Raw genomic sequence first — 113,427 nt, 5'->3', positions numbered from 1 at the left:
TTCGATCTCACCCGTGCGCAGGGCTTCTACGACCGCAATCCCGGAACCTCCATTTCAATCGAGCAGATCACGCTGAAGCGGCCGACCGACAATTCGAAGGGCATCCGGCTCGGCTCGTTCGTTTTGATCCGCGACGTGATCGAGGAGGAGCTCGAGCAGGTCTTTGCCGGCAAGCGAACCCCGCAGGCCGCTATGGACAACGCCGTCGAGCGCGGCAACCATCTGCTGCGCCAGTTCGAGCGCGCCAATCCGGATCAGTGAGGCGCAGCGACCTTTGTTCCTCCCGTCATTGCGAGCGAAGCAATCCATCGTACCACGGAGAAATCGATTGCTTCGTCGCTTCGCTCCTCGCAATGACGGCTGACCCATGACGTCGGTCCTCCCACTCCTCACCGACTACGACACCTATCGCGCCTGGCGCGGCGACACCTCGCGCTGGCTGCCGGTTGCGCGCGAGATCGCCGATGGCCACGGGCTGCGGTGCGATGCACCGCATGTGTTCTCGACCGGCACGAATCTCGTCATCGGGATCGGTGACGATCTGATCCTCAAGATCTTCCCGCCATTCCTGCGTCCGCAATTCGTCTCCGAGCGCGCCGCACTGATGCAGTTGCGCGGCAGGCTCGGCATTCCGATTCCCGAGATCGCAGCCGTCGGCGAACGCGACGGCTGGCCCTATCTCGTCATCACCCGTCTCGCCGGCGTCGTGGGCTCGGAGGTGTGGCCGTCGCTGCCCGACGCGCAGAAGGAGCGCGTGCTCGCCGAGATCGGCGCCGTGATCGCCGAGGTGCAGCGCGTGCCGCCGGGCGCGCTCTCGGCGATCGAGCCGCGCTGGGATGTGTACATCCGCGGGCAGATCGCGCAGTGCAGGGCCCGCCACGAGCGGCTCGGACTGCCGCAGAAATTGCTCGCCGGGCTCGACGATCTCCTGCGCGACGCAGCTGAGCTGATCCCGATGAATGCGCCGCCGGTGATCCTGGTCGGCGAGTACATCCCGGAGAATTTCCTGCTGGCGCGGAGCGGCGACGGCTGGCATGTCGCCGGGCTGTTCGACTTCGGCGACGTGCAGACCGGGTGGGGCGAGTACGACCTGCTCGGCCCGAGCGCGTTCATGGCGGCCGGCCATCCGCGCCGGGTGCGCAGCCTGTTCGACGGCTTCGGCATTTCACGCGAGGACGTGACGTTCGCGCTGAAGCGGCGGCTGATGGCGCTGATGCTGCTGCACCGGGCGTCCGATCCCGTCAGGCACATCTGCATCGAAGGCTGGCCGGACAGGGTCGACGATCTCGTGCAACTGCAGGAGCTGATCTGGCCCGGCTGATGGCGCGGCCTGATCAAGCTTGCCGAATCGTCAGGTGAAGCTGGAGAGGATCTGCAGTAGCCGCTCGCGGTTCTCCTTGCCGATCTTGTCGGCCACATGCCGCTCGTGCTTGGCGGCGAGCCGCTTGAACTGCGACAGGGCGGCTTTGCCTGATACGGTCAGGTGCAGCGCATGGGAACGGCGGTCGGTGGCGGACGCGCTGCGGCTGACGAAGTCGCGTTCCTCGAGGCTGTCGAGCAGATGCACCAGCCGCGCCCGCTCGATCCCAAGCCGTTTCGCCACCGCCATCTGGCTGAGCCCGGGATTGGCGCCGATCACGGTCATGACCGAGTACTGAGTCGGGCGGATATCGACCGCAGCAAGCGTCTTGATGAAGTCCTGGAAGATCCAGAGCTGGAAACGCCGCACCGCGTAGCCGGCGTGGCCGACCAGCGCGTCGAGGCCGATCTCGCCGTCCACGTCGTCGCCGTGTGCGCCGCCGTTCGCGCTGCGCGCCGAGGGGCGGCGGATTGCCGCTCCCGGTCGGGCCGCCTTGCGCGCCGCCTGTTGTTTCCTCGCCATGACCAGATGCTAGCGCGACGCCGTCACGGGGGAAAGATTGTTGTTGACGACAACAATTGGTGTCCGCAACATTATGGCCAAAGAGCCTGGATGGGACACGCGGCACTTTGCTGCCATGCGATGTCTCCACAACACGGGCGAGGAGGAAACCATGACGATGGCCACCGCCAGCGGAGACAATCCGAGCAGCCTGTTCGCGACGCCTGCGATCGTCGCCGATCGCCGCGCCGATGGCAGCATCCTGGTCCGCTCCACCACGCCGCTGAAGGAAAGCGCCCGCTGCGTCGGCGACTGGCTGGAGCATTGGGCGCGGCAGGCGCCGGATCGCATCTTCCTCGGCGAGCGCGGCAATGTTGACGCGCCCTGGACCACCGTCACCTATCGCGATGCGCTCGGGATCGTGCGTCGTGCCGCATCCTGGATCCTCGGGCACGGGCTGAGCGCGGCGCAGCCGCTCGTCATCCTCTCCGACAACAGCATCGACCATGCGCTGTTCGCGCTCGCCGCCCAGCATGTCGGCGTGCCCTCGGCCGCGATCTCGCCGGCCTATTCGCTGATGTCGAAGGACTTCGACAAGCTGAAGGGCATGGTCAGCCTGCTCGGGCCCGGCGCGATCTATGTCGCGAGCACCAAGCCGTTCGCGGCGGCGCTTGCCGCGATCAAGCCGCTGCATCAGGCGACCATCGTCAGCGGCCATCCCGACGATGCCGACGCGTTGCCGTTCCGCAGCATCGCGGCGACGGCGGAAACGCCCGACGTCGCAACGGCTTTTGCGGCGGTGACGCCTGACACGATCGCAAAATTCCTGTTCACGTCGGGCTCGACAGGCACGCCGAAGGCAGTGATCAACACCCAGCGCATGCTGACCTCGAGCCAGCAGGCCAAGGCGCAGACCTGGACGTTCCTGGAAGCCTCCGGTGAAGATCTGATAATCGTGGACTGGCTGCCCTGGAGCCACACCTTCGGCGCCAACCACAATTTCAACCTGGTGCTGCGCAACGGCGGCACGCTCTATATCGACGGCGGCAAGCCCGCGCCCGGCCTGTTCGCGACCTCGCTCGCCAATCTGCGCAGCGTGGTGCCGACGGTGTATTTCAACGTGCCGCGCGGCTTCGACATGCTGATCGCGGCGTTGCGCACCGACGAGGAGCTGCGCCGCAGGTTCTTCGACGGGACGAAGTTCGCCTTCTATGCCGGCGCGGCGCTGCCGCAGAACCTCTGGGATGCTCTGGAAGAGCTGTCCCTTGCAACCGTCGGCCGCCGGCTGCCGATGGTGTCGGCCTGGGGCTCGACCGAGACCTCGCCGCTGGCGACCGATTGCCATTTCCTCGCCAAACGCTCCGGCAATATCGGCGTGCCGATCCCCGGCACCGAGCTCAAGCTGGTGCCGTCGGGCGACAAGTTGGAGGTGCGGGTGCGCGGCCCGAACGTCACGCCGGGCTACTGGAAGGCGCCCGATCTCACCGCGCAGGCCTTCGACGAGGAGGGATTTTACCTGATCGGCGATGCCGTCACCTTCGCCGATCCAGACAGGCCCGAGCTCGGCCTGTTCTTCGACGGCCGCGTCGCGGAGGACTTCAAGCTCAATTCCGGTACCTGGGTCAGCGTCGGCACGCTGCGCGTCGCCGGGATCGCTGCGCTGGCGCCGCTCGCGCAGGACATCGTGGTCACGGGTCATGGCCGCGACGAAGTCCGCTTCCTGGTATTCCCGAATATCGCCGCCTGCCGCGCGCTGGCCGGGCTGCCCGAGAGCGCAGGCGCCCGGGAGGTGATCGGCCATCCCGGCGTTCGCGGCGCGATCGCGCAGGGGCTGGCGAAGCTGAAGGCGCAGGGCGGCCATTCCTCCGGCCATGCCACCCGCGCGCTGCTGCTCACTGAACCCGCCTCCGTCGACGGCGGCGAGATCACCGACAAGGGCTATATCAACCAGCGCGCCGTGCTGACGCGCCGCGCCGCCGCGGTGGCGGTGTTGCAGGATGATGCCGCGGTCGAGCCGATCGCGTGTGCGGGGTGAGGTCTTTGGCGCGAATTAACGCGCGCTTCCAGTTGCTGCATCGGGGGTACGTCCCCTCCCCCGCGAGCGGGAGAGGTGCAGCAAACCTGCGGCGGGCAGCCCTAAGCGAGTTCCGGTTCCCGACTGCTTCCTATCGCCGCGCCGCACACGTCTGTCTTTTTAGTTGCCACGGCAACTAAGCTGTGCGAGTTTTCGCTCCAATCAGGCTCGGCCGGTCAACGGCCTTGCGTTTTGGGAGGACAAATGCTGCGCAGCACGGCGCAAACGGCACGGATAACTGTCGGAAGCTTGCGGAACGCCGCGGAAGCGCCGGATGGCGCGCCCGATCCGGCCGTGCGGTCAGGTCGGGCTTTGCCCGGTCACGGTGCCGAGATTCTCGTGCAGCCGGCGCAGCAGGTCGATCAGCACCTCGCGCTCGTCCTTCTTCAGGCAGGACAGCAGCCGCCGCTCGCGCTCGAGCGCCGCGACGATCACCTTGTCGTGGACGGCGCGGCCGCGGGCGGTCAGGGTGATCGAATGGGTGCGGCCGTCATCCGGTGCGGTGCGGATCGTCACCAGCCCGCGCTTCTGCATCGCCGCGAGGTTGCGGCTGACCGGCCCCTTGTCGAAGCCGATGACGTGGCAGATCCGCGAGGCCGGAATGCCCGGCTCGATCGCAAGCTGCGATATGATCCGCCACTCGGTGACGTTGACGCCGAAGTTCTTCTGGTAATAGGCGGTTGCGCTGTTCGACAGCTTGTTGGCGATGAAGGTGACGAGCCCCGGCACATAGCGGTTGAGGTCGAGCAGCGGGCCGTTGGCGGCCTCTGCGGGATCGGCCGGTTTCGGCCGGCGGGGCTTTCGGGGAAGGGGCTGACTGCTCATCTCTCGAATCATCGCTGCGAAACCATTCGGGAGCAATAGACTTGCGCCCTGTCTTGACAAGATCAAACCTCGGGAGGTCCTGATGACTGCAACAGCCAGTACGTCCGTCCCGCATCTCGACGTCGATCCGTTCGCGCTCGAATTCTTCGCCGACCCGTTCCCGGCCCATGAGCGGCTGCGCGAGGCCGGGCCGGTGGTCTATCTCGACAAGTGGAATGTCTACGGCGTGGCGCGCTACGCCGAGGTCCACGCGGTGCTGAACGATCCCGCGACCTTCTGCTCCAGCCGCGGCGTGGGCTTGAGCGACTTTGCCAAGGAGAAGCCGTGGCGGCCGCCCAGCCTGATCCTGGAGGCCGATCCGCCGGCGCATACCCGCACCCGCGCGGTGCTGAGCCGGGTGCTGTCGCCGACCGTGATGAAGCAGGTCCGCGACCGCTTCGCCGCCGCCGCCGAGGCGCGGGTCGATGCGCTCTTGGAAAGGCGAGAGTTCGATGCGATCGAGGACCTGGCGGAAGCCTATCCGCTGTCGATCTTCCCGGACGCGCTGGGGCTGAAGCCGGAGGGGCGCGAGCATCTGCTGCCCTATGCCAGCCTGGTGTTCAACGCCTTCGGCCCACCGAACCAGCTCCGGCAGGAGGCGATCGCGCGTTCGGCGCCGCATCAGGCCTATATCGCCGAGCAGTGCCAGCGCGAGAACCTGGCGCCCGGCGGCTTCGGCGCCTGCATCCATGCCCGGGTCGACGAGGGCGAGATCACCGCGACCGAAGCGCCGCTTCTGGTGCGCTCGCTGCTGTCGGCCGGGCTCGACACCACGGTCAACGGCCTCGGCGCCGCGGTCTATTGCCTGGCGCGCTTCCCCGATCAGTGGGCGCTCCTGCGCAAGGATCCGGGGCTGGCGCGCAACGCCTTCGAGGAGGCGGTGCGGTTCGAGAGCCCGGTGCAGACCTTCTTCCGCACCACCGCCCGCGATGTCGAGCTCGGCGGCGCGCAGATCCCGGAAGGCGAGAAAGTCCTCATGTTCCTCGCTGCCGCCAACCGCGATCCCCGGCGCTGGGACAAGCCCGACACCTACGACATCACGCGCCGCACCTCCGGCCATGTCGGCTTCGGCTCCGGCATCCATATGTGCGTCGGCCAGCTCGTCGCGCGCCTCGAAGGCGAGGTGATGCTGTCGGCGCTGGCGCGCCGCGTCGCCAAGATCGAGATCACGGGCGAGCCGAAGCGCCGCTTCAACAACACGCTGCGCGGGCTCGACAGCCTGCCTGTGTCAATCACGCCGGCCTAGCGAGGATGTCAATGCCTGCAATCACCTTCATCCATCCGAGCGGCGAGAGCACGCGCGTCGAGGCCAATGACGGCGAGAGCGCGATGCAAGCAGCGACCCGCAGCGGTCTTGACGGCATCCTGGCCGAATGCGGCGGCAACGTGATGTGCGCGACCTGCCACGTCTATGTCGACGAGGCCTGGCTCGCCCGCTTGCCCGAAAGGGCCGACGACGAGGACGCGCTGCTCGACGGCACCGCCGACGAGCGCCGCGCCAACAGCCGGCTGTCCTGCCAGATCAAGCTGTCAGGCGCGCTCGACGGCCTCGTGCTGCGGCTGCCGGAGCGGCAGGTCTGACGCTTTTCAGTTAGCCGGCGCGGTGCCGGCGCAAGACCTGATACAATGGAGGGGAGACAATGAAGGGCTTGGGGGTTGGTCTGGCGCTGGCATTGGCCTGCGTCGCGGGCAGCGCACGCGCGGAGATTTCCGACAATGTGGTGCGCATCGGCGTGCTCAACGACATTTCCGGTATCTTCCAGGACACCAACGGCATGGGCTCGGTGGAAGCCGCGCGCATGGCGGCGGAGGATTTTGGCGGCGGCGGCAAGGGCATCAAGGTCGAGATCGTCTATGCCGATCACCAGAACAAGGCCGATGTCGGATCGGCGATCGCGCGCAAATGGCTTGATGTCGAGGGCGTCGATGCCATCGTCGACGTGCCGAACTCGGCCGTCGGCCTTGCCATCAACACCATCGTGCGCGACTCGAGGATGACGTTCCTGGCGTCCTCCACCGCAAGCTCCGATCTCACCGGCAAGGCCTGCTCGCCGAACACCATCCAATGGGTCAACGACGCCTGGGCGACCGGCAACACCACAGCCGCCGCGATGATGCAGCGCGGCGGCAAGGACTGGTATTTCGTCACGGTGGATTATGCGCTCGGCAAGGGCATCGAGGCTGAGGCGACCAGCTACATCGAGAAGCACGGCGGCAAGGTGCTCGGCTCCAGCAAGCATCCGCTCGGCACCTCCGACTTCGCCTCCTTCCTGCTGCAGGCGCAGAATTCCAAGGCCAAGGTGATCGGCCTCGCCAATGCCGGCGGCGACACCATCAACGCGGTGAAGCAGGCGGCCGAGTTCGGCATCCAGCAGAGCGGCCAGACCATGGTCGCGTTCCTGCTGTTCGTGAACGACATCCATGGCATGGGGCTGAAGGTCGCGCAGGGCCTGCAGCTGCTCGAGGCCTTCTACTGGGACATGAACGACGACACCCGCGCCTTCGCCAAGCGGTTTGCCGCGCGTCCCGGCATGAACGGCAAGATGCCGAGCGGCAACCAGGCTGGCGTCTACGCCTCCACGCTCGCCTATCTCAACGCCGTCGCCGCCACCGGCAGCGACGACGCCAAGGTGGTGGTGCCGCAGATGAAGACCTTCAAGGGCAAGGACAAACTGTTCGGCGACGTCACCATCCGCCAGGACGGCCGCGTCATCCACCCGATGTATCTGTTCGAGGTGAAGAAGCCGGAGGAGTCGAAGTATCCGTACGACTATTACAAGCTGATCGCGACCATCCCGGCCGGTCAGGCGTTTCGTCCGCTCGCTGATGGTGGGTGTTCGTTGGTGAAGTGACGCTGTTGCCGCGTGCAGCGGTGCGCCCCCTTCGGATCATCGCGTGGCAGCACGAGCCCTACTGCGCCACCTTGCTGCTGCCCTGCGTGATCAGCCGCGCGGCGCGCTGGTCGCGGGCGTGGATCCAGAGCCAGCTCAGCGCCACAGCGATGCGGTGGCGCACGCCGATCAGGAAGTAGATGTGGGCGATGCCCCAGATCCACCATGCGAGTGCGCCGCGCAGCTTGAGCCAGCCGAAATCGATCACCGCGAGCCGCTTGCCGATCTGCGCGAGGCTGCCGGCGTGCTTGTAGCGGAACGGCGGCAGCGTCCTGCCCTTGAGTCGCGCCTTGATCGCAGCTGCGACGTAGCGACCCTCCTGCTTGGCGGCCGGCGCGATGCCGGGCACCGGATTGTCGTCGGGATCCTTGATCGTGATGGTGTCGCCCACCGCGAAGATGTCGGGATGGCCCGGCACCGTCAGATCGGGCTCGACCTGCAGTCGGTAGGCGCGATCGGCCGGCGCGTTCAGCCATTCGGCGGCGCGGGAGGCGCGCACGCCGGCGGCCCAGACGATGGTGCGCGCCGCCAGTTTCTTGCCGCCATAGACCACGCCGTCGGCCGAGCATTCGGTGACCGCTTCGCCCAGCATTACCTCGACCCCGAGGCTTTCCAGCGAACGCTGCGCATAGGCCGAGAGATCCTCGGGAAAGCCCGCCAGCACGCGCGGGCCGGCCTCGATCAGCACCACGCGCGCCTTGCGGGTGTCGATGTGGCGGAAGTCGCGCGGCAGCGTGTCGTTGGCGAGGTCGGCGATGGTGCCGGCCATCTCGACGCCGGTCGGGCCGGCGCCGATGATGACGAAGGTGAGCAGCGCCGCGCGTCTTTCCGGATCGGTCTCGCGCTCGGCGCGCTCGAAGGCGACCAGGATGCGCCGCCGCAGCGTGGTGGCGTCCTCCAGTGTCTTCAGCCCGGGCGCGAACGGCTCCCATTCGTCATGGCCGAAATAGGCGTGGCGCGCGCCGGTGGCGAGGATCAACGTGTCGTAGGGGACGCTGTCGCCGTCATCGAGCAGCACGCGTTTTCCCGCGGCATCGACGCCGTTGGCATTGGCAAACAGCGTCGTCACCTCGGGACGGTCGCGCAAGAGATAACGGATCGGCCAGGCGATCTCGCTGGTCGCAAGCGAAGCGGTCGCGACCTGATACAATAGCGGCTGGAACAGATGGTGGTTGCGGCGGTCGATCAGCGTGATCTCGACCGGCGCGCCGGCCAGCCCGAAAGCGGCCTCGAGCCCCCCGAAACCGGCGCCGACAATCACCACACGATGAGGTTTGGCCGGCGCGTCTGTCATTGGGATCTTGCCCCCGGTTTCGAACGGCTTCGTCACCTCCGATTATGCATTCATTCGCAGCTCCATTCCAAGACGAATTGCGTGATCGCCCGATAGCAAAACCCTATCGTCACAGCGTCACGCGTCCTGCGGCGCGGCCGCGCCCAGTGCGCGGTGCCGCGCCGGCAGGACAAATCCCGCGGCCGCGCCGGCCAGCGAAAGCGTCGCGGCGAGGCTCATCGCCGCGGCAAATCCGCTCTCGAAATGAACAGCGGAATCGGCGGCGCCATTGGCGGAGAACTCCGCCACCAGCGCGGCGATGCCGAACATCCCGCCGAGGAAGCGGCCCATGTTGAAGGCGCCGGAGGCCTTGCCGATCTCGGTCACCGACACCGAGCTCAGAACCGCGTTCTGCGCCGCCGGCATCGCCATCGACACCCCGACGCCGGCCAGCACCAGCGGCGCGACCAGGTCGGCGTAGGGGATGGTGGGGCTCACGATCTCGCTGATCCAGCCGAGCCCGATCGCCTGCATCAGCAAGCCCGTCACTACCAGCGGCCGCTCGCCGAACCGGTTGACGACGGCGCCCGCGACCGGCGCCGTGACGAACAGCGTCGCGGTCCAAGGCAGCAGGCGAAGCCCGGCGCTGAAGGCGTCGAAGCCGAGCGTGGTCTGCAGGAACTGCGGCAGCAGGAACAGCACGCCATACATCGCGGCGTAGAACAGCACGCTCGCCGCCATCCCAGATGCAAACGCGCGCGACGCGAACAGCCGCATCGGCAACATCGGGGTTGCCGTGCGCAATTCCCACAGCACGAAACCGGCCGCGAATACGGCGCCGGCGGCCAGCGTCCCCATCACCTCGGCGCTCGCCCACCCCACAGCGTTGCCGCGCAACAGGCCCCAGACCAGCGCCAGCGCCGCCGCGGCAACCAGCGACAGCCCGGTGATGTCGAGCGGCGCGGCCGGGCCGAAGCTTTCTCGCAGGCGCGTCAGCACCAGCGCGATCACGGTCAGGCCGATCGGCAGGTTGATCCAGAAGATCCAGCGCCAGCCGAGATGGGTGGTGATGAAGCCGCCGATGGCGGGGCCGACGATCAGCGCGCAGCCGGTGATGCTGCTGAAAATGCCGAGCGCGCGGGCACGCTCCTCCCGGCCGAACGCGCCGCTCAGGATCGCCATCGCCAGCGGCATCACGAGCGCAGCTCCGGCGCCCTGCAGCGCGCGGGCAGCGATCAGTGCTTGCGCGTTGCCGGCCAGTGCGCAGGCGGCCGATGCCACGACGAACAGGGCGATCCCGGCCGCGAACATCCGGCGCCGTCCGAAGCGGTCGCCCAGCGCAGCGCCGGTCAGGAGCAGCACCGCGAAAGTGAGGTTGAAGGCGTTGACGGCCCATTGCAGCGTCTCCACCGCGCTGTCGAAATCGGCGCGGATGGTTGCGAAGGCCGTCGTAATGATCATGGCGTCGAGCGCTATCATGAAGGATGCCAGCGCGGTGACGCCGAGCACCCAGAGCTGCTCGGCGCGAGCGATCGGGGTCTGCATTTTTGCTCTCCATGGCCGCGCCGCCCGGTTGCGGCGCGCTTCGCCGCCAAGACGAGGCGGGAGAGGCAAAGGATGCAGCGCGAAATTATTTTTCCCGGACCGCATCCTTTGCGGGCCGGCAAACGTCCTTGGGGCACGATGACCCCAAAGGAGCGACCCATGAGACGGACCCTGATCAGGTATAAGGCGAAGCCGGAGATGGCGGACAGGAATGCCGAGCTGGTGAAGGCGGTGTTTGCCGAGTTGAAGGCGGCGCAGCCGGACGGCGTGCGCTATCTGACGCTGCGTCTGGAAGACGATACCTTCGTGCATTTTGTCGAGGCCGCGGCCGAAGACGGCTCGAGCCCGATCCCGAAGCTTGCCGCGTTCCAGGCATTCCAGGATGGCATCCGCGACCGCTGTGCCGAACCGCCATTGGTGCGCGGCGCCAGCATCGTCGGCAACTACCGTATGCTGAAGGAGTCCTGACCGGAGTCGGAGTGGAATGATGTCAGCATCGCCTGTCGTCGATCTCAGCCAGCATCTTTCGGCGTTGCGCCCGAAGCTGCATCGCTATTGCGCGCGCATGGTCGGTTCGGTGATCGACGGCGAGGATGTGTTGCAGGACACGCTGATCAAGGCGGTGGAAGCCTTTGCTTCCGCCGCCCCGATCCAGAATGTGGAAGCCTGGCTGTTTCGGATCGCCCACAACACCGCGCTCGACTTCCTCAGGCGGCGCAACCGCCAGGAAGCGCTCCGCTCGCCGGAGGAGGTGGACATGATGACCGGAGAGCTCGATGACGTCACCCGCCGCGAGATCGCAGTAAGCAGCCTGCGCACTTTCATGCGGCTGCCGGTGGCACAGCGCGCCAGCGTGATCCTGATGGATGTGCTCGGCTGCTCGTTGGCCGAGGTCTGCGACATCATGGATTTCAGCCTGCCCGCGGTGAAGGCGGCGCTGCATCGCGGCCGCACGCAGCTGCGCCAATTCGCCAGCGAACCGGACGATGCACCGCGGCCCGGCCTGTCGGAGACGGATCGCATCCGGCTGAACGCCTATGTCAATCGCTTCAACGCGCACGACTTCGATGCCATCCGCGCCATGATCGCCGACGACATCAGGCTCGAGCTCGTCAACCGCACCAGGCTGAACGGCAAGACCGAGGTGTCGCGCTACTTCGGCAACTATTCCAAGGCCAGCGACTGGCGCCTGGTGCCGGGGCAGGTCGAGGGACGTCCGGCCATCCTGGTGTTCGACCCGAACGAAGCGAACGCGCCGCCGAGATATTTCATGCTGCTCGACTGGTCGGCCGACAAGATCGCCGCCATCAGGGATTTCCGCCATGCACCCTATGCCATCGAGGGCGCTGAGTGGGCGGTGGATGCGGGGTGCGTGCTCCTCCATTCCAAGTAAGGCGAGCACAGCTCTTAGGCTCCCTCCCCCCTCGCGGGGGAGGGTTGGGGAGAGGGGTGAGCCGCCGGCGCGACGATCGATGAGGGCATCGTCCTCGCAACTTGCGTTTTGCTTGGCGTCGTAGCGATACGGAGAGTGCGCGTCGTGTGGCACCCCTCTCCCTAGCCCTCTCCCGCAAGGGGAGAGGGAACCTGTCTGCAGGTGCGTCCCTAACACGCCAATCACTGAGTTGCCCGACGTGGCAAGCCCCTCACGTAAAAATATTTCTGTTTTCCAGAAGTTCAGAACGAAGTGCAAAGTTCGGACGCAACGCGCCGCGAGAACGCGAGATGCATACTCTCATCGCTTCAAGATGACGGTTCAGACATCTTTCGCAAGGACGCCGGTGAAGATCGGCCTACTTCGCTTTGCCGCCGAATTCGCCATTGGCGATGCGCGCGATGCGGTTGGTGGCTGCGGCTGGCGCACCGTTGCTGCGCCGGAAGTCGTCCATTGTCCCGCCCTGGTCGCGCGGCAGCGGCGAGGACGCTTCGGAATAGCCGCCCGGCCAGACGAACAGGACCAGCATGAGGGCGGCATTGATGAGCCCGCCAACCAGCGTTCCAGTGAACTGCGGATTGATCGCCCATTCCGGATATCTGCTTGCGATCACCCGGTCGATCACGACCAGCGCAATCCAAGCCACCATCAGGCACACCGGATCCCATCCAATGTCGCGGACCCGCATCGACTGCAGCATGAAGGCGATGGCAAGCGCGGCAAAAAAGGTGATCTGCATCGGGCCGCTGCTGGCGGCCTGTATCAGCAGCACGTCGGTCCTGCCGCTTCCCGGCGTCGTGCCGGTGACCCCATAGGCCAGCAGCACAAGGCCGGCTCCGAGCACGGAGGTGCAGAGCAAGAAAGGCACCCGGCTGATCCGGGCGTTGAAGCCGAACAGGTAACCCAGCATGTGACGCGTCCCTTTCGGCCGACGGTTGCCTCGGACTGCTTTCCGGACCGTGAAGGTGCGGCGGCCCCGCCGATGCGTGGTTTCCGATCGCTTTACCGAATGCATCAATTCTGCTGCAGTGCGTCACGGGAGGTGGGCGCTGCGACAATAGTTGCCCTCGCAACCGGCATTATAATTCTTGCCACGGTTGGCTTGGACGAATTATGGTGCAAGGTGCTCGGGTATGCGCCGAAGGTTCTAAATGGGGTCATCGGTTCGTGCTTGCTGCACACGCGCGATTTCGCGCACAAAAACAAAACATGTCGCCGGGAACGGCGCGCCAAGCGCGGCCCGCAAGGTCAGGGCTAAAGCCCGGTCCGGCGGGACGTTCATCTGGTTGAGGAGGGGAGTGAATATGAACAAGGCATTTTGGCTGGCAGGCGCCATGGCCATGGCGCTGGCGCAGCCGGCGATCGCGGCCGACACCATCAAGATCGGATTTGTCTCGACCTTCAGCGGCCCGACCGCCGTAATCGGCAATGACATGCGCAATTCCTTCGAATTGGCGCTCGACCACATGGGTCGCAAGATGGACGGCAAGCCGGTCGAGGTGATCTACGAGGACGACCAGCAGAAGCCTGACATCGGCAAGCAGAAGACCGAGAAGCTGGTGCAGTCGGACAAAGTCGATTTCATCGTCGGCTACATCTGGTCGAACGTGCTGCTGGCCTCGCTGAAGACCGCGGTCGATTCCAAGACCTTCCTGATCTCCGCCAACGCCGGTCCGTCGCAACTCGCCGGCGAATTGTGCTCGCCCTACGTGTTCTCGACCTCCTGGCAGAACGACCAGACGCCCGCCGCGATGGGCCTCTACATGAACCAGAAGGGCGTCAAGTCGGTGTTCCTGATCGGCCCGAACTACGCCGCCGGCAAGGACATGCTCGCCGGGGTGAAGAGCACCTTCAAGGGCAAGGTGGTCGGCGAGGAATATACGGTGTGGCCGAGCCAGCTCGACTTCTCCGCCGAGCTGACCAAGGCACGCAACTCGGGCGCGGAATCGATATTCGTGTTCTATCCCGGTGCGGCCGGCGTCCAGTTTCTGAATCAGTACGTCCAGGCCGGCATCAAGCAGCAGATCCCGCTCTACACCGCGTTCACCGTCGACGAATTGTCGCTGCCGCTGCAGAAGGACAATGCGATCGGCATTCCGGGCGCGCAGGAATGGGTCAACGACCTGCCGAACGAGCAGAACAAGAAATTCGTCGCGGACTATCGCAAGAAGTACACCGGCCTGCGCCCGACCTATTACGGCGCCCAGGCCTATGACGCCGCCCAGCTCATCAACAGCGCCGTCGTCGCGGTGAAGGGCGACCTCACCAAGAAGGACGCGATGAAGGCCGAGATGGAAAAGGCCAACTTCAAGTCGCTGCGCGGTCCGTTCAAGTACGGCAACAACCACATCCCGATTCAGAACTTCTATCTGCAGGACGTGGTCAAGGACGCCGACGGCCAGCTCTCGCTGAAGACGGTCGCGACCATCGTCAAGGACAACCAGGATCAGTTCCACGACAAGTGTCCGATGAAGTAGCTCTTGGGCAATTTTGGCCCGACCCTTGCTTTTCATTCACCTCGCCCCGCTCTTGCGGGGAGAGGTCGATCGCGAGGCAATCGGGTGAGGGGTTCTTTCCGCAAATTCGACCCGTGGAGACAGCCCCTCACCCCAACCCTCTCAGGGCGAGCTCTGCTCGTCCTGGCCCCGCAAGCGCAGGGCGAGGGAGAACCCGCAACGTGCGATGCGGCGGCGCATGCGCGCTGCCGCTGTTTTGTTTCAGCCCGATGTGAAACGTCCATGTATCTCGTCGTCGAACAACTCCTGAACGGCCTGCAATTCGGCCTCCTGCTGTTCCTGCTGGCGGCCGGCCTGACGCTGGTGTTCGGCATCATGGACTTCGTCAATCTGGCGCACGGCTCGCTCTATATGATGGGCGCCTATTTCGCCGCGACCTTCGTGGCCTGGACCGGCAGCTTCGTGCTCGGCGCGCTGATGGCGCTCGGCGCCAGCCTGCTGCTCGGCGTCGTGCTCGAATATGTCGCGCTGAGACACCTCTATGGCCGCGACCACCTCGACCAGGTGCTCGCGACCTTCGGCCTGATCCTGTTCTTCAACGATGCCGTGCGGCTGATCTGGGGCCCGGCCGGCCTCGCGCTGCCGCTGCCGGCCTGGCTGACTGTGCCGGTGCAGATCATTCCCGGCGTGTACTATCCGGCCTATCGCCTGCTGATCATCACGGTCGCGCTGGCGGTTGCCGCGCTGCTCTATCTCGTCGTGATGCGCACCCGCGTCGGCATGCTGATCCGTGCCGGCGCCTCGAACCGCGAGATGATCGGCGCGCTCGGCATCAACATCAAGCTGCTGTTCACGCTGGTGTTCGGGCTTGGTGCCGCGCTGGCCGGCCTCGCCGGGCTGATGCAGGCGCCGATCCTCACCGTGCAGATCGGCATGGGCGAGAACATCCTGATCCTCGCCTTCGTCATCATCGTGATCGGCGGCATCGGCTCGATCCGCGGCGCGTTCCTGGCGGCGATCTTTGTCGGCATGATCGATACGCTCGGCCGCGCCTTCCTGCCGGACCTCTTGCGCAAGGTCCTGAGCGGCGCTGCGGCCTCGACCGCGGCGCCGGCGCTGTCCTCGATGCTGATCTACCTCCTGATGGCGATCGTGCTGGTCGTCCGGCCGGAGGGGCTGTTTCCGGCCGCCAAGCGATGATGCCCAAGCTCAACGTCCCCGGCGCCGTCGCGGCGCTCCTCTGCGTCGCCCTCGCCCTGCTGCCGGTCTATTCGGCCGTGTCAGGCAATATCTTCATCCTCACGCTGTTCACCCGCATCGTGATCTTCGCGCTCGCCGCCGCGAGCCTGAACCTGATCATGGGCTATGGCGGCATGATGAGCTTCGGCCACGCCGCCTATCTCGGCATTGGCGGCTACGCGGTCGGCATCCTTGCCGCCGAGGGCATCGGCTCCGGCTTCATCCAATGGCCGGCGGCGCTGGCGGTCTCGGCGCTGTTTGCTCTGGTGATCGGCGCGCTCTCTTTGCGCACCCGCGGCGTCTACTTCATCATGATCACGCTGGCCTTCGCGCAGATGGCCTATTACGTTGCCTCCGGCCTGTCGCGCTACGGCGGCGACGACGGTCTTACCATCTACAAGCGCAGCGATTTCGCCGGCCTGATCAACCTGTCTGATCGCACGCAGTTCTACTATCTCTGCCTCGCCTGTCTGTTCGGCGGCCTCTATTTGATCTGGCGCATCGTCAATTCGCGCTTCGGCCTGGTGGTGCAAGGCGTCCGCTCCAACGAGCAGCGCATGCAGGCGATCGGCTTCCATGCCAACCGCTACCGCCTGGTCTGCTTCGTCATCGCGGGCACCATCTGCGGACTCTCCGGCGCGCTGCTCGCCAACAACACCGACTTCGTCAGCCCGGCGGTGATGTACTGGACCCGCTCCGGCGATCTCATGGTGATGGTGATCCTGGGCGGCATGGGCTCGCTGTTCGGCCCGGTGCTCGGCGCCATCGTCTACCTGGTGCTGGAGGAACTGCTGTCGCAGTTCACCGAATATTCGGGGCTGATCCTGGGCCCGGTGCTGCTCTTGATCGTGCTGTTCGCGCGCGGCGGCATCATGGGCCTGCTCGGGAGGATGAGGCGTGACTGATTCCCTGGCTGATCCCTTGCTTCGCGTCGACAATCTGGTGCGCCGCTTCGGCGGCATCACCGCGACCGACAACCTCTCGATGGAGGTTCAGCCGGGCGAGCTGCACGCCATCATCGGCCCCAACGGCGCCGGCAAGACCACGCTAATCAGCCAGCTCACCGGGCAGTTGATGCCGAATTCCGGCACCATCCAGTTCGGCGGCCGCGACGTCACGCGGCTGCCGTCCTACAGGCGCAGCCGGCTCGGGCTGGCGCGCTCGTTCCAGATCACCTCGCTGCTCAAGGACTTCTCGGCGATCGACAATGTCGCGCTCGCAGCGCAGGCCCATGACGGCCACTCCTTCCGCTTCTGGGGCAATGCGCGGAAAGAGCGGCATTTGCGCGAGGCGGCGCGCGCCGCGCTGGAGCGCGTCGGCCTCGGCAAGCGCGCCAATGTCGTGGTCTCGAAACTGAGCCATGGCGAGCAGCGCGAGCTCGAGCTGGCGGTCGCGCTCGCCACCAGGCCGCAGCTCCTGCTGCTGGACGAACCGATGGCCGGCCTCGGCGTCACCGAATCCGCGCGGATGGTCGCGCTGCTCAAGGAGCTGCGCAAGGAAGTGACCATCGTGCTGGTCGAGCACGACATGGAGGCGGTGTTCGCGCTCGCCGACCGCATCACGGTGCTGGTCTACGGTCGCGTCATTGCCTGCGACGTGCCCGATGCGATCCGCAAGCACGACGAGGTCAAGCGCGCCTATCTCGGCGAACAGCATGCGGTGACGCGCCATGGCTGAGACCAAAATGGCCGACACCAAAACGGCTGAGACCCTGCTTGACGTCGACGCGATCGAGACCTGCTACGGCCTGAGCCAGGTGCTGTTCGGCCTGTCGTTACAGATCAAGGCGGGCGAGATGGTTGCGCTGATGGGCCGCAACGGCATGGGCAAGACCACGACCATCCGTTCGATCATGGGCCTGACGCCGGCGCGCGCCGGCGCCATCCGCTTTGCCGGCGAGCAGGTGCGGGGTTTGCCGTCCTACAAGATCGCGAAGCTCGGCATCGGGCTCGTGCCCGAGGGACGCCAGATCTTCCCGAATCTCACCGTGCGCGAAAATCTTGTCGCCGCGTCGGGCAACCGCCTGGGCGCATCCGATCCGTGGACGCTGGAGAAGATCCACGCGCTGTTCCCTCGCCTCGCCGAGCGCGGCAGCAATATGGGCGTCACGCTCTCGGGCGGCGAGCAGCAAATGCTTGCGATCGGTCGCGCGCTGATGACGAACCCGAAACTCCTGATCCTCGACGAGGCGACCGAGGGCCTCGCGCCGCTGATCCGCGACGAGATCTGGAGCTGCCTGTCGATGCTGAAGGGGCAGGGGCAGTCGGTGCTGGTGATCGACAAGAACGTCGAGAACCTCGCCCGCATCGCCGACCGCCACTACATCATCGAGCGCGGCAGGACGGTGTGGAGCGGCACATCGGAGCAGCTCATCGTGGAGCAGGATCTGCAGCACAAGTATCTGGGGATTTGAGGAGCCATCAATGAACTCGTCATTCCGGGGCGATGCGAAGCATCGAACCCGGAATCTCGAGATTTCCGGATGCGCAATTGCGCATCTGATACCAATGGCCCTAAGGATTGACTGTTGCCCAAGTGCGGCTTGTGATTGAGGCGATGCGACCTGGATCATTTGCGAAGAAGTTCCAGGCTTCGCAGGTCTTGGCGACGATATCGTCGTAGTCGTCGAAGACGGTGATGGCGAGCTTGTTGGCGCGCAGGTACTGCCAGACGTTTTCAATCGGATTGAGCTCGGGCGCATAAGGCGGCAGCTGTAACAGAGTGATATTTTCCGGAGCTCGGACGGTGCCGGCACTGTGATAGCCGGCGCCGTCGAAGACGAGAACGGCATGTGCGTCGGGTGCAACTTTGCGGCTGATTGCCTCCAAATGCAGTGACGTCGCCTCTGCATTTGCCGTCGGCATGACAAGACCCGCGGCGACGCCCCGTTGAGGACAGGCGGCACCGAAGAGATAAGCCCAATCGTAACGTCGATCGCGCGGCGCGCGAGGCCGTGAGCCACGCTTGGCCCACACGCGTGTCAGCGTGCCCTGCTGGCCGATCCGCGCCTCGTCCTGGAACCAGATTTCGATCGGCTTGCCTTGGGCGTGAGCGGGGAGCGTTGTCGTGAGGGTCGTAGCAAAGTTTTTTTGAACGCTTCCTGAGCCGCTTCATCGGCTTGCGGATGGCGCGGCCGCACCGAGAGCCGGCGGTACCCGAGCTTGGCCAGAACCTTGCCGACCGAACGTTCGTGCAGTTTGACGCCAAACCGCCGCTCAAGCTCGTCGCGCAAATCCACCCGCCGCCAACGTACGACCCCATGCTGCTCAGGATCGGGACCGGCCTCGACCAACGCGGCCAATTCGGCCTGCTGCTCTGTCGTCAGCCGCGACCGCGGTCCCGTCGGTTTGCGCGACCGCAGTCCCGCCAAGCCTTCGGCGTTATAACGATGCACCCAGTCCCGCAGGGTCTGACGATCCATCCCGCAACTTTCGGCTGCCTTCTTGCGGTCCGCGCCCTCCAGCACAAGCGCAAGCGCCAATATCCGCCGCGCTACCGTACTATTCTTCTCTCTGCGCGCCGCCTTCCGAAGCTCGCCCGCGGTCAAATCAAGCCGCGTAATCGCTACCGCTGCCCCCATCGATATTGCTCCTGTCTACGCAGCAACATCGATTCAGAAACTCACTGATTTGGAAATCCCAAATGTGAGTCAAATCCGGGGGCCGTTGGTATGAGGTCTGGTCCTTCGGACCATCCCGGAATGACGGAATCGCGAGATCAAAACATCTCGAAATATTCGCGATGTTCCCAGTCGGAGACTTCGGCCTGAAACCGCTCGATCTCGGCATTCTTGATGTGGACGTAATAGTCGACGAACTCCGGCCCCAGCGCCTGGCGGAAGAACGGATCGTCGTGGAGCGCAAACACCGCTTCGCGCAGCGACTTCGGCAGCAGCGCGGCCTTGGTCTCGTAGGGCGTATCCGCCGACGGGCCGGGATCGAGCGTGCGGTCGACGCCGTCGAGACCGGAGAGGATCTGGCTCGCCATATAGAGGTAGGGGTTGGCGGCCGGCTCGCCGATCCGGTTTTCCAGCCGCGTCGCCGCATCATTCGCGCCGCCGAGCACGCGGATCATCACGCCGCGGTTGTCGCGGCCCCAGATCGCGCGATCGGGCGCCAGCGAATAGGAGCGGTAGCGCTTGTAGCCGTTGATGGTCGGCGTCGTGAACACCGTCGAGGCCCGCGCATGCGCAATCAGGCCGGCGAGATAGGCACGGCCGAGCGGGCTCAGCGGCTCGCCAGCCTCCTTAGCCATGAAGGCGTTCTCACCCGTGGCGCGCGACACCAGCGATTGGTGCAGGTGCCAGCCGCTGGCAAACACGTTCGGCAGTTTCGGCCGGCACATGAAGGTGGCGTGATAGCCGTGGCGCCGCGCGATCTGCTTCACCGCGGAGCGGAACAGCACCATGGTGTCGGCGGGCGCGAGCCCGACCGTCGGCTGGAAGGTGAACTCGCACTGGCTCGGGCCGAACTCGACCTCGACCGAGCGCAGCGGCAGGCCGAGCGCGACGATGTCGCGGCGGATGATCTCGAGCGCCGGCTCCATCAGGTCGTAGCGCTGCTCGGTGAGATACTGATAGCCCTGCGACAACAGGCTCACCGACGGCGGCCTGCCGGGTTGGCCGGCATCCTCCGGCGCCACGTGGGCGTCGTCGAGCTTGAACAGATGGAATTCGACCTCGAGCCCGGCCACGAAGTCGTAGCCGCGGCTCGCGAGCTGATCGAGCACCTCGCGATAGAGATTGCGGGTGGCGAACGGCACCGGCCGTCCGTCGCTGAAATAGAGGTCGCACAGCAGCCAGCCGGTGTTGGGCGCCCACGGCAGCACGCGGAACGTGGTGGGGTCGGCGACCATCAGCACGTCGGCCGCGCCCTCCATCTCCTTCATGCCGAAGCCGCCGCCGGCGGTGAACACCGGGAACACCGTCTTGTGCGAGGTGTCCTTGGCCAGCATCGTCGTGGTGATCGAGCAGCCGCCTTCGAGCGAGCGCACGGCTTCGCTGGCGATCAGCGTCTTGCCGCGCAGGATGCCGTGCTGGTCGGGAAACGACAGCCTGATGACTTCGAGGTTCTTCTCCTCGACGATGCGGCGGAGGCGGTGTGCGGCCTCCTTCTGCTCGTTCGACCACAGGCCGTGGCGCTCGACGAAGCTCACAGCGTCACTCCTTCCATTCTCCCTCTCCCCGCTCTTCGCGGGGAGAGGGTTGGGGTGAGGGGCTCTCTCCGCCGCTTCGATTCGTCGATAGACCAGTACCCCGTTACCCGGATCGCATCTAGCGATGCGATCCGACCTCTCCCCGCAAGCGGGGCGAGGTGAAGCAAGCAGCGGTGACGCACCATTGAATTCGCCATCACTCGGCCGCCGTCAGATGATGCACCTTGCCGGCGATCTCGCGCGGCACGGGCGCGGCCCACGGCGCGCCGCGGCGCCGCTTGACGTCGACCTCCATCCAGTAGAGCTCCCAGCCCTGTGTCGGCCCGATGCCGTCCATCGTCGCCGGGCCCTGGATGCTGCGCGCGGTGGCGTCGTCGAGGAACAGCATCGGCTTCTCGCCGCCCGCAACCTTCTCGATCTCCTGCCGCAGCAGCCGGCGATACTGCACGATCGCCTTGTCGCTCTGGCCGAGATGCTCGTTGGTGCGATCCTGGATCGGGCCCATCGATTCCACCGCCCACTGGTCGTGGACGTTGATGTCGGTACCCATGCCGGTATAGGTCGCGGTCGCCTGCTCGTGCGGGTCGAAGCCGTAGTCGTTGGTCTTGTTCTTGCGCGACTTGTAGTCCGGCAGCTCGTAGAGCTCGAGCCGCTGGTCGCGCATCTTGTGCTTGTCGACCGGTGTCGAGTAGCTGGTGAAGATCGCGTACCAGTAGCAGTTCTCGTCGTCGACTGGCACGTGCCACTGCGTGATCGTCATCTCCGTCGACATCGGAATGACGAAGCCGTGCGGGAACAGCTGGTTGGTGACGCGCACATGGGTGCGCTCGTCATCAAGCTCGCGCAGCGCGATCAGGCGCAGGCCGTATTCGGTGTGCTCGACATTGATGATCGGCCGATCATATTCGCGCAGGATCTTGGTCATCGGCATGTCGCTGCCGGCCGAGGCGCCGCGAAACTGCTTGCCGTAGGCGGCCGAGGTATCCTCGTCCTCGAAGAAGCGATGCAGATAGGAGGCGTGCGCCGGGTCGATGCCGACCTCGAGCGCCTGCAGCCAGTTGCAGTTCATGTGGCCCTTGAAGGCGAAGGTGTGGCTGTCGGGTGCGACGAAGCAGTCGAGCTCCGGAAACGCCGGCGGCTCGCCTTCGCCGAGCCAGGCCCACAGGATGCCGCTCTTCTCGACCACCGGATAGGAGCGTTGCCTGATGCCCTTGCAGAGCTGCGATCCAACAGGCTCGGCCGGCGTCTCGATGCATTGACCGGTGACGTCGAATAGCCAGCCATGGAAGGCGCAGCGCAGGCCGCCATTCTCCAGCCGGCCGAACGCGAGGTCGGCGCCGCGATGCGCGCAGTGGCGATCGATCAGCCCGTAGCGGCCGTCCTCGCCGCGAAACAGCACCAGATTCTCGCCGAGCAGCCGGACCGGGCGCACCGGGCGCGGGCCCTGCAACTCGTCCACGAGCGCCGCCGGCTGCCAGTACATCCGCATCAGTCTGCCGCACGGGTCCTTAGCCCCCGTGCGGGTGATCAGGTCGTTCTGTTCCTGGCTCATCATGGCGGCGTCTCCCAAGATTGGATTTGTTCGCCTATTGAACGGATGTGCGAATTATGCCATGTCTGGTTCGGACAGCAAGTCCAATTTTTGAACCGTTCAAAGCCGGAACCGATGCCAAAGCTGAAGCGGACCGATCAGGACGAGCGTGCTACCGACTTCGTCGAAAGCCTCGATCGCGGCCTGCGTCTGTTGCAGGTGTTCGGCACCGTCAGTGGCCCGGCGACACTGAGCGATCTCGCACGCGCCGCCGATCTGCCGCGCGCCACCGCACGGCGCATCCTGTTCACGCTTGCGCATGGCGGGTTCGTTGCGACCGACGGCAAGTTGTTCACGCTGACGCCGCATGTGCTGACGCTCGCCGGCTCCTATCTGCAATCGAACCAAGTGGTGACGGTATTGCAGCCGGTGCTCGATCGCATCGCGACAGCGGCGCAGGAGATCAGTTCGCTCGCGCTTCTCGACGGCGACGACGTCGTGTTCGTGGCGCGCTCAAGCCCGACGCGGGTGTTCTCCGGCGGTCTCGATATCGGCTATCGCCTGCCGGCGTTCTGCACCTCCGTGGGGCGCGCGATGCTCGGCCGGCTCGGCGATAGCGAACTCGCGACCCGGCTGAAGGCGATGCGCCGCGAGTCCGTGACGCCGCAGACCGTGACCGATCCGAAGCGGCTGCTCGCCACCATCATCGCCGATCGCGAGCAAGGCTATTCGCTGGTCGACCGCGAGGCCGAACCGCATTTCCGTTCGATCTCGGTGCCGGTGCGCCGCTACGACGGCACCATCGTCGCTGCCATCAACATGGGCGCACATGTTGACCGCGTGCCAAGGCAGGAGTTGATCGACCGTTTCCTGCCGCTGCTGCGCGACGGCGCGGAGGATGTGAAGAGCCGGCTGCTCTGAGGCGGATTACAGCGCCACGCTGCGCAGGCCGAACGAGCGCGCCTCGTTCTGTAGCACCGGTCGCACCGAGTCGATCAGCCGCGCTGCGGCGGCATCAACCGAGAGGCCGGCGGTGTCGACCACCGCCGACGCGCGCGCGTAGAGCGGCTCGCGGCTGACCAGGATGTTGCGGAGCTCCGCCATCGCGGAGCGGTCGTCGGCCATCGGGCGCAAATCGCCCTGGCGGCGGACGCGGGCCATGTGCTCTTCGGGCTCGGCCTTGAGCCAGATCGTGTAGAACGACGACAGGATCAGGTCGAAGGTGAGCGGCTCGGAGACGATGCCCCCGCCGGTCGCCAGCACCATCAACTCCTTGCGCGCCAGCAGCTGGGTCAGCGCCGCCTGCTCCATGCGGCGAAAGCCTTCCTGGCCGTAGAGTGCGATGATCTCGGCGACGGAGAGGCCATTCTGTGCCTCGATCTCCTTGTTGAGCTCGACGAAGCTCCAGCCGATCTTCTTCGCCAGCATCCTCCCCAGCGTGGTCTTGCCGGCGCCGCGCAGACCGATCAGCGCAATGCCGGAGAACGACGCGCGCCGCGGCGCCGACGGGCTGCCGCCGGCGAGGATGTCCTTGGCCTGCGCGATCTGGTTCGGCGAAGCTTTCCGCAGGAGATCGCGGATCACCGCCCAGTCGGGCACCGGCTCGCTCGACGGGATCAGGTCTTCGAGATGCGCGCCCATTGCGCCTGCGACGCGGCGCAGCAGCACGATCGAGACATTGCCTTTGCCGCTCTCGAGCTGGGCGATGTAGCGTTCGGAAATGCCTGAGACCTTGGCGAGCACCTTGCGCGACATGCCGCGCAGGGCACGCATCGTGCGCACCCGCTGGCCGAGCTGTTCGAGGAAGCCGGTTTCCGGATCGTTATCCTGGGTCATGATCCTCGTGCGACGCGCGCGGGTTTTCGGAAACATAGTGCCGATGAGGATTGACAGCAAGCCGATGTAGTGGCTTTGTATGAATTATAATTCTTAAATTCACAGGAGAGGGAAGCGTGGCGCGTCTGGGTCCGAGGAGCGGGGCATGACTTACAACGCGGTGACCTGGCTGCTCGACCGCAACGTCGATGAAGGCCGCGGCAACAAGGTCGTCTTCGACGACACCGTATCGAGGCTCACCTATGGCGAGCTGCAGCAACAGACCCGCCGGCTCGGTAACATGCTGCGCCGGCTCGGCGTCCGCCGCGAGGAGCGGGTCGCGATGATCATGCTGGATACGGTCGATTTTCCGATCGTGTTCCTGGGCGCGATCCGCGCCGGCGTGGTGCCGGTGCCGCTGAACACACTGCTGACCGCAGAGCAATATGCCTACATCCTCGGCGATTGCCGCGCGCGCGTGTTGTTCGTCTCCGAGGCGCTGTTGCCGGTCGTGCAGGACGTGATCGGGCGGATGCCCGATCTCGAGCACGTCGTGGTCTCGGGCCAGGACGCGCACGGCCACAAAAAGCTCTCCGACGAGCTCGCGCGCGAGAGCGACACGTTCGCGACCGCGCCGACGCATGCCGACGAACCGGCGTTCTGGCTCTATTCGTCGGGCTCGACCGGCATGCCGAAGGGCGTGCGCCATCTGCATTCCAACCTCGCCGCGACGGCGGAGACGTATGCGAAGCAGGTGCTCGGCATTCGCGAGGACGATGTCGGCCTGTCGGCGGCGAAGCTGTTCTTCGCCTATGGTCTCGGCAATGCGCTGACCTTCCCGATGTCGGTTGGCGCCACCACGGTGCTGAATTCGGAGCGCCCGACGCCTGCCGTGATGTTCGCGCTGATGAACAAGTATCACCCCAGCATCTTCTTCGGCGTGCCGACACTGTTCGCGGCGATGCTGAACGACGAGGCGACGAAGGCGCAGCGTGGCGGCGATCGCCTGCGCATCTGCACCTCCGCGGGCGAGGCGTTGCCGGAATCGGTCGGCAATGCCTGGAAGTCGCGCTTCGGGGTCGACATCCTCGACGGCGTCGGTTCGACCGAGCTGTTGCACATCTTCCTCTCGAACGCGCCCGGCGACATCAAATACGGCACCTCCGGCCGTCCGGTGCCCGGCTACGAGGTGCGGCTGGTCAACGAGCTGGGTGCCGAGGTGGCTGACGGCGAGGTCGGCGAGCTCCTGGTCGATGCGCCCTCGGCCGGCGAGGGTTACTGGAACCAGCGCGGCAAGAGCCGCTCGACCTTCGAAGGGGCGTGGACCCGCACCGGCGACAAATATGTCCGCGACGCCGAGGGCCGTTACACCTTCTGCGGCCGCGCCGACGACATGTTCAAGGTCTCGGGCATCTGGGTCTCGCCGTTCGAGGTCGAGAGCGCGCTGATCACCCATCCTTCGGTGCTGGAAGCCGCCGTCGTGCCGGAAGCCGATCCCGAGGGGCTCTTGAAGCCGAAGGCGTTCGTGGTGCTGCGCCCCGGCAGCTCGACCGATGGGCTGCACGAGGCGCTCAAGGAGCACGTCAAGCAGAAGATCGGTCCATGGAAATATCCGCGCTGGATCGATGTCGTCGACAGCCTGCCGAAGACGGCCACGGGCAAGATCCAGCGGTTCAAGTTGCGGCACTGACGGCGAGCGTAGCACCGTCATTCCGGGGCCTGCGAAAGCGAGAACCAGGAATCTCGAGATTCCCGATTGGCTCGCTTCGCGATCCGTCCGGAATGACTGAGGAGAGAATTCGGCATGACGAATCTTGCACCAACCGGCTTCCTCACCATCGACGGCGCCGATCTCGAATACCGCATGATTGGCCCAATGCCTGATGCAGCACCCACCCTCGTGATGCTGCATGAAGGGCTCGGCTCGGTCGGCCTGTGGGGCGATTTCCCGGAGAAGCTGCAGGCTGCGACCGGCGCCGGCGTGTTCGTCTTTTCCCGTGCGGGTTATGGCGCGTCGAGCCCGGTCAAGCTGCCGCGCCTGGTCGAGTACATGCACATCGAAGCGCTGGAGGTGCTGCCGAAGCTGCTCGATCAGATCGGCTTCCGCCGCGGCTTGCTGGTCGGCCATTCCGACGGCGCGTCGATCGCGGCGATCTATGCCGGCTCGCGTCAGGATCATCGCCTGCACGGGATCGCACTGCTCGCGCCGCATTTCATCGTCGAGGACATCTCGGTGAAATCGATCGCCGAGATCAAGACGGCCTATGAGACCACCAACCTGAAAGAGAAGCTCGCGCGCTGGCACAAGGATGTCGACAACGCGTTCTACGGTTGGAACGGCGCCTGGCTCGATCCGAAATTCCGCGACTGGGATATTTCCGACTACCTCGCCTATATCCGTGTGCCCGTGCTGATCGTGCAGGGCGTGGACGATCAATACGGCACGATGCGCCAGGTCGAGATCGCCAGCGACGAGTGCTACTGCCCGGTCGATGTCGCGGTTATCGAAGGCGCCGGCCACTCGCCGCACCGCGAGGCGCCTGCGGTGACGTTGCAGACAGTCACCGAATTCGCCAAGGCGGCGCTCCGCGACGACCAGACGCTGGCGGCGTGAGAGGTTGCGAATGTATCCATCCCCGCGAGCGATAGCGACGAAGCAATCCATCGCTCCGTACGTGCGGACGATGGATCAGGCCATCCTGACGTCCATCATCCGTTTAGGTCATTGGCCGATCGTGTGGTTCCGTGAACATGAAACAAAATGCATGTTTTCTCATTTTGAACTAGACTACGTCGGAAACATGCATTATTGTGCATATCGCTGAACCGACAAAGTCAAACAACCAACGTTGAAGGGTGGCCCAATGGCTGGCGACGATCGCGCTCTCGCAGGCGGGGCGAAATACATCGATTTCCAGACCGAGCCGTCGCGCTACCGGCATTGGAAGCTGGACGTGCAGGGCGACGTCGCGACGCTGACCATGGACGTGGACGAGAACGCCGGCCTGTTCGAGGGCTATCAGCTCAAGCTGAATTCCTACGACCTCGGCGTCGACATCGAGCTGGCGGACGCCGTGCAGCGGCTGCGCTTCGAGCACCCCGAGGTGAAGGTCGTGGTGATGCGCTCGGGCAAGAACCGCGTGTTCTGCGCCGGCGCCAACATCCGGATGCTGGCGGGCTCGACCCACGCCCACAAGGTCAACTTCTGCAAATTCACCAATGAGACCCGCAACGGCCTGGAGGACTCCAGCGAGAATTCCGGCCAGAGCTTCATCACCGTCGTCAACGGCACCGCGGCCGGCGGCGGCTACGAGCTTGCGCTCGCGACCGACCACATCATGATGGCCGATGACGGCGCGGCCGCGGTCGCGCTGCCGGAGGTGCCGCTGCTCGCGGTGCTGCCGGGCACCGGCGGGCTCACCCGCGTGGTCGACAAGCGCAAGGTGCGCCGGGACCATGCCGATTTCTTCTGCACCATCGAGGAAGGCATCAAGGGCAAGCGTGCGGTCGCCTGGCGCCTGGTCGACGAGATCGCGCCGAATTCCAAGCTCGAGGGCAAGCTCGCCGAGCGCGTCAAGGAATTTGCCGCGAAGTCGAAGCGCAACGGCGCTGGCCCTGGCATCGTGCTGACCCCGCTCAAGCGGATCATCGACGACAGCGCGATCCGCTATGGCTTCGTCAGCGTCGATATCGATCGCGCGGCACGGATCGCCACGATCTCGATCAAGGCGCCGGAAGCGGCGCCGCCGGCAAACATCGACGGCATGATCGCGCAAGGCGCGTCGTTCTGGCCGCTGCAGGTCGCGCGCGAGCTCGACGATGCGATCCTCCATCTGCGCCTCAACGAGCTCGGGATCGCGATGCTGGTTTTCAAGAGCCATGGCGATGCCGCCAACGTCGTCGCTTATGACGGATTCCTCGAGGCCAACAAGGCGCACTGGCTGGTCAACGAGATCAGGCATTACTGGAAGCGCGTGCTGAAGCGCATCGACGTTACCTCGCGCACGCTGGTGACGCTGGTCGAGCCCGGCTCCTGCTTCGTCGGGACGCTGGCCGAGCTCGTGTTCGCCGCCGACCGCTCCTACATGCTGATCGGCCGGAAGCAGGGCGACAACCGCGCCCCGCCGACCATCGAACTCACCGCGATGAATTTCGGGCCGTATCCGATGAGCCATGGCCTGACCCGGCTGCAGTCGCGCTTCCAGGCCGATCCATCCGATCTGGAGCGCGCGCAGGCGTCGATCGGCAAGGCGCTCGATGCCGAGGAGGCCGAGGAGCTCGGTCTCGTCACCTTCGCGCTCGACGACATCGACTGGGACGACGAGGTGCGCGTGTTTTTCGAGGAACGCACCTCGTTCTCGCCCGACGGCCTCACCGGCATGGAAGCCAATCTGCGCTTCGTCGGGCCGGAGACCATGGAATCGAAGATCTTCTCGCGCCTCACGGCGTGGCAGAACTGGATCTTCCAGCGGCCGAACGCGGTCGGTGAAGAGGGCGCGCTGCGCCGCTACGGCACCGGCCAGAAGGCGCAATTCGACATGACGAGAGTGTAAAGGCGAATAGCCATTCGCTACTCGCCATTCGCGAAAAACGAATTTGGTCCAACGCGGGAGAACTCCCAATGAACGTCAACATCATGAACGTCGATTACTCGACCAAGATTCCGAACAACGTGAATCTCGCCGAGGACCGCCAGGTGCTCAAGGCGCTGGAGGGCTGGCACCCCGGCTACATGGACTGGTGGAGCGACATGGGCCCGGACGGCTTTCAGGAATCGCTCGTCTATCTGCGCACCGCCTATTCGGTCGATCCGCGCGGCTGGGCCAAGTTCGATTACGTGCGCATGCCTGAATATCGCTGGGGCATCCTGCTGGCGCCGCAGGAAGAGAACCGCGTGATTCCGTTCGGCGAGAACTACGGCAAGCCGGCCTGGCAGGAGGTGCCCGGCGAGCATCGCGCGCTGCTCCGTCGCCTGATCGTGATCCAGGGCGACACCGAGCCGGCGTCGGTCGAGCAGCAGCGCCATCTCGGCAAGACCGCGCCCTCGCTCTACGACATGCGCAATTTGTTCCAGGTCAATGTCGAGGAAGGCCGCCATCTCTGGGCGATGGTCTACCTCTTGCAGAAGTATTTCGGCCGCGACGGCCGCGAGGAAGCGGATGATTTGCTGCGCCGCCGCTCGGGTGACGCGGATTCACCGCGCATGCTCGGCGCCTTCAACGAGGCGACGCCGGACTGGCTCTCGTTCTTCATGTTCACCTACTTCACCGATCGCGACGGCAAGATGCAGCTGCATTCGCTCGCGCAGTCGGGATTCGATCCGCTGTCGCGCACCTGCCGCTTCATGCTGACGGAAGAAGCCCATCACATGTTCGTCGGCGAGACCGGCATCACCCGCGTCGTGCAGCGCACCTGCGATGCGATGAAGGAAGCCGGCATCACCGATCCGACCGACATCGCCAAGGTCCGCGCGCTCGGCGTGATCGACCTGCCGACGATCCAGAAGAAGCTGAACCTGCACTATTCGCTGTCGCTCGACCTGTTTGGCTCGGAAGTGTCGACCAACGCAGCGAACGCCTTCAATGCCGGCATCAAGGGCCGCTACAAGGAAACCACGATCGACGACGATCATCAGCTCAAGAGCTCGACCTATCCGGTCATGAAGCTGGTCGATGGCCAGATCAAGATGGTCGATGAGCCGGCGCTGACCGCGCTCAACATGCGCCTGCGCGACGACTACACGCAGGATTGTGTCAAGGGCATGCTGCGCTGGAACAAGGTGATCTCGACCGCGGGCTATGACTACAAGCTCACGGTGCCGAACACCGCCTTCCACCGCCAGATCGGCGAGTTCAAGGACGTTCATGCGACGCCCGACGGCCTCCTGATCGACGATGCCACCTGGGCCAAGCGCAAGAACGAGTGGCTGCCGTCGAGCGAGGACGGTGAGTTCATCGCCTCGCTGATGAAGCCCGTGACCGAGCCCGGCCAGTTCGCGTCCTGGATCTCGCCGCCGAAGGTCGGCATCGACAACAAGCCCGGCGATTTCGAGTATGTGAGGATCGAGAGCTGATCACCTGAGGGTTCTCTCTCCTCCCGGAGAGAGCAGGAGAGGGGCGAGCCGAGAGGTCCCTGGCTTGCCCCTTTTCTTTGTCGAGAGCAGTACGCTTGTGGCCAGACGACATGGCCACCGGCACGCGAAGCGCGGCGTGACGGCGTGAGGCGCGTCCCATCTTGACAAGCGCCACGCGTTCGCGCCGAAATCCAAACGCGATGGGCCGCGACGACAGGCGTCGCGGTTCCGGAATTCGGCGGTGCCATCATGAGTGAAGAAGCTTTTCCTGGCCCGGACCTGCGTCCGCTCAAGCTTCAGATCGGCGGGCAAACGATCGCCGGCTTCGAGAGCCCGGGCACCGGCCGCCATATCCTGCTTGTCCACGGCAATTCGTCGTCATCCCGGATATGGCAGAAGCAACTCCAGGGACCGCTCGGCGCCAAATACCGGCTGGTTGCGATCGACCTCCCGGGGCATGGCGCATCGTCGCCCGCGCCCAATCCGGAGCATGGCTATTCGGGCGAAGGCTACGCCGCTTGCCTTGCAGCCGTCGCACGCGAAATCGGCCTGAAGGATGCGGTGGTCGTGGGCTGGAGCCTCGGCGGGCATACGGTGCTCAATGCAGCCGCGTCGCTGCCGATGGCGGCCGGGCTGATGATCTTCGGCACGCCGCCCGTTGCCAAGACGCCGGACGGATTTTCCGGCTTCAAGGGATTGTCGGCCACCACCTTCACGCCGGCGCCGAGCGATGCCGAGATCGAGGAGTGGATGCAATCGGCCTTTGCGCCGGGCTATTCGCCGCGTCCGTCCTTTTTTGAAGCCGATTTTCGTCGCACCGACGGTAACGCACGCGGCTATCTCGGCGCCAGCGTGCAGGCCGGCCGCTTCGCGGACGAAGTCGAGATCGTGCGCAACCTGAAAATCCCGCTCGCGATCGTGCAGGGCAGCGAAGAACAGCTCGTCGATCTCGGCTATCTGCAGCGGCTGTCCGCTCCGACGCTGTGGCGCGGAGAGGTCCACGTGATCGAAGGCGCCGGCCACACCACGCAATGGGAGAAGGCGGAAGCCTTCAATCGCACCCTCGACGCATTCGCGTCGAGCCTTTGAGTGCGGCCAGCAAGGCCTGTCGTCACCCGCGAATGCGGGTGACGACAGTATTCCAGAGACAGAGCAGGAATCGAGAGGCCGCGGCGTACTGGATGCCCCGGTCAAGCCGGGGCATGAGAGTGAGGTTGTGGTCGACCGCTCGCTCCTACCCGGCGATCTCGGCGCCGGCATTCGCATAGACCACGCCGCCGTCGACCGCGATCGTGGCTCCGACGACATAGTCGCCGGCACGCGAGGCGAGATAGATCGCAACCCCCGCCATATCCTCGTCGGTCCCGACCCGCCGCGCCGGAACGCGCTTGGCGACGTCCTCGGCGTGGTCGCGCGCGGCCCGGTTCATGTCCGACTTGAATGCGCCCGGCGCAATCGCGGTGACGTTGACATGGTCCTTGATCAGCCTGGTCGCCATGCGTCGCGTTAGATGGATGACCGCAGCCTTGCTCGCTGCATATGAATAGGTTTCCATCGGATTGACGAAGATGCCGTCGATCGAGGCGATGTTGATCACCTTGGCCGGCTGCGCCGCGCTGGCCGCGGCACGCAGCGGTTTCGCCAGCGCCTTGGTCAGGAAGAACAGCGACTTGACGTTGAGGTTCATCACCTTGTCCCAGCCGCTCTCGGGAAATTCGTCGAAATCCGCGCCCCACGCCGCGCCGGCATTGTTGACGAGGATGTCGAGCTTCGGCTCCAGCTTGATGATTTCGCCGGCGAGTTTTTCGCAGCCCTCGATCGTCGAGATGTCGATCGGCAGCGCGATGCATTCGCCGTCATAGGCGGCCGACAGCTCCTTGGCGGTGGCTTCGCAGGGACCCGCCTTGCGCGCGGTGATGTAGACCCTGGCCGCGCCCTGCGCGAGGAAGCCGGCTGCGATCATCTTGCCGATGCCGCGCGATCCGCCGGTCACCAATGCGACGCGGCCGTTGAGCGAGAACAGATCCTTGAACATGCGTTCCTCCGTTGCGTGGCCTGTGGTTCTGGGCGCAGCCGGGGATCGAGTCAAGGAAGCTGAATACCTTCTCCCACAAGGGGAGAAGGGAAGCGGAGAGCTAAGCCGCGTCGATGCGGCGGAAGCCGTTCCACACCGCCGTGGCGGCGCCGGAGGTCAGGACCGGCAGCAGGCGCGCCTCCTGGTAATTACCGTTCAGCGAGACCCGCTGCAGGGCGGTCAGATGATCGGCGCTTTCGGCGAACAGCATGCCCGGCCGCGTCGTCACCGCGGTCCGGAATCCGATCGCCTTGGCGAGCGCGAATTCGCGCTGTCCGGCGGCCGTCCTGTCGCCGTAGGGATAGGCGAGATGGAGCGCCGGCCGCTGCAATGCGTCCTCGATCCGCGCACGGCTGGTTGCGAGCTCGAACGATGCGATCGTCTCGCTTTGCTTGGCGAGATTGCAATGGCTGACGGTGTGCGCGCCGATCGTGACCAGCGGATCGTCGGCAAATTTGCGCAACTCATCCCAGGACAGGCAGAGCTCGCGCGCGATGGTGGTTTCGTCGACACCGTGGCGGATGCAGAGCGCGGAGATTTCGCGCTGCACGTCGCGTTCGCCCGGCAGCGCGCGCAGCCAGTCGTGGATGCGGTCGAACGCCGCCTGCTTGGCCTGCGCAGTGGAGGTATCGAGGCGCGTCATGCTGCCGCCGATCGGCACCTCGATGGCGGACGCCGCTGATATCAGCCGCTCCAGCGCGATCCACCACGGCCGGCCGGAGCCGTCGGCGAAATCGCTAGTGACGTAGACGGTCAGCGGTGCGTCGAACTCGCGCATGACAGGCAATGCGAAATCCCGGTTGTCGCGATAGCCGTCGTCGAAGGTGAAGCAGGCGAAGCGCCGCGCGAAGTTCCGCTCGGTGAGGCGACGATGAGCTTCGTCGATGCTGATGACGTCGACGTCGAGCGCGCGCAGATGCGTCAGCATCGCGCGCAGGAAGTCCGGTTCAACCTCGAGATGGTGATTCGGCTGGAACGCGTCGCCGCGCCGCGGGCGAACGTGGTGCAGCATGAAGATGGCGCCGACGCCGGCGAAGATCGGCCGCAGCAGGACGTGCGCGCCGGAAAAATACAGTGCCTCCAGCCCGGCGCGGATCACGGTGTTGCGAAGCTGCTTCATGAGGGCGCGGGCGGGCGGATTTGCATTCCGCCGCAAACTTAGCGAAAGACCACTGAAGAAACTGTTAGCCCGATCGGAACAAGGCGGCTCTGCCCGGGGGTGCGATTTGGGGTTTGACAGTCAGCCAAGGGTTTGTTTTCTCTCTGATTCCCGAGCCGCAGGACCCTGAATGCACGGACTTTTCAAGTGGAGTAGCAAATGGTGGCCGGGGGTGATTCCGCTGGTCATCTTTTGGGGCATTGCAGCCTGGACCAGCACGGCGACGGTCGAAGCCGATCTTGCTGCGCGCTCTAACGCCGCACTCAAGGAGACCGTCCTCGACAAGCGCCGCATCAGCGTCGACGGCCGCGACGTGACGTTTGCCGCCAATGCGTTTTCCGAGGATGGCCGCCTCAGTGCGGTGGCATCGGTCGAAGCGGTGCCCGGTGTACGGCTGGTGAACGACGAAACCCGCCTTGTTGCCGAAGCCAAGCCGTATGTCTGGTCCGCCGAGCGCGATGTTGGCCGGGTGACGCTCGGCGGCAATGCGCCGCTGCCATCGAGCAAGGGCAAGCTGGTGGAGGCCGCGAAGGCCCATCTCGGCGGCGTCGAAGTGGCGGATCAGATGGCACTCGCCCGCGGCGCGCCGTCGCGGTTCGACGCTGCCGCGCTGCTGTTGCTCGACCAGATCGGCAAGCTGAAGGACGGCAAGATCACGCTGACCGACACCAAGGTCAGTCTCGCCGGCATGGCGCGCGAACTCGGCGGCCGCGAGGCGATCGCGGGGGCGCTGAAGAATCTTCCGGAGGGCTATTCGATCGCCGCCAACGACATCAAGGCCCCGCCTTACGTGTTCCAGGCCTACAAGGATCCGGTCGCCCTGACGCTGACGCTGACCGGCTACGTTCCGGACAACACCACGCATGCGGCGCTGATCGCTGCCGCCGGCCGCAATTTCTTCAGCGAGAAGGTCGTTGACAATCTGAAGGCCAGCCTCGGCGCGCCGTCCGGCTTTGCCGCTGCCGTGGTGCCTGCGCTCGGCGCGCTGTCGCGGCTGTCGACGGGAACGCTGGTGGTGTCCGACCGCGAGGTGAAGCTGTCGGGCGATGCGCTCTATGACGCCGCCGCCGGCCAGATCCGCAGCGGGCTGGGCAAGGAGTTTCCGCAAGGCTGGCAGTACAAGGCCGAGGTCACGGTCAAGCCGCCATCGGCGCCGGTCGACGCCTCGGTGTGCCAGCAATTGTTCGCCGACATCCTGGTGAAGGGGCGGATCCGCTTCGAGTCGGGCAAGGCCGACATCGTGCCCGATTCCGTAGGCCTGCTCGATCGCCTGATCGAGACGGCGATGCGTTGCCCGACGACCAATATCGAGATCGCCGGTCATACCGACAGCGACGGCGATGAAGCCGCCAATCAGGCGCTGTCGGAAAAGCGTGCGCAGGCAGTGGTGGATTATCTTGTCCGCGCCGGATTGCCGGCCAACCGCTTCACCGCGGTCGGTTTCGGCAGCACGCAGCCGGTGGCGGGCAACGACACCGAAGACGGCAAGGCGCAGAACCGGCGCATCGAATTCGTGGTGAAATAGCGATGATCGCAGTCGCAACATTCTTCTGGGGCTGGCTGCTGGCGGCACTGCTGCTCGGCTTCGGCATGGGCTGGATCGCCGTGGTGCATCGGGCGCGGGGCGTCTCGAAGGCCTTGATCGGCTGGCTGTCCGTGCTCGCCGTCGCGCTGGTTGCCGCGTCGTTCACCCACATCGTGCCCGGCCGCTTCGGCTATTGGCTCGATCTCTTCCTGGTCATGTTCGCGCTCTATCTCTGCGGCTGCGCCGTCGGCTCCTGGCTGCGTGACTGGGTGGTTTCGCGCAGCAAGCCCGCGAACTGACCTCCAACCCCTTGATCCATCGGGCCTGAGCGGCGCCGCCATGCAAGGCGCGAGCCGCGAACATTTTGCAGTTGACGATTAATACGTACGTACGTATTAATTTCGGTCATGCCAAAACCCTCTCTCCGCGATGCCATCCTCGACGCCGGCCTGAAGGCCATGTTCCGCACTGGCTATCACGGCACCAGCGTGCGCGACGTCACCGCCGCCGCCGGCGCACCGCAGGGCTCGTTCACCAACCATTTCCGCTCGAAGGAGCTGTTCGCGTCCGAAGTGCTCGACCGCTACTTCCTCTACGTGCGCGGCCTCGTGGCGGAAGCGCTGGGGGACACGTCGCTGACGGCGCGCGAGCGGCTCAGGCGTTATCTCGATCGCATCACCGGCAAGCTTGCGCATGACGGCTTCACCCGCGGCTGCCTGATCGGCGATTTCAGCCTGGAGGCGTCCGGCTCCAGCGAGATGCTGCGCGAGCAGCTCGACACGATCTTCCGGGAATGGCGCGCGCCGTTTGCCGCCTGCATTGCCGAGGCGCAGGCCAAGGGCGAGATCGCGTCCGATTTCTATCCCGATGAGCTTGCCGATTTCCTGCTCGCATCCTGGCAGGGCGCGATGCTGCGCATGAAGGTCGAACGCAGCGCGGCCGCGCTCACCCGTTTCAAGACGATCGCATTCCAAACCGTGTTCAAGGAGCTGCCATGACCTTAGCTGCCGATATCAGCCTGCATCACCGGCCCATCCGCGGATCCACGATGGCCTATCGCGAAACCGGACGCCGCGACACGCCGCACGTGCTGTTCCTGCACGGCAATCCGACGTCGTCCTACATCTGGCGCAACATCATGCCCCTGGTCGCGCCGGTCGGCCATTGCATCGCGCCCGACCTGATCGGCTACGGCCAGTCCGGCAAGCCGGACATCGCCTACCGCTTCTTCGACCATGCGGACTATCTCGACGCGCTGATCGACGATCTCGGCATCCGCTCGGCCTATCTTGTCGCCCAGGACTGGGGCACCGCGCTGGCGTTTCACCTCGCAGCGCGCCGCCCGGATTTCGTCCGCGGGCTCGCCTTCATGGAGTTCATCCGCCCGATGCGGGACTGGTCGGATTTCCACCAGCATGACGCCGCACGCGAAACGTTCCGCAAGTTCCGCACGCCAGGCGAGGGCGAAGCGATGGTCCTCGATCACAATGCATTCGTCGAGCGCGTGCTGCCGGGCTCGGTCCTGCGCAAGCTCAGCGAGGAGGAGATGGCCGCCTACCGCGCGCCGTTTGCGACCCGCGAGAGCCGCAAGCCGACTTTGATGCTGCCGCGCGAACTGCCGATTGCAGGCGAGCCGGCCGACGTCGACCAGGCGCTCACCGCAGCGCATGCCGCGCTTGCGGTCGCGACCTATCCGAAACTGCTGTTCACAGGGTCTCCCGGCGCCCTGGTGTCGCCGGCCTTCGCCGCCGATTTCGCCGCGACGCTCAAGCATTGCGCGGTCATTCAACTCGGCGCCGGTGCCCACTATCTGCAGGAAGATCATCCGGAGGCGATCGGTTGCTCAGTCGCCGGCTGGATCGCCGGGATCGAGGCCGCCAACGCACAACGCCTCGCAGCATGAACTGATGGAGAGCACGCCATGACCCATATCTCGATCACCTATTGCCGTCCCTGCGGCTACGAGAAGCGTGCCAGGGAGGCCGCCGCGCTCCTGCACGAGCGTCTCGGGCTCGATGCGGAGCTGGTGCCCGGCAAGGGCGGAGTCTTCGAGGTCAAGCTTGACGGCAAGGTCGTCGCCACGCGCACCAAGGGGCATTTCCCCGATGCCGCGGAGATCGTCACCGCCGTGGCTTCGGCGCGGGCATGACGATGAGCGGACCCGCCTCCTCTCCGCTGTCCTGGAGCGACGATCTGTCCGCGATCGACTGGGACGAGCTGTCGGCGCTCTATCGCGTGGCGCCGCTCGGCGATAAGAGCGGCGCCGACCTGAAGCTCGTGTTCGGCAACAGCATGTTTCGCGCCTTCGCCTTCGATGGTGGCCGGCTGGTCGGCGCCGGCCGCGTGCTCGCCGACGGCCGCGATTGCGCCTATCTCTGCGACATCGCCGTACATCCGACCCATCAGGGCCGCGGGCTCGGCAAGGAGATCGTGCAACGGCTGGTCCGCATGTCGGCGAGGCACCGCAAGATCATTCTCTATTCCGTTCCCGGCAGGGAGCCGTTCTATGCGGCCTTCGGCTTTCGTCGCATGACCACGGCGATGGCGATTTTCGAGAATCCGGCCAAGGCGTTTGCCGCCGGCTATCTGTCCGACACCGGACCGCAGTCCTGAGACGCCGCGCCGCAGCGCGCGCCCGCTCTCCGTAGTTTCCCGGAATGCCGCGCGGGCGGCTCGGCGGGCTATCTGACGCACCCGCTCGTCAACCTCTTGTCCATACGGCGGGAAACGCTCAAATTGTCCATGCGCCGTCATGAATCGTCTCTAATATCTTGAAGAAACGCGTTTTATTGTTGTTTGACGAATTCCACTCCCGCTCAAAACGCGCTACAGGGTTCGGGGAACAGCGGAGCGTCGGCGGGGTTCGCCCGGGAGCCGCCGTCGCGGGATCGCAATTCGAGGTCTAGATGCTGGAAACAATACGCAGGGCGATGGCGTTTCTGCGCCAGAAGCAAATCCTGCATAAGCTGGGTGTTGTCATCAGCATCGCCGTTATCGGCATCGCCTGTTACGTTCTCTACCATATGCTGCGCGGCATCGACACCCACGAGGTGATCGAGGCCATCAAGAGCACCGAGCAGCGCCAGATCGTACTGGCGGCGTTGTTCGTCGCAGCAGGCTACTTCACGCTCACCTTCTATGATCTGTTCGCGGTGCGCGCGATCGGCCACTCCCATGTCCCGTATCGCATCAACGCGCTCGCGGCGTTCACCTCCTATTCGATCGGTCACAATGTCGGCGCCAGCGTCTTCACTGGCGGCGCGGTGCGTTATCGCATCTACTCGGCCTGGGGCTTGAATGCGATCGACGTCGCCAAGATCTGCTTCCTCGCCGGTCTCACCTTCTGGCTCGGCAACGCCGCGGTGCTCGGCCTCGGGATCGTCTATCACCCGGAGGCCGCCGCCAACATCGACCAGCTGCCGCCCTGGCTCAATCGCACCCTCGCATTCGCGATCATCACCGCGCTCGTTGCCTATGTGGTCTGGGTCTGGACCCAGCCGCGGGTGGTCGGCCGCGGTCCGTGGACCGTAACCCTGCCGGGCGGGCCGCTGACGCTGCTACAAGTCGCGATCGGCATCCTCGACCTTGGCTTCTGCGCGCTGGCGATGTACGTACTGGTGCCGGACGAGCCGAACCTGGGTTTCGTCGTGGTTGCCGTCATCTTCGTGTCGGCGACCTTGCTGGGCTTCGCCAGCCATTCCCCCGGCGGCCTCGGGGTCTTCGACGCCGCCATGCTGGTCGGCCTCTGGCAGATGGACCGCGAGGACCTGCTTGGCGGGATGCTGCTGTTCCGGCTCCTCTACTATATTGTCCCGTTCGTCATATCTGTAATCTTGCTGACGTTTCGCGAGGTTATTGTCGGCGCCCGACTCAAACAGCTGCCGCAGGCTGATTCGGGGCCCCGCGTCGAGCCGCACCACGAGGCGGTTTTCGTCCGCAAGCGCAGTGCTCCGGCGCCTGATTGAAGCGGCCAGATGGCTCCTTGCGCGACGTCGGCTTGGCCTCGCCCGGGTGAGATCTGAACCGAAGGGAAGAAAGCCGCCGCGATGGCAATCGATGATTCGCCCTCCTCCATGTTTTCGCCGTGGCCGGACCGGCTGCGTCATGCCGCTATCATCCTGCTGGCCGCGGCACTTGCGCTGAGCGTGGTCGTGACGCTCGGCGAGCTGTCGCTGGTGCGGGCCTGCGCGGTGTTTATCTGCATCGCGGCGGCGGCCCTGGTGCCGTGGCGGCTGCACGATACCGCGACGTCGCGCGAGGATGTCCGCGGCGTCAACCCGGTCGAGGCCGCCGCCGTAAGCGCCGTTGTCGCCGGCATGCCGGACCCGGCCGTGCTGCTCGATCGCGCCGGCCGCGTCATCCACCTCAACGCCGCCGCTGCCCAGCTTGCGCCGGCGCTGCGCAAGAACGAGCTGGCGCAGTTTGCCTTGCGCTCGCCCGAGATCATCACCGCGCTGCGCGAGGCGATCGCGACCACCGAGCCGCGCCGCGCCACCTATACCGACCACGTGCCGGTCGATCGCTGGATGGAATTGGTCATCACGCCGGTTCCGGTGCCGACCCTGTTCGGCGGCACCGACAAGTGCATGCTGATGACCTTCCACGACCAGACGCCGCTGCGCCGGGTCGAGGAGATGCGCGCCGACTTCGTCGCCAATGCGAGCCATGAGCTGCGTACGCCGCTCGCCGCGCTCTCCGGCTTCATCGACACGTTGCAGGGGCCGGCGCGGGACGACGCGCGGGCGCGCGAGCGCTTCCTCGGCATCATGCATATCCAGGCCACCCGCATGGCGCGGCTGATCGACGATCTCCTGTCGCTGTCGCGGGTCGAGCTCTCGGCGCATGTCCAGCCTGAAGCCCTGATCGACATCGTGCCGATCATCCGCCAGGTGGTCGATGGGCTCGAGGCGCTGGCACGGGAGCGCCAGGTCGAGATCAACCTCGACCTGCCGCCGGTGCCGGTCACAATCGCCGGCGATCGGGAGGAGCTGCTGCGGCTGTTCGAGAACCTGATCGAGAACGCGCTCAAATACGGTGCCTCCGGCGGCCGCGTTATAGTGTCGCTGAGTCAGCCGGCGCCGGGCGAGGCGAATCCCGAAATCCGCGTCATGGTGCGGGATTTCGGTCCGGGCATCGCGCCGGAGCACCTGCCGCGGCTGACCGAGCGCTTCTACCGGGTAGACGTCGGCGACAGCCGCAACCAGGGCGGAACGGGCCTCGGATTATCGCTGGTGAAACATATTCTTAACCGTCATCGCGGGCGTCTTTTGATCGAAAGCGTGCCGAAAAACGGTGCGACTTTTACCGCCTGTTTTCCCCGCCCGAAGACCCCAATGCCGGCCCAAAGCTGAATGTTTTCAGACACTTAGTGCTGTCATCCAACTGTCATCTAACCTTCGTAAAAGCAGCATCGACCGCTCCTAGATGGACCGGCGTGAGCGCGATCGGGCGCATTCGGTGCTTCGCTCACCAAAGGAGATCAGCATGAATTTCATCAAGACAATCGTCGCTGCCGGCGTGTTGGCAGTGTCGACGCCCGCTTTCGCGGCAGACATCACCGGCGCGGGATCGACCTTCATTTTCCCCGTGCTCTCGAAGTGGGCTGACGCCTACAAGAAGGAATCCGGCAACGGCGTGAACTATCAGTCTATCGGTTCGGGCGCCGGCATCAAGCAGATCCAGGCCAAGACCGTGACGTTCGGCGCGACCGATGCTCCGCTGAAGGCCGACCAGCTCCAGAAGGACGGCCTGGCCCAGTGGCCGATGATCATGGGCGCGATCGTTCCGGTGGTGAACATCGATGGCGTCAAGCCGGGTGCCATCGTGCTCGACGGCCCGACCCTCGCCGAAATCTTCCTTGGCAAGATCACCAAGTGGGACGATGCCGCGATCAAGAAGCTGAACCCGAACGCCAAGCTGCCGTCGGAAGCGATCTCCGTCGTGCATCGTGCTGACGGTTCCGGCACCACCTTCAACTTCACCGACTACCTCTCGAAGGTCAGCGCCGACTGGAAGAGCAAGGTCGGTAGCGGCACGGCTGTCGAGTGGCCGGTCGGCGTCGGCGCCAAGGGCAACGAGGGTGTTGCGGCGAACGTCGGTCAGACCAAGAACTCGATCGGCTATGTCGAGTATGCCTACGCCAAGCAGAACAAGCTGACCTACACCGCTCTGGTCAACAAGGCCGGCAAGACCATCCAGCCGACCAACGAAGCGTTCCAGGCCGCGGCCTCGAATGCCGACTGGGCCAACGCTCCCGGCTACTACCTGATCCTCACCGACCAGCCCGGCGACAAGTCCTGGCCGATCGTCGCTTCGACCTTCGTGCTGATGCACAAGGAAGCGGCCGACAAGGCGGCGTCGCAGGAAGCCCTCAAGTTCTTCAAGTACGCCTTCGACAAGGGCAGCAAGATGGCTGAGGATCTCGACTACATCCCGATGCCGGACTCCGTCATCAAGATGATCGAGAAGACCTGGAATTCCGACATCAAGAGCTGAGCGCTCTCGTTGCGATAGCGAAACGTTCCCCTCTCCCTACCACGAAGGGAGAGGGGCGGCAGTTCTGGACTACCTCTTGTGAATTTGACGTTCCGGCCGCTCGCAGGCGTTCCCTCACGCTCCGCCGGGCTCGCCGAACGTCAGCCCGCCACCCGGATGGCAGGCCAAAAGGGCGCAAGTGAATGCTGCCCGTGAAACGTAAAAGCGGACAGGGGATTAGCGTGGTAGATATGGCCGTTCAAAGCGACACGAGCAACGTGATCGACGCTCTCGGACCCTACGACCGCGCCAAGGCGCTGAGTGCTTTCAAGGCGGGCGATCTCACATTCTACTGGATCACCCGGATCTCCGCGATCTCGGTGCTGCTGATCCTTGGCGGAATCATCATCTCGCTGATCGTCGGCGCCTGGCCGGCTATGCGCGAATTCGGCTTCGCGTTTCTGACGACCCAGCGCTGGGCGCCGTCGGCCGATCCGCCGGTGCTCGGCGCGCTCGGGCCGGTTTACGGCACCATGCTGACCTCGATCATTGCGATGCTGATCGCAATTCCGGTCGGGCTCGGCATTGCCGTGTTCCTGACCGAGTTGTGCCCGCAATGGCTGCGCCGCCCGATCGGCATCGCGATCGAGCTGCTCGCCGGCATCCCCTCGATCATCTACGGCATGTGGGGCTTCTTCGTGCTCGGCCCGTTCCTGGCCAACACGTTCCAGCCGTTCATGATCAGGGTCTTCGACGGCGTGCCGGTGCTCGGCAGCATCTTCGCCGGTCCGCCGTCCTATCTGAGCCTGTTCAACGCCTCGCTGATCCTCGCGATCATGGTGCTGCCGTTCATCACCGCGATCTCGGTCGACGTGTTCAAGACCGTGCCGGCGGTGCTGAAGGAAGCCGCCTACGGCATGGGCTGCACCACCTGGGAGGTCGTCCGCAGCGTCGTGATCCCCTACACCAGGGTCGGCGTGATCGGTGGCATCATGCTGGCACTCGGGCGCGCGCTCGGCGAAACCATGGCGGTGACCTTCATCATCGGCAACTCGTTCCGTATCTCCTCGTCGATCTTCGCGCCGGGCACCACGATCTCGGCGGCGATCGCCTCCGAATTCGCCGAGAGCGACGGCCTGCACCAGTCCGGCCTGATCCTGCTCGGCCTGCTCCTGTTCGTGCTGACCTTCTTCGTGCTGGCCGGAGCGCGGCTAATGCTGCTGCGGCTGGAAAAGAAAGCGGGGAAGTGACGCCATGAACCCGATCTACAAATCACGCCGCCGCAGTGACATCGTCGTCCGCGCCTTGTGCATCGGCGCCGCGCTGTTCGGCGTCACCTGGCTGGCGCTGATCCTGTTCACGCTGCTCTACAACGGCGTCGCGGGCCTGAGCGTGCAGCTCTTCACCCAGAACACGCCGCCACCGGGCTCGACCGAGGGCGGCCTGCTCAACGCCATCGTCGGCTCGATCATCATGACGGTGATCGGGGTCGGCATCGGCGCGCCGCTCGGCCTGTTCGCCGGCACCTACCTTGCCGAATACGGCCGGCATGACAAGCTCACCTCGGTGATCCGCTTCATCAACGACATCCTGCTCAGCGCGCCCTCGATCATCATCGGCCTGTTCATCTATGGCGCCGTGGTGGTGCCGATGCGCGGCTTCTCGGCGATCGCCGGCGCGCTGGCGCTCGCCGTGATCGTGATCCCGGTCGTGCTGCGCACCACCGAGGACATGCTGCTGCTGGTGCCCAACCCGCTGCGTGAGGCGGCCTCCGCGCTCGGCCTGCCGCGCTCGTTGGTGATCAAGCGAATCGCCTATCGTGCCGCCCGATCGGGTCTGATCACCGGCGTGCTGCTGGCGACCGCCCGCGTCGCCGGCGAAACCGCACCGCTGCTGTTCACCGCGCTGTCGAACCAGTTCTTCAACCTGAGCCTGACCAGCACGATGGCCAACCTGCCGGTGACCATCAACAACTTCGTGCAAAGCCCCTACGCCTACTGGAAGGAGTTGGCGTGGAGCGGTGCATTGCTCATCACCATCACCGTGCTCGCGCTCAACATTGGCGCGCGTATCCTTGGTGCCGAAAGGGCCGCAAAATGACCGAGCTTTCCGTTTCGACGACTGTCGCGAGCCACGTTCCCCAGGTGCCGCTTCCGGAGGCACCGCCGAAAGTCACGGTGCGCAACCTCAACTTCTATTACGGCGAGCACCACGCGCTGAAGAACATCAACCTGACGCTGGGCACCAACCGCGTCACGGCGTTCATCGGTCCGTCGGGCTGCGGCAAGTCGACCCTGCTGCGCATCTTCAACCGGATGTATGATCTCTATCCGGGCCAGCGTGCCGTCGGCCAGTTGATGCTGGACCAGACCAACATCCTCGACCCCAAGCTCGACCTCAACCTGTTGCGCGCGCGGGTCGGCATGGTGTTCCAGAAACCGACGCCGTTCCCGATGACGATCTACGAGAACATCGCCTTCGGCATCCGTCTCTACGAGAAGATCTCGAAGTCCGAGATGGACGACCGCGTCGAGAAGGCGCTGCGCGGCGGCGCGCTGTGGAATGAGGTCAAGGACAAGCTGAACGCCTCGGGCCTCTCGCTCTCGGGCGGGCAGCAGCAGCGCCTCTGCATCGCCCGCACCGTCGCGGTGCGGCCCGAGGTGATCCTGTTCGACGAGCCGTGCTCGGCCCTCGACCCGATCTCGACCGCCAAGGTCGAGGAGTTGATCCAGGAATTGTCCGAGGACTACACGATCGCGATCGTCACCCACAACATGCAGCAGGCGGCGCGCGTGTCCGACAAGACCGCCTTCATGTATCTTGGTGAACTGATCGAGTTCGACGACACCAACAAGATCTTCACCTCGCCGAGCGATCGACGCACCCAGGACTACATCACCGGCCGGTTCGGCTGAGGAGACACGCGATGGCTTCTGAACATACCGCCAAGGCATTCGACAGCGATCTGCAGGAACTCACGCGCCTGGTCGCCGAGATGGGCGGCCTCGTCGAGCGCATGATCACCGAATCCGTCGACGCGCTGATCCGCCGCGACGTCGCGCTCGGCAAGCGTGTCGTCGCCGCCGACGTCGAGATCGACGGTCTGCAGCACGTCATCGAGGAGCGCGCGGTGCTGACGATCGCGCGCCGCCAGCCGATGGCGATCGACCTGCGCGAGATCGTCGGCGCGATGCGGGTGGCCACGGATCTCGAGCGGATCGGCGACCTCGCCAAGAACATGGGCAAGCGCGTCGCGGCGCTGGAGAGCGATTTCCAGCCGCTGAAGCTGATCCGCGGCCTCGAGCACATGACCGACCTCGTGCTGTCGCAGGTGAAGTCGGTGCTCGACGCCTACGCCGCGCACGACCTGCCGGCCGCGATGGCCGTCTGGAAGGGCGACGAGGAGGTCGACGCGATCTGCACCTCGCTGTTCCGCGAACTGCTCACCTACATGATGGAGGACCCGCGCAACATCTCGTTCTGCATCCATCTGATGTTCTGTGCCAAGAACATCGAGCGGATCGGCGACCACGCCACCAATATCGCCGAAACCGTGTTCTACATGATCGAAGGCCAGCAGATCACCGACAAGCGCCCGAAGGGTGATATGACCACCTTTGCCACCACAGTGCCGGGCAACGGCTAGCTGAGGTGCTTGGTTCGCGTCCGGGCAACGGATCAACACAGAGAAAGAACATAGACCGATGAGCGCACGCATTCTGGTAGTCGAAGACGAGGAAGCGCTGACGACGTTGCTGCGCTACAACCTCGACGCGGAAGGCTACGACGTCGAAACGGTCGGGCGCGGCGACGATGCCGACACAAGGCTGAAGGAGCGTGTTCCCGATCTCGTGGTGCTTGACTGGATGCTGCCGGGCCTGTCCGGCATCGAGTTGTGCCGCCGCTTGCGCGCGCGGCCCGAGACCAAGCAGCTCCCGATCATCATGCTGACTGCGCGCGGCGAGGAGAGCGAGCGGGTCCGCGGCCTCGCCACCGGCGCCGACGATTACATCGTCAAGCCGTTCTCGGTGCCGGAGCTGCTGGCGCGCGTGAAGGGCCTGTTGCGCCGCGCGAGCCCCGAGCGGCTCGCGACTGTGCTGACCTATGGCGACATCGAACTCGACCGCGAGAAGCGCCGCGTGGCGCGCTCGGGCCGTCCGATCGATCTCGGGCCGACCGAGTATCGCCTGCTTGAGTTCTTCCTCGAGCATCCCGGCCGCGTGTTCAGCCGCGAGCAGCTGCTCGACAGCGTCTGGGGCCGCGACATCTATATCGACGAGCGGACCGTCGACGTGCATATCGGCCGGCTGCGCAAGCTGCTCAATCCCGGCCGCGAGCAGGATCCGATCCGCACCGTGCGCGGCGCCGGCTATGCGCTGGACGACCGCTTCGCCAAGGCCGAGCCGCAGCATTAAGCGTGAGTGTCGTCGCGGCGCCTGCCGGGACACATCACCAGGCTCTGCAGGCATAAAAAATCCCCGCTTGCGCGGGGATTTCGTTTCATGAGCTGTGTTTACCGTGTCGGCGGTTTGTTGGCCGGGCGGCGCCGATCGGCGGCCGGCTGGTAGGCGACACGCGAGTGATGCGCGCAATAGGGCAGGCCGGTGAGTGCCTTGCCGCCGCAGAAGAAGAATTCGGGGCTCGAGGGGTCGCCGACCGGCCAATGGCACGTGGCCTCGTTCAGCTCGAGCAGGGACAGCCGCTGGCTCATCGGAACCACATTGTCATAGGCGACCGGATCCGGCTCCAGCTCGACCTCGAAGGCGTGCGCGAGCGCCGTGTTGCCACGCGAGACCGGGCGTGCCACCCGCATCATGTGTTGGGCGGGACGGGCCTTGCGCTGCCGCGGGGCCGCGGTGGAGGGGGCCTTGGCACGGCCGGACAGGCCAAGCCGATGCACTTTGCCGATCACGGCGTTTCGCGTCACATTGCCGAGTTCCGCCGCAATTTGGCTGGCCGACAGGCCCGCCTCCCAGAGCTTCTTCAGCTGCTCGACGCGATCATCGGACCAGGTCAATACCGTCATCGCATTCTTCCCTTCGCCTTGCGCCGGCCAGTCATTGGAGCGGCGCTGCGAGCCAAATCTGACAAATATCCCTGCGGGCAGAATCCCTTAGCCCTCGCCGGACGCGGTTTTGCGCCCGAACGTGTACGCAGAACGAAAGCTACTTAGAGGGTCCAGTACTGCCGCACGAGATGTCGTATCCGACAGGCCAAACGCTACAATATGGCGTGACTCTGGCGCAAGAGTCCGCGGCAGCGCGTCCACATGTTCCCACACTTATGCATTGCAAAGAGGCTTTTCCACCTCACCGGAATGCACCGGATCGCGCGCGTTTCGCATTGCAGGAAGGCCACTTCGTGGCGATTGACAGCGACTGCCCGCAGCATACAATGTTTGCCACGTGCCGCCCGAAAAGGCGGCACGTTTTGTTTTCCGAAGCTGGCCGTTGCTGCGCTGGCGTCAAGGCACGCGGCAATTGTCGGCCTCAAACCCGTCAGTGATTGCCATGACCAATAGCGCCACGTCGCATCTGCTCCCCGTCTTCGCCAGGGTCGATCTCGGCTTCGAACGCGGCGAGGGCGCCTGGCTCGTCGCAACCAACGGCGATCGCTATCTCGATTTCACGTCAGGTGTCGCGGTCAACGCGCTCGGGCACGCGCATCCGCATCTGGTCAAGGCGCTGCAGGAACAGGCGACCAAGCTCTGGCACATGTCGAACCTGTTCAAGAGCCCGGACGGCGAGGTGCTCGCCGCACGGCTCTGCGAACAGAGCTTTGCCGACTACGTGTTCTTCTGCAATTCCGGCGCAGAAGCGATGGAAGGCGTGATCAAGCTGGTCCGCCACTATCACTTCTCCAAGGGCCATGCCGAGCGGTACCGCATCACCACCTTCGAGGGCGCGTTCCACGGCCGCACGCTCGGAACACTCGCCGCCACCGGTTCCGCCAAATATCTCGAGGGCTTCGGTCCGCCGATGGATGGATTCGACCAGGTTCCGCATGGCGACATCGAGGCGGTGAAGAAGGCGATCGGGCCGCACACTGCCGGCATCCTGATCGAGCCGGTGCAGGGCGAGGGCGGCGTGCGCTCGGCGCCGCAAGCCTTCTTCAAGGCGTTGCGTCAGCTCTGCGACGAGCACGGCCTGTTGCTTGCGTTCGACGAGGTGCAGACCGGCATGGGCCGCACCGGCGAACTGTTCGCTTACAAGCGCCTCGGCGTCACGCCCGACGTGATGTCGCTTGCGAAGGCGCTCGGCGGCGGCTTCCCGATCGGCGCTGTGCTGGCGAGCGCGAAGGCCGCGGCCGGCATGGCGCCGGGCTCGCACGGCTCGACCTTCGGCGGCAATCCGCTGGCAGTGGCGGCCGCCAATGCCGTGCTCGACGTCATGCTCAAACCCGGCTTTTTCGATCACGTGCAGAAGATGTCGCTGCTGCTCAAGCAGAAGCTCGCCTCGGTCGTCGATCGCTATCCCGGCGTGATCTCCGACGTGCGCGGCGAAGGCCTGTTGATCGGCGTCAAGGCCGTGGTGCCCTCGGGCGATCTCGTCACCGCGCTGCGTGAGCAGAAGCTGCTCACCGTTGGCGCCGGCGACAATGTCGTGCGGTTCCTGGCGCCGCTGATCGTCACCGAGGCCGAAATCGACCATGCGGTCGGAAGTCTCGAGCGCGCGTGTGCCGCGCTGACGGCTGCACAGCCGAAGAAGGCGGCGGGATGATGAGCAAGCCTGTCCGCCACTTCCTCGACATCAACGAGCTGCCGCTCGCCGAGCTGCGCAACATGCTCTCGGCCGGCGCCGCCATGAAGGCGAAGCTGAAGGCCCACGAGAAGGGCAAGAAGCCGCTCGAAGGCAAGACGCTGGCAATGATCTTCGAGCGCCCGTCGACCCGCACACGGGTATCGTTCGACGTCGGCATGCGCCAGCTCGGCGGTGAATCGATCATGCTGACCGGCGCCGAGATGCAGCTCGGCCGCGGCGAGACCATCGCCGACACCGCGCGCGTGCTGTCGCGCTATGTCGATGCGATCATGATCCGCATCCTCAACCACGATGCGCTGCTGGAGCTTGCAGCGCACGCCACCGTTCCCGTGATCAACGGGCTGACGCGTCGCTCGCATCCGTGCCAGGTGATGGCCGACCTGATGACCTTCGAGGAAAATCGCGGGTCGATCGAGGGCAAGACGGTGGCCTGGACCGGCGACGACAACAACGTGCTGGCCTCCTGGGCGCACGCCGCCGAGCGCTTCAAGTTCAATCTCAACGTCGCGACCCCGCCGGAGCTCGCGCCGAAGAAAGCGATGCGCGACTGGATCAAGACCACCGGCGCGTCGATCGTGCTCGGCACCGATCCGGAAGCCGCGGTCCGCGGCGCCGATTGCGTCGTCACCGACACCTGGGTGTCGATGGGCGACAAGGAGGGCGAGCACCGCCACAACGTGCTCAGGCCCTACCAGGTCAATGAAAAGCTGATGTCGCTGGCCAAGCCCGACGCGTTGTTCATGCACTGCCTGCCCGCGCATCGCGGCGAGGAGGTCACCGACGAGGTGATCGATGGCCCGCAGTCCGTCGTGTTCGACGAGGCGGAAAATCGCCTGCATGCGCAGAAGGGCATTCTGGCCTGGTGTTTTAACGCGGTCGCATAGCGCGCATTTAATGCTGTCGTCCCGGCCTCGCGCCGGGACCAGTAACCGCTGCTGTGAGTTGTCGCGAAAACTTGAGCTCGAGAGGCTTGGGCTCAAGCTTCGCGCGTGAACCCCTTTCGTTTAGCGGTCCGAGACCCCAGATAGAGCGCCATGGTTCCACAATCCCCCGACACCAAAATCGCTGCCGAGGCGCCGACCCGCGCGCCATCGGCCATTCCGGTTGACGACGCGGTGCTGGCCTTCGAGGTCGACGCGCTGGACCTGCGCGGACGGCTGACCCGGCTCGGTCCCGCGCTCGACGAGATCCTGCACAAGCACGATTACCCGCCGCCGGTGGGCAAGCTGCTGGGCGAGGCCATCGTGCTGACGACGCTGCTCGGCTCATCCGTCAAGTTCGAGGGCCGCTTCATCCTGCAGACCCGGACCGACGGTCCGGTCTCGCTGCTGATCGTCGATTTCCGGGCACCCGACCGGCTGCGCGCCTATGCGCGCTATGACGCCTCCCGCCTCAAGCCGGGCCTCACCTCGGGTGAGCTGCTCGGCAAGGGCCATCTCGCGATGACCATCGACCAGGGGTCGAACACGAGCCGCTATCAGGGGCTGGTCGCGCTGGAGGGCGGCAGCCTGGAAGACGCGGCGCACGAGTATTTCCTGCGCTCCGAGCAGATTCCGACCCGGGTCCGCCTTGCGGTCGGCGAAGAAATGCGCGGCGGCGAGGGCGGCAAGCTGCACTGGCGCGCCGGCGGCATCATGCTGCAGTTCCTGCCGAAGGCGGCGGAACGCGCCAAGCAGGCCGATCTGCATCCCGGCGACGCGCCGGAGGGTACCGAGGCGCACAGCGTGCCTGAGGACGACGCCTGGGTCGAAGGACAGTCGCTGATCTCGACCGTCGAGGACGTCGAACTGATCGATCCCGATCTCTCCGGCGAGCGGCTGCTCTACCGCCTGTTTCACGAACGCGGCGTCCGCGTCTTCACCCCGCAACGGCTGCACGCGGAGTGCTCCTGCTCGCGCGACGCGGTGTCCGCGATGCTCAAGAGCTTCACGCCGAAGGATCGCGCCGACATGGTCAAGGACGGCAAGGTGGTTGTAACCTGCGAGTTCTGCTCGTCGGTCTACGAATTCACGCCGGACGAAGCCGGGGTGGAGTAAGGCGCGGTCGTCGCCACAACGAGCGCGTCATCACCCGCGAAAGCGGGTGACCCAGTATTCCAGAGACGTTTGTAAACGATGGATAGGCGGCGGCGTACTGGATGCCCCGCATGCGCGGAGCACGACACCACGGGCTAATTCAGTACGCGCTTGCCGTCTGGGCTCGGGCTGTCAAGCGAAAAGGTCGGCACGTCGATCTCGAAGCGCTCGCCGCTCTCGCTGACCATCAGGTAGCTGCCGGTCATGAAGCCGGAGGCGGTCGGCAGCGGCACGCCCGAGGTGTATTCGAAGCGCTCGCCGGGGGCGAGCACCGGCTGCTCGCCGACCACGCCCTCGCCGCGGACCTCCTGGCGGCGGCCGGTGGCGTCGGTGATGATCCAGTGCCGCGTGCGCAGCTGGACAGTCTCCGGGCCCGAATTGGTGATCACGATCGTGTAGGACCAGAAATATTCGCGCCGCTCAACCGACGAGCGTTCCGGCATGAAGTTCGGCTCGACGGTGACTTCGATCTGGCGGGTTACGGCGCGGTACATGCAGCAAATTCCGATGGCCTTGGAGCATGATCCGGAAAGCCTTGTCGCGGTTTTCCGGATAAGATCATGCTGAAACAGGGAGCCATCATATCGAATTGAGCCGCCGGAACCAATCGGTCGCCGGGGCGGCGAAAAGCCGGGCCGGTAGGCGCCGGTCCATCCCGGTTTCAACATAGTTCCGTTCTAGAGCGCGGCGGCATGCCGCCGGCGCCAGCGCTTTGTCCGCAAGTCGCGGGCCGATATTATCTTTTCTAGATGGTGTGCGAGTGTCCCACAGCCGACAGGGTGCTTGATGAGCTCGATTGCCGATCCCATGGCCAGTTCGCCCGCGGCTGATGTCACGGTGGCAAAGGCCAAGGCGGTCGCGCCGGCGATCACGCTGCCGGCGGCAGGCGAGCGCGAGCTGCGGCTCGACCTGTTCCGCGGGCTCGCGCTGTGGCTGATCTTCATCGATCATCTGCCGACCAATCTTCTGACCTGGCTCACCATCCGCAACTACGGATTCTCCGACGCCACCGAGATCTTCATCTTCATCTCCGGCTACACCGCGGCCTTCGTCTACGGCCGCGCGATGCTGGAGGCGGGCTTCGTGATCGCAACCGCGCGGGTGCTGCGCCGGGTCTGGCAGATCTATGTCGCGCACGTCTTCCTGTTCACGATCTTCCTCGCCGAGATCTCCTACGTCGCGACCTCGTTCGAGAACCCGCTCTATACCGAAGAGATGGGGATCATGGACTTCCTCAAGCAGCCCGACGTCACCATCGTCCAGGCGCTGCTGCTGCGCTTCCGCCCCGTCAACATGGACGTGCTGCCGCTCTACATCGTGCTGATGCTGTTCCTGCCGCTGATCCTGTGGCTGATGAAATGGACGCCCGATGTCACGCTGGGCCTGTCGGTGCTGCTCTACGCGCTGACCTGGCAGTTCGATCTTTACCTCTCGGCCTATCCGAACGGCGTCTGGGCGTTCAATCCGTTCGCCTGGCAATTGCTGTTCGTGTTCGGCGCCTGGTGCGCGCTCGGCGGCGCGCGACGGATGTCGCGCATCCTGGCGTCGCCGATCACGATGTGGATCTGCATTGCCTATCTGGTCGCGGCGTTTTTCGTGACGCTGACCTGGTACGTGCCGCAGCTCGGTCACGTCATGCCGAAGATCATTGAGCAGTGGATGTATCCGATCAACAAGACGGACCTGGACGTGCTGCGTTTCGCGCACTTCCTGGCGCTCGCCGCGCTGACCGTGCGCTTCCTGCCGCGCGATTGGCCGGGGCTGAGGTCGCCCTGGCTGCGACCTTTGATCCTGTGCGGCCAGCATTCTCTTGAGACATTCTGCCTCGGTGTCTTCCTCGCCTTTGCCGGTCATTTCGTGCTCGCCGAGGTGTCGGGCGGTGCCGCACTGCACGCCTTGATCAGCGTCTGCGGCATCCTCATCATGTGGGGCATGGCGTGGATCATTTCGTGGTACAAGCATTCCGCCGACAAAGGCGCCTCGCGAACGAAGGGCGCCGGCGGCAACGCTGATCTGGCGGGAGGGGGAGCATGAAATCCGCGCGGACGACGCTGGGTCTGGCGGTGCTGGCCGCGTGTCTTGCGGCCGCCCCGGCGCGGGCCGGTGACGCCGCCGCGGCCGAACCGCCGCAGCAGCCTTGCGAGGTCCCGGCCTATCTGTTGGCGACCGAGAGCTCGCTGCCGAAGGTCACCGACGCCGTCAAGGGCGGGCGCCCGCTGGAGGTGCTCGTGGTCGGCAGCCGCTCCTCCACCATCCCCGCCAACGAGCCGAGCGCCTACCCGGCCCAGTTGCAGGCGGCGCTGAAGGAGGCATTGCCGACGGCGACGATCAATCTATCCGTAGAATTACAGGCAAAACGCACGGCCGAGGAGACCGGAGGAGCCCTCGTTAATCTTGTTGAGGCAAAAAAGCCGACTTTGGTGATCTGGCAGACCGGAACCGTGGATGCTATGCGAGCGGTCGATCCCGATGATTTCCGCGGCGCTGTCGACGACGGAGTTGTTGCGTTGCGGAACGCTGGGGTCGACGTGGTTTTGGTCAATCTGCAATACAGCCCGCGTACGGAGACGATGATCTCTGCGCCGCCATATCTCGACAATATGCGTGTGGTGGCACAGCAGCACGATGTCCCGCTGTTCGACCGGTTCGCGATCATGAAGCAGTGGAGCGATGCGGGATATTTTGACCTGTTCAGCACCTCGCACGGTGTCGATCTCGCCAAGCGCGTGCATGGCTGTCTCGGCCGCGCGCTGTCGAAATTCGTGATCGACGCTGCCCATCTCGGCTCGGTGCAGCAGAATTGAAGGATCTGGAGTTAATGAGTTTTGCCGTCCCTTTTTGCCCGACCGCATGGCGGAGCGTGTCCGCCATTGCCGCGCTCCTGCTGCTGATGCCTGCCGCGATCGCACCGCTTCATGCGCAAACCGCGCAGGCCGACCAGCATGCAGCGCTGTCGCCGGGCGGAAAAGCCGACGGCGCGAAGCCTGATGCGGCTGCGGCGACGACGGCCGCTCCGGCGAGCCCCACCGACCAGCGCAGCGCGGCCGCCGCGGCGATCGACAAGGTCAAGCAGGCTGCGAAATCCGCCAGCGACATCTTCCGCCGCGTGCCCTGCCTGCAGCCCAAGGGCGTGCCGAACACGACCGGCTCGCTGCCGCATGTCGCCGCCAAGCTCGCCGAGGGCCGGCCCGTCGTCATCGTCGCGTTCGGATCGTCCTCGACCCAGGGCTACGGCTCGTCGGCGCCGGAATTCACCTATCCCAACCGGCTCGCCGCACAATTGCGCCGGCACTATCCGTCCGCCGACATCACCGTGCTCAATCGCGGCATCGGTGGCGAGGATGCGCCGGAGATGATGAAGCGGCTGCAGACCCAGGTGATCGACGTGCACCCGGATCTTGTGATCTGGCAGGTCGGCACCAATGCGGTGCTGCGCAACCTCGATCAGCACGCGACCGGCAAGCAGATCGAGGACGGCGTGGCGCGCATCCAGGCCGCGGGCGCCGACGTGGTGCTGGTCGATCCGCAATATTCGCCGCGCGTTACCGAGCGGCCCGAAAGCGCGCGCGGCATGGTGAAGCTGCTCAGCCGCATCGCTGCGCTGCGTCACGTCGGCATCTTCCCGCGCTTCGAGGTGATGCGCGACTGGCACGAGCAGCAGGCGATCCCGATCAACGATTTCGTCATCTCCGACGGCCTGCACATGAACGACTGGGGCTACGCCTGCTTCGCACAGCTGCTCGGCGACGACATCATCCGCTCGGTCGGCCAGATCAAGCTCGGCGTCAATGTCCCCTCCGATGTGCGGGCGTATCGGCCGATGTGATCTGGGTGACCGCGCAGGAGGTGCATTCCCTCTCCCGCTTGCGGGGGAGGGTTGGGGTGGAGATCTCTCCGCGATGGGAATAGGCTTCGTGGGGCGAGAGCCCCCACCCGGATCGCATCTGTCGATGCGACCTCCCCCGCAAGCGGGAGAGGTCGCCGCGAGTCTGCCGCCGGACCGCTCCAACCTAACGTTCCACCCAAGCTTGACGTTGCCGCGGTAATCCGCTCCTTTGGCCCGATAAATCACCTTCGGGATGCCTTAAGGAAACGCTCATGTCTTTCGTGCTGGCCATCGATCAGGGCACCACCTCGTCGCGCGCGATGGTGTTCCGCAGCGACATCTCCATCGCCGCGGCCGCGCAGCAGGAATTCCCGCAGCATTTCCCCGCCTCGGGCTGGGTCGAGCACGAGCCGGAGGATATCTGGACCTCGACCGTGATGGTGTGCCGCGAGGCGCTGGAGAAGGCCGGGTTGAAGGCGAAGGATATCGCCGCGATCGGCATCACCAACCAGCGCGAGACCACCGTGGTGTGGGACCGCGCCACCGGGCAGGCCGTGCACCGCGCCATCGTCTGGCAGGACCGCCGCACCGCCGACATCTGCGCCGCGCTCAAGGCCGAGGGCCACGAGCCCGCGATCTCCGCCAAGACCGGCCTGATCATCGATCCCTATTTCTCCGGCACCAAGGTCGCATGGATCCTCGATCATGTGCCGGGCGCGCGCGAGCGTGCCGAGCGCGGCGAGCTGTTGTTCGGCACCGTCGACTGCTACCTGCTGTGGCGGCTCACCGGCGGCAAGGTGCACGCCACCGACGCCACCAACGCCTCGCGCACGCTGCTGTTCAACATCCACACCGGCGAATGGGATGACGATCTCATCAAGCTGCTGCGCGTGCCGCGCTCGATGCTCCCGGAGGTGAAGGATTCCTCCGCCCGCTTCGGCGAGAGCAGCGCCGATCTGTTCGGCGGCCCGATCGCGATCTCCGGCATCGCCGGCGACCAGCAGGCCGCGACCATCGGCCAGGCCTGCTTCGAGCCGGGCATGATGAAATCGACCTACGGCACCGGCTGCTTCGCGCTGCTCAACACGGGCGCGACGCCGGTCGTCTCGAAGAACAAGCTGCTCACCACCATCGCCTATCAGCTCGGGGGCATGCGCACTTATGCCCTCGAGGGCTCGATCTTCGTTGCCGGATCCGCCGTGCAGTGGCTGCGCGACGGGCTTGGCATCATCAAGCATGCGGCCGAGACCGGCCCGCTCGCCGACAAGTCCGATTCCATGCAGAGCGTCTATCTGGTGCCGGCTTTCGTCGGCATGGGCGCGCCGTACTGGAATCCGCGCGTGCGCGGCGCGCTGTTCGGCTTGACCCGCAACACCGGCCCGGCCGAGCTTGCGCATGCGACGCTGGAGAGTGTCTGCTACCAGACCTTCGATCTGTGGGCCGCGATGCGTACCGACTGGCCGGAGGCCAACGCCGCCAACACCGTGCTGCGCGTCGACGGCGGCATGACGGCATCCGACTGGACCATGCAGCGCCTCGCCGATCTGCTCAACGCGCCGGTCGATCGCCCGATGATCCAGGAGACCACGGCGCTGGGTGCCGCCTATCTCGCCGGACTCAGCGCCGACGTCTATCCGGAGCCCGCGAAATTCGCCGACAACTGGCGGCTCGAGCACCGCTTCAAGCCGGCGATGAGCCAGGCCACGCGCGAGCGCAAGCTCGCCGGCTGGGCCCGCGCCGTAAAGGGCGTGCTGGCAAGCGACGAGGGGGAATAGGGGTGAACTAGTTTGATCCGGTCGGGACGGCAGACTCGCTGGACCTCTCCCGCGAGCGGGAGAGGGCACCTTTCCTTCCGGTTCGAGCCGGTTACTCGCGTACTGATCTACTTCGCCTGCATCTCCTGCAGATCGAGCATCGCCTGCAACGTGAAAACAGAGGTCGCGTGATGCTGCTGCCCGATGGCTACTCGGATGTCCCCGCCGGCAAGATCGCCGCGGTGGTCACCCATCTCGAGATGATCGCGCGTCCACCGCAGCGCAACAACCCGTCCGGTGCATGGCGCCTGCGCCGGGTCGAGCGGCCCGCGCTCGACTGGTACCGCGATCTCTATCGCCGCGTCGGCGAGGAATGGCTGTGGTTCTCCCGCACACGGCTGAGTGACGCGGAGCTCGCCGCACTCATCCATGCGCCCGGCGTCGAGGTCTACGCGCTGGTCGCCGAGGGTCGCGACGAAGGCCTGCTCGAACTGGATTTCCGCGAGCCCGGCGATTGCGAGCTCGTCTTCTTCGGCGTCAGCTCAAACCTGATCGGCAGCGGCGCCGGCCGCTATCTGATGAACCGCGCGCTCGAGCTTGCCTGGAGGAACGACGTCGGGCGCGTCTGGGTGCACACCTGCACCTTCGATCACCCGTCCGCACTCGCCTTCTACCAGCGCTCCGGCTTTCGTCCGTTTCGGCGGCAGATCGAAGTGGCTGATGATCCGCGGCTCGACGGGACTGCACCGCGCGATGCGGCGAAGCATGTGCCGATGATAGGGTAAATGGATAGGCCAGCTCCGCGTGCGTCCCTCGTGCAAGCTCCAGCGCGACCCACGACCAAAGATCATGATCTTGTTGCAACGCGGCGCAGCCCATCTAGGATGGTGCAAAGCGCAACCTTTGACCTCGGCGCGGCCGTCTCTCTTCGAAATGCCCGGCTTTCGAAGCATGGTCCGCTGCGGCATGACCGACGAGATGACACATGTTCCTGATCGGCCAATACGACTCGCCCTTCGTTCGCCGCACGGCGATCGCGCTCAGGCTCTATGGCTTCAACTTCCAGCACAAGCCGTGGTCGACCTTCGGCGATGCCGAGCTGATCGCACCCTACAACCCGCTGCGCCGGGTGCCGACGCTGGTGCTCGACGACGGCGAGGCGCTGATCGATTCGGCCGCGATCCTCGATTATCTCGACGAGACCGTCGGGCCCGAGCGTGCCATGCTGCCGCCGAGGGGGCAGGAGCGGCGCCACCAGCTCCGCATCTGCGCGATCGCCACCGGGCTCGGCGACAAGTCGGTGAGCCTCGTCTATGAGAGCGTGCTGCGCGAGGAGCGGCTCAAGCTCTGGGTCGATCGTTGCGAGGCGCAGATCACGGGCGCGCTCGATGCGCTGGAGAAGGAGCGCAGCACGATCACGACGCCCTATCTGTTCGGCGAGCGCATCGGGCATTCCGACATCGCACTGGCCTGCGCGCTGCGCTTCACCGGCGAAGCGCATCCGCATCTGTTCGACCATCGCTACCAAGCGCTGAAGGCCCACGCTGAACGCTGCGAGGCGCTGCCGGTGTTCAAGGAGATCGTGCAGCCGCTGGCGCCACCGAAGGGGTAGGCGTTCCGGCAAGGGGTGCGACAAATCACCCCGACGGGCAAATTTCCGCTTCGCGTTTGACCCAACTCAGGTGTTGAATCCGCGCGTCTCACCCGATCGAGGGGCGGATCGCGATCGTCACGAACGCGGCGTGAGATGCGGTGGACGCGGATTGCGCAACTGACGAGTGCGCATGAGGCGGACGGTGAAGTCGTGTGGTCTCGACGCCCCAGTGGCAGGTGTCTCCTCGCAAGATGCAAAGCGCGTCTTCGCGAAGACGGTGACAAAAAAGCCAAGTCTCGCCGGGGAGAGCACGAAGTAAGCCGTAACCCATCGCGCAGGGAAAGCCGGAGTGTTTTCCGATTTCACCTGTGGTCCTACCTCCCGTGCTTTCCATTTGCACGGGACCCATGGGTGCGATCGGCACCCGGCTTTCCCTGCGCCCTCTGATCAAGGAGAGGGTGAAACGAGATGCAGAACTCGGGCGATTCACGTCGCGAGACTGCGAACCCATATCCCTCAATCGTCATGCCCCGCGCATGCGGGGCTCCAGTACACCGCGTCTCGGCTCAAACACCGACGTCGCTGGAATACTGGATCACCCGCATTCGCGGGTGATGACAGTGCGACAGGCTGTTTGACAATTGAACGCGTCCTCCAGGTCGTCTCGGTTATCACCGGGACGAATCGAGAGAGACCTCGGCGCGATCGACGGCTTCGATTGCGTACTACTTCGCGCGCATCGCCTCCGGCGTGTCGGGCTGCGCCGAGGGGTGCGCCTTGGCAAAGGCGGGCAGCGCCATCGCGGTCTCGTGGATGCGTTTCACGGTCGGCCAGGGCGCGAGGTTGATCTGCTGGTTGATTGCCGCGGTGACATGGCTGACCAGGCAGATGTCGGCGAGACCAGGTGCATCGCCGTGGCAGAACTGACCGGTCGCCTTGGCGCCGGCGAGGTGGCCTTCGAGCGCGACCAGCGTCTCGACCGTCCAGTGCCGCCGCCAGGCGTTCTGCTGGTTGTCGCGCAGATCGAGCTCGCGGTCGAGATAGCGCCGCACCCGCGGCGTCAGCAGCGGATGGCCCTCGCAGGCGACCATCAGCGCCAGCGCGCGCACCCGCGCCCGGCCGAGCGTGTCGGCCGGCAGCAGCGGCGGGGTCGGATAGGTCTCGTCGAGATAGTCGATGATCGCGAGCGACTGCACCAGCACGGTGCCGTCATCGGTGACCAGCGCCGGCAGCGCCATCTGCGGATTGATCTTGCGATAGGCATCAGTGCGGTGCGCATCCGCATCGATGTCGACCAGGATCACCTCGGCCGGCACCTGTTTCAGGTTGAGCGCGATCCGCACCCGAAAGCTCGCCAGCGACCGCCAGAAGGAGAAGAATTGCATGGGCAGCTTACTCCGCTCGTCATGCGCGGACTTGATCCGCGTATCCATCGACGTCAGCGAGAAGATTGTTGGAAGATGGATCGCCGGGTCAAGCCCGGCGATGACAAGTGTCAGGGCAATCGTAACCCGGATGAAGCGCAAGCGAAATCCGGGATCGGCGACCGTTCAATCGCAGCTACCCCGGATTGCGCTTCGCTGCATCCGGGCTACGGCGCCGAAGAGCTACCCCACGCCCACTTTCTTCTTCCGCCAGGCGAGATGAACGGCGCAGGTGCAGCCCTGCGGGTGCGAGGCGAGGTCCGCTTCGGTAACGTCGTTGGCTGGCGTGGCCGCCGGCGCGATCGCGGGCTCCTTCGCGCCATCCTGCGACGGGATGTAGTTCAGGATCGGCGCCAGCCAGCGCTCGATCTCTGCAGGCGTCATGTCCTTGCGCGCGGCGTAATCCTCGACCTGGTCGCGCTCGATCTTGCCGACGCCGAAATAGAAGCTCGCAGGGTTCGAGAAGTAGAGCCCCGAGACCGAGGAGCCCGGCCACATCGCAAAGCTCTCGGTGAGCTTCACGCCGGCGGTGTTCTCGGCATCGAGCAGCGCAAACAGCGTCCGCTTCTCGGTATGGTCGGGCTGCGCCGGATAGCCCGGCGCGGGACGGATGCCGTCGTACTTCTCGAGGATCAGATCCTCCGACGACCAGGCCTCGTCAGGCGCATAGCCCCAGAACTCCTTGCGCACGCGCTGGTGCATGCGCTCGGCAAAGGCCTCGGCCAACCGGTCGGCCAGCGCCTTGCACAGGATCGAGGAATAGTCGTCATTGGCGTTCTTGAAGCGGTCGGCGACAGCATCTTCGCCGATGCCGGCGGTGACGACGAAACCGCCGATATAGTCCGCCACGCCCGACTCCTTCGGCGCGATGAAATCCGACAGCGCGGCGTTGAAGCGGCCCTCGCGCTTCTCGAGCTGCTGGCGCAGCGTATGGAAGGTCGCGATCTTCTCGCTTCGCGTCTCGTCGGCATAGACTTCGATGTCGTCGCCGACCGTGTTGGCCGGCCAGAAGCCGATCGTGGCGCGGGCGGTGAACCACTTCTCCTTGATGATCGTGTCGAGCATCTTGCGCGCGTCGTCATAGAGCGAGCGGGCAACCTCGCCGATCTTGGGATCGTCGAGGATCGCCGGGAAGCGGCCGGCCAGTTCCCAGGTCTGGAAGAATGGTGTCCAGTCGATGAATTCCGCGAGCTCGGCGAGGTCGTAGGCGTCAAAGCTCTTCAGGCCGAAGAACGCCGGCTGCTTCGGCGGCGCGGCGGCGAAGTCGATCGCGACCTTGTTGGCACGGGCGTCAGCGAGCTTCAGCCGCTTCTTGTCGGCCTGAGCGCGGAAATGCGCCGCCGAGATCTTGGCGTATTCGGCGCGCACCTCGGCGGCATAGGCCTGCTTCTTCTCGGGCGACAGCAGCGAGGAGGCGACCCCGACCGCGCGGCTCGCGTCATTGACGTGCACCACCGGCCCGCCCGGATAGTTCGGGTCGATCTTCACGGCGGTATGCACCCGGCTGGTGGTGGCGCCGCCGATCAGAAGCGGCAGCTTCAGGCCCTGCCGCTCCAGTTCGCCGGCGAGGAAGCTCATCTCGTCGAGCGAGGGCGTGATCAGGCCGGACAGGCCGATGATGTCGGCGCCTTCGGCCTTCGCGGTCTCGATGATCTTGTTGGCGGGCACCATCACGCCAAGGTCGATGACCTCGAAATTGTTGCACTGGAGCACGATGCCGACGATGTTCTTGCCGATGTCGTGGACGTCGCCCTTGACGGTCGCGAGCACGATCTTGCCGGCGGCGCTGCGGCCATCGCCGGTCACGCCGTTGGCGAGGTTGCGCGCCTTCTCCTCCTCCATGAACGGCATCAGATAGGCGACCGCCTGCTTCATCACGCGTGCCGACTTCACCACCTGCGGCAGGAACATCTTGCCGTCGCCGAAGAGATCGCCGACCACGTTCATGCCGGCCATCAGCGGCCCCTCGATGACATCGAGCGGGCGGGCGGCATTCTGCCGGGCGGCCTCGGTATCTTCCTCGATAAATTCGGTGATGCCGTGCACCAGCGCATGGCTCAGCCGCTTCTCGACCGGCCATTCGCGCCAGGCGAGGTCGGCCTCCTTGGCCTGCTTCTCCTTGCCGCGGAATTTCTCGGCGAGCGCCAGCAGCCGCTCGGAGGCGCTCGCGTCGCGATTGAGGATCACGTCCTCGCACACCTGGCGCAGCTCGGGGTCGATGTCGTCATAGACGATCATCTGTCCGGCATTGACGATGCCCATGTCCATGCCGGCGTGAATCGCGTGATACAGGAACACCGAGTGCATCGCCTCGCGCACCGGCTCGTTGCCGCGGAACGAGAACGACAGATTGGAGACGCCGCCCGAGATGTGGGCGCCCGGCAGGTTCTTCCGGATCCAGCGCGTCGCCTCGATGAAGTCGACGCCGTAATTGTTGTGCTCCTCGAGGCCGGTCGCGATCGCGAAGATGTTCGGATCGAAAATGATGTCCTCTGGCGGGAAGTCGAGCCTGTTGACCAGGATGTCGTAGGCGCGCTTGCAGATCTCGATCTTGCGCGTGAAGGTGTCGGCCTGTCCGGTCTCGTCGAACGCCATCACCACCACAGCCGCGCCGTGGCGCCTCGCGACTGTCGCCTCGTGGATGAATTTCTCCTCGCCTTCCTTCAGCGAGATCGAGTTCACAATCGGCTTGCCCTGGATGCATTTCAGGCCGGCCTCGATGACGTGGAATTTCGAGGAGTCGACCATCACGGGCACCCGTGCGATGTCGGGCTCGGCGGCGACGAGGTTGAGGAACGTCACCATCGCCGCTTCCGAATCGAGCAGGCCCTCGTCCATGTTGACGTCGATCACCTGGGCGCCGTTCTCGACCTGGTCGCGGGCGACCTGAAGGGCTGCGGTGTAATCGCCGGCGGTGATCAGCTTGCGGAAGCGCGCCGAGCCGGTGACATTGGTGCGCTCGCCGACGTTCACGAAGGGGATCGCATCGGTCAGCGTGAACGGCTCGAGGCCGGACAACCGCAGCCGCGGTGCGATCTCGGGTACCACGCGCGGCTTGTGCGGGGCAACGGCCCTGGCGATCGCGGCGATATGGTCGGGGGTGGTGCCGCAGCAGCCGCCGACGATGTTCACGAGGCCGTCGCGCGCGAACTCGCCGATCAGCCGCGCCATGTAGTCCGGCGTCTCGTCATACTGGCCGAACTCGTTGGGCAGGCCGGCGTTCGGATAGGCACAAACGAGCGTGTCGGCAACGCGGCCGATATCCGCGATGTGACTACGCAGATCCTCCGCGCCCAGGGCGCAGTTGAAGCCGATAGTGATCGGCCTGGCGTGCCGCACCGAATGCCAGAACGCCTCCGGCAACTGGCCGGAGAGCAGGCGGCCGGACTTGTCGGTGATGGTGCCGGAGATCATCACGGGCACGTCGATGCCGCGCTCCTCGATGATCTCGGCGATCGCGTAGAGCGCGGCCTTGGCGTTCAGCGTGTCGAAGATAGTCTCGACCAGCAGCATATCGGCGCCGCCGTCGAGCAAACCGCGCGCCTGCTCGCCATAAGCCTTGCGCAAATCGTCGAAGGTCACCGCGCGGTAGCCGGGGTTCGACACGTCGGGCGAGATCGAGGCGGTGCGGTTGGTCGGGCCCAGCGCGCCGGCCACGAAGCGCTGCCTGCCGTCTTCGGCCGAGACACGCTCGGCGGCGGCGCGCGCCAGCTTCGCGCCCTCGCGGTTCAGCTCATAGGCGAGGTCCGACATGTCGTAGTCGGCCTGCGCGATCGAGGTCGAGGAGAAGGTGTTGGTCGCGACGATGTCGGCGCCGGCGCGCAAATAGGCGGCGTGGATGTCCTCGATCGCCTTCGGCTGCGTGAGGATCAAAACGTCGTTGTTGCCCTTGATATCGCGATGGAAGTCCTTGAAGCGCTCGCCGCGGAAGGCGGCTTCATCGAACTGCAGGCCCTGGATCATGGTGCCCATGGCGCCGTCGAGCACCAGGATGCGCTCGCGGGCAGCCGCGAGCAGGGCGGTACGCTTCGGAGAAACAGGCACTGTCATGGGTCAGGCAGCTTTCTGGGCACCGTTCGGCCGGATGCCGAGCAGATGGCTGATCGCGAACACGAGGTCCGCGCGGTTCATGGTGTAGAAATGGAAGGTGTCGACGCCGTGCTTGAACAGCTTCTGCACCTGGCCGGCGGCGACGGTGGCGGCGACCAGCTTGCGGGTCTCGGCGTCGTTGTCGAGGCCGTCGAACTTCTCGGCGAGCCAGTCCGGCACGCTGGTGCCGGCGCGGGTCACGAAATTGCGGGCCTGCTTGAAATTGTGCATCGGCATGATGCCCGGCACGATCGGGATCTCGATGCCGCGCGCCCGCACCCTGTCGACGTAGCGGTAATAGAGCTCGTTGTCGAAGAACACCTGGGTGATCGCGCGCGCAGCACCGGCATCGACCTTGGCCTTCAGCGTATCGATGTCGGCGTCGAAGCTGGCGGCTTCTGGATGCTTCTCGGGATAGGCCGACACCGAGATCTCGATATCGGGATGGCGCTTCTTGATCCCGGCGACGAGCTCGGCCGAGCTCTGGTAGCCGTCGGGATGGGTGAAATAGGGCGTGCCGATGCCGCCCGGCGGATCGCCGCGCAACGCCACGATGTGGCGGACGCCGACCTCGTGGTAGCGGTCGACGATCTCGTCGATCTCGCCGCGCGTGGCGCCGACGCAGGTCAGATGCGCCGCCGGCAGCAGCTCGGTCTCCCGCAAGATGCGGGTGATGGTCGAATGGGTGCGCTCGCGGGTCGAGCCGCCGGCGCCATAGGTCACCGACACGAAGTTCGGCGTCAGTGGCGCCAGACGCTTGATGGCCTCCCAGAGATTGCGCTCCATCTCCTCGGTCTTCGGCGGGAAGAACTCGAAGGAGATCTTGGGAGTCTTGAGCGCGCGGTGCCCGTTCGACGCGGGCGAGACGATCTCGGTCATGATACGCAAAGGTCTCCGCAACACGTGGGCAGGCGTCTGGCTTGAATATGGACGCCTTAAGATAAGCGAAACGGCCTTCTCCATACAGCCCATCGTATATGGGAAATTGCCCATTGTAGATAGATATGCGGTCCAAATGGCTCAGAGAACAAGGAGAGTGGGTGGCAATCGATGGTCTCATCGTAAAATACCAATGTGTTGAAATTGTTGAGAAAAATATGAAAGCGTAACAAACGGTTACGTTGGCAATAAATGTGGGCAGGGTCGTGTCGTTAGCGAATTGTCGTATTTCGTCCCAATCTGCACGACGGACGCGGTCACGAGCATCGACCTTCCGGCGCGGGACTGACCTGCGCGGCCCGGGTCTTTGTCGGCTCTGCGGGCCACACTAGGTTGAGCGCCATGATCCCGCTGTCCGTCCTCGACCTTTCCGTCGTCACATCAGGCATCAGACCTGCCGCCGCGCTGCGCAACAGCATCGACCTGGCGCGCCATGTCGATGACCTCGGCTATAGCAGGTATTGGCTCGCCGAGCACCACAACCTCGCGTCGGTCGCGAGTCCCGCACCCGACCTGATGATCGGGCAGATCGCGGCGGTGACGCAGAACATCCGCGTCGGCTCCGGCGGCGTGATGCTGCCGAACCATGCGCCGCTCGTGGTCGCTGAGCGCTTCAAGATGCTGGAGGCGCTGTTTCCCGGCCGGATCGATCTCGGCCTCGGCCGCGCGCCTGGCACCGATGGCGCCACGGCTTACGCGCTGCGCAGCCGGCTCGACCGCCACGAGGGCGACGATTTCCTCGAGCGGCTGCATGAGCTGACCTTGTGGGAGACGCGCGATTTCCCCGCCGGTCATCCCTACAACAAGGTGGTGGCGATGCCGGACGACTCGCCGTTGCCGCCAATCTGGCTGCTCGGCTCGAGCGATTACTCCGCCGAGCTCGCGGCGCAGGTCGGGATGGGCTTTGCCTTCGCACACCATTTTGCGACCCATGATGCGATCGCCGCTATGACCAACTATCGCGCGCATTTCACGCCGTCGGGCTGGCGCGCCGCGCCGCAGGCGATCCTTGCGGTCGCCGTCGTCGCGGCCGAGACGGATGCGGAGGCCGAGAAGCTCGCGATGTCGATGGATCTCAACCGGCTGCGCCGCGACCGCGGCCAGTATCTGCCGCTGCCGAGCGTCGAGGAGGCGGAGGCCTATCCCTACACCGACGCCGATCGCGCCTCGATCGCACGCAACCGCTCCCGCTTCTTCGTCGGCAGCCCCGCGACCGTGATGACCAAGCTGCAGCCGCTGATCGCGGCGACCCAGGCGGACGAATTGATGGTGGTCACCGCGGTCTACGACCACGACGCGCGGAAGAAATCGTACAGCCTGCTCGCCGAGGCGTTCGGGCTGAGCAAGAAGGTGGCGGCCTAGTCCTGCCGCTCGCTGAAGGTCGCGCGGAAGGGGTGGCCGGGATAGACGCCGACGATGCGGAATTCGCGCGAGAAGAATTTCAATTCCTCCAGCGCAAAGGCAAGGCCGCGGTCGTTCGGATGGCCGTCGACGTCGGCATAGAATTGCGTGGCGAAGAAATTGCCGTCGACCATGTAACTCTCGAGCTTGGTCATGTTGACGCCGTTGGTGGCAAAGCCGCCCAGCGCCTTGTAGAGCGCCGCGGGCAGGTTACGCACCCGGAAGACAAAAGTGGTGACCAGCGGCCCCGAGCCCTGTTCGGCCCATTTGGCCTCACGCGCCAGCACCACGAAGCGGGTGGTGTTGTGGGCCTCGTCCTCGATGTCCTCGGCCAGGATGTCGAGGCCGTAGATCTCGGCGGCGAGACGCGAGGCGATCGCCGCCACGCTGCTGTCGCCGCGGTGGGCGATGTCGCGCGCGCTGCCGGCGGTGTCGCCGGCGACGAGCGGCCGGATGCCGAGCTTGCGGATCATGCGCCGGCACTGGCCGAGCGCGTGGACGTGGCTTTCCACGGTCTTGATGTCGGCGAGCTTGGTGCCCTTGATCGCCATTAACTGGTGGCGGACCGGCAGGAACCACTCGCCGACGATGAACAGGCCGGAATCCGGCAGCAGATGGTGGATGTCGGCGACGCGGCCGGCGACCGAGTTCTCGATCGGGATCATGCCGAGATCGGCCTCGCCCGAGGAGATCGCGGCCAGCGCGTCCTCGAAGGTCGGGCAAGGCATCGGCTCGGCGTCCGGATAGGCCTCGACGATCGCGATATGGGAATTGGCGCCAGGCTCGCCCTGGAACGCGATTTTCAGCTTCTTGGTCATGGTCTCTTTCCTGCGGGGCCTTTTAGCACCCGGTCAGGCTTTGGAAAGTATCTGCCTGGCGGTTTCGAGGTCGGCCGGGGTGTCGACGCCCCGCGGGACGGTGTCGACGATCGTGATGTCAATCCGCATGCCGGCCTCCAGGGCGCGAAGCTGCTCGAGCTTCTCCTGCAATTCCAGCGGCGAGGGCGGCAGCCGCACAAACCGCTCAAGCGCTGCGCGGCGGTAGGCATAGAGGCCGATATGATGGTAGCGCGGACCGTCGCCATGGGGCGCGGTGGCGCGGGTGAAATAGAGCGCGCGGAGCCGGTTCGCCCCGATCGGCGAGCCGACCGCCTTGACGACGCTGGGGGCACGGTCCTCCTCCTCGGTGTGGATTTGCGAGGCCAGCGTCGAAATATCGACAGCAGGGTCGGCCAGTGCCGGCATCACGCTGCGGATGGTGTCCGGCGTGATGGTCGGGAAATCGCCCTGCAGATTGACCACGATCTCGGCGGTCCGGTCCGGATCGAGGATCGTCATCGCCTCATGGACCCGATCCGACCCGGACGGATGGTCGGCGCGGGTCATCACCACCTCGCCGCCCGCGGCCTTCACTGCGTCGGCGATCTCCGCCGTGTCGGTGGCGACCGCAACCCGGCCGATCCGGGCCGCTTCGGCTCGCCGCAGCACGTGGACGATCATCGGCTGGCCCGCGATGTCCAAGAGCGGCTTTCCCGGCAGCCGCGTGGCGGCCATGCGGGCGGGAATCAGCACCAGGGCACGTGGTTCGGTCATTCGTGTCGGGGCCCGTCCGGCCTGCGGAAATTGATGGGGAGGGGGTTGAATCCGGCGCGTTTATACGGGTTGCCAGAGCGCGGGCAAACCGATATCTCAAACGCTGCTTGGGGGGCGGTGCGATAGGCCGATTCCCAGGTCCTTCCGCGCGGCCGTATTCCCGGCCTGAAGTCGACATTCAAGGCCCGGAGCCTGACCCAAAATGGACTCCTTCGAACTCAATAAAATTCTCGGTGCGCTTCTCGGCACCTGCATTGTTGTCCTGGTGACGAGCTTTGCCGCTGGCGCGGTGTTCACGCCGAAGGCGCCGGAGAAGCCGGGCTTTGAGATCGCGGCGAAGGAGGAGGCCCCCGCTGGTGGCGGCGAGGCTGCCCCGGCCAAGTCGGAGCCGATCGAGAAGCTCCTGCAGACCGCCTCGGCGGAGAAGGGCGCTGCCGCGGCCAAGAAGTGCCAGGCCTGCCACACCTTCGAGAAGGGCGGTCCGAACCGCGTCGGTCCGAACCTCTATGGCATCGTCAACGAGCCCCGGGGCGAGGGCCGCGGCTTCAACTTCTCGGCCGCGATGAAGGCCAAGGGCGGCACCTGGACCTTCGACGACCTCAACAAGTTCCTCACTAACCCGAAGGGCTTCATCCCGGGCACCGCGATGGGTTTCGCCGGCGTTCCGAAGGACAGCGAGCGCGCCGACATCATCGCCTATCTGAACTCGAATTCGGACCATCCCGCTCCGGTCCCGACGGCTTCGAAGTAGCGATTTGCTTTTCGCGATTACGCGGGAACGAAACGGCCAGGCAATGCCTGGCCGTTTTCGCATGGGTATTGAGTGTCGCGGGCTTGTTATCGGGACGTTTCGCCGCACCGGAACCATTCTTGGGTTACTATCATGAGGAAAAAGCAACGTAATTTGTCGAACCGTTGCCTTATATTGGGTCCCATGTAACCGGGGGGCCGCGAGCAGGAAAGACGAATTTGGCGATCACCCGACGACATCTTCTTCAAGGCAGCGCACTGGCCGCAATGGCTCCCGCGCTTGGGCTCAACTCCGGCTTGTCCACGGTCACGCCGGCCTTCGCGGATAGCGCCCCGAACGGGCTCAAATGGCGGCATGGCCTGTCGCTGTTCGGCAACGTCAAATACCCAGCCGACTTCAAGCGATTTGACTATGTCAATCCGGATGCACCGAAGGGCGGCCTTGCCCGGCAAATCGCCATCGGCACTTTCGATAATTTCAACATCGTCGTCTCGGGCGTGAAAGGTTCCATCGCAGGCGGTGTCGCGCAGATCTATGAATCGCTGACCACGCCTTCGCTCGACGAAGTCTCGACCGAGTATGGATTGCTGGCGGAGGCTGCAAGTTATCCCGACGACTTCTCCTATGTCGTTTATCGCCTGCGCCCTCAGGCAAAGTGGCACGACGGAGCGCCCGTTACCCCGGAAGACGTGATCTTTTCGCTCGGCGCCTTCAAGACGCACCATCCGATGTTCTCTGCCTACTACAGCCATGTGGTGCGGGCGGAGAAAATCAGCGATCGCGAAGTGAGGTTTGTCTTCGACATGCCGGGCAATCGCGAACTGCCGCAGATCGTGGGCCAACTGACGATCCTGCCCAGGCACTGGTGGGAGGGCACCGATGGCCAAGGCCGCACGCGTGATGTCTCCGCGACAACACTGGAGAAGCCGCTCGGGTCGGGGCCATATCGGATCAAGGATTTTGTCGCGGGACGGACTGTGACTTTGGAACGGGTCAAGGACCATTGGGCGCGCGACCTCGCGACCAATGTCGGCTCCAACAATTTCGACGAGCTGCGTTACGAGTACTTCAGGGATCCCACGGTCGCGATCGAGGCGTTCAAGGCCGATCAGATCGATTGGCGTACGGAGAACAGCGCGAAGGCCTGGGCCACCGCGTATGATTTTCCGGCCGTCACCGACAAGCGCGTGGTGCTGGAGGAGTTTCCCAACCGCAGTTCCGGCATCATGCAAGCCTTCGCGCCGAACCTGCGTCGCGCCAAATTCGCCGATCCGCGCGTCCGGCGAGCTTTGAACTTTGCCTTCGACTTCGAGGAAGTAAACAAGCAGCTGTTCTTCGGCCAGTACAAGCGCATCACCAGCTACTTCGACGGCGCCGAGGAGTTGATGGCGACAGGCCTTCCACAGGACAAGGAGCTTCGCATTCTCGAACCGTTGCGTGAACAGGTGCCGGCCGAAGTATTCACGACGGTCTACACCAATCCGGTCGGGGGAAACCCTGAAGCCGTGCGCGCCAATCTTCGCGAGGCGTTGCGCCTGCTCAAGGAGGCCGGCTACGAGGTGCGCGACCGCAAGCTGGTGAACTCAAAGAGCGGCGAGCCCTTCTCGATCGAATTGCTCAGCCAGGATCCGAATTTTGAAAGGGTCATGCTGGCCTACAAGCCCTCACTCGAGCGGCTTGGAATGTCGGTCAGTGTGCGCACGATTGATCCAATTCAATATGAGAACCGACTTCGCGATTGGGATTTCGACATTGTTGTCGGGTCCTGGCCGGAATCCCTCTCTCCCGGCAATGAGCAGCGCGAATTTTGGGGAACGAAAGCCGCTGACGCGCCGGGATCCCGCAATATCGTCGGCATCAAGAACCCGGTGATCGACAAGCTGATCGAGCGGGTGATTTTTGCGACGGATCGCGAAGATCTCGTCGCTGCAACCAAAGCGCTCGACCGCGTGTTGTTGTGGAATCATTACGTCGTCCCGCAATGGAACTATCCGAAGGTGCGTACGGCGCGCTGGGATCGGTTCGGTCGCCCGGCACAGTTGCCGAAGTACGGTCTCTCGGGATTCCCGTTGATCTGGTGGTACGACGCCGACAAGGCGGCCAAGCTCAAGAGTTCATAAGGTCAAGGATTCGCGCATGGCGCTACTCACCCGTCGGCACGCACTCGGTCTCGGCATCGGTGCGTTGAGCGCTGCAGGATTTCGCGCAGCCCCGGCAGCCGCCGATAACGGATCCGAGATGCACGGCATATCGGCGTTCGGCGACCTGAAATATCCGGCGGATTTCAAGCAGTTCGACTATGTCAATCCGAACGCGTCGAAGGGTGGGGTGTTCTCGACGATCCCATCGGTGCGCGCCAACAACCAATCCTATTACACCTTCAACTCGCTCAACGCCTACATCCTGAAGGGCGAGGGCGCGCAGGGCATGGACATGACCTTCGCGACGCTGATGTCGCGCGCCAATGATGAGCCTGACGCGATGTACGGCTACGCCGCGAAGTCGGTGCAGATCTCGCCGGACAAGCTCACCTACCGCTTCACCATGAGGCCAGAGGCGCGCTTCCATGACGGCTCGAAGCTCACCGCGCAGGACGTCGCCTTCTCGCTCAGCACGCTGAAGGAAAAGGGCCATCCGCTGATCGTCGTGCAATTGCGCGACTTCGTGAAGGCCGAGGCGCCCGACGATGCGACCGTCGTCGTCAGCTTCGCGCCGAATCGCGCGCGCGACGTGCCGCTCTTTGTCGCGGGCCTGCCGATCTTCTCCAAGGCCTATTACGCGACGCGCCCGTTCGATGAATCGACGCTCGATACACCGCTCGGCTCGGGGCCGTACAAGGTCGGCAAGTTCGAGGTCAACCGTTACATCGAATTTAACCGCGTCAAGGACTGGTGGGGAGCCGACCTGCCGGTCAGTCGCGGCAATTACAATTTCGACACCGTGCGCTACGAATTCTATCGCGATCGCGATGTCGCCTTCGAAGGCTTTACCGCGAAGAACTATTTGTTCCGCGAGGAGTTCACCGCCCGCGTCTGGGCGACCCGGTATGATTTCCCCGCGGTGAAGGACGGCCGCGTCAAGCGCGAGACGCTGCCCGACGACACGCCATCCGGCGCACAGGGCTGGTTCATCAACACTCGACGCGACAAGTTCACGGATTCCCGCGTGCGCGAGGCGCTGATCAACGCCTTCGACTTCGAGTGGACCAACAAGACCATCATGTACGATGCCTATGCGCGAACGGTCTCGCCGTTCCAGAATTCGGACATGGTGGCGGAAGGACCGCCTTCGCCGGAAGAACTCGCGCTGCTCGAGCCGTTCCGCGGCCAGATGCCGGACGAGGTGTTTGGCCTGCCCTATGTGCCGCCGATGTCCGACGGTTCGGGCCAGGATCGCACCCTGCTGCGCAAGGCCGCGCAGCTTCTCAATGACGCCGGCTACCTCATCAAGGACGGCAAGCGCGTGCTGCCGACTGGCGAGGTGTTCACCATCGAATTCCTTGCCGACGAGCCCTCGTTGCAGCCGCACCATGGCCCCTTCATCAAGAATCTCGGAACGCTGGGCATCGATGCGACGCTCCGCCTGGTCGATGCCGTGCAGTATCGCGCCCGGGTGGAAGATTTCGACTTCGACCTGACCATGCAGCGCTTCAGCTTCTCGGCGACACCCGGCGACAGCATGCGTCCGTTCTTCTCCGCGCAGGCGGCCAAGACCAAGGGCTCCTACAACCTCGCAGGGATCTCCAGTCCCGTCATCGACGCACTGGTCGAAAAGATCATCGGCGCCAATAGCCGCCATGAGCTGACGGTTGCCTGTCGTGCCTTCGATCGCGTGTTCCGCGCGGGACGCTATTGGGTGCCGCAGTGGTACCGCAACACGCATCCGATCGCCTACTGGGATCAATTCGATCATCCGGAGAAGCTGGCGAAATATACGTCGGGCGTCGGTGCGCCTGACAACTGGTGGTACGATGCGGCCAAGGCCGCGAAGCTCGAACAGGCGAGTAGACGATGAGTGCCTATATTGCCCGTCGCATTCTCCTGATGTTGCCGACGCTGCTGGGCATCCTGTTCGTCTCCTTCGTGGTCGTGCAGTTCGCTCCGGGCGGACCGGTCGAGCGCGTCATCGCGCAGATCAACGGCGCCGATACGGGCGGCACCTCGCGCGTGTCGGGCGGCGGCGGTGATTTCGCGGCGCAGCGCGGCCAGGGTGGCGCTGCGGCCAGCTCGATCAACTCGAAATACCGCGGCGCGCAGGGTCTCGATCCCGACTTCATCAAGAAGCTCGAGGTGCAGTTCGGCTTCGACAAGCCGGCGCCGGAGCGCTTCCTCCTGATGGTGTGGAATTTTGCCCGCTTCGATTTCGGCAAGAGCTATTTCCGCGACATCAGCGTGATCCAGCTCATCAAGGAGAAGCTGCCGGTCTCGATCTCACTCGGGCTCTGGATGACGCTGCTGACCTACCTGATCTCGATCCCGCTCGGCATCCGCAAGGCGGTCCGGGACGGATCGCGGTTCGACACCTGGACCTCGGCGGTGATCATCATCGGTTTCGCGATTCCGGGCTTCCTGTTCGCGATCTTCCTGATCATCCTGTTCGCCGGCGGCTCGTTCTTCAACATCTTCCCGCTGCGCGGGCTGACCTCCGACGGCTGGTCGCAGTTTCCCTGGTACTGGAAGATCATCGACTATTTCTGGCACATCACGCTGCCGATAATATCGATGGCGCTCAGCGCCTTCGCCACCATGACGCTGCTCACCAAGAACTCGTTCCTCGACGAAATCCGCAAGCAATATGTGATGACGGCGCGAGCCAAGGGCTGCAGCGAGCGGCAGGTGCTCTACGGCCACGTCTTCCGCAATGCCATGCTGATCGTGATCGCGGGATTCCCGGCCGCGTTCATCCACGCCTTCTTCTCCGGCTCGCTCCTGATCGAGACCATCTTCTCGCTCGACGGGCTCGGCCTGCTCAGCTTCGAGAGCGTCCTCAATCGCGACTATCCGGTGGTGTTCGGGACGCTGTTCGTCTTTTCGCTGGTCGGGCTCGTGGTCAATCTGATCTCCGATCTCACATATATGTGGATCGATCCGCGGATCGATTTCGAGGCGCGGGAGGTCTGATGACGATGCTCGCGCCAAAGCCGGTCGAGACCTCGACGCAATCGCCGCTCGGCGAGGTGGTGCCCGCCACGCGCCACGGCTTCGCGCCGTCGCCGCTGAACAAGCGGCGCTGGCAGAACTTCAAGGCGAACCGCCGCGGCTACTGGTCATTCTGGATCTTCCTCGTGCTGTTCGTGGTGTCGCTGTTCGCCAACGTCATCGCCAACGACAAGCCGCTCGTCGTCAAGTATGACGGCCACTACTACTGGCCGGTGCTGTTCAGCTATGCCGAGACCACCTTCGGCGGCGACTTCGAGACCGCGGCGGACTATCGCGACCCCTACCTGCAGAAGCAGATTGCGGCCAAGGGCGGCAGCATGATCTGGCCCCCGATCCGCTATTCCTATGACACGCGTAACCTCGATCTGCCGACCCCGGCGCCATCGCCGCCCACCTGGTGGTTGACCGAAACGCAGTGCAAGGACGTGGTGCAGCGGAAGGGCCTGAAGAGCTGCCGCGACCTCGAATATAACTGGCTCGGCACCGACGATCAGGGGCGCGATGTCCTTGCGCGGCTGATCTATGGCTTCCGCATCTCGGTGCTGTTCGGCCTGACGCTGACCATCCTGTCCTCGATCATCGGCGTCGCCGCCGGCGGCGTGCAGGGTTATTTCGGCGGCTGGATCGACCTCACCTTCCAGCGGCTGATCGAGATCTGGACCGCGATTCCCTCGCTCTATCTGCTCCTGATCATCTCGGCGGTGCTGCCGCCCGGCTTCTTCATCCTGCTCGGCATCCTGCTGTTGTTCTCATGGGTGTCGCTGGTCGGCCTGGTGCGCGCCGAATTCCTGCGCGGGCGCAACTTCGAATACATCCAGGCGGCGCGCGCGCTCGGCGTCTCCAATGCCGTGATCATGTTCCGCCACCTGCTGCCAAACGCGATGGTCGCGACCATGACGTTCCTGCCCTTCATTGTGTCGTCCTCGGTGATGACGCTGACAGCGCTGGACTTCCTCGGCTTTGGCCTGCCGCCCGGTTCGCCGTCGCTCGGCGAACTCTTGTCGCAGGGCAAGGCCAACGTGCAGGCGCCGTGGCTCGGTCTCACCGGCTTCTTCTCGGTCGCGATCATGTTGTCGCTCCTGATCTTCATCGGCGAAGCCGCGCGCGACGCCTTCGATCCGCGCAAGACGTTCTCGAAGGGCTGACGCATGGACGCCATCAACCAGCCGCTGCTCGATATCCGCAACCTCTCGGTCGCGTTCGGCCCTTCGGTCGCGGTCGACCAGATCTCGTTCTCGATCAAGCACGGCGAGTGCGTGGCTCTCGTCGGTGAATCCGGCTCCGGAAAATCCGTCAGCGCGCTGTCGATCCTGAGGCTGTTGCCGTATCCTGTGGCGTCGCATCCCTCCGGTGCGATCCGCTTTCGCGGCCGGGATCTTTTGACCGCGTCCGACCAGGAGATGCGCGAGGTTCGCGGCAACGATATCTCGATCATCTTCCAGGAGCCGATGACCTCGCTCAATCCGCTCCACACCATCGAATCGCAGATCGGCGAGATCCTGTCGCTGCATCAGGGCATCGGCGGCGCGGCGGCCCGGGCGCGGACGCTGGAATTGCTGCGGCAGGTCGGCATCCCCGACCCGGAGACGCGGCTCAAGAGCTATCCGCACCAATTGTCGGGCGGCCAGCGCCAGCGCGTGATGATCGCGATGGCGCTCGCCAACGAGCCGGATCTGTTGATCGCGGACGAGCCGACCACGGCGCTCGACGTCACCGTGCAGGCGCAGATCCTGACGCTGCTCGCGGAAATCCGCACCCGGCTCGGCATGAGCCTGTTGTTCATCACCCACGATCTCGGCATCGTCCGCCGCATCGCCGACACGGTCTGCGTGATGAACAACGGCAAGATCGTCGAGCAGGGTCCGGTCGAGCAGGTCTTCACGGCGCCGAAGCACGCTTATACCCGCGCGCTGCTCGCGGCCGAGCCGAAGCCCGATCCGGCGCCGCCGCAACCCGGAGCGCCGGTCGTGATGTCGGCGGACAATCTCAAGGTATGGTTCCCCATCAAGCGCGGCCTGTTGCGCTCCACCGTCGGCCACATCAAGGCGGTCGACGGCGTCAGCCTTGCGGTGCGCAAGGGCGAGACGCTCGGCGTCGTCGGCGAGTCCGGCTCCGGCAAGACCACGCTGGGGCTGGCGCTACTGCGGCTGATCTCGTCGAATGGACCGATCGTGTTCCTCGGCAAGGATATCCAGGGCCTGCGCTTCAAGGAGATGCGGCCGTTCCGCCGCGACATGCAGATCGTGTTCCAGGACCCGTTCGGCTCGCTCAGCCCGCGCATGTCGGTGGGCGACATCGTTGCCGAGGGACTGGAAGTGCACCAGCCGCAGCTGTCGCGCGAGCAGCGCGAGGCGCGGGTGGTGAAGGCGCTCAAGGATGTCGGCCTAGATCCCGACTGGCGCTTCCGCTATCCGCATGAATTCTCCGGCGGTCAGCGCCAGCGCATCTCGATCGCGCGCGCGGTCGTGCTGGAGCCGAACTTCATCGTGCTGGACGAGCCGACCTCGGCGCTCGACATGCTGCTCCAGGCGCAGATGGTCGACCTGTTGCGCGACCTGCAGCGCAAGCGTGACCTCACCTACATGTTCATCTCGCACGATCTGCGCGTGGTGGCCTCGCTCGCGAGCCACCTGATCGTGATGAAGTCCGGCAAGGTCGAGGAGGAGGGGCCGGCCTCGGCGCTGTTCAAGAACCCGAAGAGCGAATACACCCGCGCGCTGTTCGCCGCTGCATTCCGGCTGGAGACCGACGGCGAGGGGGCGGTGGCGACGTAGTGATCCGAGTAGGATGGGTAGAGCGAAGCGAAACCCATCATCTCGCCGCGCCGTTGCAGCCCGATGGGTTTCGCTGCGCTCTACCCATCCTACAGGATCTGGCTAAAGCCGCTTGATCGCGGCGACCTCGCTGCCGGTAGCCTTGATCCGCGCGATGGCGGCTTGCGTGGGCTCGATCACGGTTGCCATATGATGCGCGTTGGCGTGCACGAGGGTGGAGGCGTCGCGCACAACAGCGACATGGCCTTTCCAGAAGATCAGGTCGCCGCGCTGCAGGTGCTTCTGCTCGGCCGTGCTCAGGTCCCGGCCGAGTCCCTCCTGCTGCATATCGCTGTCGCGCGGGCAGCCGGTGCCGGCAGCGGTCAGCGCGACCTGCACGAGGCCAGAGCAATCGATGCCGAGGCTCGATTTGCCGCCCCAGAGATAGGGCGCGCCGACGAAACGCTCGGCGATCGCGACAAAATCCTGTTCCATCGCGTCGAGCGGGCCGAGATGCAGGCGTGGCAGATGCCAGCCTTCGCGGGTCACCGCGAAGAGGCCGTCCTCGCGGATAACCGTCAGCTTCGTTCCCATCGTCAGCGCGTCGACCGGCGGCAGCTTGATCGACGGACCCGGAAAGGCAAACGTGCGCAGCGCCGTCACCTTGTGGGTCGGCGCCGCTCCGGGCCTGGTCAGCGTGGCGTCGGGAATCCAGCCGACATAGCCATCATCGGCGAGTTGGCCCCACGCCCAGCCTTCGCCGTTGCGGTCGTAGATGGTGACGCGCTCGCCCTTCAGCGCCTGCGTCATCTGCTCGGCATCGGCGGCCGGCGCGTTGCGGAGCGGCGCGATGGCCTCGCTGACCTCGAACTCCTCGCCCTCGACAAAGCGTGCGGCCTTGACCTTGCCCTCGAGATATTTCGCAGCGAGGTCGTCGCGGGCCGGGGTCAAACGCGGATCACGCATAGCGCTGGCTCAACAGTTTGTAGATCGCACGCGCGGCCTGGCACTCGCCGCCTTCGGGGCGCCCGGGCTTCACCGAGGGCGTCCAGCCGTAGATGTCGACATGCAGCCACGCCTTCGCGTGCTCGACAAAGCGCTGCAGGAACAGCGCGCAGGTGATCGAGCCGGCGAACCCGCCCGACGGCGCGTTGGTGATGTCGGCGGTCTTGGAGTCGAGCCAGGCGTCGTAGGCCGGCCAGAGCGGCAGACGCCACAACGGATCGTTCTCGCTCTTGGCGTGGGCGGCGACGTCGCCGGCAAGCGTCTCATCATTGGTGTAGAATGGCGGCAAATCCGGTCCCAGCGCCACGCGCGCCGCGCCGGTGAGCGTGCCCAGATCGACCAGCAGATCGGGCTTTTCCTCGTCGGCCAGCGCCAGCGCGTCGGCGAGCACCAGCCGTCCCTCGGCATCGGTGTTGCCAATCTCGACGGTGATGCCCTTGCGCGACCTGATGATGTCGAGCGGGCGGAACGCATTGCCGGCGACCGCGTTCTCGACCGCCGGGATCAGCACGCGCAGTCGCACCTTCAGCCTGGCGTCCATCACCATCTGCGCCAGCGCCAGCACGTTGGCGGCGCCGCCCATGTCCTTCTTCATCAGCAGCATGCCGCTCGACTGCTTGAGATCGAGCCCGCCGGTGTCGAAGCAGACACCCTTGCCGACCAGCGTCACCTTGGGATGTGCCGGATCGCCCCAGGTCAGATCGATCAGCCGGGGCGGGCGCGCAGAAGCCATGCCGACCGCGTGGATCAGCGGAAAACCCCGTTCGAGCGCCTCGCCTGTGATGCAGTTGAAGCTGGCGCCGAAACGCGTCGCCAATTCATGCGCCGCGTCTGCAAGCTCGGCCGGACCCATGTCGTTGGACGGCGTGTTGATGAGGTCGCGCGCAAGTGCCGCCGCGTCCACCATGCGCGCGATATCGGCGGCGTCGACGCCGTCGGGTGGCACCAGCCGCACATCGGTCGCCTCTTTCTTGCGATAGCGGCCAAAGCGATAGCAGCCGAGCGCGAAGGCGAGCGCAGCGAGCCTGACGTCATGCGGCGCATTGGCGAAGTGGTAGACACCCGACGGCAGCAGGCCAGGCAGGGCGCCCGGCCGGAACGGATCGCGCGCCTTGTGGCTCTCGTCCTCGAGGCCGAACAGCACCTGTGCGATGCTGCCGTCAAATGCCGGCAATACCAAGCATTTGCCGGGCTTTGCCGCAAAGCCGTTGGCGTCGGCGAACTGACGCGCCGGAGCCGGCAGCTCGGTCCGGATCGCATCCCATGTCGTTTTGGTGACAAAGGTGATCGGGATGGCGTCGGTTGCAGGCGCGGTTTCGAACACGGATGACATGCGGTTCTCGGCTGTTCTGGCGTCGTTGGTCGCTACTACACGCCTTTCGCTGCGGATGGTAGCGCGGCAGCGGTTGGCGGCACCGGCAGAATCGGACCCGGGCCCGGCGTTCGCGACGGACGCCAATTAACCAGACGTTAGGGTTAACAGTCTATTGCTGGCGCGTTCGGCTCGTTCCATTTGCCCGATTTCGTGAGTCAAAGTGCCATGCGTGGACAGTCCAATCTGGGCCGGCTTGCTGCCCGGCATTTCACTTCCGCGGCCGTCGTGGCGATCCTGGCTGCAGGCCTCGGCGGCTGTCAGACCATGTCCGACGTGACGGGGTCCCTGGCGGCCCGCACAGCACCGGCGCCCGACGATCCACGCCGTGCCGTCGAGGTCTATGGGGAGCGCTACCGCAAGAATCCGAAGGACGTCGACACCGCGATCGCCTACGGCCAGGCCCTGCGGGCCACCGGCCAGCGCGAGCAGGCCTGCGCCGTGCTGGAACAGGCAACCTTAGCCAATCCGGGCAACCGGCCGCTGCTCGCGGCCTATGGCCGCGCGCTCGCCGACAACGGCAATTCGCAGGCTGCCTTCGACGTGCTCAGCCGCGCCCACACCCCGGACAATCCGGACTGGCGCATCCTGTCGGTGCAGGGCACCACGCTCGACAAGATGGGCCGGCACGACGAGGCGCGCCGCTATTATGCAAGCGCGCTGCGGATCGCTCCGGACGAACCGTCGGTGCTGTCCAATCTCGGCCTCTCCTACATGCTGACCAAAGAGCTGCCCAAGGCTGAGGAGACGCTGCGCCGTGCCTATGCCGGCGCCCACAACGACGGACGGATACGGCAGAACCTCGCGCTCGTCGTCGGCCTGCAGGGCCGCTTCGCCGAAGCCGAAAGCATCGCAAAGGCCGACCTGCCACCGGGCGAGGCGGAGGCCAATGTCGCCTATCTGCGCGACATGCTGAACCGCAAGGACGGCCCGCGCACCGCGTCGAAATCCGCGCCGGTGGTCGCGCGGGACGATTAGAACAGACGAACAAGGCAAGCAGCCATCAGCGCGATGCAACCCGCAAAAAGCAACGCCCGGCCAGGCCGGGCGTTTTCGTTTCCGCGTGTCCGCGCGTCCTAGTAGATCGCCGAAATCTTGATGTAGGACGGCCCGAGGATCACGATGAACAGACAGGGCAGGAAGAACAGGATCATCGGCACGGTCAGCTTGGGCGGCAGCGCCGCCGCCTTCTTCTCTGCCTCGTTCATGCGCATGTCGCGGTTTTCCTGCGCCATCACGCGCAGGCTCTGGCCAAGCGGCGTGCCGTAGCGTTCGGACTGCTGCAGGGCGAGGCACACCGACTTCACGCCCTCGAGCCCGACGCGACGCGCCAGGTTCTCATAAGCGGCCTTTCGATCCTGCAGATAGGAGAGCTCCGCCGTGGTCAGCGCGAACTCCTCCGACAGCGCCAATGACTGTCCGGCGATCTCCTGGGCCACCTTGCGGAAGGCGACCTCGACCGACATGCCCGACTCGATGCAGATCAGCAGCAGGTCGAGCGAGTCGGGGAAGGCGCGCTTGATCGAGAGTTGGCGCTTGGTGATGGCGTTCTTCAGGAACAGCATCGGGGCCTGCAGGCCGGCATAGGTCGCCGCGACGCAGATGCCGATCTTGAGCGTGATCGACCAATTGGCGCCCGCGATGAAGAAGGTGTAGACGATGGCCGCAATCAGCATCACGATCGGGGCGACCGCGCGCGCGAACAGGAAGGTGACGTAGGGGGCGTGGCCGCGATAGCCTGCCATCACGAGCTTCTCGAGCGCGGCCTCCTGGGCAAGCCATTTGGTGAGGTTCAGGTCGTCCACCACTTTGGAGACGATCTGTTTCGGCGTCTGCCGCAGCGCCACCTTTTCGGACTTGGCGAGACGGTCGCGTTCGCGCTGCCGGATGCGTTCGCGCTCGCTGGCGACGGCCTTCATGCGCTTGTTGAGATTGCCCCCGGCGAACAGCGGCATTACCAGCGTATAGACCGTGGCACTTGCCGCGAAGAAGGCAAGCAGCATGGTCATGAACCTGACATCGTGGAGCTTGGCGACAAGGAAATCGATCATGCTGCACCGTCAGAAATCGAAGTTGATCATCTTCTTCATCACGAGAACGCCGATCGACATCCAGATGGCGCAGAACACCAGCATCAGCTGGCCGGTCGGATTGGTCCACAGCAGCGCGATGTAGTCGGGCGTCGTGATAAACACCAGCAGCATCACGATCGGCGGCAACGATCCGATGATACCGGCGGAGGCCTTCGCTTCCATTGACATGGCCTGGATCTTCTCAGCCATCTTCTTGCGGTCGCGCAGCACCCTGGACAGGTTGCCGAGCGCCTCCGACAGGTTGCCGCCGGATTTCTGCTGGATCGCGATCACGATGCCGAAGAAGTTCGCTTCCGGCAGCGGCATGCGTTCGTAGAGCCGGGCGCAGGCGTCGGCGAGCGGCATGCCGATCGCCTGGGTCTCGATGATCGCGAGAAACTCGCTGCGCAGCGGTTCGGGCGAGTCGCTGGCGACCACCTTGAGGGATTCGAACAGCGGCAGACCGGCCTTGATGCCGCGCACGATGACGTCGACGGCATCGGGCAGCGCCTTCAGAAATGCCTTTTCGCGGCGCTTCTTCAGGAAACTGAGGAGCCAGCGCGGCAGGCCGAAGCCCATGGCAAAGCCGATGCCGGCCGCGCCGAGCAGACCGCCGCCCACCAGGGATGCCGCGCCGAACCCGAACAGGCCGAGCACGCCGGAGATGATCCAGAATTTCTGTTCGGACCATTCCAGCCCGGCCTGCGAGATGCGCATGCCGAGCGGGATCTTCTTGTCCTTCTGGCTCCGCGCCTCGAGCTCCTTCAATGATCCTTCGACCTGCTCGCGGCGGGAGCGTTGCGAGCGTTCGGCGCCACGCGCGGCTGACGGCTCAGAGCGCGCCACCGATGCGCGGCGGGACTCGGCCTTCTTCTCCCCGGACAGATAGGGATACAGGAAGACCCAGGCGAGGCCGCCTACGGTGGTGGCGGCGAGGAAGGCCACGGCAAGGGTTTGCATCTGCATCGTACGCTTCCCTTAGGTCGGCGGCGGGGCTTCGGAGGCGTCGAGCGCCGCTGCAAGCCGCTTCTCTTCATTGTAGTAGCGCGCGCGTTCCCAGAACTTGGGCCGGCCGATGCCGGTCGAGCGGTGCCTGCCGATGATCTTGCCGTTCGCGTCTTCCCCGAGAATGTCGTAGAGGAAGATGTCCTGGGTGATGATGGTGTCGCCTTCCATGCCCATCACCTCGGTGATGTGCGTGATGCGGCGCGAGCCGTCGCGCAGGCGCGCCGCCTGGACGATCACGTCGATCGAGGCGCAGACCATCTCGCGGATGGTGCGGGAGGGCAGCGAGAAGCCGCCCATGGTGATCATGGATTCGCAGCGCGACAGGGCTTCGCGCGGGTTGTTCGCGTGCAGCGTGCCCATCGAGCCGTCGTGGCCGGTGTTCATCGCCTGCAGCAGGTCGAATGCTTCGGGTCCGCGGACTTCGCCGACGATGATGCGCTCCGGGCGCATACGCAGGCAGTTGCGGACCAATTCGCGCATCGTCACCTGGCCTTCGCCCTCGATGTTCGGCGGGCGCGTTTCCAGCCGCACCACATGCGGTTGCTGCAGCTGAAGTTCGGCGGCGTCTTCGCAGGTGATGATACGTTCGTCGTGCTCGATATAGTTGGTGAGGCAGTTCAATAGCGTGGTCTTGCCCGAGCCGGTGCCGCCCGAGATCAGCACGTTGCAGCGGACACGGCCGATGATCTGCAGGATGGTCGCCCCCTCCGGCGTAATCGCGCCGAACTTGACGAGCTGCTCCAGCGTCAGCTTGTCCTTCTTGAACTTGCGGATGGTGAGCGCGGGCCCGTCGATCGCCAGCGGCGGGACGATGGCGTTGACGCGGGAGCCGTCGGCGAGACGCGCGTCGCAGATCGGCGAGGATTCGTCGACGCGCCGACCGACCTGGCTGACGATGCGCTGGCAGATGTTCAGGAGCTGCTGGTTGTCACGGAAGCGGATGCCGGTGCGCTGGATCTTGCCGCCGACTTCGATGAACACGGTGCCCGCGCCGTTGACCATGATGTCGGCGATATCGTCGCGCGACAGCAGGGGTTCCAGCGGTCCATAGCCCAGCACGTCGTTGCAGATGTCGTCGAGCAGCTCTTCCTGCTCGGCGATCGACATCACGATGTTCTTGATCGCGATGATTTCGTTGACGATGTCGCGAATTTCCTCGCGTGCCGACTCGCTGTCCAGCTTGGCGAGCTGGGCGAGGTCGATCGCCTCGATCAGGGCGCCGAAGATCGTCGCCTTGACCTGATAGTAGTTGTCCGAGCGACGAGTTTCGACGGTGGGAGCCGGCGCCACCTTTGCCGGGGCGAGCGGCGGCGACGATATCGCCGGTGCGGCGGACTCGCGCGACATGGCTGACGGCCCGGCAGGCTCCGGGGTCTGAAATGCGGGCTTGGGTGCCCGCAGGTCCGAATCGCTTCCGCTACGCTTACCAAACACGACGTCTTGACTCCACGCGGGCCGCTACTTCGCCCGCAGCTTATCGAGCAGGGGTGACAGGAACGAACTCTTCGGCTTCTTGGTTTCGCCGCGGCCGGTCAGCCGCTGCGCCATTTGCAGGAACATCTCGACCGCACGATGATTGGTGGAGATCTCCGCGATCATCTGGCCGTTGTTGGCGGCCGAACCGAAGATCTGCGGATCGAACGGAATGGCGGCGATCGGCTGGCTTTCGATCGCCTTGGCGAATTCGCTGGCCGCGATCTCCGGACGCTTCGGTACGCCGACCTGGTTCAGGCAGTACAACGGTGCGCGGTCGTTCGGCCGGGCTGCCTTGAGTAGGTCGAACATGTTCTTGGCGTTGCGCAGATTGGCGAGATCGGGCGCGGCCACGATCAGGATATCATCGGCCGCGATCAGCGCACGCTTGGCCCAGCCCGACCATTGGTGGGGCACGTCGAGCACGATGCAGGGCATCGTGGTGCGCAGCGTATCGAAGATCGCATCGAACGCTTCGGCGCCGAAATCGTACACCTTGTCGAGCGTTGCCGGCGCTGCCAGCAGGCTCAGATGGTCGGTACATTTCGACAGCAGGCGGTCGATGAAGGCGGTATCGACGCGGTCGGGCGAGAACACGGCGTCCGCGATGCCTTGCGCCGGGTCCTGATTGTAGTTGAGGCCCGCGGTGCCGAAGGCGAGATCGAGGTCGGCGACGACCGAGTCCAGCGCGAGGTCGCGGGCGATCGCCCAGGCGACGTTATGGGCGATCGTCGAGGCGCCGACGCCGCCCTTGGCGCCGACGACGGCGACGATGCGGCCGACCGCCTTGGCTTCCGGTGCCGAGAACAGGTTGCAGACCGCGCGCACCACGTCGATCGCCTGAGCCGGCGCGATCACATAGTCGCTGACGCCGCGGCGCACCAGTTCGCGATACAGCGTGACGTCGTTGACGCGGCCGATCACGATCACGCGGGTACCGGCGTCGCAGACCGTGGCGAGCTGATCGAGGCCGGCCAGGATGTCGTTGCGGGCTTCGGTTTCGAGAACGATGACGTTGGGCGTCGGCGCCGAGCGATAGGCCTCGATGGCCGCCGCCATCCCGCCCATCTGGATCTTGAGATGGGCCTTGGCCAGCCGGCGATCTTCGCCCGCCGACTGCACGGCGGCAGCGGTCTCGACCGTCTCGCAGAAGGCCTGGACCGAAACCCGCGGCGCCGGAGCAATATGATCCTCGACGGGCGGCGACGTGACGTCCGGCTGCTCTTCGGAGTTTTGTCTCGCGTAGGTGATCATTTGCCAGTGTCGCTGAGTTTGGCCTTGTCGGCCTCGGGATAGGTCGTCGTGGTGGTGGTCCCCTTCCGATACTTGTCGAAGGCGATGTTACGACGCGGCGTATAGGCCGGAGTTTCCGCGCGCGGCTGCACGATGTCGGTCGGATCCTCGACCATGGCCGCGAAGTTGCGCTGAGTGGCGCAGCCAAAATTGTAGTACTGCCCGTTCTCGATGTAGGACTTGTTGTGGATCGATGGGCCGAGGTCTTCGGGCCAAAGTCCGCATGGTCCGGCGACCGCCGTCATCCTCGGATAGTTCACCCGGATTGCCGGCAGCTGGCGCGGGTCCTCGGGATGATATTTGCGGACGACGACCCCGCGCGGCGGTACGCCGGCGGCGGCGAACGTGGCCTGGATCTCGCGCAGCGAATCCCGGGCGGCGCGGGCGTTCGGCGTGTCGGCGGGGACGTCGATGGTGACGGCGCCGGTGCCTTCACGCATCCAGTCTTGCGCCATCCCCATCACTTCGGCGCGCTGCTCGGCGGTCAGGCCGCCACGGCTGCGGCCGACAAAGACCACGATCGAGCGATCCGCCTCGGTGACCGCGATCGGATGACGCTGGCGATAGTCGGCCGGCGCGTTGATCATCGCGAGACTGTCGTCGTTGGTGTGCTGGCAGGCGCCGAGCGTCACGGAAAGCCCGATGAGCGCCCCGCTGAGACAGAGGGCGCGCTTCCAACTGGCGGATGTCATGAATGTCGTCTGCGTCATTGTCCCCGCCTCAGTCGGTAATGAAGCCGTAAGTGCCGCGGTAATTCCGCGCCGGCTCCGCACGACCCCGTACGCCGTAGATGCGATTGATGCTGCCCAGCAGGTCGGCCTGCGGATCGGATGCGTTGACGAAGCCGTCATCCGGACGCGACAGGTCCTTTTGCGCCACCGCGCGCACGACATAGGGCGTCACCAGCACCATAAGCTCGGTCTGTTTGTTGACGAAGTCGCGGCTGCGGAACAGCGTGCCGAGCACCGGCAGCGACGCCAGGCCGGGAAGGCCGTTGATCGCCTGCTTGGTCTGGTCCTGGATCAGGCCGGCCATCGCCATCGAGCCGCCCGAGGGGATTTCCAGCGTGGTCTCGGCGCGGCGGGTCTTGATCGAGGGAATCGTCGTTCCGCCCTGGCCGCCTTGCAGCGCATTCTCGCTCGATACTTCCGACACTTCCGTCATCACCCGCAGGCTGATCCGCCCCTCGGTCAGCACCACCGGCGTGAAGTTGAGCGAGATGCCGAATTTCTTGAAGCTGACCGTCTGGACGCAGTTTCCGATCGTGCCAGTTGACGACGTCTGGCAGGTCACGCCGGTCGGGATTGGAAATTCGCCGCCCGAGATGAAAGTTGCCGATTCACCGGAGATCGCCGTCAGGTTCGGCTCGGCGAGCGTGCGGACGACACCCGCGCTTTCCATGGCGCGGAGCGTCGCCGACACCGACGGTGTGGAGCCGAACGAGGTGGCGAGAGCGTTGCCGGACACGAGCGGGGCGTTGTTCGCCGTGAACGGATTGTTGTTGGTGAATTTCACCACGGCCGTGCCGTAATTGAGGTTGGCGGTGAGGTCGATGCCGAGCTGCTTGATCAGGCTGCGCGAGACTTCGGCGACGGTGACCTTCAGCATCACCTGGTCGCGACCCCGAACCGTAATGGAGTTCACGACTTTGTCGGCGCTGCCGGCCAGCCGCGTTGCAATGTCATTGGCCTGCTGCGCCTCGATCGGGCTCGATGCGGTGCCGGTCAGCATGATGCTGTCGCCGATGCCCTCGACCTGGATATCGGCATTGGGCATGACCTGCCGCAATGCAGCGCGTATGCCGTTGAGGTCGCGCTTGACGGCGATGTCATAGGCGGCGATCTGCTGGCCCGCGGCGTCGAAGAACACGATGTTGGTCTGGCCGACCGTCGCGCCGATGATATAGGCGCGCTGTGCGGAGCGGACGACGGCGTTGGCGATCTTGGGATCCGCGACCAGAACGTCCTTGATGTCCCGCGGCAGGTCGATCACCACCGATTTGCCGACGCCGAGCGACAGGAAGCGCGCATTCATCTGGCCGTCGGCTGAATTCGGCGCCGCGGCGCGATAATCGCTCGCCAGGACCGGGGTCAGCGCCGGGTTGAGCGTGAGTGCGGCGACCGCCGAAAACGACAGGGCGCGGACCAGCATGGTCCGCATCGTCCGTTGAGTTGCCCCGCAGTTCATCCCGTGTGCCCTCATCGTCACTTCTGCATCGTTGCCTGGCTGGCAACGCCGTAGCGGATGACGTTCACCGTCTCGCCGCGTCTGTTGTGGTTGTCATCGGTCTGGTCGTCGGTCGCGTTGACGTCCGCGATGCTGCGCAGCGCGAGCGACAGCGTGCCGCTCTGGCGCGCCCGCGCCAGCGTCTCGGTCTGCTCGGGCTTCAACTCCAGCGTCACGGTCTTGCCGACCAGTGCGTTGGTGCCGTCCTTTTCCTTCGGGGCCTGATCGATCGCGAGCACGCGGACATTGGTCAGGATGACCTCGGAGTTGACGACGTCGGCGCCGGTGCGGTCCGGATTCTTGTCGCGCCGGGACAGCAGGACGTCGACCCGGTCGTTCGGCAGGATGAAGCCGCCGGCCGCCGTCTCAGGCGAAATTTCGGTCGAGACGGCGCGCATGCCGCTCGGCAGGATCGCCGCCATGAAGCCGCTGCCATTGGCCTTGACGAGCTTCTGCTCGCGGATCGGCTCGCCCTGGATGAACGGGGCGCGGGCAATCGAGCCCGTGACGTCCTTGATGGCGTCGGCATGGTTGTCGCGGCGCATGAAGCTACTGCTGGCCGTCGCCGCCGGCCAGGTCTGCCATTGCAGGTCGTCGGGCTTCACGGTCTGACCGAGACCGATATCGGACCGTGCGACGAGGATGTCGACCGTCGGCAGCTGCGCAACGGGCGGCGCGGCGGGCGCCGGCTTGTTGTCGCTTCCGCTCGCCAGATAAAGGGCCGCGAGGCCGGCGCAGCCTGCGATAGCCAGGACCACAATGCGGGCCGTATTCATTACGCTTCACTTTCCACATGACACCGCGACGCTGCCGCCGCCGTGATGGGAGTTGACCAGCTATTCGTCAAAGCATGGTTAATGAGGCGTATCTAAATCGCCTTAACGGGCGGTTACCCCGTCTTTCTCAGCCCATGGCGAGGTGAGCGAGATCAATCGTCTTGATCCAGACGGTCTCCGGATAGACCAGCAATGCGCCGAGCGCGAGCGCGATGCCGTAAGGGATGCCGGTCTGCTTGTCGTGCAGGCGGGCGAGCCAGGCCTGGGAGGCGAGCAGGTAGGGCAGCGGCCACAGCCTGAACTGCAAGAGCAGCACGGTCAGCGCGCCGCCGAACAGCGATGCAAGCACCAGGTATTCGAGCAGGTGATCGAATCCGAACCAGAGCCCGACGGCCGCCGCGACCTTGGCGTCGCCGCCGCCGACCCATCCCATCGCGAACATGCCGAACGCCACCGCGAGCACCAGCGCGCCGGCGCCGGCATGGCTGAGCATATCGTGGAGCCCCATCCCGGTCAGCGGTGCCAGGATCGCGAAGCCGGCGAGCAGCGCCAGCGACACTCGGTTCGGGATCGTCATGGTCAGGAGATCGCTCGCCGCCGCGAAAGCCATCAGGGCCGGAAACAGCATCAAGCGCGCGATGTCGAGGATCATGGATGAAACGCCATCAAGCTGGAGCTGAGGTCGAAATCCGAGGCTAGCGGCCAATGGTGAACAATCGGGAAAAGATCGTCCGCGGCCTTCGCAGACGGCGGACGATGGTCTCGGAATAGCAAAGGTCCCGGGAACGCCGGGACCTTTGAGGCGAGCTTCCCGAAACCGCTTACTTGAGCGAGGTCGAGATCGAGGTGAAGGTGGTGGACAGCGCCTTGCCGACGCCGTTCACCGCAGCGATGATCGCGATGGCGATACCGGTTGCGATCAGGCCGTACTCGATGGCGGTCGCGCCGGACTCATCCTTCACGAAGCGCGAAACAAGGTTCTTCATAAATGGCTCCTGTGTACACGTGGCTGGTCGAACTACATTTGGTCTGGCCGGCGTTCTCAGCACCGTGACCATTGCGGCACCCTATGTTTCGACAATTTCGGCGCAGTTAATTTGATCGCGCAAAAGCGGGACGAACCCGCAGTTGTTGCGCACAGTAAATTTGGCATTAAGCCGATCGCGAAAATTGCGCGTTGTTGCCGGACGTCAGAAGTTGATGAGGATTCACAGGTCTTTAAGCGCAGGTCGATACCCATGAGACTTGCCATTGGACGGGACCGCCATGCCCACGCTTCCCCTTGAAGTCATCGAGATGCTCGGCCAGACCATGATCAAGGTCGTGCCGATCACGATCATGCTAGCGATCGTCTTCACCGTGCTGACCCACTTCTGGGCCTGCAATCCCGGCAAGCCCTGGTGGCAGAAGCGCGAGCTCGTCACCGACATCTGCTACTGGTTCTTCGTGCCGGTGTTCGCGCGCGTGTTTCGCATCGGGCTGCTGGTGGTCGGCGCCGCGGCCGTATTCAACGTGCATGGTGCCGACGAGCTGATCGCATTCTACGACAACGGACACGGCCCGCTGTCGAAGCTTCCGCTGGTGCTGCAGGCGATCATCTTCCTGGTCGCCTCCGACTTCATGCTCTATTGGCTGCACCGGATGTTTCATGGCGGCGACTTCTGGAAGTATCACGCGATCCATCATTCGTCCGAGGATCTCGAGTGGATTTCGGCCGCGCGCTTCCATCCCGTCAATCTCTTGATCGGCACGATTTCCGTCGACGTCATCCTGCTGATGGCGGGCATCTCGCCGAACATCATGCTGTGGGTCGGCCCGTTCACCACATTCCACTCGGCCTTCGTCCATGCCAACCTGAACTGGACGCTCGGTCCCTTCAAATACGTGATCGCGACGCCAGTCTTCCATCGCTGGCATCACACCGCCCTCGATGAGGGCGGCGACACCAACTTTGCCGGCACCTTCCCGATCTGGGATATCCTGTTCGGAACCTTCCGGATGCCCGACAATGTGCTGCCCGCGGATTACGGCGCCGATGACAAGGCAATTCCGACCGAGATCGGCGGACAACTGGCCTATCCGTTCCGTCAATGAGTTGATTGACCAGCGCATGCTGCCATGAGCTCAGAGATCGCAACCATTCCACGGGAGAGAGCCTCGGTCTTCGGCGAGGTGCCCGCGTGGTTTCTGGTGGCGTGCGGCGTCTACGCGCTGCTGTTGCTCGCCGGCAGCAAGCTGCTCGCCGATTCCGACACCTACTGGCAGATTGCCGTGGGCCGGTGGATTCTCGATCACGGCACGGTGCCTTCGGTCGATATCTATTCGTTCACCAAGGCCGGCGAACCATGGATGTCGTCGTCCTGGCTTTCGCAGGTTCTGTATGCGAAGGCCTACGATCTGGCCGGCTGGGCCGGCCCCGCGGCGCTGGCCGCGATCTGCATCGCTGCCGCGTTCGCGGAGCTCACCGCCATTCTGAGCGGCCGGATACCTGCGACCTATGCGAGCGTCGTCGCGCTCGCCGCGTTGGCGCTGTCGACGCCGCATCTGCTGGCGCGCCCGCATGTCCTCGTGCTGCCGGTCATGATCGCCTGGACTAACGGCCTGATGGGCGCCAGCGAGCGCCGCCGGGCGCCTTCGTTCTGGCTGCTGCCGTTGATTGCGCTCTGGGCCAACCTGCATGGCGGGTTCCTGTTCGGCCTGGTGCTGGTCGGTGCATTCGCGCTCGACGCCATCTGGAATGCCGCGCCGGCGCAGCGGCCATCGCTGGCGCTACGCTGGTTGGCTTTCGGGGTCGGCGCGCTGGCCGCATGCTGCGTGACACCCTATGGCTGGGGTTCGATCCTGGCTTCGCTGAAGATTCTGGGTCTCGGTGAACTGCTGCATCTCATCGGAGAATGGATGCCGGCGGATTTCGGCCATATCGGCGGATTCGAGTTTGCCGTTCTCGCTCTGATCGCCGCGGCGCTCTACGGCGGCGTGAGGCTGCCGCTGCCGCGGATCGCCCTGGTGCTCGGCCTGCTGTACATGGCGCTGTCGCACGTCAGGAATATCGAGATCTTCGCGCTGTTGTTGCCGATGGTCGTCCTGACGCCGGTGGCGTCCCAATTCGGCTTGCGCGCGGCAGGCGTGGTCCGGCTCAGGGCCGCACCGGCAGCGGTGTTGCTGGTTGCACTTTGCGTTTCGACCTGGGCTGTTGCCAGCAGCGAGCGTATCGCGCCGCCGCCCCCGCAATCGCCTGCGGCCGCGGTGGACGTGTTGAAGGCGCGCAATGTCAAGCAGGTCCTCAACGACCTCCCGTTCGGCGGCTATCTGATCTGGCGGCAGGTGCCGGTGTTCGTCGACGGTCGCGCCGAGCTGTATGGCGAGACGTTCGATATCGCCTATTACCGTGCGCTGCAGCTCAAGGATGTCGATCGCTTCATCGATCTGCTCCGCACCTACGATATCGACGCAGTGATGCTCGAGCCGACGACGCCTGCGGTCAAACTGCTGGACCGGATTGGCGGCTGGCAGCGTGTCTACGCTGACGATCACGCGGTGGTTTATGTGCGCACCGCCGATTGAGCAGGCAGCCGTTGCCGCCGCATCGATGCCGGCGCGTTTCCATTCGGCAGGATCGGGCACGAGCTTGGCCGACGCTGGAAACGACGGCAGGCAAGACATCCTGCGGCCGCCTGTGGTCGTGCTCGTCGTCGGCCTGGTGACGTCGGTCTATGTCTGGGCCATCCTCGCCACGACCATTCCCTATCCGGGCAGGATCGGGCTCGACCACAACACCCTCGGCACCGACTGGATGGTGTTCTGCGGCGCGATCCGTTCGGTCCTTGATGGCAACGTGTCGCTAATCTTCGACGGTGATCGGTTCACCGGCTTTCTCAATACAGCGTTTGCAGGCTGGCTCTCCAAACCGCTGGAATTCCGGCCGTGGGCCTATCCGCCAAGCTTTCTGCTGCTGCTTCTGCCGTTCGCCCCGCTGGGGTTCTTTGGCTCCTATGCGGCGTTCCAGGCTGCGAGCGCAGGCCTGATGGCTGCCGCGCTGCGGTTGAACGCGGCCGGCTCGGCGTCACCTGGAATTCTTCTGGCGATGGCCCTGCTGTGTCCGGCATCGGCGGTCAATGTGATCGATGGACAGCTCGCGTTCCTGGTCGTCGCGCTGATCGTCGCCGGCTTGGGGCTTCTCGAGGCGCGCCCGGTTTTGTGCGGGTTGACGTTGGGGCTGCTGACGTTCAAGCCGCAATTCTGCCTTCTGGTCCCGCTGGCGCTGATCGCCGCCGGACAGTGGCGCGCGCTGTGGGCGGCCGGTCTGTCCGCGCTCGCCATGGCCGTTGCGAGCGGCCTGATCTTCGGGTGGGACCTGTGGCTTCGCTGGTACCCCCTCATGATCGACAATCTGGTCCGGCCCGATGCGAAGTGGATCGAGTACGGCCGCATGTGGGGCAACAGCGTCTACACATGTGTCGGCCTGCTTGGCGCTCCGCCGCGGCTGGCCTCGGCCATCCAGCTTGCCGCGATGATCGGCGCTGCGGCCTCTGTCGTTCTCGCCTTCCGCTCACGGCTAAGCACGATGGAGAAGACGGCCGTCTTTCTGGCGGCCACGGTGCTGGCCGCGCCGCATTCCGGCCCCTATGACCAGGTCCTGCTGGTGGTGGCGGCGGCGTATTGGCTGATGACGCAAGGGCGCGCGCAGCCGGTGTGGTGCTGGATTCTGATGTTCATGATCTGGCTGGTGCCGATCGTCAGCCCGCCACTTCTCTTTGTCCCGGGCCGCTTGGCTCCGTTGCTGACGGTCATGCTCATCGTGCTTGCGCTTCGCCGCGCGGCGCCGATGCTGGAGCCGCCAGCGCGGTAGACCTCGCTGAGGTGCGATGCGACCCCGCGTCCCGGCATTGCCTCGATCGATCAAGCGCCAGTGGCGTATGCGTCCTGTTCTGGAGCGGGCGTCGCCGTATTCTGGCGACGGACCAGGAGGATTGCGCCGATGGTCAGCGCGCCGCCCGCCAGCACATCGGAGAGGTGATGACCTCCGACGGGCATCGTCGCCAGGATCATCGTCGCATTCACGATGAGCACGGGGATCAGGAGCCAGCGCGTATCGCGCGCCGCGTAGATCGTTATGAGGCCCAGCATGGTGTGAAACGAGGGAAAGCTGACGATCCCGTCAGGTGTCGAGAGGTCGATGATGGAGAGTGTTCCATCGCGCAGCATGAGGAAGGTTCGCAGAAAGGGCCACATCTCGCCCAACGCCGAGAAGTTCGCAAAGAGCTGCGGAGCGGGATGGAAATATGCGAAGGCGCCAGCGGCCGGAACGAGTGCCATGCCAATGCACACGGCGACCGTGCTCAGGCTCAGAACGGCCATGAATTCCGTGATCCTGTCCCCGCGGCGTCGTAGAACAAGCGAGATCAGGACCAAGTTGGAGAGGGGACCTATCGCATTGTAAGCCCTGGCCAGCAGATTCACGACGAGCGGGCTGGAGTTTGTCGCTTGTAGAAAGCTTAGCCAGTCAAAGCCAAGCAGGCGATCGACATGCGCCAGCACATTGTCTCTCAAGGGTAAGTTCGCGGCGGTGATCAAATAGGTCAGTGTGACCCCCGTGAGCAGCAGCCCGCCGATGGGCAGGCTGGTGCGCCACAGCAGTTCGGTTAGAAGCAAAACCCCTCGCAACAGAATCGCTGGTCGACTTTGGTCCCCGGCAAGGCGGCTGTGTGCAACGGCGATAAAGATACCGGCGAACGCGCTGCAAGCGACGCATTTCAGAATTATCGTCCAGTTAGAAGGAGCGAACGAAAGCCCTGAGCTTTGCAGCCAGATCACGTCGACAAGGGCGTATCCGACGACGCAGGACCAGACGATGGCCATGTGACGCTGCGCGACTGCGCCATAGTCGCTGAACATGAACCAGCGTCCAAGGGCTGGTCGAACCCGGATCGGATCCAGGGTGAGGCCGCGCACGCCAGCGCTGGCGGTGGGCTTCTCGATCCCGGATATCGACGACACGTGGTGCCCTCGCTGTTGCGGCTCCCGCAGAAGTTGCTGCCAGACTCTTAAGATTGCTATAACCCTGCAACGTGCGCTCAATGGCGCCGCAGCCGGACGTCGGATGCGTCATCGTGGGTCTTGAGCACCGTATTTTTGCGGTTCGTTGCGACGGCCGCTGGCCGGACCGCAAAGGCGACGACGATGTTGAACCCACCGATCCAGATCGCCGGGATGCTGGGCCGGGGTGTCGCCGTTGCCCGCGTCTGTCGCACCGGATTTCCGCTCCGGAAGTCGCGACATCCGCTCAATTGGCGGAGCGATTTTTGCTCTTCTTAAATGAATTGCGGTCAGATTTGCCGCGTCGGGCGCCGGTCCGCTGCGTATCGCTTTTGCCGGCTTGTCAACGTCCCGGGGTAGAGTATGTCGTTTCAGTCCCAGCGTATTCGCGCCGTCACGCGCGTCGGATTCGTCTCCCTCGCCGCAGTCATGCTGCTGTGGCCCGCCGTCTCCACGGCTGCGCCAGATCCCGACAGGATCGCGGTCAATGTTGACCAGGCCAAACTGGTCAAGCTGCCCTCGGGCATCGCCACCATCGTCGTCGGCAACCCGCTGATCGCTGACGTGACCCTGCAAAATGGCGGCGTCGTCGTCGTCACCGGCAAGGGCTATGGCGCGACCAACTTCATCGCGCTCGACCGCACCGGCCAGGTGCTGGTGGATCGCCAGATCCAGGTCGAGGGCCCGACCGATCAGCTCGTCACGGTCTATCGCGGGGTCGATCGCGAGACCTACAGCTGCATGCCGGTCTGTCAACGCCGCATCACGCTCGGCGACGGCGAGACCTACTTCAAGGCGACGATGGACCAGGCCGGCACGTTGAGCAGCCAGGCCTCCGGCTCGGGCGCCGCCGCGGCCAAGCCGACCAACTGACCCCTCATTGCTCCGGCGTATCCTCGACGCCGGCGCCGCGGTCGGTCGCGGGCCGGCAATCCGACACGGCTAAGATTGGCTTAACGGAACGGGTCGCTCTGTCTCGATCCGGCGAAACACTTCAACAATGAGTCTTCAGTAGTCGTTGCCGCCAGTCATCCGGGGTCGTTGATGCCGCCGCCCGCTCGTTCTTCCCTAAAACTCCTCCGACGCTTTCGCCGCAATCGCCGCGGCTCGGCCGCCGTCGAATTTGCGCTGATCGCGCCGCTGTTCTTCGGGCTGCTCTTCGCGATCATCGAGACGGCGATGACGTTTTTCGCCGGCCAGGTGCTGGAGACGGTGACGCAGGACTCCGCGCGCATGATCATGACCGGTCAGGCCCAGAAGGCGGCGCTCACCCAGGCGCAGTTCAAGAACTACGTCTGTAGCAAGATCAACGTGCTGTTCGATTGCGTCAACGGAATCTACGTCGACGTCCGTAGCTACCCGGCGAACCAGTTCGGCTCCGTCAAGATCACCCCGCCGATCGACTTGACCGGAAACTTCCTCCCGACCATGCAGTACAGCCCCGGCGGCGCCGGCAACATCGTCGTGGTCCGCCTGTTCTATCAATGGCCGCTGTTCGTGACCGGGCTCGGCTTCAACGCCGCCAACCTGAACAACAACAAGCGGCTGCTGACGGCGACCGCGGCCTTCAAGAACGAGCCCTTCTGATGCGAAACGTGCAGCGGACATCTTGGCTCCGGCTCTGCCTGCGCGACTTTGTGCGCGACGGACGCGGGCTCGCGGCCGTCGAATTCGCGATGGTGTTGCCGCTGATGCTGGTGATGCTCTTCGGCACCGTCGAGTTTTCGTCCGGCGTCGCCGTGGATCGCAAGGTGACGCTGATCGCGCGAACGCTGTCTGATTTGACCTCGCAGTCGACCTCGGTGGCGGACAGCGACCTCAGCAACTTCTTCAGTGCCAGCATCGGCATCATGACGCCCTATGATCCGACGCTCACGAAGGGCACATTGTCGGAGATCTACATCAACTCCTCGAAGGTCGCGCGGATACAATGGAGCGCGGCTGGGGTCCTGACGAGCGGCTCTACGCAGGCGACGTTGACGACCTCGACCCGCAAGGTGGGTGACGTCGTGACCAGTATTGTTCCGTCCGCGCTGCTGATTCCGGGCACCTATCTGATCTTCAGCGAGGTGAGCTACACATACAAGCCGACGGTCGGCTACGTGATGGCACCGGCCGGCATCACGCTCAGCGACGTCGCCTATACCCGTCCCCGGCAGTCGCTGTGCGTATTGTATACGGCGAGCTCCGGAACCGCGCAGACGACTTGTCCGACCACTTAGAGCGTTTTCGAGCGAAGTGGACACCGGTTCGCGTGAAGAAAACGCGTCAAAACTAGAATCTAGGGCTTCGGTTCTGATTCTATCAGAACCGAAAATGCTCTAGGCCGCAGCCGTTCGTCCGCTCGACAAAAAAGGCCGCATCCGAGGAAGCGGCCTTTGTTGTCTTGACGCAATTTCCTGGAGCTTCGCGCGTCCGGGAAATCGGCTTATCCAGCGGCGCGGAGATTGTCGGCCGAGGATTTGCCGGAACGGCGGTCAGCCACGATCTCGTAGGAGATCTTCTGGCCTTCACGCAGAGTGCCAAGGCCGGCGCGCTCGACGGCACTGATGTGCACGAACACGTCGTTCCCGCCTTCATCCGGCTGGATGAAGCCATAACCCTTGGTCGCGTTAAACCACTTCACGGTTCCCATGCTCACGTGGGTAGTCCCTTCTCAGATAGACAGTTCAAAACCCGCTTGGTCGGCGGGGTGGTGAGATCGAATTTTTGGAAGGGTCGTCAGCGTCTGAACCGGCTGTACCGGTGTTAGCTAATGTCGTCCGGCCGAAAATCGATAACCAATATTATTCGATAGAACGGTTCAAAACAATCCTGACGTGCGCGATTTTTTGGCCGGCGGCGCGCCGGCCATTTATCGCGCAGGACATCGGGATGTCACGCGCGCAGCAGTTGCAAAATTTTCCCTCAGCGGCGGCGGAACTGGCCGCCGCGCTGCTGGCCGCCCCGCGGCGGACCGCCGGGGCTGCTCGGGCGCTCATCCTTGTGACGGAAAATCAGTCGGCCCTTTTCGAGGTCGTAGGGCGACATCTCGATCGTCACGCGGTCGCCGGCCAGCGTCTTGATGCGGTTCTTCTTCATTTTGCCCGCGGTGTAGGCAACGATCTCGTGTCCGGCATCGAGTTGGACCCGATAACGAGCGTCGGGGAGGATTTCGGTCACCAGTCCTTCGAACTGGATCAGCTCTTCCTTAGCCATGTGTTTCTCCAGATCGAGCGACGGCTAGTGCTGCGGTTGCTTGTTGCGGTTGGGTTGCGGTTTCGGCCGGCTCTCGCGATGCAAGAAGGCGACGCCCTGAATGCCTTCGCTGCTGCCGGTCTGCGACGGACGTAGCGACTCGCCCCGGTTCGTCTGCGGTGCGCTATTATTACCACCTCGACGGCGGCGGCGGCGAGGGCCTTTTGCGCCTGGAGTGGCCTCATTCCCGCGGACATTATGTGCGCGTGGCGCAGAGCGGCCGCCCCGGTGCGGTTGGGAAGGAGGCTGCGCCGGCGTCGCGGCGTCGCGGTTGCCGGGCGTACGGCGGTCCTCCCGCGGCAGCGCGATGCGGATCAGCCGCTCGATATCGCGCAAATAGCCCATTTCCTCGGCGCCCGCGATCAGCGAGATCGCGACCCCGTCGGCGCCGGCACGCGCGGTGCGGCCGATGCGGTGGACGTAGGTTTCCGGCACGTTGGGCAGGTCGAAATTCACGACATGGCTGATGCCGTCGACGTCGATGCCGCGGGCGGCGATATCGGTCGCCACCAGTGTGCGGACTTCGCCGGAACGAAACGCCGCCAATACGCGTTCCCTATGGTTTTGCGATTTGTTGCCGTGAATGGCGTTGGCCTCGATGCCGGCCTTGGCGAGGCCCTTCACCACCTTGTCCGCGCCATGCTTGGTGCGGGTGAAGACCAGGGCGCGGTCGACCGGCTCCTGCTTCAAGAGCTGGGCCAGCACCGCCGGCTTGGCGGCGAAATCGACCTGGATCACGCGCTGGGCGATCCGGTCGGCGGTCGAGGACACCGGCGTCACCGCCACGCGAGCGGGGTCGCGCAGCATCGCCTCGGCGAGTTCGGCGATGTCCTTCGGCATGGTGGCCGAGAAGAACAGCGTCTGCCGCCTGATCGGCAGTTTGGCGACGATCTTCCGGATGTCGTTGATGAAGCCCATGTCGAGCATGCGGTCGGCCTCATCGAGCACCAGGAACTCGACCTGGTTGAGCTTCAACCCGTTGCTCTGCACGAGGTCGAGCAGGCGGCCGGGGGTGGCCACCATGACCTCGACGCCCTGCATCACGGCGCGGACCTGGCGGCCCATCGGCACGCCGCCGATCGCGAGTGCCGAGGTGAGGCGGACGTGGCGGCCATAGGCGTTGAAGCTGTCGAGGATCTGCCCGGACAGCTCGCGGGTGGGCGAGAGCACCAGCACGCGGCAGCTCTTGGGCTGTGGGCGGACGCGGTTCTCGAGCAGCCGGTGCAGGATCGGCAGGGCGAAGGACGCCGTCTTGCCGGTCCCGGTCTGGGCGATGCCGACGACGTCACGGCCAGCGAGCGCGGGCGGGATGGTCTGGGCCTGGATGGGGGTCGGCGTGAGATAGTTTTCTTCTCGAAGCGCGCGGGCGATGGGATCGGCAAGGCCGAAATCCTGAAAGGAGGTCAAAAGGTTGGTCTTTCCATAAAAGCAGTCGTCGTCCCGGCTGGTATCGCCGGGATCGCACGAGGGCGTCGGGACACCCGCGTGTCTAGGGCATCTAGCTTGGTTGGCTGATAAGGCGAGCCAGAAGCCGTTGGGACGGCCAGGAACACGCAGCTCGCGGGTCGCTCCGCGATTCTCGCGGGCACGCCGCTGATATGGCCCAGGAACACGGCGCTTTCAAGATGCTGCAAATGCGAGGTTAGAGACCGCCCGATCGTCGCGCAGACCGTCGCAAATCCATGCCGGAAATTTAGCCAAAACGCCAATATTGCTCATGAAATAATCAGTCTGCTCTTTCGGCATTCATTCGCGCAGCCCAATGAATGAGCAGCTGATTTCCGTATTTCCCCGGAACTCGCGAAATTATCCAGCCGGTTCATTGGCTTAATGGGCGTGCAAGCCGTGGCACGGTTCTTGCGATTCTCTTAACCGCAGGCGGCCAGACGGCCGTTTCGCAGCGTTCACGCCTGCGTCAGGGAGATGACATTTCATGCCTACTCAGCTTACTCACGATATAGCGACGATGACCCGTCGCCGCGCCCTCGCGGCGACTGCCGGCCTGGTTTTGGGGCTGGCTGCGTCCTCGCCGTTCTCGCCCGCGCAAGCGGCCGACGACACCATCAAGGTTGGCGTTCTCCATTCGCTCTCCGGCACCATGGCCATCAGCGAAACCACGCTGAAGGACACGATCCTTTTCCTGATCGATGAGCAGAACAAGAAGGGCGGCGTGCTCGGCAAGAAGCTCGAGGCCGTCGTGGTCGACCCCGCATCGAACTGGCCGCTGTTTGCGGAAAAGGCGCGCGAACTGATCACCAAGGACAAGGTCGCGGTCGTGTTCGGCTGCTGGACCTCGGTGTCGCGCAAGTCCGTGCTCCCGGTGTTCAAGGAGTTGAACAACATCCTGTTCTATCCCGTGCAGTACGAGGGCGAAGAGTCCGAGCGCAACGTGTTCTACACCGGTGCGGCGCCGAACCAGCAGGCGATCCCCGCCGTCGACTATTTGATGAAGGAAGAGAAGGTGAAGCGCTGGGTGCTTGAAGGCACCGACTACGTCTATCCGCGCACCACCAACAAGATCCTCGAAGCCTATCTGAAGTCGAAGGGCGTTGCGCCCGCAGACATCATGATCAACTACACGCCGTTCGGCTTCTCCGACTGGCAGACCGAAGTCTCCAAGATCAAGACCTTCGGCTCGGCCGGCAAGAAGACCGCGGTGGTCTCCACCATCAATGGCGACGCCAACGTTCCGTTCTACAAGGAACTCGGCAACCAGGGCATCAAGGCGACCGACATCCCGGTGGTCGCGTTTTCGGTCGGCGAGGAAGAGCTCGCCGGCATCGACACCAAGCCGCTGGTCGGCCATCTCGCCGCCTGGAACTATTTCGAGTCGATCAAGACCCCGGCGAACGAGAAGTTCATCAAGGACTGGCAGGTCTACACCAAGAACCCGAAGCGCGTGACCAACGACCCGATGGAAGCGCACTACATCGGCTTCAACATGTGGGTGAAGGCGGTCGAGAAGGCGGGATCGACCGATCCGGACAAGGTGATCGACGCGCTCCCGGGCATCGAGACGCCGAACCTGACCGGCGGCGTGGCCAAGATGCTGCCGAACCATCACATCACCAAGCCGGTGTTCATCGGCGAGATCAAGGGCAACGGCCAGTTCGACGTGGTCTGGAAGACCCCGGGCCTGGTGGCCGGCGACGCGTGGTCGAAGGAGCTCGAAGGCTCCAAGGACCTGATCGGCGATTGGGTCGGCAAGAAGTGCGGCAACTGGAACACCAAGACCAACAAGTGCGGCGGCCAGGGCTCCTGATCCGAAGCATGATCCGGAAAAGTGCGTAGCGGTTTTCCGAAAAGATCATGCTCAAACAGGAACTCCTGATCTGATCCACGACACAACACAAACTTCCAAGACACCGGAGAAGGCGGCATCGCTCGCCGCCTTCTCCCCACACTCCTGCCGGGGTTATCGACGTGCTTGTTCATTGCTTTGATCGCGTTCGCGCGCTGTTTCTATCCGTTCTGCTGCTGACCTGCCTTGTCGTGCCGGCGCTCGCCGGGCCGTTCGAGGACTCGGTCGCCAAACTCGCCAATGACGACTTCTCCGACACGGAGGCCGCGATCGGCGAGGTCGCGTCCTCAGGCAATCCGCTGGCGTCGGCGATCCTCGGCGCGCTGCAGGATGGCCGGCTGTCGGCCGATCCGGACACCAAGAAGGTCTTCGTCACGCGGAGTGACGGCAAGATCATCGACGCCGCAACCGGGGCCGCCGTCGACAAGCTGCCGGACAACGTCGCGGACGTCCGCGTCAACAATCGCCTGCGCCGTAGCATCGAGGCCGCGCTCGGCGGCCTGACGCTGCTGTCGTCGGATCCGGCCAAGCGCCTCGCCGCCGCGCAATCGGTGTTCAAGAGTCATGAGGAGAACCTGCTGCCGACGGTGGAAAGCGCGTTTGCCAAGGAGACCAACAAGTCGATCAAGCAGGCCTTTGCCGAGGCGCGCGCCGCAATCATCCTGTTCAAGTCCGATGCGTCCGACAGCGACAAGCTCGACGCCGTGGCCGTGATCAAGGCGCGCGGCGACCAGGAGGCGCTGGCGCTGCTCAACGACGTCGGCACCGATCAGCCGCCGCTGGTCGCCAAGGCGGCCGCGAGCGCGATCTCGTCGATCCAGAGCAACCTCGCAATGTGGTCGGCGGTGCAAAACGCCTGGTACGGCATCTCACTCGGCTCGGTGCTGCTGCTCGCCGCGATCGGGCTTGCCATCACCTTCGGCGTGATGGGCGTCATCAACATGGCCCATGGCGAGATGGTGATGCTCGGCGCCTACACCACCTTCGTGGTGCAGGAGGTGATCCGCAGCCGCTATCCCGGCCTGTTCGACTATTCGCTGTTCATCGCCGTGCCGCTCGCCTTCCTGGTCGCGGGCGGCATCGGCGTGTTGATCGAACGCACCATCATCCGCTTCCTCTACGGCCGGCCGCTGGAAACGCTGCTTGCGACCTGGGGCCTGTCGCTGGTGTTGCAGCAGGCGGTGCGCACGGTGTTCGGCCCCACCAACCGCGAGGTCGGCAACCCCTCCTGGATGAGCGGCGCGTTCGAGCTCGGCCAGATCACCATCACCTATAACCGGCTCTGGATCCTCTGCTTCACGCTTGCGGTGTTCGCCGTCCTGCTCGCAATGCTGCGCTACACCGCGCTCGGGCTCGAGATGCGCGCGGTGACGCAGAACCGGCGCATGGCGGCCTCGATGGGGATCGCGACCTCGCGGGTCGATGCGCTGACCTTCGGGCTCGGGTCAGGCATCGCCGGCATTGCCGGCGTGGCGCTGTCGCAGATCGACAATGTCAGCCCCAATCTCGGCCAGAGCTACATCATCGATTCCTTCATGGTCGTGGTGTTCGGCGGCGTCGGCAATCTCTGGGGCACGCTGGTCGGCGCCTTCACGCTCGGCATCGCCAACAAGTTCCTCGAGCCGGTGGCCGGTGCGGTGCTCGGCAAGATCGCGATCCTGGTCCTGATCATCCTGTTCATCCAGAAGCGGCCGCGCGGCCTGTTCGCGCTCAAGGGACGGGCGGTGGAAGCATGACCCCGCACATCCTCACCCGTTCGCTGGACCGCGCCGCGACCAGCTTCATCCTGATCGTCGCCGGCCTCGGCGTGCTGATCCCGCTGTCGAACCTGCTCTTGCCGCAGGGTTCGGTGTTCCACGTGCCGACCTATCTGGTGGCGCTGTGGGGCAAGTACGTCTGCTACGCCATCCTGGCGCTCTCGATCGACCTGATCTGGGGCTATTGCGGCATCCTCTCGCTCGGCCACGGCGCGTTCTTCGCGCTCGGCGGCTACGCCATGGGCATGTATCTGATGCGCCAGATCGGCAGCCGCGGCGTGTACGGCAACCCGATCCTGCCCGACTTCATGGTGTTCCTGAACTGGGACACGCTGCCCTGGTACTGGTACGGCTTCGACAAATTCTGGTTTGCGGCGCTGATGGTGCTGCTGGTGCCGGGACTGCTCGCCTTCTGCTTCGGCTGGCTGGCCTTCCGCTCCCGCGTCACCGGCGTCTATCTCTCGATCATCACGCAGGCGATGACCTATGCGCTGCTGCTCGGCTTCTTCCGCAACGATTTCGGCTTCGGCGGCAACAATGGCCTGACCGACTTCAAGGACATCCTCGGTTTCAATGTCCAGGCCGAGGGCACGCGCTGCGCGCTGTTCCTGCTGAGTTGCCTCGCGCTGATCGTCGCCTTCGCGATCTGCCGCGCGGTGGTGACCTCGAAGCTCGGCAAGGTGCTGATCGCGGTGCGCGACGCCGAGAGCCGCACCCGCTTCCTCGGCTACCGGGTCGAATCCTACAAGCTGTTCGTGTTCACGCTGTCGGCGTGCATGGCCGGCGTTGCCGGCGCGCTCTATGTGCCGCAGGTCGGCATCATTAATCCGAGCGAGTTCGCGCCCGGCAACTCGATCGAGGCCGTGATCTGGGTCGCGGTCGGCGGCCGCGGCACGCTGGTCGGTGCGGCGATCGGCGCCATCGTCGTCAACTACGCCAAGACCTACTTCACCTCAGGGCCGCTCGCGCCGTACTGGCTGTTCATGCTGGGCGCGTTGTTCATCCTGGTCACGCTCCTCCTGCCCAAGGGCATCGTTGGCACCTTCAATTCCTGGTGGGAGCCCTGGAGGGCGCAGCGCAGCTCGCCCGATGCCGAAAGTGCCGCGCGTGAAGACGGCGTCGGCGCACCGAAGATGGCGGAGTAGGCCGATGAACGTGATGGATACCCGCGCCACCTCGGCCATGCTCTATCTCGACGGCGTGCACGTCTCGTTCGACGGCTTTCACGCCATCAACAACCTGTCGCTGACGCTTGAGCCCGGCGAGATGCGCGCGATCATCGGTCCGAACGGCGCCGGCAAGACCACGATGATGGACATCATCACCGGCAAGACCAAGCCGGACGAGGGCACGGTGCTGTTCGACGGCACCGTCGACCTGACCCGGCTCGACGAGACCCGCATCGCCGAGCTCGGCATCGGCCGCAAGTTCCAGAAGCCGACGGTGTTCGAGAGCCAGACCGTGCAGGACAATCTGCTGCTCGCGCTCAATGTCGACCACTCCGTTCGCGGCACCCTGTTCTGGCGCGGCAGCAAGGCCGAATCCGAGCGCATCGACAAGGTGCTCGAGACCATCCGCCTGACCGACGCGCGCAACCGCCTTGCCGGCAGCCTGTCGCACGGCCAGAAGCAGTGGCTCGAAATCGGCATGCTGCTGGCGCAGGACCCGAAGGTGCTGCTGGTCGACGAGCCGGTCGCCGGCATGACCGATGTCGAAACCCATCTGACCGCCGAGCTGCTCAGGGAGATCAACAGGAACCACACCATCATGGTGGTCGAGCACGACATGACCTTCGTCCGCGAGCTCGGCGTCAAGGTGACCTGCCTGCACGAGGGCTCGGTGCTGGCGGAGGGCACCATCGATCAGGTGTCGTCGAACGAGCGGGTCGTCGAAGTGTATCTGGGGCGATAAAGCGATGCTGAAGGTCGACAACATCAACCTCTACTACGGCGCGGCGCAGGCCTTGCGCGGCGTCTCGCTGACCGCCGAGCCCGGCAAGGTGACCTGCGTGCTTGGGCGCAACGGCGTCGGCAAGACCTCGCTGTTGCGGGCCATGGTCGGGCAGTATCCGATCGCCTCGGGTGCGATCAATTTCGACGGCAAGGACATCACCGCGCTGAAGCCCTATGAGCGGGCGCGGCGCGGCATCGGCTTCGTGCCGCAGGGCCGCGAGATCTTTCCGCTGCTGACCGTGGAAGAGAACCTGAGGACCGGCTTCGGTCCGCTGAAGCGCGAGGACCGCAACATCCCCGACGACGTGTTCTCGCTGTTTCCGGTGCTGGAGACCATGCTCGGCCGCCGCGGCGGCGACCTCTCCGGCGGCCAGCAGCAGCAACTCGCGATCGGCCGTGCGCTGGTGATGCGGCCAAAGCTCCTGCTGCTCGACGAGCCGACCGAGGGCATCCAGCCCTCGATCATCAAGGATATCGGCCGCGCCATTTCCTATCTGCGCAACCTCGGCAACATCGCGATCGTGCTGGTCGAACAATATCTCGACTTTGCCTGCGAACTCGGCGACAGTTTTGCCGTGATGGACCGGGGTGCGGTGAAATATGCCTGCGACCGCGCGAACCTCGATCTCGCCGAGGTCAGCCGCCAGATGGCGCTGTAATGCAATCTGACGCCGCAATGAGCGGCACGGGGATTAAGGGAGCGTCGGGGCGGATGCGGAGCGAACTCGCGGGAGCGGCTTCAGCGACATTTGCGGCGAACCGCGCCCAGGGCGCGGTCAGGTTCGGCGTGCACCTCAAGGACGGCGTCACCCGGCGCGGCGACCTGCACGAGTCGGGCTCGCTGCGTGTCCGCTTCCCGTCACCGGAGGACGAGGGTCTGTCGGCCATGTTCGTCAACACCGCCGGCGGCATTGCCGGTGGCGACCGCTTCGACATCGCGATCTCGGCCGGCGAGGGCGCCCGCGTGACGCTGACCACGGCGGCCGCCGAAAAGGTCTATCGCGCACCGGCAGCGTTTTCGAGCGAAGCGGGTACCGGTTCGCGTGAAGAAAACGCGTCCAAACAAAATGAGAGCATGGTGCGATCCAACCGGATTGCACCATGCTCGATCGCAGCGGCGCGGCTCGACATCGCGCTGAAGGCCGACACAGGCGCGCATCTGGCCTGGCTGCCGCAGGAGACCATCCTGTTCGACCGCGCCCGTATTCACCGCCGCTTCGACATCGACCTAGCCGATAATGCCTCGCTCTTGCTCTGCGAGATCGTGGTGTTCGGCCGCGCCGCGATGGGCGAGACCATGCGCCATGGCGAGTTCGTCGACCGCTGGCGGATGCGCCGCGGCCGCCGGCTGGTGTTTGCCGAGACGGTCCGTCTCGACGGCGAGATCGGCGAGAAGCTCGCCAGGCCCGCGATCGCGGGTGGCGGCACGGCGATCGGCACCGCGCTGATCGTGCCGGGCGATGCGGCGCTGGTCGAGCGCATCCGCGAGGCATCGGACAACTTCGGCGGCGAGGTCGGCATCTCCGCCTGGAATGGCTTTGCAATGGTGCGCTTCTGTGCCCAAGATGCCGCCCGGCTCCGCGCCGACATGATGACGGTGCTGAGCCGTGCCTCCGCCGTGACGCTGCCGCGGCTGTGGCTCAACTGAATTCCTGAACGACAGAGTGCTCGCATGAATTTGTCTCCCCGCGAAAAGGACAAACTCCTGGTCTCGATGGCGGCCATGGTGGCGCGCCGCCGGCTCGAGCGCGGCGTCAAGCTGAACCATCCCGAGGCTGTCGCGTTGATCACCGACTTCATCGTCGAGGGAGCCCGTGACGGGCGCACGGTCGCCGAGCTGATGCAGGCTGGCGCCAAGGTGCTGACCCGCGACCAGGTGATGGCCGGCATCCCCGAGATGATCCACGACATCCAGGTCGAGGCGACATTCCCCGACGGCACCAAGCTCGTCACCGTGCACGAGCCGATCCGATAGGACAGCCGTCATTCCGGGGTGGCTGCAAGGCCGAACCCGGAATCCAGCGATTGTTGATCGAGATTCCGGGTTCGATGCCGCGCATCGCCCCGGAATGACAGGAGAGACAAATGATCCCCGGCGAACTCTTCATCGAAGACGGCGAGATCGAGCTCAATGCCGGCCGCAAGACCGTGACGCTGTCGGTCGCCAACACCGGCGACCGGCCGATCCAGGTCGGCTCGCACTATCATTTCTTCGAGACCAATCCGGCGTTGAAATTCGACCGCAGACGCGCCCGCGGCATGCGCCTCGACATCGCCGCCGGCACCGCGGTTCGCTTCGAGCCGGGCCAGACCCGCGACGTCCAGCTCGTGGCGCTCGCCGGCAAGCGCGTGATCTACGGCTTCCGGGCCGAGGTGAAGGGCAAGTTGTGATCCGGGCAAGACACGCCGTGATGTCAAGTGAGGTGAGCACGCTGGCCGGGCTCCCTCCCCCCTTGCGGGGGAGGGCTGGGGAGAGGGGTAGGCTCCGAGCGCCGACCGAAGAGATTCGGCAATCTGGTGCAAAGTGGATTTGCAACCTGCGCCACTGCCGAGGAGCACTGTAGCCGTCATGCTCCCCGCGATCCGCCTGATCTCCGAAGCCGCCGAGTTCGCTGCGCGCCGTCACAACGGGATGGCGCGCAAGGGGCGGGGGAGCGAGCCCTATATCAACCATCTCGCCGAGGTCGCGAACCTGCTCGCCGCCGTCACAGATGGCACCGATGCCGAGCTGGTGGCGGCCGGCTGGCTGCACGACACCATCGAGGACACCGGGACCACGCGCGAGGAGCTTGCGCGTGAATTCAGCGAGCGCGTCGCCTCGCTGGTCGTCGAGTGCACCGACGACATGAGCCTGCCGAAGGCCGTGCGTCGGCAAAGGCAGATCGAGGATACCCCGCACAAATCACCCGCCGCCAAGCTGATCAAGGCTGCCGACAAGGTCAGCAATATCGGCGCCCGGATCGTTCCGCATCCAAGCAGGGACGAGCGCGACGACCTCGCCGATTATGCAGCCTGGGCCAAGAAGGTGGTCGCAGGTTGCCGGGGGATCAATCCGCGGCTTGACCGCATTTTCGACGACACCATCGCGCGCGCGAGGGCTGCGCTGGCTGAAGCAGGGGGCTGACATGGCCGTGAAGATCAAGCGTTCCGTCTATGCCGACATGTTCGGTCCCACCACCGGCGACAAGGTGCGGCTCGCCGATACCGATCTGATCATCGAGGTCGAGAAGGATCTCACCACCTATGGCGAGGAGGTGAAGTTCGGCGGCGGCAAGGTGATCCGCGACGGCATGGGGCAGTCGCAGGTGACCAATGCGCAAGGCGCTGCCGACACCGTCATCACCAACGCGCTGATCGTGGACCACTGGGGCATCGTGAAGGCCGACGTCGCGATCAAGGACGGGATGATCGCCGCGATCGGCAAGGCCGGCAATCCCGACATTCAGCCCAACGTCACCATCGTCATCGGCCCGGGTACCGACGTGATCGCGGGCGAGGGCAAGATCCTCACCGCGGGCGGATTCGACAGTCACATCCATTTCATCTGCCCGCAGCAGATCGAGCACGCGCTGATGTCCGGCGTCACCTCGATGTTAGGGGGCGGCACCGGCCCGTCGCACGGCACCTTCGCCACCACCTGCACGCCCGGCCCGTGGCACATGGGGCGGATGATCCAGTCGTTCGACGCTTTCCCGGTCAATCTCGGCATCTCGGGCAAGGGCAATGCGTCGCGCCCGGCGGCGCTGGTCGAGATGGTCAAGGCCGGCGCCTGCGCGCTGAAGCTGCATGAGGACTGGGGCACCACGCCGTCGGCGATCGACACCTGCCTCTCGGTCGCCGACGATCACGACGTCCAGGTGATGCTGCACTCGGACACGCTGAACGAATCCGGCTTCGTCGAGGACACGGTGAAGGCATTCAAGGACCGCACCATCCATGCCTTCCACACCGAAGGCGCCGGCGGCGGCCATGCGCCTGATATCATCAAGATCGCCGGCCTGAAGAACGTGCTGCCGTCCTCGACCAATCCGACCCGGCCGTTCACCCGCAACACCATCGACGAGCATCTGGACATGCTGATGGTGTGCCATCACCTCGATCCCTCGATCGCCGAGGATCTCGCCTTCGCCGAAAGCCGGATCCGCAAGGAGACCATCGCCGCGGAAGACATCCTGCACGACCTCGGCGCGCTCTCGATGATGTCGTCGGACTCGCAGGCGATGGGCAGGCTCGGCGAAGTCATCATCCGCACCTGGCAGACCGCCGACAAGATGAAGAAGCAGCGTGGCGCCCTGCCGCAGGACAAGGGCAACGACAACGACAATTTCCGCGTCAAGCGCTACATCGCCAAATACACCATCAACCCCGCGATCGCGCACGGCGTGTCGAAGCTGATCGGCTCGGTCGAGAAGGGCAAGCTCGCCGACCTCGTGCTGTGGTCGCCGGCCTTCTTCGGCGTCAAGCCGGACTGCATCATCAAGGGGGGCTCGATCGTGGCCGCTCCGATGGGCGATCCCAACGCTTCGATCCCGACGCCGCAGCCGGTGCACTACCGGCCGATGTTTGCCGCCTTCGGCAAGTCGCTCACCGCGTCATCGGTGGTGTTCACATCGAAGGCCGCCGTCGCGGGCGGCCTCGCTCGCAAGCTCGGCACGGCCAAGAAGCTCTACGCGGTGCAAAACACCCGCGGCAAGATCTCCAAGAAGAGTATGATCCACAACGATGCAACCCCCGAGATCGAGGTCGATCCCGAGACCTATGAGGTACGCGCAGACGGCGAGCTGCTGACCTGCGCGCCGGCGGAGGTGCTGCCCATGGCACAGCGTTACTTTATGTTCTAAAACCCCTCCCGGTATCTGAAACCAGAAGAGAAAACCGGGAGGAATTTCCGTGATTTACGTCGTTGCCACGCTGACCATCAAGCCCGAGACCCGCGCCGAATTCATCGCCGCGGCAACGGCCTGCATCAAGGAGACCCGCAAGGAGCCCGGCAACATCGCCTACGACCTGCACGAGAGCGTCACCGACCAAAGCAAGATGGTGTTCGTCGAGCAGTGGGAAAACGCCGAGGCGCTGGTGCCGCATCGCACCGCCGAGCACATGAAGACGTTCGGCCGGGTCGCGGTGAAATGCATGGCCGCCCCGCCGAGGATCGAGGTGATCACCCCGGAGAAGGTTGACGTCCGCTAGCCAAGAAGAACAAGGAGCCAATCCATGATCTACGTCATTGCCACCACGCCGATGAAGCCGGAGAGCCGCGAGGACTTCATCAAGGGGCACAAGGCCTGCACGGTCGAGACCCGCAAGGAGAAGGGCTGCATCGCCTATGACGGCCATGTCAGCGTCAACGATCCCAACCTCTATGTGGTGGTGGAGCGTTGGGAGAGTCGCGAAGATCTCAATGCGCATGCCCGCGCGCCGCACATGAAGGTGTGGCGGGAATATTCGTCGCAGATGAAGACCGGACCGACGGTGATCGAGATCGTCAGCGACGGCAAGGTCGAGAAGATCTAATGTGTACCTGTTTGGTGGCCTCATGGTTCGAGACGCGCGGCGGCGCCGCGCTCCTCACCATGAGGGTTTGAGACCTCATCCTGAGGAGGCGCGAAGCGCCGTCTCGAAGGATGAAGCCACCGAACGCCGGGATATCAAGGCAGACAAGCATGATTCGCGCGACCAAGGTTCTGGGACAGCACCGCTGGAAGGATACGCCGGCCGACACCGTCGTGCTCGATTTCGATGACCGGCACCGGCGGCGGATGGCGATGACCGGGACGCGCGGGCTTGAGTTCCTGCTCGATCTCGAGAACGCCGTCGCATTGCGCGGCGGCGATGCGCTGGTGCTGGAGGACGGTCGCCTCATCGAGGTGGTCGCCGCTCCGGAGCCGCTGGTGGAAATCCGCGGCAGCGATCCGCATCATCTGATCCGGGTCGCCTGGCATCTCGGCAACCGTCATCTGCCGACGCAGATCATGCCGAAGGGCCTGCGCATCCGCCGCGATCACGTGATCGAGGCGATGGTGAAGGGGCTCGGCGCCCGCGTCATCGAGATCGAAGCGCCGTTCGATCCCGAGGGCGGCGCCTATGCCGGGCACGCGCATGCCGAAGAGCCGCACGCACATGGCCATGCCGGGCACGATCACGCCCACGGCCATGCGCACGATCATGATCATGAACACCATCATGATCACGGCCATCATCACCACGGTGATGGTCATCACCATGGTCATGATCATCAGCAAGACGCGCATTGCGGTCACGACCATCATCACCATCACGACCACTCCCATGCTCATGACCACAAATGAGCCGGATCCCGCCGCTGTCGGCGACGGGATGACGGAAGGTGAGGCGAGGGCGCTGTACCGGCTGATGACCTGGCTGTCGCCGTCGTTCCCGGTCGGCGCGTTCTCCTATTCCAGCGGCATCGAATGGGCGGTGGAGGCCGGCGATATCACCGATGCCGGATCACTCCGCGGCTGGCTGGCCGCGATGCTGACCGACGGCAGCGGATTTTGCGACGGCGTCTTGCTGGCGCAGAGCCATCGCGCGGTGTCCGACCAGGATCATGCCGCTTTGAGCGAGATCGCCGAGCTTGCCGACGCGCTCGTGCCGTCGCGCGAACGGCAGCTCGAGACCACGACGCAGGGGCGCGCCTTCATCGACATTGCGCAGGCCGCCTGGAATTCGCGCGGCCTCGACGCGATCATTGCGGCCTGCGGCGGCCCGATCGTCTATCCGGTCGCCGTCGGCCTCGTCAGTGCGGCACACGGCATCCCGCTCGCGCCGTCGCTGCACGCCTTCCTCCACGCCGTGGTGTCGAACTGGATTTCCGCAGGCAGCCGGCTGATCCCGCTCGGGCAAACCGACAGCCAGCGCGTGCTGGCCGATCTCGAGCCCGATGTCGCCGCGACCGCGCGCCGCGCCGAGGCGGCGTCGCTCGACGATCTCGGCAGCGCGACCTTCCGCGCCGACCTCGCGAGCTTGCGGCACGAGACGCAATATACGAGGCTGTTCCGGTCATGATGCGCGATCGCGCAATGATGCTGGCGCAGCGTCCTCAGCCGTCGTCCCGGCCTAGTGCGCAATTGCGCACGGGGGCCGGGACCTATAGCCACAGGCTCTTGTGGTTATAAGGGCTGGGGCTCCAGCGGCGCTGCCGCAATGAGGTTTGGTGGTAATGGGTCCCGGCTTTCGCCGGGACGACGATGGATGGTTTGACATGCCTACTTCCCACGGTCCGTTGCGTGTCGGCGTCGGTGGTCCGGTCGGCTCCGGCAAGACCGCATTGATGGATCTGCTCTGCAAGGCGATGCGCGAGCGCTACGACATCGCGGCGATCACCAACGACATCTACACCAAGTGGGATGCCGAGTTTCTGGTGCGCTCGGGCTCGCTGACGTCGGATCGTATCGCGGGTGTCGAGACCGGCGGCTGCCCGCATACCGCGATCCGCGAGGACGCCTCGATGAACCTGGCCGCCGTCGCCGACATGCGGGCCAAGTTTCCCAACCTCGATCTGATTCTGATCGAGTCCGGCGGCGATAACCTCGCCGCGACCTTCTCGCCGGAATTGGCCGACCTGACGATCTATGTCATCGACGTCGCCGCGGGCGACAAGATTCCCTCCAAGGGCGGCCCCGGGATCACCCGGTCCGACCTGCTGGTGATCAACAAGATCGACCTCGCCCCCTATGTCGGCGCGTCGCTGGAGAAGATGGATACCGACGCCAGGCGGATGCGCGGCGAGCGGCCCTTCGTGATGACCAACCTGAAGAAGAGCGACGGCCTTGACCGCATCGTCAGCTTCATCGAGACCAAGGGCGGCCTTCGGTCGCAGGCTCCAGGCAAGGCCGCCGAGGCAGGCTAGCGCGTTAATCATTGTGGCACCGCCCGGCTCTCCCCCGTCATCCCCGCGGCAACGTGACGTTGCCGCGGGAGGTGCGCCGCAAAAAAGCTGCGCAATCGCCGGAACAATTTCCCAGTTCACCGATTAGCATGCTCTAGCGTCGCCTCAGATCAGCCAGGTGCCGTGGGCGTTAATGTTGCCGAGCAGCTCTTGTTGCGTACCGATGATCGCTATTCCATATTCCGCTGCGGTTGGCGTTCATCACACCTTGATTTGTTGCCGCCCCGCAGATCTCAGATGAATTCCATCCGCTTTTGCCACCCCCTGATTGCCGAGTAAGCGAGTGGTCCGGCTGGGCTTTATCGTTGCCTTGATCGCGCTGATCGGAGTGCTGCTTTCCGGTCTCGCGGCCTATCGGGTGCACGATCAGGAGCTCGCGCTCGACAGCATCGCACTGGCGCGGGCGATCGACGTCCACGCCAGCTTGGTGCAGGACCGCCTGACCGAGCGTGAGCTGCTGGCGCGGGTGGCTTCGGGCCTGTTCCGCTCTCCGTCGACGGTGAAGGCCAATATGCTGCAGCCGCTGCGCTCGGCGATCTACGCCTTCAAGACCGATTTCGTTGTCGCCGCCTGGATTGCTCGGCTCAAGCCGAATGAGCTGTCGGCGGCGGAGGCGGAGTTGAAAGCCGCGGGCTTCACCAACCCGTCGATCCGCGACTTCGACGATCAGCCGCTTGATCTCAAGGCGCTCGACAGGCCGATCAACGTGCTGATGGATGTCGAGCCGCGCAACCAGGAAACCCTCAGCATCCCGGGCCGCGCCTTCGATCACCACTCGGTGGTCGGTCCGATGCTCGCACGGGCCATGGCAGAGGCCAAGCCGGTCGCGTCGGACCCGATCCCGCTGCTGCGACAGAATGGCCCGGTTGGCGTCGTGCTCGCGGCGCCGGTGTTCCAGGAGCATGCGTCGGAGCCGGCCGGCTTCATCACGTTCTCGTACGAGCTGGCGTCGCTGATGCTGACCAACGACGACGCTTCGCTATTTTCGGTGGCGCTGAAGGATCCTCGCGATTCCAACGATGAGTTCACCGCCAACGAGCAGGGCGTCGTCACCTCGCGCGCGGTGCGCCAGGAAGGGCCGGCGCCATCGATAGTCCGCACGGTGACCTTCGGCGGCCGCGACTGGTCGCTGGACTACTACGCCAAGAGCAACGCCACGATGCGCGCGCAGCAGACCGCGACCATCGTCGCCGCGATCGGACTGGCACTGACCGGTATCGTCTGCGGCCTGTTCGGCTATGTCGCCTACAACAACCTGCGTCTGAGCCGCGAGATCGAAGTCCGGATCGGCTTCGAGCGCCGGCTGACGGCCGTCATCGACGAGCTCAACCATCGCGTCAAGAACATCCTCGCGGTGATCCAGTCGATCGTGACGCGCACGCTGCGCCACGGTTCCGACATCGAGGTCGCGCGCGAGCTTCTGATCGGCCGGATCCACGCAATGTCGAATGTCGTGACGCTGCTCAGCGAGAGCCAGTGGCAGGGCGTCAAGCTGAAGGGCCTGTTCGAATCGCGATCGATCCCGCATGCCGACCGTATCGCGGTGAACGGCCCCGACATCACCGTCAGCGCCCGCGCGGCGCAATCGCTGTCGCTGTTGTTCTTCGAGCTCGCCTCGCATTCCGACGAGGGCCTGTCGCTGGTCGGCAAGCACCCGCACATCGTCGCCAATTGGGAAGTCAACGGCGACGGCGCGGACGCGATCTTCCATTTCCGCTGGGAGGAGTTCAACACCAGCGAGGCCACGCGGCGGCCGGACAGCGACTTCGGCCTGATCCTGCTCGACCGCGTCGCGCCCGAGGCGCTCGGCGGCACCGCGAAGCGCTATTTCACCGACGTCTCCTATGTCTATGAGCTGATCGCGCCGATGGGCACCGTCGTCGACATGACCGAGCGCGACCGTACCGAGCAGTTCTCCGCCCCGGTTCGCCCCGTCAAGGCAAAGTAGCGGCCGGCGGCATCCTGCAATGCCGCAATCATGGGCTGGCGGGGGCTCATTCCGCGTTGCGGCGATGCCGTTATGACGGTCCCTCGGAACTTTCCCGCCGGACACCTGTCGCACTCCCGGTTTTGCAACTCATTGTTAAACCTTCATTGAGCATGCTTGGGGCATATCGAGCAGGATACCGTCTGAGGACCCCGATGAGGCTTTGGGTCAGCCTGACCTTGCTGGCGGCAATTTTGCCGGCGGGGCTGTCGTTCGCCTTGACCGGGACGGAGACGTCGGACGAGCTTGCGAAGGTCCGTGCCAGCTATCGCCGGCCGGACGCCGTTCCCTTCCCAAGCAGCAACCCCTATTCCAAGGCGAAATCCGATCTCGGAGAAATGCTGTTCTTTGACCCGCTGCTTTCGCGGTCGAAGACGCACTCATGCGCGTCCTGCCACAACCCAGCCCTCTCCTGGGCCGACGGGCTTCCGCGCGCCATCGGGGAGGATCCCAAAGGGCTACCGC

The 113,427-nt window shown here is 64.8% G+C and carries 106 protein-coding genes (2 of these 106 running past the window's edge); 73 read left to right on the top strand and 33 right to left on the bottom strand.

Annotated features, from left to right (window positions below):
* Nucleotides 1–261: the final stretch of a sn-glycerol-3-phosphate ABC transporter substrate-binding protein UgpB gene (gene ugpB, locus MTX23_RS33395; RefSeq protein ID WP_280978308.1), read on the top strand. It extends 978 nt beyond the left edge of the window; 261 of the gene's 1,239 nt are visible here — the last part of the coding sequence; its start codon lies beyond the left edge, outside the window; the stop codon is at nt 259–261.
* A gap of 106 nt (nt 262–367) precedes the next feature.
* Entirely contained in the window at nt 368–1,321 is a 954-nt protein-coding gene (locus MTX23_RS33390) for a phosphotransferase (RefSeq protein ID WP_280974315.1), read from the top strand.
* Between the two features lie 30 nt (nt 1,322–1,351).
* Here the strand turns inward: MTX23_RS33390 and MTX23_RS33385 are convergent, their stop codons facing one another.
* Nucleotides 1,352–1,882, bottom strand: a complete 531-nt coding sequence (locus tag MTX23_RS33385) for a MarR family winged helix-turn-helix transcriptional regulator (RefSeq protein WP_280974314.1) — start codon at nt 1,880–1,882, stop codon at nt 1,352–1,354.
* A gap of 157 nt (nt 1,883–2,039) precedes the next feature.
* Between MTX23_RS33385 and MTX23_RS33380 the strand changes: the two genes are divergently transcribed.
* A complete protein-coding gene (locus tag MTX23_RS33380) occupies nt 2,040–3,896 on the top strand; it encodes a feruloyl-CoA synthase (protein WP_280978307.1) in 1,857 nt (618 codons plus the stop codon).
* Between the two features lie 339 nt (nt 3,897–4,235).
* Here MTX23_RS33380 and MTX23_RS33375 read toward each other — a convergent pair whose 3' ends face one another.
* The gene (locus MTX23_RS33375) at nt 4,236–4,760 is read right to left on the bottom strand and encodes a MarR family winged helix-turn-helix transcriptional regulator (RefSeq protein ID WP_280974313.1); all 525 of its coding nucleotides are present in this window, start codon (nt 4,758–4,760) and stop codon (nt 4,236–4,238) included.
* Nucleotides 4,761–4,842: 82 nt separating this feature from the next.
* On the opposite strand from MTX23_RS33375, the gene MTX23_RS33370 reads away from it, so the two are divergent.
* From MTX23_RS33370 to MTX23_RS33360, 3 genes are read left to right on the top strand one after another with little or no spacing between them, the layout of a single operon-like run.
* The gene (locus MTX23_RS33370; protein WP_280974312.1) at nt 4,843–6,045 is read left to right on the top strand and encodes a cytochrome P450; all 1,203 of its coding nucleotides are present in this window, start codon (nt 4,843–4,845) and stop codon (nt 6,043–6,045) included.
* 11 nt (nt 6,046–6,056) lie between these two features.
* Nucleotides 6,057–6,380 carry a 2Fe-2S iron-sulfur cluster-binding protein gene (locus MTX23_RS33365; protein ID WP_280974311.1) on the top strand — a complete coding sequence of 108 codons (324 nt, stop codon included), beginning with the start codon at nt 6,057–6,059 and terminating at the stop codon, nt 6,378–6,380.
* Between the two features lie 59 nt (nt 6,381–6,439).
* Nucleotides 6,440–7,651: an ABC transporter substrate-binding protein gene (locus MTX23_RS33360; RefSeq protein ID WP_280974310.1), complete on the top strand. Its 1,212-nt coding sequence runs from the start codon at nt 6,440–6,442 to the stop codon at nt 7,649–7,651.
* A gap of 58 nt (nt 7,652–7,709) precedes the next feature.
* Here the strand turns inward: MTX23_RS33360 and MTX23_RS33355 are convergent, their stop codons facing one another.
* Complete coding sequence (locus tag MTX23_RS33355) at nt 7,710–8,984, bottom strand: NAD(P)/FAD-dependent oxidoreductase (RefSeq protein ID WP_280974309.1); 1,275 nt, start codon at nt 8,982–8,984, stop codon at nt 7,710–7,712.
* 117 nt (nt 8,985–9,101) lie between these two features.
* Nucleotides 9,102–10,508, bottom strand: a complete 1,407-nt coding sequence (locus tag MTX23_RS33350) for an MFS transporter (RefSeq protein WP_280974308.1) — start codon at nt 10,506–10,508, stop codon at nt 9,102–9,104.
* Nucleotides 10,509–10,667: 159 nt separating this feature from the next.
* Here MTX23_RS33350 and MTX23_RS33345 point away from each other — a divergent pair, with 159 nt between their 5' ends.
* Nucleotides 10,668–10,976, top strand: coding sequence for a hypothetical protein (locus tag MTX23_RS33345; protein WP_280974307.1), 309 nt, complete (start codon nt 10,668–10,670; stop codon nt 10,974–10,976).
* 19 nt (nt 10,977–10,995) lie between these two features.
* A complete protein-coding gene (locus MTX23_RS33340; RefSeq protein ID WP_280974306.1) occupies nt 10,996–11,901 on the top strand; it encodes a sigma-70 family RNA polymerase sigma factor in 906 nt (301 codons plus the stop codon).
* A gap of 397 nt (nt 11,902–12,298) precedes the next feature.
* Here MTX23_RS33340 and MTX23_RS33335 read toward each other — a convergent pair whose 3' ends face one another.
* Nucleotides 12,299–12,850: a hypothetical protein gene (locus MTX23_RS33335; RefSeq protein ID WP_280974305.1), complete on the bottom strand. Its 552-nt coding sequence runs from the start codon at nt 12,848–12,850 to the stop codon at nt 12,299–12,301.
* A gap of 394 nt (nt 12,851–13,244) precedes the next feature.
* On the opposite strand from MTX23_RS33335, the gene MTX23_RS33330 reads away from it, so the two are divergent.
* From MTX23_RS33330 to MTX23_RS33310, 5 genes are all read left to right on the top strand, one after another.
* Entirely contained in the window at nt 13,245–14,417 is a 1,173-nt protein-coding gene (locus tag MTX23_RS33330) for an ABC transporter substrate-binding protein (RefSeq protein ID WP_280974304.1), read from the top strand.
* A 261-nt stretch (nt 14,418–14,678) separates the two neighbouring features.
* Nucleotides 14,679–15,596 carry a branched-chain amino acid ABC transporter permease gene (locus MTX23_RS33325; RefSeq protein ID WP_280974303.1) on the top strand — a complete coding sequence of 306 codons (918 nt, stop codon included), beginning with the start codon at nt 14,679–14,681 and terminating at the stop codon, nt 15,594–15,596.
* Complete coding sequence (locus MTX23_RS33320; protein ID WP_280974302.1) at nt 15,593–16,540, top strand: branched-chain amino acid ABC transporter permease; 948 nt, start codon at nt 15,593–15,595, stop codon at nt 16,538–16,540. Before MTX23_RS33325 ends, MTX23_RS33320 begins: the two co-directional genes overlap by 4 nt.
* A gap of 4 nt (nt 16,541–16,544) precedes the next feature.
* Nucleotides 16,545–17,312 (top strand): ABC transporter ATP-binding protein, encoded by a 768-nt coding sequence (locus MTX23_RS33315; protein ID WP_280978306.1) that lies wholly within the window; start codon nt 16,545–16,547, stop codon nt 17,310–17,312.
* The gene (locus tag MTX23_RS33310; protein ID WP_280974301.1) at nt 17,305–18,048 is read left to right on the top strand and encodes an ABC transporter ATP-binding protein; all 744 of its coding nucleotides are present in this window, start codon (nt 17,305–17,307) and stop codon (nt 18,046–18,048) included. The genes MTX23_RS33315 and MTX23_RS33310 overlap by 8 nt, the downstream gene beginning before the upstream one ends.
* Nucleotides 18,049–18,148: 100 nt before the next feature.
* Here MTX23_RS33310 and MTX23_RS33305 read toward each other — a convergent pair.
* The 3 genes from MTX23_RS33305 to MTX23_RS33295 form a co-directional block, all read right to left on the bottom strand.
* Nucleotides 18,149–19,215 (bottom strand): IS630 family transposase gene (locus MTX23_RS33305; protein ID WP_280971795.1). Its coding sequence is split into 2 segments (ribosomal slippage): nt 18,149–18,729 and nt 18,729–19,215, totalling 1,068 coding nucleotides; the frame shifts between segments, so codons are not numbered across the junction.
* Nucleotides 19,216–19,352: 137 nt separating this feature from the next.
* Complete coding sequence (locus MTX23_RS33300) at nt 19,353–20,789, bottom strand: glutamine synthetase family protein (protein ID WP_280974300.1); 1,437 nt, start codon at nt 20,787–20,789, stop codon at nt 19,353–19,355.
* A gap of 196 nt (nt 20,790–20,985) precedes the next feature.
* Nucleotides 20,986–22,344 carry an aromatic ring-hydroxylating dioxygenase subunit alpha gene (locus MTX23_RS33295; RefSeq protein ID WP_280974299.1) on the bottom strand — a complete coding sequence of 453 codons (1,359 nt, stop codon included), beginning with the start codon at nt 22,342–22,344 and terminating at the stop codon, nt 20,986–20,988.
* Nucleotides 22,345–22,455: 111 nt separating this feature from the next.
* Between MTX23_RS33295 and MTX23_RS33290 the strand changes: the two genes are divergently transcribed.
* Nucleotides 22,456–23,241, top strand: coding sequence for an IclR family transcriptional regulator C-terminal domain-containing protein (locus MTX23_RS33290; protein WP_280974298.1), 786 nt, complete (start codon nt 22,456–22,458; stop codon nt 23,239–23,241).
* A gap of 6 nt (nt 23,242–23,247) precedes the next feature.
* On the opposite strand, the gene MTX23_RS33285 is transcribed toward MTX23_RS33290, so the two are convergent.
* Nucleotides 23,248–24,156: a helix-turn-helix transcriptional regulator gene (locus MTX23_RS33285; RefSeq protein WP_280974297.1), complete on the bottom strand. Its 909-nt coding sequence runs from the start codon at nt 24,154–24,156 to the stop codon at nt 23,248–23,250.
* Between the two features lie 145 nt (nt 24,157–24,301).
* On the opposite strand from MTX23_RS33285, the gene MTX23_RS33280 reads away from it, so the two are divergent.
* From MTX23_RS33280 to MTX23_RS33260, 5 genes are all read left to right on the top strand, one after another.
* Nucleotides 24,302–25,825, top strand: coding sequence for a benzoate-CoA ligase family protein (locus MTX23_RS33280; protein WP_280974296.1), 1,524 nt, complete (start codon nt 24,302–24,304; stop codon nt 25,823–25,825).
* A gap of 114 nt (nt 25,826–25,939) precedes the next feature.
* Nucleotides 25,940–26,749: an alpha/beta hydrolase gene (locus tag MTX23_RS33275; RefSeq protein ID WP_280974295.1), complete on the top strand. Its 810-nt coding sequence runs from the start codon at nt 25,940–25,942 to the stop codon at nt 26,747–26,749.
* Nucleotides 26,750–26,999: 250 nt separating this feature from the next.
* Entirely contained in the window at nt 27,000–28,688 is a 1,689-nt protein-coding gene (gene boxC, locus MTX23_RS33270; protein ID WP_280974294.1) for a 2,3-epoxybenzoyl-CoA dihydrolase, read from the top strand.
* Between the two features lie 68 nt (nt 28,689–28,756).
* Complete coding sequence (gene boxB / locus MTX23_RS33265) at nt 28,757–30,208, top strand: benzoyl-CoA 2,3-epoxidase subunit BoxB (RefSeq protein ID WP_280974293.1); 1,452 nt, start codon at nt 28,757–28,759, stop codon at nt 30,206–30,208.
* Nucleotides 30,209–30,457: 249 nt separating this feature from the next.
* Nucleotides 30,458–31,297: an alpha/beta hydrolase gene (locus tag MTX23_RS33260; protein ID WP_280974292.1), complete on the top strand. Its 840-nt coding sequence runs from the start codon at nt 30,458–30,460 to the stop codon at nt 31,295–31,297.
* A 145-nt stretch (nt 31,298–31,442) separates the two neighbouring features.
* Here the strand turns inward: MTX23_RS33260 and MTX23_RS33255 are convergent, their stop codons facing one another.
* Both MTX23_RS33255 and MTX23_RS33250 read right to left on the bottom strand, forming a co-directional pair.
* Nucleotides 31,443–32,243 carry an SDR family NAD(P)-dependent oxidoreductase gene (locus MTX23_RS33255; protein WP_280974291.1) on the bottom strand — a complete coding sequence of 267 codons (801 nt, stop codon included), beginning with the start codon at nt 32,241–32,243 and terminating at the stop codon, nt 31,443–31,445.
* A gap of 100 nt (nt 32,244–32,343) precedes the next feature.
* Entirely contained in the window at nt 32,344–33,402 is a 1,059-nt protein-coding gene (locus MTX23_RS33250) for a polysaccharide deacetylase family protein (protein WP_280974290.1), read from the bottom strand.
* 169 nt (nt 33,403–33,571) lie between these two features.
* Between MTX23_RS33250 and MTX23_RS33245 the strand changes: the two genes are divergently transcribed.
* The 14 genes from MTX23_RS33245 (at nt 33,572) to phoB (ending at nt 45,855) form a co-directional block, all read left to right on the top strand.
* A complete protein-coding gene (locus tag MTX23_RS33245) occupies nt 33,572–34,966 on the top strand; it encodes an OmpA family protein (protein ID WP_280974289.1) in 1,395 nt (464 codons plus the stop codon).
* Nucleotides 34,967–34,968: 2 nt separating this feature from the next.
* Nucleotides 34,969–35,265, top strand: a complete 297-nt coding sequence (locus tag MTX23_RS33240; protein ID WP_280974288.1) for a hypothetical protein — start codon at nt 34,969–34,971, stop codon at nt 35,263–35,265.
* A gap of 108 nt (nt 35,266–35,373) precedes the next feature.
* A complete protein-coding gene (locus MTX23_RS33235; protein ID WP_280974287.1) occupies nt 35,374–35,964 on the top strand; it encodes a TetR/AcrR family transcriptional regulator in 591 nt (196 codons plus the stop codon).
* Nucleotides 35,961–36,869, top strand: a complete 909-nt coding sequence (locus MTX23_RS33230) for a haloalkane dehalogenase (protein ID WP_280974286.1) — start codon at nt 35,961–35,963, stop codon at nt 36,867–36,869. The genes MTX23_RS33235 and MTX23_RS33230 overlap by 4 nt, the downstream gene beginning before the upstream one ends.
* An 18-nt stretch (nt 36,870–36,887) precedes the next feature.
* Nucleotides 36,888–37,115 carry an Rdx family protein gene (locus MTX23_RS33225; RefSeq protein ID WP_280974285.1) on the top strand — a complete coding sequence of 76 codons (228 nt, stop codon included), beginning with the start codon at nt 36,888–36,890 and terminating at the stop codon, nt 37,113–37,115.
* 2 nt (nt 37,116–37,117) lie between these two features.
* Nucleotides 37,118–37,579, top strand: a complete 462-nt coding sequence (locus tag MTX23_RS33220; protein WP_280974284.1) for a GNAT family N-acetyltransferase — start codon at nt 37,118–37,120, stop codon at nt 37,577–37,579.
* 293 nt (nt 37,580–37,872) lie between these two features.
* A complete protein-coding gene (locus tag MTX23_RS33215) occupies nt 37,873–38,931 on the top strand; it encodes a lysylphosphatidylglycerol synthase domain-containing protein (RefSeq protein WP_280974283.1) in 1,059 nt (352 codons plus the stop codon).
* An 81-nt stretch (nt 38,932–39,012) separates the two neighbouring features.
* The gene (locus MTX23_RS33210; protein WP_280974282.1) at nt 39,013–40,317 is read left to right on the top strand and encodes an ATP-binding protein; all 1,305 of its coding nucleotides are present in this window, start codon (nt 39,013–39,015) and stop codon (nt 40,315–40,317) included.
* 133 nt (nt 40,318–40,450) lie between these two features.
* Nucleotides 40,451–41,461, top strand: a complete 1,011-nt coding sequence (gene pstS / locus MTX23_RS33205) for a phosphate ABC transporter substrate-binding protein PstS (protein ID WP_280974281.1) — start codon at nt 40,451–40,453, stop codon at nt 41,459–41,461.
* A gap of 230 nt (nt 41,462–41,691) precedes the next feature.
* Nucleotides 41,692–42,690 carry a phosphate ABC transporter permease subunit PstC gene (gene pstC / locus MTX23_RS33200; protein ID WP_280974280.1) on the top strand — a complete coding sequence of 333 codons (999 nt, stop codon included), beginning with the start codon at nt 41,692–41,694 and terminating at the stop codon, nt 42,688–42,690.
* Between the two features lie 4 nt (nt 42,691–42,694).
* A complete protein-coding gene (gene pstA, locus MTX23_RS33195) occupies nt 42,695–43,540 on the top strand; it encodes a phosphate ABC transporter permease PstA (RefSeq protein WP_280974279.1) in 846 nt (281 codons plus the stop codon).
* A complete protein-coding gene (gene pstB, locus MTX23_RS33190; RefSeq protein ID WP_029079896.1) occupies nt 43,537–44,355 on the top strand; it encodes a phosphate ABC transporter ATP-binding protein PstB in 819 nt (272 codons plus the stop codon). The genes pstA and pstB overlap by 4 nt, the downstream gene beginning before the upstream one ends.
* A gap of 11 nt (nt 44,356–44,366) precedes the next feature.
* Nucleotides 44,367–45,086: a phosphate signaling complex protein PhoU gene (phoU, locus tag MTX23_RS33185; RefSeq protein ID WP_280974278.1), complete on the top strand. Its 720-nt coding sequence runs from the start codon at nt 44,367–44,369 to the stop codon at nt 45,084–45,086.
* A gap of 58 nt (nt 45,087–45,144) precedes the next feature.
* Complete coding sequence (phoB, locus tag MTX23_RS33180; protein ID WP_280974277.1) at nt 45,145–45,855, top strand: phosphate regulon transcriptional regulator PhoB; 711 nt, start codon at nt 45,145–45,147, stop codon at nt 45,853–45,855.
* Between the two features lie 98 nt (nt 45,856–45,953).
* Here the strand turns inward: phoB and MTX23_RS33175 are convergent, their stop codons facing one another.
* The gene (locus MTX23_RS33175) at nt 45,954–46,466 is read right to left on the bottom strand and encodes a GcrA family cell cycle regulator (RefSeq protein WP_280974276.1); all 513 of its coding nucleotides are present in this window, start codon (nt 46,464–46,466) and stop codon (nt 45,954–45,956) included.
* 484 nt (nt 46,467–46,950) lie between these two features.
* Here MTX23_RS33175 and MTX23_RS33170 point away from each other — a divergent pair, with 484 nt between their 5' ends.
* From MTX23_RS33170 to MTX23_RS33160, 3 genes are all read left to right on the top strand, one after another.
* The gene (locus MTX23_RS33170; protein WP_280974275.1) at nt 46,951–48,159 is read left to right on the top strand and encodes an aspartate aminotransferase family protein; all 1,209 of its coding nucleotides are present in this window, start codon (nt 46,951–46,953) and stop codon (nt 48,157–48,159) included.
* Entirely contained in the window at nt 48,159–49,085 is a 927-nt protein-coding gene (gene argF / locus MTX23_RS33165; protein WP_280974274.1) for an ornithine carbamoyltransferase, read from the top strand. The genes MTX23_RS33170 and argF overlap by 1 nt, the downstream gene beginning before the upstream one ends.
* A 150-nt stretch (nt 49,086–49,235) precedes the next feature.
* Nucleotides 49,236–50,237, top strand: coding sequence for an Hsp33 family molecular chaperone (locus MTX23_RS33160; protein ID WP_280974273.1), 1,002 nt, complete (start codon nt 49,236–49,238; stop codon nt 50,235–50,237).
* 134 nt (nt 50,238–50,371) lie between these two features.
* Here the strand turns inward: MTX23_RS33160 and apaG are convergent, their stop codons facing one another.
* Complete coding sequence (gene apaG, locus MTX23_RS33155) at nt 50,372–50,770, bottom strand: Co2+/Mg2+ efflux protein ApaG (protein WP_280974272.1); 399 nt, start codon at nt 50,768–50,770, stop codon at nt 50,372–50,374.
* Nucleotides 50,771–51,083: 313 nt separating this feature from the next.
* On the opposite strand from apaG, the gene MTX23_RS33150 reads away from it, so the two are divergent.
* The 6 genes from MTX23_RS33150 (at nt 51,084) to MTX23_RS33125 (ending at nt 57,468) form a co-directional block, all read left to right on the top strand.
* On the top strand, nt 51,084–52,310 hold the full coding sequence (locus tag MTX23_RS33150; RefSeq protein WP_280978305.1) for an OpgC domain-containing protein: 1,227 nt from the start codon (nt 51,084–51,086) through the stop codon (nt 52,308–52,310).
* Nucleotides 52,307–53,080 carry an SGNH/GDSL hydrolase family protein gene (locus MTX23_RS33145; RefSeq protein ID WP_280974271.1) on the top strand — a complete coding sequence of 258 codons (774 nt, stop codon included), beginning with the start codon at nt 52,307–52,309 and terminating at the stop codon, nt 53,078–53,080. Before MTX23_RS33150 ends, MTX23_RS33145 begins: the two co-directional genes overlap by 4 nt.
* Nucleotides 53,081–53,094: 14 nt before the next feature.
* Nucleotides 53,095–54,102, top strand: a complete 1,008-nt coding sequence (locus MTX23_RS33140) for an SGNH/GDSL hydrolase family protein (RefSeq protein ID WP_280974270.1) — start codon at nt 53,095–53,097, stop codon at nt 54,100–54,102.
* Between the two features lie 272 nt (nt 54,103–54,374).
* Nucleotides 54,375–55,877, top strand: a complete 1,503-nt coding sequence (glpK, locus tag MTX23_RS33135) for a glycerol kinase GlpK (RefSeq protein WP_280974269.1) — start codon at nt 54,375–54,377, stop codon at nt 55,875–55,877.
* A 170-nt stretch (nt 55,878–56,047) separates the two neighbouring features.
* Entirely contained in the window at nt 56,048–56,641 is a 594-nt protein-coding gene (locus tag MTX23_RS33130; protein ID WP_280974268.1) for a GNAT family N-acetyltransferase, read from the top strand.
* Nucleotides 56,642–56,841: 200 nt separating this feature from the next.
* Entirely contained in the window at nt 56,842–57,468 is a 627-nt protein-coding gene (locus tag MTX23_RS33125) for a glutathione S-transferase family protein (RefSeq protein WP_280974267.1), read from the top strand.
* Nucleotides 57,469–58,175: 707 nt separating this feature from the next.
* On the opposite strand, the gene maiA is transcribed toward MTX23_RS33125, so the two are convergent.
* The 3 genes from maiA to metF all read right to left on the bottom strand — a co-directional run bounded on the left by maiA (nt 58,176) and on the right by metF (nt 63,842).
* The gene (gene maiA / locus MTX23_RS33120; protein ID WP_280974266.1) at nt 58,176–58,835 is read right to left on the bottom strand and encodes a maleylacetoacetate isomerase; all 660 of its coding nucleotides are present in this window, start codon (nt 58,833–58,835) and stop codon (nt 58,176–58,178) included.
* Nucleotides 58,836–59,057: 222 nt separating this feature from the next.
* Nucleotides 59,058–62,924 (bottom strand): methionine synthase, encoded by a 3,867-nt coding sequence (gene metH, locus MTX23_RS33115; protein WP_280974265.1) that lies wholly within the window; start codon nt 62,922–62,924, stop codon nt 59,058–59,060.
* A gap of 3 nt (nt 62,925–62,927) precedes the next feature.
* Nucleotides 62,928–63,842, bottom strand: coding sequence for a methylenetetrahydrofolate reductase [NAD(P)H] (gene metF, locus MTX23_RS33110; RefSeq protein ID WP_280974264.1), 915 nt, complete (start codon nt 63,840–63,842; stop codon nt 62,928–62,930).
* A gap of 402 nt (nt 63,843–64,244) precedes the next feature.
* Here metF and MTX23_RS33105 point away from each other — a divergent pair, with 402 nt between their 5' ends.
* The gene (locus MTX23_RS33105; RefSeq protein WP_280974263.1) at nt 64,245–65,264 is read left to right on the top strand and encodes an LLM class flavin-dependent oxidoreductase; all 1,020 of its coding nucleotides are present in this window, start codon (nt 64,245–64,247) and stop codon (nt 65,262–65,264) included.
* Here MTX23_RS33105 and MTX23_RS33100 read toward each other — a convergent pair.
* A complete protein-coding gene (locus MTX23_RS33100) occupies nt 65,261–66,121 on the bottom strand; it encodes a prephenate dehydratase (RefSeq protein ID WP_280974262.1) in 861 nt (286 codons plus the stop codon). The two genes, MTX23_RS33105 and MTX23_RS33100, sit on opposite strands and share 4 nt — an antisense overlap.
* Nucleotides 66,122–66,154: 33 nt before the next feature.
* The gene (locus MTX23_RS33095; protein WP_280974261.1) at nt 66,155–66,895 is read right to left on the bottom strand and encodes a 3-deoxy-manno-octulosonate cytidylyltransferase; all 741 of its coding nucleotides are present in this window, start codon (nt 66,893–66,895) and stop codon (nt 66,155–66,157) included.
* Between the two features lie 202 nt (nt 66,896–67,097).
* On the opposite strand from MTX23_RS33095, the gene MTX23_RS33090 reads away from it, so the two are divergent.
* The 6 genes from MTX23_RS33090 (at nt 67,098) to MTX23_RS33065 (ending at nt 75,579) form a co-directional block, all read left to right on the top strand.
* Complete coding sequence (locus tag MTX23_RS33090; protein WP_280974260.1) at nt 67,098–67,646, top strand: cytochrome c family protein; 549 nt, start codon at nt 67,098–67,100, stop codon at nt 67,644–67,646.
* 218 nt (nt 67,647–67,864) lie between these two features.
* Entirely contained in the window at nt 67,865–69,766 is a 1,902-nt protein-coding gene (locus tag MTX23_RS33085) for an extracellular solute-binding protein (RefSeq protein WP_280974259.1), read from the top strand.
* A 16-nt stretch (nt 69,767–69,782) separates the two neighbouring features.
* Complete coding sequence (locus MTX23_RS33080) at nt 69,783–71,660, top strand: extracellular solute-binding protein (RefSeq protein ID WP_280974258.1); 1,878 nt, start codon at nt 69,783–69,785, stop codon at nt 71,658–71,660.
* Nucleotides 71,657–72,766: a microcin C ABC transporter permease YejB gene (locus tag MTX23_RS33075; RefSeq protein ID WP_280974257.1), complete on the top strand. Its 1,110-nt coding sequence runs from the start codon at nt 71,657–71,659 to the stop codon at nt 72,764–72,766. Before MTX23_RS33080 ends, MTX23_RS33075 begins: the two co-directional genes overlap by 4 nt.
* Nucleotides 72,766–73,950 (top strand): ABC transporter permease, encoded by a 1,185-nt coding sequence (locus MTX23_RS33070; protein ID WP_280974256.1) that lies wholly within the window; start codon nt 72,766–72,768, stop codon nt 73,948–73,950. Before MTX23_RS33075 ends, MTX23_RS33070 begins: the two co-directional genes overlap by 1 nt.
* Nucleotides 73,951–73,953: 3 nt before the next feature.
* Nucleotides 73,954–75,579: an ABC transporter ATP-binding protein gene (locus MTX23_RS33065; RefSeq protein ID WP_280974255.1), complete on the top strand. Its 1,626-nt coding sequence runs from the start codon at nt 73,954–73,956 to the stop codon at nt 75,577–75,579.
* Between the two features lie 102 nt (nt 75,580–75,681).
* Here the strand turns inward: MTX23_RS33065 and MTX23_RS33060 are convergent, their stop codons facing one another.
* Together MTX23_RS33060 and MTX23_RS33055 are read right to left on the bottom strand one after the other, a co-directional pair.
* The gene (locus MTX23_RS33060; RefSeq protein ID WP_280974254.1) at nt 75,682–76,524 is read right to left on the bottom strand and encodes an NlpC/P60 family protein; all 843 of its coding nucleotides are present in this window, start codon (nt 76,522–76,524) and stop codon (nt 75,682–75,684) included.
* Entirely contained in the window at nt 76,517–77,896 is a 1,380-nt protein-coding gene (locus tag MTX23_RS33055) for a leucyl aminopeptidase family protein (protein ID WP_280974253.1), read from the bottom strand. The genes MTX23_RS33060 and MTX23_RS33055 overlap by 8 nt, the downstream gene beginning before the upstream one ends.
* Before the next feature lie 207 nt (nt 77,897–78,103).
* On the opposite strand from MTX23_RS33055, the gene MTX23_RS33050 reads away from it, so the two are divergent.
* The gene (locus MTX23_RS33050; protein ID WP_280978304.1) at nt 78,104–78,913 is read left to right on the top strand and encodes a tetratricopeptide repeat protein; all 810 of its coding nucleotides are present in this window, start codon (nt 78,104–78,106) and stop codon (nt 78,911–78,913) included.
* A 98-nt stretch (nt 78,914–79,011) separates the two neighbouring features.
* Here the strand turns inward: MTX23_RS33050 and MTX23_RS33045 are convergent, their stop codons facing one another.
* From MTX23_RS33045 to MTX23_RS33005, 9 genes are all read right to left on the bottom strand, one after another.
* Nucleotides 79,012–79,986 (bottom strand): type II secretion system F family protein, encoded by a 975-nt coding sequence (locus tag MTX23_RS33045; RefSeq protein ID WP_280974252.1) that lies wholly within the window; start codon nt 79,984–79,986, stop codon nt 79,012–79,014.
* Between the two features lie 9 nt (nt 79,987–79,995).
* Nucleotides 79,996–80,973 carry a type II secretion system F family protein gene (locus MTX23_RS33040; protein ID WP_280974251.1) on the bottom strand — a complete coding sequence of 326 codons (978 nt, stop codon included), beginning with the start codon at nt 80,971–80,973 and terminating at the stop codon, nt 79,996–79,998.
* Nucleotides 80,974–80,985: 12 nt separating this feature from the next.
* A complete protein-coding gene (locus tag MTX23_RS33035; RefSeq protein ID WP_280974250.1) occupies nt 80,986–82,449 on the bottom strand; it encodes a CpaF family protein in 1,464 nt (487 codons plus the stop codon).
* A gap of 24 nt (nt 82,450–82,473) precedes the next feature.
* Nucleotides 82,474–83,742: an AAA family ATPase gene (locus tag MTX23_RS33030; protein WP_280974249.1), complete on the bottom strand. Its 1,269-nt coding sequence runs from the start codon at nt 83,740–83,742 to the stop codon at nt 82,474–82,476.
* Nucleotides 83,739–84,491, bottom strand: a complete 753-nt coding sequence (locus tag MTX23_RS33025) for a CpaD family pilus assembly protein (protein ID WP_280974248.1) — start codon at nt 84,489–84,491, stop codon at nt 83,739–83,741. Before MTX23_RS33025 ends, MTX23_RS33030 begins: the two co-directional genes overlap by 4 nt.
* Before the next feature lie 10 nt (nt 84,492–84,501).
* Nucleotides 84,502–85,941, bottom strand: coding sequence for a type II and III secretion system protein family protein (locus tag MTX23_RS33020; protein ID WP_280978303.1), 1,440 nt, complete (start codon nt 85,939–85,941; stop codon nt 84,502–84,504).
* Between the two features lie 44 nt (nt 85,942–85,985).
* Complete coding sequence (gene cpaB, locus MTX23_RS33015; RefSeq protein ID WP_280974247.1) at nt 85,986–86,783, bottom strand: Flp pilus assembly protein CpaB; 798 nt, start codon at nt 86,781–86,783, stop codon at nt 85,986–85,988.
* A gap of 127 nt (nt 86,784–86,910) precedes the next feature.
* Nucleotides 86,911–87,435 (bottom strand): prepilin peptidase, encoded by a 525-nt coding sequence (locus tag MTX23_RS33010; RefSeq protein WP_280974246.1) that lies wholly within the window; start codon nt 87,433–87,435, stop codon nt 86,911–86,913.
* 169 nt (nt 87,436–87,604) lie between these two features.
* Nucleotides 87,605–87,769 (bottom strand): Flp family type IVb pilin, encoded by a 165-nt coding sequence (locus MTX23_RS33005; protein WP_044587508.1) that lies wholly within the window; start codon nt 87,767–87,769, stop codon nt 87,605–87,607.
* Nucleotides 87,770–88,049: 280 nt separating this feature from the next.
* Here MTX23_RS33005 and MTX23_RS33000 point away from each other — a divergent pair, with 280 nt between their 5' ends.
* The 3 genes from MTX23_RS33000 (at nt 88,050) to MTX23_RS32990 (ending at nt 91,632) form a co-directional block, all read left to right on the top strand.
* Nucleotides 88,050–88,877, top strand: coding sequence for a sterol desaturase family protein (locus MTX23_RS33000; protein WP_280974245.1), 828 nt, complete (start codon nt 88,050–88,052; stop codon nt 88,875–88,877).
* 24 nt (nt 88,878–88,901) lie between these two features.
* Nucleotides 88,902–90,347 carry a hypothetical protein gene (locus tag MTX23_RS32995; RefSeq protein WP_280974244.1) on the top strand — a complete coding sequence of 482 codons (1,446 nt, stop codon included), beginning with the start codon at nt 88,902–88,904 and terminating at the stop codon, nt 90,345–90,347.
* 64 nt (nt 90,348–90,411) lie between these two features.
* Complete coding sequence (locus MTX23_RS32990) at nt 90,412–91,632, top strand: glycosyltransferase family 87 protein (RefSeq protein WP_280974243.1); 1,221 nt, start codon at nt 90,412–90,414, stop codon at nt 91,630–91,632.
* A gap of 50 nt (nt 91,633–91,682) precedes the next feature.
* On the opposite strand, the gene MTX23_RS32985 is transcribed toward MTX23_RS32990, so the two are convergent.
* Complete coding sequence (locus tag MTX23_RS32985; protein ID WP_280974242.1) at nt 91,683–92,780, bottom strand: phosphatase PAP2 family protein; 1,098 nt, start codon at nt 92,778–92,780, stop codon at nt 91,683–91,685.
* Between the two features lie 468 nt (nt 92,781–93,248).
* Between MTX23_RS32985 and MTX23_RS32980 the strand changes: the two genes are divergently transcribed.
* From MTX23_RS32980 to MTX23_RS32970, 3 genes are all read left to right on the top strand, one after another.
* Nucleotides 93,249–93,692 (top strand): pilus assembly protein N-terminal domain-containing protein, encoded by a 444-nt coding sequence (locus MTX23_RS32980; protein WP_280978302.1) that lies wholly within the window; start codon nt 93,249–93,251, stop codon nt 93,690–93,692.
* Nucleotides 93,693–93,863: 171 nt separating this feature from the next.
* Nucleotides 93,864–94,406: a TadE family protein gene (locus tag MTX23_RS32975; RefSeq protein ID WP_280974241.1), complete on the top strand. Its 543-nt coding sequence runs from the start codon at nt 93,864–93,866 to the stop codon at nt 94,404–94,406.
* Nucleotides 94,406–95,041 carry a TadE/TadG family type IV pilus assembly protein gene (locus MTX23_RS32970; protein ID WP_280974240.1) on the top strand — a complete coding sequence of 212 codons (636 nt, stop codon included), beginning with the start codon at nt 94,406–94,408 and terminating at the stop codon, nt 95,039–95,041. Before MTX23_RS32975 ends, MTX23_RS32970 begins: the two co-directional genes overlap by 1 nt.
* 206 nt (nt 95,042–95,247) lie before the next feature.
* On the opposite strand, the gene MTX23_RS32965 is transcribed toward MTX23_RS32970, so the two are convergent.
* The 3 genes from MTX23_RS32965 to MTX23_RS32955 all read right to left on the bottom strand — a co-directional run bounded on the left by MTX23_RS32965 (nt 95,248) and on the right by MTX23_RS32955 (nt 97,463).
* On the bottom strand, nt 95,248–95,460 hold the full coding sequence (locus MTX23_RS32965; RefSeq protein ID WP_016842648.1) for a cold-shock protein: 213 nt from the start codon (nt 95,458–95,460) through the stop codon (nt 95,248–95,250).
* 266 nt (nt 95,461–95,726) lie between these two features.
* A complete protein-coding gene (infA, locus tag MTX23_RS32960; RefSeq protein WP_066515688.1) occupies nt 95,727–96,017 on the bottom strand; it encodes a translation initiation factor IF-1 in 291 nt (96 codons plus the stop codon).
* A gap of 24 nt (nt 96,018–96,041) precedes the next feature.
* Complete coding sequence (locus tag MTX23_RS32955; protein ID WP_280974239.1) at nt 96,042–97,463, bottom strand: DEAD/DEAH box helicase; 1,422 nt, start codon at nt 97,461–97,463, stop codon at nt 96,042–96,044.
* Nucleotides 97,464–97,989: 526 nt separating this feature from the next.
* Between MTX23_RS32955 and urtA the strand changes: the two genes are divergently transcribed.
* The 17 genes from urtA to MTX23_RS32870 form a co-directional block, all read left to right on the top strand.
* On the top strand, nt 97,990–99,318 hold the full coding sequence (gene urtA, locus MTX23_RS32950; RefSeq protein WP_280974238.1) for an urea ABC transporter substrate-binding protein: 1,329 nt from the start codon (nt 97,990–97,992) through the stop codon (nt 99,316–99,318).
* 215 nt (nt 99,319–99,533) lie between these two features.
* Nucleotides 99,534–101,093: an urea ABC transporter permease subunit UrtB gene (gene urtB, locus MTX23_RS32945; RefSeq protein WP_280978301.1), complete on the top strand. Its 1,560-nt coding sequence runs from the start codon at nt 99,534–99,536 to the stop codon at nt 101,091–101,093.
* On the top strand, nt 101,090–102,259 hold the full coding sequence (urtC, locus tag MTX23_RS32940; protein ID WP_280974237.1) for an urea ABC transporter permease subunit UrtC: 1,170 nt from the start codon (nt 101,090–101,092) through the stop codon (nt 102,257–102,259). The genes urtB and urtC overlap by 4 nt, the downstream gene beginning before the upstream one ends.
* 4 nt (nt 102,260–102,263) lie before the next feature.
* A complete protein-coding gene (gene urtD / locus MTX23_RS32935) occupies nt 102,264–103,025 on the top strand; it encodes an urea ABC transporter ATP-binding protein UrtD (protein WP_280974236.1) in 762 nt (253 codons plus the stop codon).
* A gap of 4 nt (nt 103,026–103,029) precedes the next feature.
* Entirely contained in the window at nt 103,030–103,725 is a 696-nt protein-coding gene (gene urtE, locus MTX23_RS32930; RefSeq protein WP_280974235.1) for an urea ABC transporter ATP-binding subunit UrtE, read from the top strand.
* Between the two features lie 53 nt (nt 103,726–103,778).
* Nucleotides 103,779–104,714, top strand: a complete 936-nt coding sequence (locus tag MTX23_RS32925; RefSeq protein ID WP_280974234.1) for an urease accessory protein UreD — start codon at nt 103,779–103,781, stop codon at nt 104,712–104,714.
* A gap of 24 nt (nt 104,715–104,738) precedes the next feature.
* A complete protein-coding gene (locus MTX23_RS32920; protein WP_212396654.1) occupies nt 104,739–105,041 on the top strand; it encodes an urease subunit gamma in 303 nt (100 codons plus the stop codon).
* Between the two features lie 110 nt (nt 105,042–105,151).
* Nucleotides 105,152–105,457, top strand: coding sequence for an urease subunit beta (locus MTX23_RS32915; RefSeq protein ID WP_280974233.1), 306 nt, complete (start codon nt 105,152–105,154; stop codon nt 105,455–105,457).
* A gap of 178 nt (nt 105,458–105,635) precedes the next feature.
* Nucleotides 105,636–106,190, top strand: a complete 555-nt coding sequence (locus MTX23_RS32910; protein ID WP_280974232.1) for an HD domain-containing protein — start codon at nt 105,636–105,638, stop codon at nt 106,188–106,190.
* A 1-nt stretch (nt 106,191) separates the two neighbouring features.
* Nucleotides 106,192–107,907: an urease subunit alpha gene (gene ureC, locus MTX23_RS32905; protein WP_280974231.1), complete on the top strand. Its 1,716-nt coding sequence runs from the start codon at nt 106,192–106,194 to the stop codon at nt 107,905–107,907.
* A gap of 49 nt (nt 107,908–107,956) precedes the next feature.
* Nucleotides 107,957–108,256 carry a putative quinol monooxygenase gene (locus MTX23_RS32900; protein WP_280974230.1) on the top strand — a complete coding sequence of 100 codons (300 nt, stop codon included), beginning with the start codon at nt 107,957–107,959 and terminating at the stop codon, nt 108,254–108,256.
* Between the two features lie 24 nt (nt 108,257–108,280).
* Nucleotides 108,281–108,580, top strand: a complete 300-nt coding sequence (locus MTX23_RS32895) for a putative quinol monooxygenase (RefSeq protein WP_280974229.1) — start codon at nt 108,281–108,283, stop codon at nt 108,578–108,580.
* Between the two features lie 149 nt (nt 108,581–108,729).
* Nucleotides 108,730–109,374: an urease accessory protein UreE gene (gene ureE / locus MTX23_RS32890; protein ID WP_280974228.1), complete on the top strand. Its 645-nt coding sequence runs from the start codon at nt 108,730–108,732 to the stop codon at nt 109,372–109,374.
* Entirely contained in the window at nt 109,355–110,092 is a 738-nt protein-coding gene (locus MTX23_RS32885; protein WP_280978300.1) for an urease accessory protein UreF, read from the top strand. The genes ureE and MTX23_RS32885 overlap by 20 nt, the downstream gene beginning before the upstream one ends.
* Before the next feature lie 196 nt (nt 110,093–110,288).
* A complete protein-coding gene (ureG, locus tag MTX23_RS32880; protein WP_280974227.1) occupies nt 110,289–110,936 on the top strand; it encodes an urease accessory protein UreG in 648 nt (215 codons plus the stop codon).
* A gap of 322 nt (nt 110,937–111,258) precedes the next feature.
* Nucleotides 111,259–112,923, top strand: a complete 1,665-nt coding sequence (locus tag MTX23_RS32875; protein WP_280974226.1) for an HWE histidine kinase domain-containing protein — start codon at nt 111,259–111,261, stop codon at nt 112,921–112,923.
* A gap of 194 nt (nt 112,924–113,117) precedes the next feature.
* Nucleotides 113,118–113,427, top strand: the start of a protein-coding gene (locus MTX23_RS32870; protein ID WP_280978299.1) for a cytochrome c peroxidase. 716 nt of this gene lie beyond the right edge of the window; 310 of the gene's 1,026 nt are visible here — the first part of the coding sequence; it begins with the start codon at nt 113,118–113,120; its stop codon lies beyond the right edge, outside the window.

Origin of the sequence: Bradyrhizobium sp. ISRA436 (assembly GCF_029910015.1) — a bacterium.
Taxonomy (GTDB): Bacteria; Pseudomonadota; Alphaproteobacteria; order Rhizobiales; family Xanthobacteraceae; genus Bradyrhizobium.
Note: the sequence above shows the minus strand (reverse complement) of the source record. Positions and strands in the feature narration are given on the sequence as shown.

Coding starts and splice junctions, on each gene's coding strand:
- MTX23_RS33215 (WP_280974283.1), top strand. CDS start 37,873: ATGCTGGAAACAATACGCAGGGCGATGGCGTTTCTGCGCCAGAAGCAA.
- MTX23_RS33345 (WP_280974307.1), top strand. CDS start 10,668: ATGAGACGGACCCTGATCAGGTATAAGGCGAAGCCGGAGATGGCGGAC.
- MTX23_RS33080 (WP_280974258.1), top strand. CDS start 69,783: ATGGCGCTACTCACCCGTCGGCACGCACTCGGTCTCGGCATCGGTGCG.
- MTX23_RS33365 (WP_280974311.1), top strand. CDS start 6,057: ATGCCTGCAATCACCTTCATCCATCCGAGCGGCGAGAGCACGCGCGTC.
- MTX23_RS33340 (WP_280974306.1), top strand. CDS start 10,996: ATGTCAGCATCGCCTGTCGTCGATCTCAGCCAGCATCTTTCGGCGTTG.
- MTX23_RS33230 (WP_280974286.1), top strand. CDS start 35,961: ATGACCTTAGCTGCCGATATCAGCCTGCATCACCGGCCCATCCGCGGA.
- MTX23_RS33125 (WP_280974267.1), top strand. CDS start 56,842: ATGTTCCTGATCGGCCAATACGACTCGCCCTTCGTTCGCCGCACGGCG.
- MTX23_RS33055 (WP_280974253.1), bottom strand. CDS start 77,896: ATGTCATCCGTGTTCGAAACCGCGCCTGCAACCGACGCCATCCCGATC.
- MTX23_RS33355 (WP_280974309.1), bottom strand. CDS start 8,984: ATGACAGACGCGCCGGCCAAACCTCATCGTGTGGTGATTGTCGGCGCC.
- MTX23_RS33175 (WP_280974276.1), bottom strand. CDS start 46,466: ATGACGGTATTGACCTGGTCCGATGATCGCGTCGAGCAGCTGAAGAAG.
- urtC (WP_280974237.1), top strand. CDS start 101,090: ATGACCCCGCACATCCTCACCCGTTCGCTGGACCGCGCCGCGACCAGC.
- MTX23_RS32925 (WP_280974234.1), top strand. CDS start 103,779: ATGCGGAGCGAACTCGCGGGAGCGGCTTCAGCGACATTTGCGGCGAAC.
- MTX23_RS33330 (WP_280974304.1), top strand. CDS start 13,245: ATGAACAAGGCATTTTGGCTGGCAGGCGCCATGGCCATGGCGCTGGCG.
- pstA (WP_280974279.1), top strand. CDS start 42,695: ATGAACCCGATCTACAAATCACGCCGCCGCAGTGACATCGTCGTCCGC.
- pstB (WP_029079896.1), top strand. CDS start 43,537: ATGACCGAGCTTTCCGTTTCGACGACTGTCGCGAGCCACGTTCCCCAG.
- ureE (WP_280974228.1), top strand. CDS start 108,730: ATGATTCGCGCGACCAAGGTTCTGGGACAGCACCGCTGGAAGGATACG.
- MTX23_RS32895 (WP_280974229.1), top strand. CDS start 108,281: ATGATCTACGTCATTGCCACCACGCCGATGAAGCCGGAGAGCCGCGAG.
- MTX23_RS33060 (WP_280974254.1), bottom strand. CDS start 76,524: ATGCGTGATCCGCGTTTGACCCCGGCCCGCGACGACCTCGCTGCGAAA.
- MTX23_RS33025 (WP_280974248.1), bottom strand. CDS start 84,491: ATGACGCAGACGACATTCATGACATCCGCCAGTTGGAAGCGCGCCCTC.
- phoU (WP_280974278.1), top strand. CDS start 44,367: ATGGCTTCTGAACATACCGCCAAGGCATTCGACAGCGATCTGCAGGAA.
- MTX23_RS33370 (WP_280974312.1), top strand. CDS start 4,843: ATGACTGCAACAGCCAGTACGTCCGTCCCGCATCTCGACGTCGATCCG.
- boxC (WP_280974294.1), top strand. CDS start 27,000: ATGGCTGGCGACGATCGCGCTCTCGCAGGCGGGGCGAAATACATCGAT.
- MTX23_RS33140 (WP_280974270.1), top strand. CDS start 53,095: ATGAGTTTTGCCGTCCCTTTTTGCCCGACCGCATGGCGGAGCGTGTCC.
- phoB (WP_280974277.1), top strand. CDS start 45,145: ATGAGCGCACGCATTCTGGTAGTCGAAGACGAGGAAGCGCTGACGACG.
- MTX23_RS32995 (WP_280974244.1), top strand. CDS start 88,902: ATGAGCTCAGAGATCGCAACCATTCCACGGGAGAGAGCCTCGGTCTTC.
- MTX23_RS33380 (WP_280978307.1), top strand. CDS start 2,040: ATGGCCACCGCCAGCGGAGACAATCCGAGCAGCCTGTTCGCGACGCCT.
- MTX23_RS33240 (WP_280974288.1), top strand. CDS start 34,969: ATGATCGCAGTCGCAACATTCTTCTGGGGCTGGCTGCTGGCGGCACTG.
- MTX23_RS33225 (WP_280974285.1), top strand. CDS start 36,888: ATGACCCATATCTCGATCACCTATTGCCGTCCCTGCGGCTACGAGAAG.
- MTX23_RS33030 (WP_280974249.1), bottom strand. CDS start 83,742: ATGATCACCTACGCGAGACAAAACTCCGAAGAGCAGCCGGACGTCACG.
- MTX23_RS32975 (WP_280974241.1), top strand. CDS start 93,864: ATGCCGCCGCCCGCTCGTTCTTCCCTAAAACTCCTCCGACGCTTTCGC.
- urtD (WP_280974236.1), top strand. CDS start 102,264: ATGAACGTGATGGATACCCGCGCCACCTCGGCCATGCTCTATCTCGAC.
- urtE (WP_280974235.1), top strand. CDS start 103,030: ATGCTGAAGGTCGACAACATCAACCTCTACTACGGCGCGGCGCAGGCC.
- boxB (WP_280974293.1), top strand. CDS start 28,757: ATGAACGTCAACATCATGAACGTCGATTACTCGACCAAGATTCCGAAC.
- MTX23_RS33335 (WP_280974305.1), bottom strand. CDS start 12,850: ATGCTGGGTTACCTGTTCGGCTTCAACGCCCGGATCAGCCGGGTGCCT.
- MTX23_RS33220 (WP_280974284.1), top strand. CDS start 37,118: ATGAGCGGACCCGCCTCCTCTCCGCTGTCCTGGAGCGACGATCTGTCC.
- MTX23_RS33105 (WP_280974263.1), top strand. CDS start 64,245: ATGATCCCGCTGTCCGTCCTCGACCTTTCCGTCGTCACATCAGGCATC.
- MTX23_RS33310 (WP_280974301.1), top strand. CDS start 17,305: ATGGCTGAGACCAAAATGGCCGACACCAAAACGGCTGAGACCCTGCTT.
- MTX23_RS33010 (WP_280974246.1), bottom strand. CDS start 87,435: ATGATCCTCGACATCGCGCGCTTGATGCTGTTTCCGGCCCTGATGGCT.
- MTX23_RS33275 (WP_280974295.1), top strand. CDS start 25,940: ATGACGAATCTTGCACCAACCGGCTTCCTCACCATCGACGGCGCCGAT.
- MTX23_RS33020 (WP_280978303.1), bottom strand. CDS start 85,941: ATGCGGACCATGCTGGTCCGCGCCCTGTCGTTTTCGGCGGTCGCCGCA.
- MTX23_RS33040 (WP_280974251.1), bottom strand. CDS start 80,973: ATGCAGATGCAAACCCTTGCCGTGGCCTTCCTCGCCGCCACCACCGTA.
- pstS (WP_280974281.1), top strand. CDS start 40,451: ATGAATTTCATCAAGACAATCGTCGCTGCCGGCGTGTTGGCAGTGTCG.
- infA (WP_066515688.1), bottom strand. CDS start 96,017: ATGGCTAAGGAAGAGCTGATCCAGTTCGAAGGACTGGTGACCGAAATC.
- MTX23_RS32970 (WP_280974240.1), top strand. CDS start 94,406: ATGCGAAACGTGCAGCGGACATCTTGGCTCCGGCTCTGCCTGCGCGAC.
- MTX23_RS33065 (WP_280974255.1), top strand. CDS start 73,954: ATGGACGCCATCAACCAGCCGCTGCTCGATATCCGCAACCTCTCGGTC.
- MTX23_RS33280 (WP_280974296.1), top strand. CDS start 24,302: ATGACTTACAACGCGGTGACCTGGCTGCTCGACCGCAACGTCGATGAA.
- metF (WP_280974264.1), bottom strand. CDS start 63,842: ATGACCGAGATCGTCTCGCCCGCGTCGAACGGGCACCGCGCGCTCAAG.
- MTX23_RS33075 (WP_280974257.1), top strand. CDS start 71,657: ATGAGTGCCTATATTGCCCGTCGCATTCTCCTGATGTTGCCGACGCTG.
- MTX23_RS33255 (WP_280974291.1), bottom strand. CDS start 32,243: ATGTTCAAGGATCTGTTCTCGCTCAACGGCCGCGTCGCATTGGTGACC.
- MTX23_RS33250 (WP_280974290.1), bottom strand. CDS start 33,402: ATGAAGCAGCTTCGCAACACCGTGATCCGCGCCGGGCTGGAGGCACTG.
- MTX23_RS33360 (WP_280974310.1), top strand. CDS start 6,440: ATGAAGGGCTTGGGGGTTGGTCTGGCGCTGGCATTGGCCTGCGTCGCG.
- MTX23_RS33320 (WP_280974302.1), top strand. CDS start 15,593: ATGATGCCCAAGCTCAACGTCCCCGGCGCCGTCGCGGCGCTCCTCTGC.
- maiA (WP_280974266.1), bottom strand. CDS start 58,835: ATGCAATTCTTCTCCTTCTGGCGGTCGCTGGCGAGCTTTCGGGTGCGG.
- MTX23_RS33005 (WP_044587508.1), bottom strand. CDS start 87,769: ATGAAGAACCTTGTTTCGCGCTTCGTGAAGGATGAGTCCGGCGCGACC.
- MTX23_RS33090 (WP_280974260.1), top strand. CDS start 67,098: ATGGACTCCTTCGAACTCAATAAAATTCTCGGTGCGCTTCTCGGCACC.
- MTX23_RS33045 (WP_280974252.1), bottom strand. CDS start 79,986: ATGATCGATTTCCTTGTCGCCAAGCTCCACGATGTCAGGTTCATGACC.
- ureC (WP_280974231.1), top strand. CDS start 106,192: ATGGCCGTGAAGATCAAGCGTTCCGTCTATGCCGACATGTTCGGTCCC.
- argF (WP_280974274.1), top strand. CDS start 48,159: ATGAGCAAGCCTGTCCGCCACTTCCTCGACATCAACGAGCTGCCGCTC.
- MTX23_RS33285 (WP_280974297.1), bottom strand. CDS start 24,156: ATGACCCAGGATAACGATCCGGAAACCGGCTTCCTCGAACAGCTCGGC.
- MTX23_RS32885 (WP_280978300.1), top strand. CDS start 109,355: ATGCTCATGACCACAAATGAGCCGGATCCCGCCGCTGTCGGCGACGGG.
- MTX23_RS33050 (WP_280978304.1), top strand. CDS start 78,104: ATGCGTGGACAGTCCAATCTGGGCCGGCTTGCTGCCCGGCATTTCACT.
- MTX23_RS33325 (WP_280974303.1), top strand. CDS start 14,679: ATGTATCTCGTCGTCGAACAACTCCTGAACGGCCTGCAATTCGGCCTC.
- MTX23_RS32910 (WP_280974232.1), top strand. CDS start 105,636: ATGCTCCCCGCGATCCGCCTGATCTCCGAAGCCGCCGAGTTCGCTGCG.
- MTX23_RS33145 (WP_280974271.1), top strand. CDS start 52,307: ATGAAATCCGCGCGGACGACGCTGGGTCTGGCGGTGCTGGCCGCGTGT.
- pstC (WP_280974280.1), top strand. CDS start 41,692: ATGGCCGTTCAAAGCGACACGAGCAACGTGATCGACGCTCTCGGACCC.
- MTX23_RS33150 (WP_280978305.1), top strand. CDS start 51,084: ATGGCCAGTTCGCCCGCGGCTGATGTCACGGTGGCAAAGGCCAAGGCG.
- MTX23_RS33070 (WP_280974256.1), top strand. CDS start 72,766: ATGACGATGCTCGCGCCAAAGCCGGTCGAGACCTCGACGCAATCGCCG.
- glpK (WP_280974269.1), top strand. CDS start 54,375: ATGTCTTTCGTGCTGGCCATCGATCAGGGCACCACCTCGTCGCGCGCG.
- MTX23_RS33385 (WP_280974314.1), bottom strand. CDS start 1,882: ATGGCGAGGAAACAACAGGCGGCGCGCAAGGCGGCCCGACCGGGAGCG.
- MTX23_RS33210 (WP_280974282.1), top strand. CDS start 39,013: ATGGCAATCGATGATTCGCCCTCCTCCATGTTTTCGCCGTGGCCGGAC.
- MTX23_RS33170 (WP_280974275.1), top strand. CDS start 46,951: ATGACCAATAGCGCCACGTCGCATCTGCTCCCCGTCTTCGCCAGGGTC.
- cpaB (WP_280974247.1), bottom strand. CDS start 86,783: ATGAATACGGCCCGCATTGTGGTCCTGGCTATCGCAGGCTGCGCCGGC.
- MTX23_RS32980 (WP_280978302.1), top strand. CDS start 93,249: ATGCTGCTGTGGCCCGCCGTCTCCACGGCTGCGCCAGATCCCGACAGG.
- MTX23_RS32915 (WP_280974233.1), top strand. CDS start 105,152: ATGATCCCCGGCGAACTCTTCATCGAAGACGGCGAGATCGAGCTCAAT.
- MTX23_RS33390 (WP_280974315.1), top strand. CDS start 368: ATGACGTCGGTCCTCCCACTCCTCACCGACTACGACACCTATCGCGCC.
- MTX23_RS33350 (WP_280974308.1), bottom strand. CDS start 10,508: ATGCAGACCCCGATCGCTCGCGCCGAGCAGCTCTGGGTGCTCGGCGTC.
- MTX23_RS33375 (WP_280974313.1), bottom strand. CDS start 4,760: ATGAGCAGTCAGCCCCTTCCCCGAAAGCCCCGCCGGCCGAAACCGGCC.
- metH (WP_280974265.1), bottom strand. CDS start 62,924: ATGACAGTGCCTGTTTCTCCGAAGCGTACCGCCCTGCTCGCGGCTGCC.
- MTX23_RS33000 (WP_280974245.1), top strand. CDS start 88,050: ATGCCCACGCTTCCCCTTGAAGTCATCGAGATGCTCGGCCAGACCATG.
- MTX23_RS33130 (WP_280974268.1), top strand. CDS start 56,048: ATGCTGCTGCCCGATGGCTACTCGGATGTCCCCGCCGGCAAGATCGCC.
- MTX23_RS33245 (WP_280974289.1), top strand. CDS start 33,572: ATGCACGGACTTTTCAAGTGGAGTAGCAAATGGTGGCCGGGGGTGATT.
- MTX23_RS33100 (WP_280974262.1), bottom strand. CDS start 66,121: ATGACCAAGAAGCTGAAAATCGCGTTCCAGGGCGAGCCTGGCGCCAAT.
- MTX23_RS33095 (WP_280974261.1), bottom strand. CDS start 66,895: ATGACCGAACCACGTGCCCTGGTGCTGATTCCCGCCCGCATGGCCGCC.
- urtA (WP_280974238.1), top strand. CDS start 97,990: ATGCCTACTCAGCTTACTCACGATATAGCGACGATGACCCGTCGCCGC.
- MTX23_RS32920 (WP_212396654.1), top strand. CDS start 104,739: ATGAATTTGTCTCCCCGCGAAAAGGACAAACTCCTGGTCTCGATGGCG.
- MTX23_RS33295 (WP_280974299.1), bottom strand. CDS start 22,344: ATGATGAGCCAGGAACAGAACGACCTGATCACCCGCACGGGGGCTAAG.
- MTX23_RS33260 (WP_280974292.1), top strand. CDS start 30,458: ATGAGTGAAGAAGCTTTTCCTGGCCCGGACCTGCGTCCGCTCAAGCTT.
- MTX23_RS33235 (WP_280974287.1), top strand. CDS start 35,374: ATGCCAAAACCCTCTCTCCGCGATGCCATCCTCGACGCCGGCCTGAAG.
- ureG (WP_280974227.1), top strand. CDS start 110,289: ATGCCTACTTCCCACGGTCCGTTGCGTGTCGGCGTCGGTGGTCCGGTC.
- MTX23_RS33290 (WP_280974298.1), top strand. CDS start 22,456: ATGCCAAAGCTGAAGCGGACCGATCAGGACGAGCGTGCTACCGACTTC.
- MTX23_RS33160 (WP_280974273.1), top strand. CDS start 49,236: ATGGTTCCACAATCCCCCGACACCAAAATCGCTGCCGAGGCGCCGACC.
- apaG (WP_280974272.1), bottom strand. CDS start 50,770: ATGTACCGCGCCGTAACCCGCCAGATCGAAGTCACCGTCGAGCCGAAC.